Genomic DNA, 113,738 nt, shown 5'->3' on the forward strand with positions numbered 1-113,738 from the left:
GCCGCTTTGATGCAGGCTTGCGTGCATGCGCCGCAACGTATGCTGGCAATATCTGGCATAGCTGTCGCTGACATACAGCAATTCGCCGCCACCCATGACCTTCATGTCGCTATCATTACAGCTGATAACAAGGCCATCATCGCTGGCCTGGCAGACAAGATCAGCGCGGCAATGCCTGAATTTGCGAGCTTGCCCGGGCATGATATTACACATACAGAAATAGCCGTACACATCGCTTCGCATACGCCCCTGATGCTGGCTGCCGCGTCTGGTTTTGCACAATTGCTGAATGACACTCCCATGTGCGCGACTGAGATTGCGGTGCTGGCAGGTATCAATGCAGAAAAAGTCACAGAGCCAGCAATCATACGCAGCAGCTTGTTGGCACAACTGAGCCAGACCATACACTGGCATGCCTGTATGGATGCACTGGCTGAAAGCGGCATCAGTTATGTGCTGGAACTGGGCCCAGGCTCGGCCTTATCCAAAATGCTGCAGACCCGTCATCCGCAGATTGCTTGCCGCTCAGTGACAGATTTTCGAAGTCTGGAAGGCGTGGTCGCATGGGGGCAGCGGCAATGCGCTAGTTGAAGTAGCAGAGTTTCTTGTTTAAAGATTTTTTTGAGACCAAAAAGTGGCAGTAGCTTGGTAGGCTATTCAGTTACGATGAATTTATTGAGTTTTTCAATAATCTCATCTGGAACGTTTTTATTGCACATCAAATACCTTTTTTCGCCTTCGGGCATGTCCCGCAAATGGATCAACTGCAAGTCGCTTAATGTAAATCCTGCCAGCTCTATAGAATATGCTGCTTCCTCTTCAGAGATGAACATGAAATCTGCGCGATTTGCCTTGATCATCTTGATCATGCTGATATTCTCTGCCGTAGTTTGTACGAGAGCGGGTTTAAATTTGGAAATCAAAGCATCAATATACTGTCCATAGGAGTACTGTGACTTGACCAGGATCCGTATGTTCCGACGGCCCAGGATTTCAGAAAGCAGGCTGTCGTTTTGCATCTTGAATTCGGGATCGGCAATTAAGACAGTTGCGTTGTCGCGATAGATCGCTTTGGTAAACTTCGCAAATTTTTCGCGTTCAGGGTTTTTGAACCAGCCAACTGCACAATAAAATCCAAGATTTTCCTTGATGTTTTGTAGCTGACGATTTGTCGGCTCTTTTTCCCATACGTATTCAATGCCTGCATTTTTGAATGCACGGGCAACTGGTGTGGCCGTTAGCCCGCTAACAGTTCCATCTGCATTGCTAATAAGGTATGGTGGACGCTCATTGTATGCAATGACGAATTTGCCGCCAGCGGATAAGGCGACAGACGAGGCCGTCAGCAAACAAATCAAGAATGCTGCTTTTAAAAACGGTATTTTAGTTTTTGCAATAGGAACATTTATGCTTTTGGTCATGATATTTATTATCACTGAATTTAAATTGCATCTGGCTAGATTCTTCTGGAAATAGCCAATTTTAAAATGTCGTCGAAATGGGGTATGGGATTTTTCTTTTAAAAGGACATGTATCCCTGTCGTCGTTATCGTTTCTTTTAATTTAATAAAGAATTCATACTCCGAGTTTGTATCGAAGTCAAATGCATATTGTAGCCTCTTGTGCGCTTGCATCATGTTTAATGAATTGATCGACAGCATTTTTGAGCATGCAAACAGGATGTTCCCATTGTTGAAAGTATTGGAAGCTGGTGTCGTCTATGTACGGATGTTGCGCTGTTTTCATCCGGGGTGACACAGTCCGATCGGACATGAAGAGTTTTGAGATTGTTGTCTTTGGTGAGGCTCTCCTTGCTGGCTCTGAGACATCTTGCAACAAAAATCGCTCATCAACAGCGGAATTTTGTGGTCGGCACCAAAGCAGAAGTGACGGCAGCAATTGCCGATGGCAGACACCCTGTCGGAACGACAGACGATGAAGAAACCGTCTATGACTTTTTCATGGAGTTGTACAAAAACAAACGCGTAACTGACTATACCTATGAATGCGCAGAAAAGCGCTTTGGTAAAAAAGGGATAGTGGACCTGACAGGCATCAATGCCTATTACACTTTCTGGCCATGCAGATGAATGTGGCGCAGTATCGGATACCCAAGGATGGGAAAAAGCCGGCGCGTTTTCCTGAGGAATTTTTGGATTATCTTCAGGTCTGGTTGGGCTATATAAGCCTGAAAAAACTGTTGCAAATTCAAACTGGCGTTGCTGTAAGTTGCTCGCTATTCTTAATCAGAAACGTGGTCTGCGTCTGGTAGGGGGCGCCGTGCTCATCAGTTCTTTGTAGGCACACTTTAACTTATGAATTCACGCATCTCTTGAGATCTTTGATAAGGAGAGATGGTGCGCATGGCGCACTCTAGGCATTTACTATTGCTGGACTTCTTACATAATCCGGATTCTTCACTAATCAACGACCCCGTCTCAACTTACCTCACCTTGAAGAGAAGAGTTAACTACTGCGTTTCTCCGGACAAAAAAAATGGGGCCAATGCCCCATTTTTTACATCAACAATATTTGCTGCTGGCTACAATGAGCCGCTATCAATAACGACGGCGCTGCTGACCACCACCTGATGGACCGCGTGTTTCAATATGGCGGAAAGTAATTCTGCCCTTGCTCAAATCATAAGGCGACAATTCCAGCGTCACCTTGTCACCGGCGAGTATGCGTATGTGATGCTGACGCATTTTGCCGGACGTGTAAGCGATCAGTTTATGGCCGTTTTCCAGGTTCACGCGGAAACGTGAATCGGGCAGCACTTCTTCAACTTGACCACTCATTTCCAACAGTTCTTCTTTTGCCATGGTTTTTTCATCTTTATAGTAGGGTGTGACACTGTGCACAGACTGCGCCACTGATGGCAGACGATCACATAATCATCTGCAAGGGATTACGGTGAACTCACTGTTGATCGCCTGATACGGTAAGGCGAAAAGAGTGTGAGTGTTGAAAGAGGCTGTGCACAGACGGTTTTACCATCACATCAACACAGTGCGTGAATACCAACCAGAAGAATGTGCTAAAGGTCAGTAACTAGTGCAAGGTCAAGCAAGTCTGTAGCAGCTTGTTACCAGAAACGCTACTCAGCGCTTATCAGAAACACTTCGTCAGAAATACAGCGATTTATCGGAAGATAAAAATTCTTTTGCAATAGGATTATACCCCGAATACCATACTTTCCTCGCGATTTGTCGATAAACTGCCAGAGAAATTGAGAAAATGGTGTCTTTTTATTGCCAAATTGCTCTGTAAAGCGACATTTCCCTGTCATTGATGCAAATCAATTTTACATGTGCCTGTTATTCCGACAAAAACGGGTACATAAAGTATTTATATTGCGCTTGCCTGGTTGGCCTGATTGTGGACAACATTGCCCTCACAGAAGCCAGGGCGGCAAATACTCAGCGAGTGAGTTCTGCATGAATGGACAATATTGGCCAGTGACTTTACTAGAACTCATTTCATAAATAGGGTGAGATGCGTTTGCCTCATAACACCGGCTGGCAAGGGTAAAGCAGGGAATTCGTGCAGCATGGCTGCACGCCTGCGTACGATGTGCGCTTGCAAGCGCACATGCGCCCTGCAAGGGGACGAGGCAGTCATTAGCGGTGCTATTGATCATGAGTCGAATTGTCAAAACCTGCAGTCCAGTACGCGTTATGAGGCAAACCCTTAGTGAACTGACGATTTGGGTGCATTGCAGCGTGCAGTGTGTCACCCCTCCCTCGCTAAGGCACCGGCCTTAGCTTAACAGGGTACACACCTTAGGCCTTGCACTGCATCCCAAATCGTCTTGTTCGCACTCACTCTATTTATGAAATGAGTTCTAGCTTAAAGCTCACAGGCTGACCTGCTGTATGTATTCACAATAAGCTTTTTGTACATCTGTGCGCCTCATCAAACCGCTGTGCCCGGCATCTTTGATGAACAACTGGCGTTTGCTTTTGGATGGAATGGCTTCATAGACTTTCTGTCCAAGCTCAGCCGGGGTCAGCTTGTCTTTTTCTGCGGTGAGTACCAGTGCCGGGCCCTGGTAGTTTGACATCGCCCTGATGTTATCTACCTGCTGCAAACTATCCTGGATATTGATGCTGACGAAAGCTTTGGTATACCAGGGTGTGGAGAGCGATACCATGTCCTTTACATTGCTGGCCGTAGTTTCCAGAATGATGCCATCTGGCTGACGCTGCTCGGCAATAAAGCCTGTCGCAAAGCTGCCCATGGAATGCCCATGCACCACCAGCTTGCCAGTGGTTTTGGCGCGCATGACATCGTAAATTTTCAAGGCATCTTCCTGCATGTTTTTAATGTCAGGCACACCTGCCGTGCGGCCATAGCCGCGGTAGTCAAAACTCACCAGATTGACATTGCAACTGCCTATGTTTTTCAACATGAAAGGCAATGAGTCTTCCACATGAGAGAGGTTGCCACCAAAATACAGCACCGTGACTTTGCTGCCACTTTGCTGGAATGCCGCACCTTCCAGTCTGGTCTGATCGGCGGCGATGACTGTTTCATCTCTGAGCTGTACTGCCGGATTGATTTTTTGTATATCGTCCTGCGTCAATTTTTGCCTGAGCTTGTAGCCGGTTGAACTGTCGGGGCGTATGTATTGCTTGTCAGTGATGTCAACATGCATGCACGCCACCAGTTGGCTGCTGGCTCCAACAACAAGTGCAGCTAAAAGCCAATTTGATTTGATGGAACGCATGCTGTCTCCTGATTGAACAAGTAAGGGTGAATATTATCACGCTCAGTTCTGATTTTTTTTAATCCGCACCTTTAAGAATGACTACAAAAACAACTGCGCAGCAGTGTCCTTTTGCGGACATATGCACTGTCCGTAAATGAACGCTGGATACATCCTGAGTAAGTATTTTCAGGCATCTCTGGACAAATAAGAGAGTTTTGATGCCAGACCATAGTGGCACAATATTTGCGATAAGCCTGAGCCATGATCTCGCTCACCAGAGGCGCGACATATCATGGAGAACTTAATCAAATGACGAAAAAACAAATCCCGCACTACTGCAAGCTGCCATATATCTTTTTTTTCTTTTTAGTCTGTTTTACCCAGCAAGTATTTGCACAAACTGCAGCGCCCACAAAAACACCTGCTAAGGTACAGACCCTGGATGAATTGAAAGCTGCTGTCGAAAAAGTCCGGCAAGAAACCGGCACTCCTGCAGTTGGCATCGCACTGGTTAACAAGGACGAGGCTTACTGGGTCGAAGGCCTGGGCCAGGCAAATCTTGAAAAGAAAATCAAGGCAGATGAAAACACCTTATTCCGCATTGCCTCGACCTCAAAAATGTTCATTGGTCTGGCTGTGCTGAAGCTGGTGGAAGAAGGCAAATTGCACCTTGATGACAAGGTGCAGACTCTGGCACCAGAAATTACTTTCCAGAATAAATGGGAAGCCAGTCATCCTGTCCTGCTTACGCATTTGCTGGAACATACTACAGGCTGGGACGATATGCATCCGGCAGATTTTGGTTTTGACCGCAGCGACACACTGGACATCAAGGATGGTCTGGCTTTTCATCCCCATTCCAGGGTATCGCGCTGGGTGCCGGGTACGCGCATGGCCTACTGCAGTACCGGTACTGTGGTGGCGGCCTACATCGTCGAAAAAGTCAGCGGGAAAAAATTTGAAGACTATGTACAAGAGAATTTTTTCCAGCCCTTGCAAATGCCGACGACCAGTTATTTTGAATCAGAAGCCGTAAAAAAATCAGGTGCCACCCTGTATTCTGAAGGCGTGCCGCAACGCTATCAATACCATCTCTACCGTCCCGATGGCGCACTCAATACTTCAGCTAAAGAAATGGCAAATTTCCTGCGCTTTCTGGTACAGCGTGGCCGCTTCGGTGATCAGACTTTATTGAGCGCAGCATCCTTTGACCGCATGGAAAAAGGCACAAGTACGCTGGGTGCAGCAAAAGGCGTGCGGGCGGGTTATGGCCTGACCAGCATGTCCAATGGCTTTGATGGCTATAAAATCCCTTTTTATGGCCATCAGGGCAGGGTAGTCGGCGGTGTCACTGATCTGTTTTACGCACCTGGCCTGCAACAGGGCTATATCATCATGCTCAATACCGATAACTACGAAGCTCTCGACCGCATCGTCGATCTGGTACGTCAGTATTTGCTGCGCGACAGCCAAAAGAAAACCGCGCCAGACTTGCCCATGCCAGCAGAATTCAAGAAACTGAACGGCTGGTACAGACTCATCAATCCACGCAATGAGATCAGCCGTTTTGTTGATGACGTCACTACCTTGAGCACATTTGAAGCAGAAGGCAAGTACCTGTTGCGCTCCACACTATTCGACGGTATTACCCTCAAGGCGCAAGCCATGGACAATCATCTTTTGATGGATGCGAATTCCGGCCTGGCGGCAGTCGCCATCGTGAATGACCCGCTGGAAGGCGAAGTCATACAAGTACGCAATGCCATATACAAGTCCATCCCTGGCCTGTATTTCTGGGGCCTGATCATCGCACTGGGGGCATGGGCAGTTTTTGCCTTGTTGAATATGCTCATGGTGGCTGCTTCCGTGCTGCGCCGCATGCTGCGCAAAACCAGCAAGGCCAGCAATATCAAACTCATCGCCTTGCCCATGCTCGCCACCTTTCTGATTGTCCTGGCAAAATTTTCTGGCGCGATATTTGGCGAAGGCGATGCTGACTGGGGCCAGGTATCCGCAACTTCAGTTACCACCATGTTATGCAGCCTGACCTATGCCGCGGTGTCCTTGTATTGCCTGTGGCTGTCTATCCGCCAGATCAGGCAACAGGTGCAAGCCAAGGTGTACTGGCATGCTTATGCACTGTCTCTGCTGCATGGGCTGATGGTGGTGTACTTGGCTTGGTACGGCATCATAGGTATCAGGACTTGGGCGTATTAGTACTATCCCGAGTTGCCAAGCACCCGGTCCCAATAAGGCGGCTCGCCAAATGTGCTGCGCAGGTGGGCGATAAACAATTGCGCTTTTGCTGCATGTGAACGGCCAGGCATACGCACTGCGTGTATGCCTGGCCGTATCTTTGCATGGGTGTTGCTGGCGTTGGGAAAGAGCGAAATCAATTGACCTGCCTCGAGTGCATCGCAGACCATCCAACTGGCCAAGTGGACTATGCCTATGCCCGCCAGCGCAGCCTGCAGTAAGGACTCTGTATCGTCAGAGCGCAGGCTGCCGCGTATTGGCAGGCTGGTCTCGCGATTTACGCCGGGGTAAGTCCACCAGCCAGATGGTATCGGTGGTGTGGCTATCGTCAGGCAATTATGCTTTAGCAAGTCTTGTGGCGTGGCTGGCCTGCCTTGGCGGGCCAGATAATCTGGGCTGGCACAGGTCAGTCTGTGCAGCGGTGCCAGTGTGGTCGCCACCAGGTCGCTGTCTGGCAGTACACCTATGCGCACTGCGACATCGACTCTGCGTGTGGACAGATCGACGATGTCATCGCTGACATGTAAATCCACTTCCATCAAAGGATAACGATTGAGAAAACTGGCGACAGCCGGGGCAATATGCCGCCTGCCAAATGCAGAGGGGGCGGTTACCGTCAGCAAACCGCGCGGGTCAGCGTTCAGTGCTGACATGGCTTGCCGCGCATCCGCCAGTTCTGCGGCGATGTTTTTTGCTCTTGGCAAAAACTGTTCACCGGAATCAGTCAGCAGCAGGCGTCTGGAACTGCGGTGGAATAATTTAATGCCCAACTCAGCTTCCAGTGCATCTATCTTGCGCGAGATGGATGACACCGCCACATCATGTTTTTTTGCCACGGCAGACAAACTGCCCGCTTCATGAACTTCCAGAAAAACCTGTATTGCATCGAACATGGCGGGCTCTCTTTTGTTTGCGAAAGTCGCAAAGATGATTTGCATATTGGATGATTGTACTGATTTTTGCAAAGAAATAGAATCTCTCCCATCAACAAACCTTCATCAACAACACCTGGCGAATAGCCCCAAGGAAGAGAACATGATCAAGAACACTTTGCATAAATTAGCCCACGCTGCCATATACCTGTCCATCGCCGGTGCATTCGGCATGAGCAGTGGTGCAGCTTATTCAGCCGCACCCATGGTAAAAACTTCTGCCCCGGCGTATTACCGCACTATGCTGGGCGCATTTGAAGTGACCGCACTCAGCGATGGCACCGTCAAACTGCCAGTAGAAAAGATCTTGATGGAGCCTGAGCAAAAAACCAAAGATGCATTGGCAAAATCTTTTTTGCAGGCACCGCTGGAAACCTCGGTGAATGCCTATCTGATTAACACCGGCAACAAACTGATACTGATAGATGCAGGCACCAGCAACCTGTTTGGCCCCAGCCTGGGCAAGCTCATCGCCAACCTCAAGGCATCTGGTTATGAAGCTTCGCAAATTGACGATATTTACCTTACCCATTTACATCCCGACCATGTGGGTGGCTTGATGGTCAATGGCGCTATGGCTTTTAATAACGCCACCATCCATGTGCATCAGGCCGAGGCTGATTACTGGCTCAGTCAAAAAAACCTGGAGCAGGCACCGGCAGATGCCAAGTCTTTTTTCCAGGGCGCGATGGCTTCGCTTAATCCCTATAAGGCAGCGAGCAAGCTGCAAACCTTTAGTACTGATGGCGAATTATTGCCAGGCCTTACTGCACATTCCACGCATGGCCACACTGCTGGCCATACCTCTTATCTTGTTGAAAGCCAGGGTGAGAAAATGCTGGTGGTTGGTGACCTGATCCACGTCGCCTCCGTACAACTCGACAAGCCTGAAGTGACAGTGACTTTCGACAGCCATGCCAAAGAAGCCTCTGCCATGCGCCAGAAAGTATTTTCCCAGGCAGCAAAAGACGGCGTCATCATCGCGGCCTCGCACATACAGTTCCCTGGCATGGGGCGCTTGAAAAAAACAGGCTTCAGCTATCAATGGGTGCCGGTGAATTTCACATTGATGCCATAAGAAATTGATGGCCTGCCCGGGGCAGGCCATCAATCATTTCATGCATGTTTTAGTCTCAAAGAGAAAAAAATGATCAAGTTCTTTTATCACCCTTCACCCAATCCAGCCAAGGTCGCCCTGTTTCTTGAAGAGTCTGGCCTGCCGTATGAGCTGGTGCCGGTTGACACACAAAAAGGTGAACAACATGGTGCAGCATATTTAAGCATCAACCCCAATGCCAAGACGCCTGCCATCGTGGATGAGGAGACTGGTGCGGTGGTATTTGATAGCAATGCCATCCTGCTTTACCTGGCGGAAAAATCTGGGCAATTCCTGCCAGCACCTGATCCGGCTACGCGTGCAGAAATGCTGTCGTGGCTGATGTTCATCGCCACCGGCATAGGGCCGTTTTCCGGGCAGGCAGTACACTTCAGGCATTTTGCGCCAGAACCAAAAATCTATGCGCTAAACCGCTATGACTTTGAAGCCTGGCGTCACTGGCGCATACTCGATGCACGTCTGGCAGAGCACCAATATCTGGTTGGCAAGGACTATAGCATTGTCGATATGGCTTTTTGGGGTTGGGCACGTGCAATACCGTTTATCCTTGGTGATGATGCCTGGGATGCTTTGCCGAACGTCAAGCGGCTGTTTGATGAAATCAACACCAGACCGGCAGCGCAACGTGCCGAGAATCTGAAGTCTGCCCATGCTTTCAAGATGGCGATGGATGCTGAGACCATGGCGGCGATGTACCCACAAAATGAACGGCTTGCTACTGTTGTTGCCGTGGATTAAGTGAAGCTTCAGTGATGCAAGAACAATGCATCACTGAGCAAATTCAGGAAGCGCCAAGTATCTCTTTGATTCTTGGGTACATGGAGCGAGAAACCGGAATCTCTTTTGAAAATTTTGTATCTACCGAATACTTCCCACCTGCAGCTATCGACAAGCGCTTGAAGTGCTGCATATTGACTACATACGATCGGTGTACGCGTACAAAATTCCCAGGTAAAATTTGCAGCATATTCTCTAAAGATTTTTCATGGAAGTGCTGTTGACCATCACAACAAACAATCTTGCTGTAATGTCCGTCAGCCTGTAAAAAATCGATATCGGCAATCGCCAATAATTCTATATTGCCCATTTTTTTAATTACCAGGCTGGCACTTTTATTATTCGATGGCTGGCGTTGCTGATAGCGTTCAAATGCTAAAAATAAACGTTCCTGGCTAAAAGGCTTGGGTACAAAATCGACGACACCAAAACCAAAAGCGGTCACTGCCCGCTCTGTATGTGCTGAAATAATAATTACCTGGAAGCTGGTAGCGTTCTCATCATTTGCCATGTGTTTCAGCTGTAAAATTTTGAAACCATCATGACCCAGTAAATTCAAGTCCAGCAGCAATAAATCAACACTTATTTTTTCAAGCAAGGCCAGGGCATCATCAACATCATCGCAATGATGCAATTGAGTCAGCTTCGGTCCAAAATAATGTCGTGCCTCGCGCAGCAGGCGCTGTGCGATCAAGGGTTCATCCTCGACGATCAATAATTTCATGGGCTTTCTTCGTTCCGATTTTGATCAATTTCCTGGGCAGGTATCAATGGTAAATGAAATCGTGCCTGCCATACATCATCCAATTGTTCCGTCACATAACTGGCACGGCCATCAAAAGCTTCTTGCAAGCTCTGGCGAATATAGTCATTTCCCGTGCCTGTTCCGGCATGCGCCTTGGGGCTGACTACAGGTATCATCATGACGATTTCCATCGTCTTCTGACCGCGATGTATATGCAGTTCAAACCGCGTCTCTTGCCTGTACTTATTGTGTGAGAATGCATTTTCCAATACGGTCAGCAAGATGGCAGGCGGGAGAGTGATAGACGATGGATCTCCGTGTATCTGCAAATAGCATTTCTTTTGCAGGCGGGTACTCATAATCTCCAGATAATTCTGGCATAAACCTAGTTCCTGCGTCAAAGCGATCCTGGTGTGATTGGCATATTCATTCAGCATTCTGAATTCTCGTCCTAATGCCTGGATAAACTCTTCTGCCTGTTGTGGTGATTGATGCAGCAATTCACTCACCAGGCTTAAAGAGTTCATGAGGAAATGCGGTTGCAAACTGCGTCTTAGTAATTGGTTTTCCAGTTGGGTGGCCAGTGCCGCCTTTTGCTTGTCGCGGGCAAACTGCTGCAGAAGTTGCAGCAAGATAGTGAATAATAAAAAACACAGGCTCAGGGCAAAACCTGTTTCTGCAAAATGAAAAGCAGGCGTCAAAAACAGCAGCAAAGAAAAAATTACAACCATGAGGCTCATTCCGCTGGTTTTCTTCTGGTGTTTGTACGCAATGAAGTTGATCAGCAAACTTGCCAGCAACGCGATACCAAACATCAGCGCGCTCTTGCTGTCAAAGTAAGGGCTGATGAAAGTCACTGCGGCAGTAAGTATGGCCAGGCTGCTGGCAATCAAGGCCAGTCGTTCAAACCTGAAGTAGACCAGGAAATACAGCGGCAATAAAATAGAAAACAAGTAAGTCAGCCCAGCTACCAGATACAACCTGGTCAGGTGAAATGGATACAAATAACCAACCAGGGTGCGCCAGCTTTCGACCATAAGCAGGCTGCTTGCTACCAGGCACAGTATTAAAAAAAGTATCCAGTGCGTACGTCGCTGATATAACAAAGTCAGACCTGAAAACAATAAAACCACCAGCAATAATGCACCTGTTAATAACAGTGGCAAAATAATTTCCCTGTTACTGGTTGCGTGCAGGCTTTGCTGCTCCGTGATGGATAAATCGTAGAAGGGATTCATGATACGTTCACTGCCATGATGGCGTGAAATTTTCAATACCAGGCTGTGCACGCCTTGTTGTAATTGCTCGGGCCTCAGGCTGACGCTGTATTCAATATACCCAGGTATTTCTTCTTTCGCCGTGATTGCCGGCTTGCCATTCCGTCCAACTTTGACCCCGTCAAGAAACAACTCAGTGGCTGCAAGCAAGGATAAAGACAGGACTTGATTTTGCTCTGGTGTCTCGGCCATTAAAAATCGCGCCCCCAGACAATAATGCTGCTTCGCTTTCAGATCATGCAAAGAGGATCCCGCTTGAGCGGGTGCGGTAGCCTGCTCAGGTGGGGCTATTAAACCTGTTTCCCCGCATTGAGAGAAGTCACCGGGTAGATGCTGGAAGCGCAATCCCATCAAATCTACTTGTGCAAGGCAGGGGCCCAGCATCAGGAAGAAAAGAAAAAATACCAGGTATTTTGTAAAGGTTGAAGTCATGGGGGGATTGTATCCATGTTTCTTTGCTGCCAAGTGCAAATCAGGCAGCGCAAGTGCAGTTCGTGTGGTTTTTGCTTTTTTCTCGTCGGTGCATGACTAAGATATTGCTCTCTATTTTCTTTGCGGTCATCTGCTTCTCCATCATGCGAAACATAGTCCTGTTCTTCCCGGTTTTCATGCTGATATTTTCCGCGAACATTTCAGCGGCTACATTATCTGCTACCCTGTCGGCCGACACGGACAGGCAAATCCGGTTGAAAAGATTTGAGCAGTTCGTCGCTACCCAAATGGCGAGGGATAAGATTCCCGGCTTATCCATAGGCTATATGCAAGACAATGTGATGTGGGCCCGTGGCTACGGCTATGCTGACCTGGAAAACAAAGTCCCTGCTACAGCAAGGTCCAGTTACCGCCTGGCCTCAGTGACCAAACCCATGACTGCGGCGGCGATACTGCAACTGGTAGACAGCGGCAAAATCTCGCTTGATGCCGAGGTGCAGAGCTATGTGCCTTACTTCCCCAAAAAGCCGTATCCCATCACCTTACGTCAATTGCTGGGTCACCTGGCAGGCATCAATGCCTACGTCAATCCACAATTGGAACAGCACTTCAAAGACCATAAAAATACACGGGAATCCATTGCCGTATTTGAGAATTTTGACCTGATCGCTGAGCCGGGTACGCGGTTTCGCTACACCAGTTATGGCTATAACTTGCTGGGTGCAGTGATCGAGGGGGTATCAGGCATGTCGTATGGCGATTACATGACAAAGAATGTATGGGGGCCTTTGGGGATGACTGCTACCAGGATGGATGATCCCTACGACGTCATCCCAGACAGGGTACGTGGTTACCAACTACAGAATCAGCAAATAAAACATGCCGAGTTTATTGATATCAGCAGCCGTTTTTCTGCTGGTGGAACACGTTCCAATGTCATCGACATGCTTAAATTTGGTGATGGCATTAACCGTGGACGCATTGCCTCCACAGAGGCGCAGGATCTGATGTTTGACTCCATGGTGACCAATAAAGGAAAATTGACTAATTACAGCGCGGGCTGGCTCACCAATCCTGTCAATGGCAGGTTTTCTATTTCTCACGATGGTGTGCAGCCAGAAACCTCCACCTATTTATTCAATTTTCCTGCGCGTCATCTGACGATTGCTGTCGCAGCCAACCTGCAAAGAGTCGACACCAGCATTTTTGCCGAACAATTATTTGAAGCCGTCACAGGTGAGATATGGGATATGCCTTTGTATATCCATGATGCGCAAAAGCGGGTTTATTACGATGCCGTGAAAAAAGTGTTCAATGAAGGCAATGCTTACTTTGAGCGCAAGCAGGCTGCCTATCTTGATGAGTTGAAAGAAAGCAAAGCACTAGGTGAAGCCTTCAGTCTTTTCAATCAGCATCTGAAATCTGCGGCCTTGAAGAGCGATGCAAAGCAGGCCCAGCTTTTCATGAGCGAAGCGCAACACCCGGCAGGAGGATTGCAGTTGCGTAAAATCGGTTCGTATATGGCAAAGAAACTGCATGACGCACATCCTCAATTATCGACATATTCAAATCGTGGAGCGATTGCCTTCTTTCATGACTATATCGCCCTGTACAAACAAGATAGCTCTATCGCGACAGCATACCGTTTTGATGTGGCGTTTGAACAGCAAGTCGCGCAATTAAATGCGAGCTGGAAAAAGACTAGCCGTATCAAATTGGTCAAGCAAGATTTTGATGTGCAAAAATATATTACAGTAGCGGGGGCACGCAAGGCTGCCAGTGAGGCCAAACTGGTGAAAGTACTTGCGACACTGCACCATAAAATGAAACAGGCATTTCAGAGTGCAACGGTTGCACCTGACTACCTCGCAGATTTGAAGGTTTTGGCCCAGGATCTGATCCGTAGTGGCAATGCTGGTCATGCGCTGCAAATCGGACAACTGGCGCAAAAAATTTACCCTTCATCAGATGGCGCTCACGCACTTGCAGGTGTGTTGGAAATTTTTTCAGACGATAAAGAAAAAGGAGTCGCTACACTCAAAACGGCTGTCAGTCTTGATCCCCAGGGTGAGGCCGGCGCCGTTGGTCTCAATAATGCAGCCTACCGTTTGAGAGGTACAAATGGACCCGGAGCCGGGTTGAAGATACTTCAGGCTGCAATAGAACTGTATCCCGATGATGCCAACTTGTACGATAGCCTAGGTGAATTTTATGCCGCACTGGCAATGAACCAGAAAGCTGTTACCGCTTATCAAAAAGTCCTGGATATCAAGCCCGGCGATAAAAATGCAAAAGCAGCGATACAAAAAATACAGGCATTGCAGGATTTAACTACCAGTAAAAATTGAATGCAATTTGTGCAGGCAGTTCATGAAGGAATCGATTCATTAAGGAGTAATGAATGAAGGAGTTTATTTACGCGCTGAATACAGGCTAATGCTGGGGATGACCTGCGTGCCGCCGTAGCGCCTGATCAACACTGGAGGCCAGCTCAATAAGTTGAAACGGTTTGCGCAAGATGGCATTACCTTCTATGACCTGGTCAATCGCTTCCATATCCGCATAGCCGGTGGCGATAATCATGGGCAGGCCGGGGAACTCCTGATTGGCGATATCAACCAGCCTGGCTCCAGTCATGCCCGGCATCAGATAGTCGGTGATCATCAAATTCGGTGTTTCACGTCTGAGCTCACGCAAACCAGACTCGCCATCAGGTGCCTGGCTTACCTCATAGCCCAGTGCTTCCAGCGATTCCACCATGGATTGCCTGACGGAATCGTCATCTTCCACTACCAGTATCCTTGTTCCAGTAGTCACCAATCGCAAAACAGGAACCAGGCCTTGCTTGTCTGTATCTGCAAAATCTTCTGCCGACCTGAGCCATATTTCTATCGTAGTACCGATACCCAATTCGCTGGATACCCGGGCAGTGCCGCCGGATTGCTGGGCCATGCCATAAACCTGGCTCAGGCCCAGGCCGGTTCCCTTGCCTACGCCCTTGGTTGTGAAAAAAGGTTCAAATACCTTTGCCAGAATGCCGGGAGCTATTCCATGTCCGGTATCTGTTACCGAAATAAGGCCGTATTTGCCAGGCGGGAGCAAGTCTTCTGGTGGTATTGCCCTGGATGCCCTTACCGAGAGTTTGCCGCCCGATGGCATAGCGTCGCGGGCATTGATGGCCAGATTGAGCAAAGCCATTTCCATCTGGTTTTTATCGGCCATGACAAAATCCAGCTGGTGGTCCATTTCAAATTCCAGCTCTATCAATGAACCCAGGGAAGTTTTCATCAACTCCCTGACACCTTCGAACAGTGCCAGTACATCAGTCGAGCGCAGGTCCAGTCTCTGATTGCGGGAGTAAGCCAGCAACTGGCCGGTCAGCTTGCCGCCCCGCTCGCATGCCCGTCGGGCCACCTCGGCTTTGCGTCTTGCAATGTCATCTTTGGACAATAGCAAGATCAAATCCATGCTGCCCTGTATGACATTGAGCAGGTTGTTGAAGTCATGCGCGATGCCACCAGTGAGCCGCCCCATGGCTTCCATTTTCTGGAATTGCACCATTGCCTGTTGCACCCGTTCACGCTCGATGACCTCATTCATCAACCTGTCATTGGCTTGCGCCAAGGCACGTGTACGCTCTTCTATGCGAGACTCCAGCGTCTCATTCAGTTGCAGGAGTTGTGCCTGGCTGTCGCGCAATTTTTCAGTCGCCAGCATTCTGTCCTGCAAGATATTGCGTGCTTCATATTGACGCCGGCGGCCCCGCAAGGCAGAGACAGTGGCGCTACGCAAGGTTTCTGAATTGAGCGGGCGTTCCAGCAGGACGACATTACCCAGTTGGTCGAAAGTACTGCTGGCTGCACTGCCAGCGATGTTGCTGCCTTTGGAAATCAGTACCACGAAGGGGAAATCAGACCAGGGTTCCTGCGTACTCAGCCAGGCAATGAGCTGCCTGGTGCTGGAGTCTTGTAAGGTCTCTTCGGCAATCACACAAGCACCAGCGCCTGCTGACAGTTCATTGACCATGGCGTCAAAATTTGTTACTGCGCCGCATTCGAAGCCGCTGCGTAGCAAGAATTGATAAATGACTTCAGCGTCCCTGCCATGGGGTGTCAGTATGAGTATGCGCTCGTCTAGCGCGCTGTTATCGCTCTTCATCAGCAACTTCCACCAACATTGGGGTCGTGCCGCGATAGGTGGGGAGACCAGTCAGTACGCCTTCAAATCCTTCCAGCGCTTCACCGATAATGATGCCGCCGCTGCCCAGTTGCAACTCATGAATAGTCAGCATGTGGTTGCTGGTCCTGCTTTTTATCACCGTAATGGCGCGGCGTAATCTGCCATTCGATTCAAAAAAGCGTAGCAGCACCGTAGTGTCACTCAGGTAGCTGAGGTCAACATCCGTACGCACTTCACCTATCAATCCATGCTGGCCCAGCACCAGTACTGTAGTGACCCCCTGCTGGTTCAGGTAAGACAGCAGCTCGTGCATTTGCAGTGTCAGGAAATGTTCGCCAGGCATCGCCTGCAGGTAAGCATTCAGGCTGTCGATGACGATAAATTGCACGCCATTCAATTCAACCGCATCTCGCAACATTTGTGCAAATTCACCGGGAGCCAACTCGGCGGGATCAATGTGCTGAATCGCCAGTTGACCATTATCAACATAGGGCCGCAGGTGCATATCCATGGAAGCCGAGCGGGTAAAGAAAGTCCCCAAACCTTCATCAAACAGATAGAAAGATGCCTTTTCTCCACGCTCCAGCGCTGTCAACAGGCAGCGCACCGACACTGTCGTCTTGCCTATGCCAGAAGGCCCGACGATCAGCGAATTCGTACCGGCGACTAGCCCACCACCCAGCAATTGATCAAAACTTTCCAGGCCAGTAGAGCTGATGTGTGTTTCAAATTTCCGGTAATGCTCTGCCGCTACCAGGCGCGGGAATATTTTCAGGCCGCCAGTTTGCAGAATATAGTCATGATAACCACCACGAAACTTGATGCCGCGCATCTTGATGACGTTGACACGGCGTCTTTCTTTGCCAAACTCTTGTGCAATCTGCTCCAGGCTGATGACACCGTGGGCAATGCTATGCAGCTGTTGATCGGGGCTATTTGACTTGTCATCCAGCAACAGCACCGTACAATCACGCAGCGCGAAAAACTGCTTCAGTGCCAGAATCTGCCTGCGGTAACGCAAGGGGTTTTGTGCCAGCAGGCGCATTTCAGACAAGCTGTCAAAAACAACACGCAATGGCTTGAGCTCATTGACACGGTCCATGACGTTTTTGGTGGTTTCACCCAGTTCAACTTCAGATGGATGAAATACAGATTGCTGGGCGTCCGGGTGCAGCGAATTATCGTTGGCCAGCTCAAATACCGTGATCTTGCCGATATCCCAGTTATGGCTCTGGGCTACCGCGTCCAGTTCATCCGCCGTTTCTGACAGGGTGATATACAGTCCGCGTTGCCCATGCGCCACGCCTTCCAGCAGGAACTGCAGGCCCAGCGTAGTCTTGCCGGTGCCAGGTGCACCTTCCACCAGGTAAACACGTTGAGCGGTCAGTCCACCACAAAGGATGTCGTCAAGTCCTGCCACCCCGGTAGAAATACGTGTGGTCGGTTTGCGGGTTTCGCGTGAGAGAGAAGTTTCTATCATAGAGTGTCAGCGCATGAGGCGTAAAAGTAAAACAAGGCACCGCATGAAATAGAGGTCAAACCACACCAGATGTTGCCGGGACCCGTATGCTGACAGCTATATCCATGGCTTATTTTAATTCTTTGGTGACATCCCGTATGTGCGAGATCTCACATAAGACGACGAGTGCTGTTCGTGGTGTCATGCAGAGCCTGCATCCCATACTGACAAACTAAATCATGCTTTCCGGCACGCCACGTTGCCATAGCCAGGCAGTGATTCTTTGTGAATTTTGCGCACCCATGTCTGCTTCCAGTTTTTTTAATACACTGGTCAAGGCTTGTGGCTGCCACAAGAAATCAAGATGGGGTAGTAGCGCCTGGTTTTCCAGGTAAGAAACAGGGCGCTCCAGATTGGGATGATGCAGTGCCAGTTGTTTTTGCACCTTGTCATCCACCACGCAATAGCTGGCTACCATGCTGGTGGCAGGGTGGATGCGCAGGGGGAGATGAGGGTTGAAGCTGGCTAACGACCTCAATTCTGAAGGCTGATAATTATTTGATTGCCTGGTTTGTTCGTGCAGTGCGAGTACCAGTGGGTGCTCAGATGGTGACGCTGTGACACCGGCATTTTTAAGCCCGGACCTGTCTTGCCAGAATGGTTTGTCATGACACCAGGCCTGGGCATAATATGACTGCGTCCAGTAGCTGTGCCGGGCGCAGGTTTCTATCAGTCTCTGCTCAAAGAAATTGCGTGCCAGTTCGTGGCTGTTTTCATTTTCTTTCTCATTTCCTTTTTGATCTGCCCCGTTCAGTATCGTATGTATCGCAATGGTCACGTCGATGCAAATCGTTTTTGCAAAACTAGGGCAAATCTTAGTACAAATCAACGGATAGTGCCTTTCCTGAAACGGAAATTATGCCGCTGCAGTGATAGGGTACCAATCTGCGACGTGAAATGGATTCCCGCCCATCATTTTTTCTGTAAAAGTTGGTCCTGCGGACTTTAGGTCCATAGGAATCAATGAGCGGTTGACCTCCTTAAGAAAGTTCTGAAAATGTTTCTCTGGATCAGTTGGGTCAATTGCATGGTCAGCAATCACCATGAGAACCGCTGAGAAAATATCCATTTGAGCAGTTGGGATTCTAAGCGTTCTGATTTCGTTATGCTGTTCAGGATACTCTGGAAGTGTAAATTCTTTTTTCCAGGAAAAAAATCTCTCGCCCGCCTTAAGTTTTGGCTGAGCATGAAATATTGGATGGTTGAATTGCTTTTTGTTGTCGTGAAAATCGAAATGAAAACCACACATCGGGGTCAAGTTTTTCGTTGGATTATTCATATCTTTCATACGACAAAAACTTATTTCGGTGTTGTACGTTAGTAAAACTGGTTTCTTATCATTCATGCTTCCTAAAAGTTTCCCAACTACAAAAATATTTTCTGTTTTTTTGGGTGATTTTGGCATTTGTCGCATACCTACAAAGCTAGCCATTAGATGATATTCATCGTTTTCTTTTGCTTCGTATATCGATATCCCTGAAAAATCGACTTCAGGGCAAACTTTTTTTAACAGCCCCTTTGTGCTGGAGTTGAACTCATTCAACAGACGGTCTAAAGATGAAATGAATGCGCGAGACATTTAGATCCCCATCATCGGTGCAACTGAATCATATAATTCCGTATCAATACGACTCAGGTCTGCACCTTCTGGTATCCAACTCAGTCTACCAACAGAGGCAGCTAGTGAAATTGAGTCTCTGCGAACAAGACAATAAAACCCTGCAGGAGAATTCTGAGTAACGCAACAAATCGAAGGATTCGCTTGAATATTTTTCTTTTTTAAATACTCGACTCCATCTTCGCAATCTGCATCTACGAGAATCTGGTCCAACTCCGTACGCCACCAATAGCCTGCAGTTCCGCTAAACGGGCCAGTATATTTTGCAGTGGAAAAATGTTCTCCATGCTTTGCAAAGTCAACTTGACTTAAATTCACGTATGAGGCTGATGCAACTTCGTTGAGGAGAACACCTGGAAACGGTAAAATATAGTTGTGTAACCAACATCCCAATATAAATGGCATGCGCTTTTCCATTTGTGCTAAGGCTGCTTCTTGATCTTTTGAGTCAAGATGATCTATAACATCACTAGCTAATGTAGGGCCGGTTGCGTAGCGAGAAAAAAATGTAACCATCCCTGGTCGCCCGAGAACTGAAGATATGATTGAAGCCGGGCCTGCTTTTTTTACTTCATCAGAGACGCTATTAAATGCTGTCAGCAATGCTTCAAAACCGTCTGCAACGGCTAATATTTTCACCGCAGCAGTGTCTATATCAGAGATATCAATCGAAATTGCAAATGATCGAGTTTGACTGTATATGCCTCGAAGTTCCTGTGCTGAGGTTGATGCACCAGGTTTCCGATGATAAGTACATATCGGAATAGATGATTGTTTACATGCCTCTGTCAAAGTACTTTCAGAAACTCGTACTTCATTGAAGGCAGACAAATCGTGATCGGCGACAATCATTGCCAGGTTGGCTTCAGCTAGTATAACTCTTCGCCAAACATCTTCATCTGCGTTTGAAACCTTCTTTGCAGCATCATATTGAGATTGCCATTTTTCCTGTACTTTTTCTTTTTCCCAAATTTCGATCTCATATTTATTACTGCTCAGAGGCGTTAATGCATTTTGCAATTGCATTTGTAAACTTGGGTTGTCGTCAATTATAATTATTTTTCTCATTTTTGTTCCAATGGAAGTTCTACACGAAAACAGGTACTGAAGCCAACTGGTGGCTCAGTTAAAAAAATGCGCCCTTTCCTAGCTTCAACGACCTTTTTCACTAGAGGCAAGCCTAATCCCATACCTGAGCCGAGAGGATTATTTTCTGAAGATGTTGTTGTGTACAATGGATCCCAAATACGGTTTTCGACGTCGGGAGGAATTCCGGGACCATTGTCTAATATCTGTAATATGTGTTTCCCTTTCTCATTCCAAGCTTGAATACAAATTAATTTTTCTGCTTGGGGTTGTACGAGCAGAACCTTTAATGCATTTGTAAAAAGGTTGTGGACGATTCCTTGATACATCGCGACCGGAATAAGGGGAGCAACTAAAGTTTTATTGATCGCAGAAGTATCAACTTCAACATGACGCTCTTTTTGGAATTTACTGAATGTGGAAATTACGTGTTGAAGTACTGGCAAAACACGATAGGGTTTTACTGAGTCAAGATGTAAATTTGTTACGAACAATCGAGTATAGTCAATATAGCCCGTGAAATATTGTATTGACTCATCTATCGATTTTGCATAGCCTGTTAGCGCAACATCTTTTTTCGCAAGACCTCGAATTATTTTGGCCGCACCTTCTAAATTCATCAAGGCTGCTTGAAATTCGTGTGTCATGAAACCTGCTACAACTCCCAAGAGACTCATTGTTTCAAGTCCCTCGCGAGCTGAACGGTCATATTCATCTAAATTGTCGATGTCGCGTCGGACTTTAGTATAGTGCCCGACGATCCGTTCCTTATCTTCTCTGTTGAGGCTTTGCGAACTCTTTATTTCTTTAATTACCGCGTCAATTTCCTTTTGTTTGACTAGATAACGTTCATTTCTTGCTCGTGCTTCGTCTTCAAGTTGAATTTTTTTATCTGCTAAAGAGATTATTTCAACAGCGAATCGAGCAACGTTTTGAAGCCCGCGAAATCCCTTATTCGAACTAAACCCTTGTCTATCCATGCTAGGGCTTAATATTTCATCGTCGTCGACATTGCCTGGATTCGTTTCAATGAAAACAGCGCCAACAGTTTGATAATTGGTCGGTAAACTGACCATTGGATTTCGCTTGGGTTGACTGGCATCAATCGGATCCATTGGAAAATATTTTTCCGTTATCGTCGAACGCCATTTTCTTTCATTATGTGCAGTGTCGTGATCGAGTTGAAGCCAATCGTCATCCCCGGTTCCATATGGTCTAATATGAAATCCATGATCGAACACTTTTATACCGGAATTTTTTCTCACCCAGCTCCACGCATCTTTTCCATTGAAATCTGTTTTTTTTGCAAAAACACCGCCTCGCCTTGGAAAATATCTTATATCCGCATATACGCGACATCCAATAGAATTTGGAACTTTGACACGTTTTTTTATATATTCACCCTCGCGGTTAGCGTGATAAACATGTACAGTCAAATAGCCGTTATTCAAATCAACAGTTGTACGAGCAACAAAATTGCTTAGTACTAGAGCGGCAAGAGGCTCTTGAGTTTCGGCTTCATTTGGTTCGTCACCAAAGAGAACATTGAAACCTGGATCTTCATTTCTCTTACCATCGCGCGCGAGATAATTCTTAATTTCATCTGGCGCATCGTTTATAAAAGCATATACAGGCGACGCAATACTTAACACGCCACTTTTAACCGCATAAAGCTCCTTGTCCGCAATTGCAACCCGTAATTCAGATATGGTTAATGTTGTTCCAATCGCTTCTTTGCTCGAATTTAGTTCGTATGGAACCTTTAGTGACAAGATATCGTTGCTTTCGTCGAGTTTTGTCCAGTCGAAAATAGCGGTGAGTTTTTCCTTCTTTCCTTGCTCGTTGATAGCAACAGATTCAAGTTTTAATTTTCTGCCCAAGAATCTAACAGCAAATCGACCTACTCCTTTTGATCCGGTTAATTTGCGGCCGAATTTTTCTGAGTGCGGCATGTCTGCCTTATTTCCAGTAGCAATTCGCATCCATTTGTTTTTGAATGCATCGTAAGACATGCCTGTACCAGTGTCTTTGATTACGATCTGATCTTCGCTGACTGTAATTCGGCATTCGCCCGCATCTGCGTCGTAAGCATTCTTTATTAATTCTGTTAATGCTACTTCGGCATTGCTAACTAGGCGTTCGCCGAGTTCTTTTAAGATACGGCTCTCGATGCTAAACTGTACGAATTTTCCTTCATCTTCTGACACAAATTTTTTCAGCGTAGCTTTAGCCATAAATTGCTCTCTATAGAGTCTTAACCAAATCACAGACAATTTTATTCATCTGACCAACTTCTATTTTCTTCAGTCGCCCAGAATGTGCGACAACTCCAGATTGGAAATCGAGAGTTGAAAGTGCTTTGACAAGATCGGGGCGTTGTTTGCTTTTTACGTTGTGAATACCTTGAACTGTTCCAACCGCGACCGCAGAAACCTTATTTTCAAAAAATTTTGGGCCTATTCCAATGAATGCAGAGGAGTAAATTATGTCAGCTGGTTTGTGTGGCCTCGCCTTCCACCATACCTCTCGAATATTGCAAGTATAATTATTTCGCATAGACTCCGGGATAGCGTTCAAGTACCCCATGAGTGCGGCTGAAGGCGTATCCCAAGTATTGAGTAACCAGCAACGCTTTCCTGTTTCAACATAATATTTGTTGAATCTAATTTCAGTTAAAGATTGTAATTCCTCTGGAAGATTTTTTAACGATGTAACGCAAGGAACCACGTCTTTACCAATTTGAAGTCGATTGTGAATTCTTTGCCCTTCCGTAAGGCAAAAAATGTTTTGTCCGCCAGGACTTAGCCCCCTTTGTGCAAAACAAGAGTTGCCGCGTCGCACATACTCAAATACTTCAGCCTCACCAGATGCGTATGTTTGTCGCTCACTTTCAAATGTCCGATCCATCTTATGATATCGCCATGACCCATCCTTTTTAGATTTATCTATAATCGTAAAAGAGGCGGTAGTCATTACTCCATCAAATATGTCCTCAGTGAATCTATAAACATCGACATCCCATCCATTTTCCTCAATAAATTTTCGAATTGGAGCAGATGAAGGGCGAGATACCCACTCAAATGGGATTACTAATGCTACGAGGCCATTTTTATGAGTTGCCGCGAGTGCTTTACATAAAAAAAGCAAAAATGCATTTGAGCGGCCGTCTACACGAAATTGCAAATCTTCTTCTAGTGAATCGGCAACTCTTTTAAACCAAATTTTATTGATGTCGTGATGACGAACAAACGGCGGATTGCCAATGCATAAGTCGAAATCGCTTTCTGATGACTCAAAAGCGCATTCATTTTTTAATTTGACATTTTTGCGAAAAAAATTTGGAGAAAATCGTTTCTCGTCGATCTCAAATCCTACATATTTTTTGAAAATTCCATAAGACGCGAATCTTCCGTCACCAGCCCCGAAATCAACGACTCTATTAATAGATTTTCTTTTTTTGTGAACAATTTCCCAAAGCGCCTCAACAAATTCATGTGGAGTGTCGACTTGGCACTTAGCAAGATATTCTTTTGAGTTGCTCGTTTCGTTCTCAATTTGAGACGTATTAATTTTTACTTCTTCGAATTCTGTAGTGAATTGCATTTTTCTTTTGCGGTGGCAACTTTAGGAAGAGAGTTAATAAATTTGCATTTGCAACTTATTGCTTATGGCTATGATTTTAACGTACATCTAGACTTGATTAAACTCTTAGGATCACTTCCAACTGTTTTAAGTATTATATTATTAACAAATAAAATAATGTTTTAAAAAATGCAATAAAGTGACTGATAAGTGATTTTTGATGCCAAATTGAATTAGCATATTAAAAATAGATATCGCATTTTGTATATTTGTTAAATTAACTACAAAATACTTTATTCATGACTAAATAGTAGCGTTCAGTCTTACTCAAGGAGTTGCGGATTTACCTATTAGCAGGAATCAATCTGGTGATAATAGCCTGCAGGCAAATTTCTGAACATTTGCACCAAACGAACTAATGTCATGTATATCAACCTGTCAAGTACAAAGAACTATTTTGTTCCCCGTAGGTCGAACGTGAAATGAGGCAGAAGTATATTTGGCGTGAAAATGTAACTTCTGCTTAATCAAACACTCAAGTAACATTCTTTTCTTTGGAAAGCTGATTTGAATGACAAAATTGATTGCCACGCTCTGCATAGTCTGTAGTTTGATGGGAGCGACAGCAAATAACTATGCCGCAAATGCCAACGACACTTCCGCAAAAGCCCTGACCTCCGACACAGAAATCAAACAACAAATCGACCACTACATAAAAAGCGAAATGCAGGAACGTCGCATCCCCGGCATGCAACTGGCTGTGGTCAAAGCTGGCAAGATTGTTTTGTTGAAGTCTTATGGCCTGGCTGAGATTCCGAATGCAGTTGCCGTAAATGACCAGAATGTGTTTTCCATTAACTCTGCGACCAAGTCATTTACTGGCGTTGCCGCCATGCAGTTGGTGGAGGAGGGCAAGCTGGATTTATCTGCGCCGGTGTCGCGTTATCTGGATGGTTTGCCTGTTGCCTGGCAGACGGTGACTGTGCGGCAGTTGCTTACTCATACCTCGGGTATTCCTGACATCATCAGCAGCAAGATACCTTCGCTAGCGACGCCGCAAGAGGTGGATGCGGCTTGGGCTGCGATTCAGACCTGGCCTATGGAGTTCAAGACTGGTGAGCGGTATCGCTACAACCAGACCAATTATATTTTGCTGGGCAAGATCATAGACCGTCTGAGTGGCATGCCGTTTATCGAGTTTTTCCAGAAGCGGCAGTTTGCGGTGGCGGGTATGCGCAGCGTGGGCTTTGGTGAATCGCGTGATGTGATACCGCACAAGGCGGTGTCATACAGGTATGAAGAACCGGGTGGCAGCCTGCGGCATATTGTTGAGACTTATCCGCCATTCTTGCGCACGGGCGCGGGCATGAATAGCAGTGCTGAGGATGTGGCCAACTGGCTCATTGCGCTGCAACAGGGCAAGCTGATTTCTGCTGCGGGTTTGAAGCAGCTCTGGACGCCGGGTACTTTCAATAATGGGAAGCCAACTGTGTGGTCGCTGGGCTGGCCCGTGATGCGTCAGGGTGAGTATGCTGCGGTGGCTGGCGTGGGCGGCGCGCGCTCGGCATTTTATGTGTATCCCGGCCATGATCTTGCCATCGTCACGCTGACCAATCTGGCAGGCGCTGATCCGCAGGGCATGATCGATGATATTGCTGGCTTTTATTTACCGGGCTTGAGAAAAGCGCATGGCGGTGCTTATGCGGCGCATCTGTTGCGTGAGCAGATTGCGCAGGATGGCTATGCAGGACTGGCAGCGAAATTGAACAAGATCAAAATCGATAAGGGTTTGCCTGATCCTTCGGAAGATGATTTCAATTCCTGGGGTTATCGTTTGCTGAGCAAGAAGATGACTGATCAGGCGGTGACGGTGTTTGGCCTTGGCGTGCAGATTTATCCCAATAGCGCAAACCTGCATGACAGCCTGGCGGAGGTGTATGAGTTCCAGGCGGATAAGATAGCGGCTTTGAAGCATTACCGCTTGTCGTTGGGGCTGGATGCGCAGAATAGTCATGCGGCGGAGCGTATAGCGGCGCTGGGTGGGAAATGAATGGGAAGTAAATGTTCCCCGTCTGTTGAAAGCCAGCCTGAGCTAGCTTTCAACACAGCCTTGCAACCTGATATGCCCATCACACTTTCCATAAGCGGCGGGCTTCTTCCGCAATCACATCCGGAAACTCTTCCTGAAAAAACAGTTTCCCTTCTGGTATGACACGTATGCCGCGTGATTGTGGAAATAACCGGTCAAGATAATTTGCATCAGCCAGGGGAAACAGGGTGTCGCTGCCGCCCCATACTATCCTGACGGGAATGTGGCTGCGCTTGAGTGTTGCCTCTATGCCCGCCAAGGGGTTGGGTTCCAGCGCCAGGTGGAAGTCGTGGTATTGCTGGCGGCGCAGTGCTGAGCTGACCAGTGGCGTGACGTAACAGGCGATATTGTCAGCGGTAAGTGTTGCCGGGTTGTGGAATACGGCAGCACCGAAGGTGGCGCGGGCCATGGTGTTGTCGCTCAGCCATTTGGCGGTTTCGTCAGCCAGGGTGCCAGCGCGGGCCATCTTGATGACGGGCTGCACGCCTGCTGGCGGGCTGTCTGGCTCGACGTCGCAGTTTGTCAGTAACATGCTGCGCACGCGTTCTGGATAGCGTGCCGCAAATAGCTGTGCCACTGCACCACCACTGTCGCTGGCAATGATATCGACAGCTCCAAGCTTCAGGTGATCCAGCAGGCTGATCAGCATTTGCAACTGGGCATCGGCCGTCAGTGATTGCTGTGCGGGTACTTGTGTATAACCCAGGCCCATGAAGTCGGGCGCAATGCAGCGGCGGTAGGGTGACAGCCTGTCTATCGCACCACGCCACTGGAAACCATTGAGTGGCGCACCGTGCAGTAACAGTGCAGTGTCGCCCTGGCCGCGTTCTACATAAGCGATTTTGCCGAAGGGCAGGCTGGCAAAGCGGCGCATGGCATGAAAAGCTGCGGCATCCGTTGCTGGCTGCTGCATGTCTGGTTCTTTGGATAGTGCCAGGGCTGGCATCAGCAATGTAGCGCTGACGCTGCCAACAATGGCTGCGGGGGTGATTTGCAAGAAAAGCCGTCTCTTCATTTTTATCTCCAGATGGGGTTTATAAGCGAACCGTAGCAGTGGAGACGATGCTAACAACAGCATTTTGAAATGGCGCGCACAAACAGCCAGTGCTGAGCACAGGCGGATGATTTGCGCTACATTAATACTTCTTCAGGTGTGCATACTTAGAGGGCGTGATGACCAGACCTGCGTGCTATCCCCATCCATCTGCGGCGCTGCTGGACAGTGCTGGCAGCCATGATTTGCCGCTGCTTGATGTGCTGACTTCACCTGTACCAATTGGCCTGTTCAATTCCCCCGTCGATGCACGCCATGTACTCTGCCTGCATCTGGGTGACCCCGTGCCTGTGTCTTACCGCGCTGGTAATTATGAACGGCAGGGCGTGCGCCTGCATGGCCAGTTCTGTGTCGTGCCTGGCGGCTCCAGCACACGCTGGACACTGACACAACCCGCCACATCCTTGCTGTTGCGCCTGTCTCCGCAAATCCTTAGCGACACTGCAGAAGCCATGAACATGGGTACACAGAATACGCAGCTTGCGCCAGCCATCCATATCCGTGACCCACAGATAGAATGCATAGGCTGGATGATGCAAGCCGAGGACCATGACGCTTATCCAGGTGGGCGTATTTTTGCCGACAGCCTGGCAGTCGCCTTGGCCGCCCGCCTGTTTGCCTTGCAGTCACGTAAGCCAGCGACAGACCCGGCAACCGGCCCCGGCTTGCCAGGCTGGCGCTTGCGCCACGTCATTGATTATGTAGAGTCACATCTGGATAGCGACCTCACCCTGGCCGAACTCGCTGCCGTGGCCGGGTTCAGCCTGTCGCACTTCAAGTCACTGTTCAGACAGGCGACAGGCATGCCAGTGCACCGCTATGTCATGGAGCGACGCCTGCAACGCGCACGCCAGCTCATGATGGAAGGCAAACAGAGCATGACAGAAATCGCCCTGGAAACAGGCTTTGCCCACCCTAGCCATCTCGCCCGTAGCATGCGCCGCGTGCTGGGTTTGAGCCCGGCGCAGATTCGGGGGATGATGACATCGTCAATATGATGCAAGCAGGTTCATCTTGCCGATGGTAGGGGAAACGATCATTCTGAATCATTGTTGGGCTGATGAAGCATAGCCTGGTGAGGCCCAGCCCAACGTGGCCCGGCCCAACCTACCTACCTACGCAACTCACATAAAAAAACGGCTCATTATCTTGAAAATAATGAGCCGTTTTTTGTGCTTCTATACTTAAACTTTTACATCCGTCCCCACGCCATGCGCTTGCTGATCTGCATGGTAGCTTGAACGCACCATTGCGCCAACGGCTGCGTGCGCGAAGCCCATTTTGTAGGCTTCTTCTTCATACATCTTGAAGACATCAGGGTGTACATAGCGGCGTACTGGCAGGTGGTGGCCGCTTGGTGCCAGGTACTGGCCTATGGTCAGCATGTCGACATTGTGGGCGCGCATGTCGCGCATGACTTGCAGGACTTCTTCATCGGTTTCACCCAGACCCACCATGATGCCGGATTTGGTTGGGGTGTTGGGGTGTTGTTCCTTGAAGCGTTTCAGCAGGTTCAGGGAATATTCATAGTCAGAACCCGGGCGCGCTTCCTTGTATAAACGCGGGGCGGTTTCGAGGTTGTGGTTCATGACGTCTGGTGGGGCCATGTTGAGAATTTCCAGTGCGCGGTCCATGCGACCACGGAAATCTGGTGTCAGGATTTCTATGCGTGTCATGGGTGACAGTTCGCGTACGCGGGTAATGCATTCGGCAAAGTGGGCGGCACCGCCGTCGCGCAAGTCGTCGCGGTCAACTGAGGTGATGACGACATAGCTGAGCTTCAGCGCAGCGATGGTTTTTGCCAGGTTGGCAGGTTCATCGACATCGAGCGGGTCAGGGCGGCCATGGCCGACGTCGCAGAATGGGCAGCGGCGGGTGCATTTGTCACCCATGATCATGAAGGTGGCCGTGCCTTTGCCAAAGCATTCACCGATGTTGGGGCAGGAGGCTTCTTCGCAGACTGTCACCAGTTTATTGGCGCGCAGGATGTCCTTGATTTCATAAAAGCGGGTGGTAGGTGAACCGGCCTTGACGCGTATCCAGTCAGGCTTGGGCAATCTTTCCATCGGCACGATCTTGATAGGGATGCGTGCGGTCTTGCTGGCCCCTTTTTGTTTCTCGGTAGGATCGTAAGCGGTGGTGGCGACGGGTGTGTTTTCGGTTGTCATGGTATGAAGCGATGTCGAAAAATCAGGGGGCAGTCAAAAGATCTTGCAAATTCTGTGCGAGTGCATTCTGGACTTGGCTTAGCGGCACGGTCACGCCCAGGGTTTTCATGTCCACGGTGGCAAGGCCAGCATAGCCACAGGGGTTAATCCAGGAAAACGGTGTCAAATCCATATCCACATTCAGTGATACGCCATGATAGGTGCAGCCATTGCCGCGCACTTTCAAGCCCAGGGCGGCGACCTTGGCGCCTTGCCACTGGCCGTCGCTGACATAGATGCCGGGCGCGCCTTCTTTGCGTTCGCCAGCGAGATTATACGCTGCCAGGGTGTTGATGACTGCCTGTTCTATCTTGTTGACGAATTCGCGGGCGAATAAACGCGCCTTGGGGTGGCTGCGGCGCAAGTCTATTAACAGGTAGATCACAACCTGGCCGGGGCCGTGGTAGGTGACTTCACCGCCACGGTCGGTCTGTACTATGGGGATGTCATGGGCGGCCAGCACATGTGACTGGTCGGCGCCCAGGCCCAGAGTGTAGACGGGCGGGTGTTCAACAATCCAGAATTCATTTTGCGTATGCTCATCACGGGCATCAGTAAACGCGCGCATGGCGTCGAAAGTGAGCTGATAGGGCTCAATGCCGCGATGGATGATGCGGGGTGTGACGTTGGGGGCGATGGCAGCTTGCATAGACTGCTAGTGTAACATTTTGTTAGAGTGAGGTCTTTGCTTGTGTAAATGCTATTAGTGCCCTAAGTTATTAGTTCCTTGAATAAATCTGACGAGAATCGATGCGATACTGCGTCACAAATGCGCGCAAGGCACCAGCCTTGCTGTGCTTTGTTCCTTGTCTCACACCGACTTCGCCTGATTTATTTTTCAAGGAACTAATAACTTAGGGCACTAGATGGATAAGTGATAAGTTTATGTTGGTTAGAGGAAGTTTTTTTATGCAGTTAATAATAGTTTGTTCGTTATTAACAAACGCCACTGGAGCGCCAGCCCGGTGGTCTCCTGCCTGCGCAGGAGCGACGAATTTGAGGTTGCTTGTTTTTATAGCAGTGAGCGAGCGGTGTGTGGGCCGGGCCCAACCTACGATATAACCTCGCCGATCAAATCCTGACCGCCATGGTCTTTTCCACCCTGGCTCTCCCTCCCACCATGAGGCTGGGTATCTGCCCTTCTTGTAAATCCAGCTCAACCTTGATCAGGCTGGGGGAGGCCGGTTCCATGAGTACGCCTTGTTCTATCTGCAAGGTCGGGCCGGGGATGTTGTATTGGGTGTAGAGCAGGCAGGCCAGAGGGCCGGCGGCGGTGCCGGTTGCGGCTTCTTCACCTATGCCGTAGCGTGGGGCGAACATGCGGGTACTGGCGGCGTGGCTGCTGTCTTGCACATCAAGGGTGAAGGGATAGAAGCCGACGAGGTCCAGCTCTTCGCTGATGTTGCCGATTTCTTCATGGTCGGGCTGGATATTTGCCAGGCATTCGCGGCCTATGATGGGGATCGCGAGGAAGGCATTACCGGTATTGACGATGGTGGGAAGACGGTCACGCAGCAGGTCATGTTCGGTCAGCCCCATGCTTTGCAATATGCGGGTATAAAGGCTGGCGTCGTCAGCGCAGTTGCTATCGTCGGCAGAAATGACTTGATAGCGTGGCGTGCTTTGTTGCATGAAGGCCAGCTCACCCTTGATGAGGATGTCGCGGTTGCCGTCTATGGTTTGCTTGCTGCACAGGCCTTCGCTGACTTTGCCCAGTTCGCGCAAGAGTGAAAACGTAGCAACCGTGGCATGGCCACAATGGGCAATCTGGCGGTTTGGGGTGAAAAATTCCAGCTTGTAGGTGGCGCAGTCTGAGCTGGAAACAAAGGCGGTTTCTGATAAACCTACGGCGCGGGCGATCTGCAGTTTTTGTTCTGTCGTGTAGCTATCGGCATTCAGTACTACTCCAGCCGGGTTACCACCTTCATTTTGCTGGGTAAATGCGTGAACGATATGTACTTCTATCGGCTTGCCCATGTCCATTCCTATGCTTGTCGGAATGGACATTATAGGAGCTTAATCCCCAGACTTACCAGCCGGATTTTTAAGGGTTATCCCTTAGAACCTGCTTACGATCTTACTGCGCAAGCGTGATCGGGCCTCATGTGCTGCTCAAAATGCTCATGTACTGGAGTACATTCCGCTTTTTGCACTGCTCTTCATCCCGCTGACGCTCGCTCGCTACAGATCGTAAACAGGTTCTTAGTGTGTGATGCAATGATGTCGGCTGTATTCTTGACCACGCAAAATTCATTGTGCAGGCTGGCCAGGTGGACGCGGTGGATCTCTTCTGCCGGTATCAATTCACCATTGACGCCGGGACGGTCAAAGGTGGCGCAGGCATCGGCTACCAGTTCTACGCTAAAACCCAGATTACCCGCCATGCGGGTGGTAGTTGATACACAATGGTCCGTGGTCAAGCCAGCGATGACGAGTTGCTTGATGCCCTTGACTTGCAGCCATGCTTCGAGCTCAGTGCCGATAAAGGCACTGTTCACTTTTTTTGTGAAGATGGTTTCGCCTGGCAGAGGGTGTGCCAGTGGCTTGAATTCATAGCCTTCTTGCCCGGCACGCAAGGGCGAATCTGGTTCTTGCGACTGATGGCGTACATGGATCACAGGCTGGTCTTGCTCACGCCAGTGTTGCAGCAGGGCGGCCATATATTGCTCGGCCGCCGGATTATTTCGCTGTCCCCACTTGGGATGATCAAAGCCTTGTTGTACGTCAATTAAGATCAGTGCAGTCTGTGCCATATTCGCCCCGGTGCTTCTGTTCTATTTAATTAAGCAAACGCCTGGCTCAATTTACGTGTCAGTTTTTGCAGATAGCTGGTACCAGCCATCGTTTTGACGTTGATCACGCTTGATACAGCGGACAATTCAATGACGCTGGCTTGATTCTCAGCTTCGATCACGACGAATTGATTGGCAGGTATGACCATGGATTCGCCAGTGCTGAGCCAGTAATCATCAGTCTGGCCTGCTACTGTCAACCACACGCGGCCACATGCCACTTCAATTTTGCGGGCGTGTTCGGCTGTGCCAGACAGTGTGCCACCGGCGGCGATCATGTATGATGGGTTTGCGAAATTATTTGTCATTTCCATGCTCCTGGTATTTTACTGCTAAAGTGGCAATGCTATCTACTGAGTAGAGGGTGAAAATCACTTTGTTGCACTGCGATAGAAGCATTGTAGTCTTGCCTCATAAGAAAATAAAACGAGTAATTTTTGAATGACTTGCTAAAATAATTCACAATAAGATCGTAATAAGCTTATAACAAATTCACACTCGGCTTACCTTCAGCTTACATAATATGGATTTTCGACGACTCCCCAATTTAGCTGCCCTGCGTGCCTTTGAAGCAGCGGCGCGCCATCAGAATTTTTCCAAAGCGGCGCAAGAGATCCACTTGACCCACGGTGCGATCAGCCATCAGGTGCGGGCGCTGGAGGAGGAACTGGGTGTGCCCTTATTCATCCGTCATGGCAAACGTATCAGCATAACGGCTGATGGCGAACAGTTTGCCGCGACCATCAGAAAAGCCTTGATGGATCTGGGCGATGCCGCTGATTTGCTAAAAAAGCGCAATAAGCAAAAGCGCCTGGGCATTACTTCGTTGCCATCGTTTGCGGCGCGCTGGTTGTCGCCGCGATTGGGGCGGTTTATCGAACATCATCCCGATCTGGAAGTCAGCCTGCAGTCGAGTAATCACCTGGCTGATTACAATATGGAATCTATTGATGTGGGTATTCGCTTTGGCCTGGGCAATTACCCCGGCATGATCAGCGAATTATTGATGGGGGATTATTATTACCCTGTCGCCAGCCCGCATTATCATGGCGGGCAGTTGCCGCTGACACCTGCCGAGTTGGCCAGCATGCAATTATTGCGCTGTGATGGTGAACCCTGGGAACCCTGGTTTCGCGCTGCCGGATTGGATAATGCAGAGCCGACCGGGGGGCTGGTATTCCAGGATTCATCGATGCTGGCCCGTGCCGCGGTAGATGGCCAGGGGATAGCCCTGGGCAGGCATATCATCGTGCAGCCGGATATCAAGGCGGGTTTGCTGCAGCGCCTGTTTAATGTCGATATCCCTTGTGAAGTTGCTTATTACCTGGTGTACCCGCCAGAGGCACTGGCCAAACCACAGGTCAAGGCTTTCAGGGAATGGTTGCTGGCAGAAGTCGCCGAAGAGAAAAAGCAAATGGACATGTCAGGGGCACTGACCTGAGGGTTTTGCCTGACTGGTCATGACCAGTCAGGCAAGATTGCTTACAGTACGAATTTCACCATAGGGTGGGACGACAGCGCACGGTACAGATTATCCAGTTGTTCGCGGCTGGTGGCCAATACCGTCACGGTCACCGAGATGTAGGCACCTTTGCTGGATGGGCGCATTTCTACCTTGCCTGCATGAAAGGTCGGGTCAAACGAAGTCACGACTTCCACCATGGTCTGGGTGAACTCGTCATGCATAGGTCCCATGACCTTGATGGGAAACTCACTAGGATATTCAATCAGACTTTCTTCGGGGGGGATGGGTCTCATTTCCATAATGTTTCCAAATCTTAAAATAACTTAATGTCAGTATATGGGGTCTTGCTATTAAATTCCAATAGCATCGCTCGCTGCCCCCATGTCAACATGCCAGCTTTTGCTTCAGGCATGAAAGGCTGTAAGTGATGCCAAAGGCACATGCAAAGACTCGGTCTGTGCCAGCTCTTCCAGCAAAAAATCCACGGTCGCCTTGACGCGGGGCGCGATCAGGGCGCGGTGTGGATATTGCAATACCATCTGCCTGTTGCCTGCTTCATGAAAAGTGCCCAGCACGATCTTGAGCTTGTTGTCGCGCAAATAACGCCATGAATGGTGGACGGCCAACTGGGCAATACCCAGGCCCATGATGGCCGCCTGCACTGCAGATTCAGGGGCTGATACCGTCAGGTCAGGCTCGCGCGGGTAGGGGCGGTTTATCTCGCCCTGCCTGAGCTTCAGGTTCCAGGTCGTCATTTTGCCATTCAAAAAACGCACGGCGATTTGCTTGTGATGGTCCAGATCACTGATCTGTTGCGGCACACCATATTGCTCAAGGTAAGAGGGCGCCGCCGCCAGTATGGTGTACAGAGGGCAGACTGCGCGCGAAATGATGCTCGAATCTTCTATCATGCCGCCGCGCAAGGCCAGATCATAACCGTCACGCACCAGGTCTATGCGGTGGTCATCAAAATCTATTGCCAGTCGCAAGCAGGGATGACGTTGCTGCAATTTGGGTAGCAAGGGCAGCAGGTAATGCTGACCAAAGGCATTGCCTGTCGATATCCTGACTTGGCCGACCACTTCTGCATGCTGGCGGCTAACACTTTCCACCGCATGATCAAGTGCATCTATCGCGGCGCGCGCGTTTTCCAGAAAAGTCTGGCCCTCAGTGGTCAGTTGCAATGAGCGTGTGCTGCGGTTCATCAGGCGCACGCCCAGGGTTTGCTCCAGGCCAGCCACATTCTTGCTGACGGCTGCTGCTGAAATATGCAGGGCCCTGGCGGCTGCCGCAAAGCTGCCACGGTCTGCCGCCTGTATGAAAGACAACATGGCTGGTATGCGTTGAGAGGCATCGAGCTTCATATTCGTAACCTGAGGTTGTGAGTGAAAATAAGAATAGCTGGCTTATCAGCATTAATCAATAAGATCACAATCCACCTATCAACACAGACAGGAGAAACAAAATGCAAGCAGCTACAAAGACAGTCGCAGTTTTGGGTAATGGCGTGGTGGGCGTTACCGTCGCCAAGGGTTTTGCTGGTCTTGGTTATCAAGTGATCTTTGGTACCCGTAATCCCGACAGTGATAAAAGCAGGGAAGCGCTGGCAGCAGTGCCAACAGCAAAGGCCAGCAGTTATGCAGATGCTGCCAGGGCAACTGACCTGGTTTTCCTGGCTCTGCCATGGGATGGTTTATCTGACAGCCTGGCATTGGCTGGCCCTGACAACTTTGCTGGCAAAACCGTCATTGATGCTGTCAATCCACTACTGGATTTTGCTACAGGCTCGCCCAAACTGGCGGTAGGTTTCAGCGATTCTGCCGGTGAACTGGTACAAAGACTGTTACCGCAGGCGCGGGTGGTCAAGGCTTTCAATACCATCGTCACAACGCATATGGTGCAACCAAAATTTTCGGATGGTCAGCCGGATATGTTTATTGCCGGGAATGATGCCGTAGCCAAGCAAGAAGTCTCAGCCATCTTGCGTGATTTTGGCTGGCGTAGCGCGATAGACATGGGTGATATCACGGCAGCGCGTTTGATTGAGCCGCTGGCGATGTTGTGGATCAGTTATGCATTCCAGCGTCAACATTGGACGCATGGGTTTAGTTTGTTGGGGCAGGCGAAGGCGTAGAAGCTTTAATTGTAGGTTGGGCTACGGTTTACCAGCCCAACACTCAACCTCGGCAAACGTATACGTTATTTAAAAGCCGAGTGTTGGGCTGATGAAGCGTAGCCCAGCGAGGCCCGGCCCAACCTACGAAATTAATTAAATTCTCGGCATGATATTTAAGCCACCTTGGCCGCCTGATAAGCCGCATACAACTGGTGATAAACCGCGCCGGGTTTGCCATCACCTATCGCCGCGTCATCCAGCTTCACCACGGCCAGCACTTCCTTGGTGGCAGATGACAGCATGACTTCATCTGCGGCAAACACTTCTTCGCGGGTAATGCGGCGGGCTTCGAGCTTGATATTGTTGGCTGTGCACAGTTCTTCTATCAAACCATAGCGTATGCCTTCGAGTATCAGGTTGTCTTTAGGCGGGCCCATGAGGACGCCGTCCTTGACTATCCAGACATTCGAGGCCGATGCTTCGGTCAGGTAGCCGTCGCGGAACTGTATGCTTTCGGCAGCATCGTTTTCGGCAGCATTTTGGGCTGCCAGTACATTACCCAGCAAAGAGATGGATTTGATCTCGCAACGCAGCCAGCGTTTGTCTTCCATGGAGACACAGACAACCCCGTTTTCACGTGCTGTGGCAGTTGGCAGGACGATGGGGTTGGTCATGATGAAAACGGTGGGCGTGACCTCGTCCTTGGGGAAGGCATGGGCGCGTTTGGCAACGCCACGGGTTACTTGCAGATAGACCATCTGATCATCCGCTTCGTGCGCCGCCATGACCTTGGCAATCAGGGCCAGCCATTCTTCCTTGCTGTGCGGATTTGTGATACCTATGGCTGCCAGACTGCGGAACAGGCGCGCCAGATGCTGGTCAGCACGGAACATCTTGCGCTGATAGACAGGGATGACTTCATAGATGCCGTCACCAAAGATAAAGCCACGATCCAGCACCGGGATTTTGGCTTCGGACAATGGCGTCATTTCGCCATTCAGGTAGACCAGGGGTTCATTCATGATGTCTTTATACGCAAAAAAGGTGAAGGATTTATTCTTACATGGAAAGTGGTAGCTGCTTATGCAAATACGGCATACGCACATAGCCAAGGCTTATGTGCAGCATGAAAGTCAGGCCGCACACAAACCAACTTGCAAACCAGCTCGCATTAATTACTTGAACATCAGGCGTATCGAATCCCAGGCGCGACCAAAGATGCTGGCCTGATTGACCTGCTCCAGCGCAATCACCGGCACTTCAGCAATGGCCTTGCCATCGAGCATGACTTTCATCACGCCAACCTTGCTGTTCAATGCAACCGGGGCAACCAGCGGGTCTTTGCGTTCGAGAGCAGGTTTGAGTTTGGCGGCAGAGCCTTTGGGCAGAGTCACATACAGTTCACGATCAAAACCTATCTTGACCTGGGCTTGCGTGCCTTTCCATACTTCTGGTGTGGCAATCGCCTGGCCCTTGTCATACAGCTTCAGGGTGTCAAAATTCAGATAACCCCAGTTCAGCAATTTCAGGCTTTCCTGTGCACGTACCGAGTCACTTTCAGCACCGATGACGACAGAGATCAGGCGGCGCTGGCCAGTGCCATTCGGACGATTGGCAGAGGAAATCAGGCTATAGCCACCGGCCGATGTATGGCCGGTTTTCATGCCATCCACACTAGGGTCCAGCAACAACAGGCGGTTGCGGTTGGGCTGGGTGATCTTGTTATAGGTATAGCTCTTGGTGGAGTAATACGTCTTGTAGAAATCAGGATGATCAATGATCAGGCGCGCTGCCAGGTTGGATAAGTCCTGTGCTGTCGAATAATTATCCTTGCTGGGCAATCCATGCGAATTGGCAAAGCGCGTGGATTTGAGGCCCATGCGTTCAGCTTCTCGGTTCATTTGCACGACGAAAGCTTCTTCGCTACCGGCCACGGCTTCTGCCAGGGCAACCGCGGCATCATTGCCGGATTGTACGATCAGGCCATACAACAGCTCATTGATGGTGACCGGCTTATTGGGTTCGATAAACATCTTCGAGCTGCTGCCATCGACTTTCCAGGCGCGAGTAGAGACATTGATGCTCTGGTTCAGGTCCAGTTTCTTGTCCTTGAGGGCAGAAAACACCAGGTAGGCAGTCATGATCTTGGTCAGCGATGCTGGTTCTACGCTCATGGTTGGTTCTTGTGCGGCAATGACCTGGTTGCTGGTGGCATCCAGCAATAGCCAGGCTTTGGAAGCAATGGTAGGCGCAGGCAGGGTTTGCGCGACGGCGGCTGTCATGGTCAGCAGCGAGACGGCAATTGAGGCGAGGAATTTTTTCATTGTGGTAACTAGTAAAACGGTGACAAAAAACGATTAATTGAGTGCTTGCCAGAGTCAATATCTGCATTGTGTCTGTATTGAATCTGGCGGCGACATCATCAGGTTCTATCCCACATGCTGATGATGAGTTGTTTGATATGGTGCAGACGACGGTGAAAGAAGTGGTCTGCACCAGGGATCACGGTGACTGGTATATCTTGCGGGCGCAGCCAGTCCAGTACTGCACTCAAAGGTATGGTGTCATCCAGTTCACCGTGGATTAATATGGTATTTGCAGGTATCGCTGGCATATCCCATTTGCCGGCAGCGGCACCGACCAGCGCCAGGCGTTCTGCCGGTTTGCCACTCTCCTGCAAGCGTTGTTGCAGACGGGCTTGCACAAAAGTGCCAAAGGAAAAACCGGCCAATGCCAGCGGCAAATCGGGGTAGCGTGCACGCATGGCTGTCAGTAATGATTCCATGTCGTCGGTTTCGCCCATGCCTGTATCGTGCGTGCCTTCTGATTTACCGACCCCGCGAAAATTCATGCGTACGGCAACATAACCCAGGGCTGTGAAAGTGCGTGCCAGGGTTTGCGCCACTTTATTGTCCATGGTGCCACCAAACAGCGGGTGCGGATGAGCTACCAGTGCCAGGCCTATGGGGGCAGCATGTGTTTCAGGATCGGGCAAGTCCAGTGCGCATTGCAGATTGCCAGCCGCGCCCTGGAGTGAAAAATGTTCAGTCTGCGCATTCATGATGATCAGACCCGCAAACGTTCGACGACACCGCCGCCTATCAGGTCCACATCAATGATTTCATCAATATCGGATTGATCGACAAAGGTGTACCAGGTGCCTTGCGGGTAAACCACCAGTACTGGCCCGTCGTCACAACGGTCCAGGCAACCTGCTTTATTGATGCGGATTTTGCCGTGACCATTCATGTCCAGTTGTTTGATGCGGCGTTTGGCATGTTCCTGGGCGGCTTGCGCACCACGGTCAGCACAGCAAGGGCGACCGTCTTCGCGCTGGTTCAGGCAGAAAAAGACGTGTTTTTGAAAATAGAGTGCTTCAGACATAAGATATCCAGCCTGCGGTTGATACCGCCACCGGTTGATGGCGCTTGTTGCCCGCTATGATACTGCAATTGTGAAGTCAGGGGACTTTTACACCGGGCGCGGCTTGCGTAATAGCGCCCAGATCGCCAGAAACGGCCAGAACAATGACAGGAATTGCGCCGCCCCGTTGAAGTTCAAAAACTTGCCCTGTACCCAGGTTTGCATGGTGGCGGCGAAGTAAGGGTTGTCCGAGACCAGGTTGATGACGATCAGTGATATTGTCAGCATCAGCAAGGCCAGCCGCCTTTGTACGTGCGATGGTGCAAAGGAAAAACCATACAGCATGATGAAGCTGATCAATAAGCCGCCACGTGCGCCCGGGGTCAGCCAAGCAAAGGCATATTCAGGCTTGAACAGCAGGGCGCTGGCCAGTGCCTTGATCGTCAGCGCTGCACCCAGCAACAAGACTGACAAGATGGTTTTGGGAGCATGCCGGTTCAGCAAACTCAGGCAAATCAACAGGGCACCAGTACAACTGCAGGCAGTGATAATGGTTTCTGACAACAGGTATTCTTCGGCGCTGAGCTCGAAACCTTGCATCAGGAAGGCGCTGATATCAATATCCATGTTCATCATTTCGCTCAGGGTTTGCGAAATCACAGGCAAGACCTGGCCCAGGCCAAACAGATAGGCTTGCGGATATATTTGCGCCATCGCCCACAGACCCAGTACCAGGATTTCACGGCTGGATTCTTTATGTGTCCATTGCTTGCGCAATAATTGGAGACGGCCTTTTTCCAGTATCAGCGGAGTCAGCAGGGCGCCCAGTATTGCACCCAGCATGGCGCCTGAGGTATTGGTCAAAAAGTCCAGTAGTGAAGTAACGCGGCTGGGCAGGAAGTTTTGCACGATCTCGGCCTGTGCCGATATCAGTGCGCCGCCGAATGTTGCCAGCAATGCTGCCCACCAGCGCCTGACCAGTGGGTAGAGTGCAAACACCATCAGCATGCCAAAGGGTATGTAACCGACCACATTGATGATGGCATCAAAGCCACCCCAGTAACGCGGCCATTGCTGTATGAGTTCTGGCAAGGCTGCCCAGCTATTTGTCTGCCAGCCAGTAAACGGGAACCAGCTCGCATACAGGATCAAAAACAGATAAGCGACCAGACTCACCCTGGCAAAGGGTGAGCTACGCAGGCTGCTTAGTTGTGGACTAAGTTGGGACGGGCCAAGTTGCTCACTTGCAAGTTGTGCACTTAGTGGCTCAACAGGCTGCACGTCTGCGGATACTGTACTGGGATCTGGCTGCATGCGGTCGGCTTCAGGTATCGACTTGATAAGACAGCTTTATTTCATTGGCAATGACATGATCCAGGCCTGTATTTCAGCAATGCTGGCATCGGCAGCTTCACGCATGGCTCTTGCACCACCAGGCGCGTCGGCTGTGTTGGCAGCGACTTTTTGCTGGAAGCTTTTTTGGGCAATCAGTTTATGACCCTTGATAATCGAGGCCCGCAGGCTGATTTGCGCATTGCTTTGATTGGCGGCAGTGAAGATTTGTGAAAACTCATCGACTTCCAGGCGCAAAATAGGCAGGTTTGCTGCGCCATCGGTATTTGCCAATACATCCGCACCTTGAGACACCAGAACGGCTTTCAGTCTTTGTGCCAGTAGTTGTGCTGGTGGCATGCTCCAGCGATGCAGGGAATAAGCCTTGAGCTGTTGCACATTATCATATTGCAGTCTGTATAACATGGCATTGCTGTCCAGTGCCGGAGGAACTGTGAGCTCTGCTATGCTGATTTGCAGCTTTCCCTGATTTGGCGGTATTGATGCCGTTGTGGTCAATGGCCCAAAATCATATTGCTGCGACTGTTGTGCAACCGGAGTGCTGCTGCAAGCTGACAATAGCATCAGTAAAAATACTGTCGTGCCCGTGTTTCTCATATTGCTAAGGCGGCGAAAAAATGCAGGATAGATCATGCGGATTCCTTTACTTGGGAGCGACAAAGCCAGGCTCACCCGGACCAGGTGCAGGGACGGGGTTACCAAACAAAAGGCTTTGCGGCCTTTCCTTGAGTGAATCAGACAGGCGGCCAAAAGAACGCAGACTGGCCCTGGCTTCACCTGCCACACTTTGTACCTTGGGCAAGGTATCCAAGGTCAGGCTGTTACCGACATTGTCCATCACCAGATTAAATCTTGCCAGCGGACCATCTTCGGCTTGCAGACTGCTGGTCAACTGATTCAGGTTATTGCTGAGTTTGCTGACATTGCCAGACAGGGTACGTATTTCAACCATCGTCATCTTGGCCTGGTCTGCCAGCTCTGGCAGGCGCGCCAGAGTGGGTTCAAATTTTGCCGGGAGTGCCTTCCAGGCTGCAGAAGCCTGGCCAAAATTCTCTACTGCGGTCATCAGCGATTTCTGGTTGGCCGGGTCCAGCATGGTGTTGAGGCGACGTGTTAATTCTTCAGTCTGTACCAGGATGGCCTGGCCGCGTTTTTCCAGATTTTGCATCATGCCGGGGCGCATGGGTATGCGTGGCACCACTTCCGATTTACTGTCGGCCACCAATAATTGCTTGGACGTGCCCTCATCATCAAGTTGTACAAAGGCGATACCAGTCACACCCTGATAACCCAGAGTGGCATAGGTTGAGCTGGTGACTGGTGCATCGGGTATGATTTCCAGACGCAGGATGATTTGCCCTGGATTTTTTTCATCAAAGTCGATGTCCGTGACATTACCCACCTTGATACCCTTGTAGCGTACCGCCGCCTGCAAATTCAGGCCAGAGACTGCCGACGAGGTCACCACGTCATACGGCACGCGCTTGATCTTGTCGCGTCCCAGCCAGATGGCCAGTACGGTCGTCAGTGTCAGCAGGGCAATGGTGAAGAAACCCGCCATGAGCGCATGAGATCTGTTTTCCATAACTTATATTTCCTGATGCGTTTGGGGTGGCAGTGCTTCCATGGCGCGCTCACCACGCCCGCCAAGAAAGAAACTGCGTATGAATGGATGCTGGTAAGCCACGACTTCTCTGGGTGTCCCTATAGTGACTACATGTTTTTCTGCCAGTACCGCAATGCGGTTGGAGAGGGCAAACAGACTGTCCAGATCATGCGTCACCATAATCACGGTCAGGCGCAATTGCTGGTGCAGCGATAGTATCAGTTCAACAAAACTGTCGGAGCGATCCGGGTCCAGCCCCGCGGTTGGTTCATCCAGGAACAATAATTCAGGGTCCAGAGCCAGTGCGCGCGCCAGGGCAATACGCTTGATCATGCCGCCTGACAGATCGGCAGGCATCTTGCGCGCATGCTCAAAGGCAATGTCCACCATGTGCAGCTTCAGGTAAACCAGGTCATTGATCAGGTCTTCCGGCAGTGTGCCCAGTTCGCGCATGGGCTGGGCAACATTGTCGAATACGCTCAGGGCAGAATACAGGGCACCATGCTGGAACAGCATACCAGAACGCTTGCGCAGATAATCCAGATGCCGCGCCTGCGGATCATGCAAGTCTTCGCCAAATACCTTGATACTACCGCGCGTGGGTGTTTCCAGCCCCAGCATTTGCCGCATCAGGACAGTCTTGCCTGAACCTGAGCCGCCGACGATGGACAGGATTTCTCCGCGCCTGACGTTCAATTCCAGCTGGTCATGCACGACGGCACGGCCAAACTGGGTGCGCAAATCGCGGATTTCTATGATGTTTTCGCCTGCCATCAGTAACCTGCCTTACTGAAGATAATGGCATAGATGGCATCGGCAATGATGACTACCGTAATCGCGACAACCACAGAATTGGTGGTGCCGCGCCCCAGGCTTTCAGTATTGGGTTCTATGCGCAAGCCATAGTGGCAGGCAATCAGGGCGACCAGAATGCCAAAGGTGACACCTTTGCTCAAGCCTATCCAGAAGTTAATCAGGGGTACGGCTTCCGGTAATTTATAAATAAAAAATTCTGGCGACATGCCCAGCAAGGCCTGGGCAGATATCATGCCGCCTGCCAGTGCCATGATATCTGTCCAGATCACCAGCAGGGGCATGGCAATCGCCAGCGCCAGCACTTTTGGCATGATCAGGCGAAAACCATGGGGTATACCCATGACGCGCATGGCATCGAGCTCTTCGGTCACCCGCATGACACCCAATTGTGCCGTGATGGCTGAGCCAGAACGCCCGGCGACCAGAATCGCCGCCAGCATGGGGCCAAGTTCACGGATGATACTCATGCCCAGGATATTGACTATATACAGATCACCACCAAAGGTGCGCAATTGCTGGGCAGACAGATAAGACAACACCACACCTATCAGGATGCCGACCAGGGCAGTGATGCCCAGCGCCTGTGCACCTGTGTGATAGACATTGGCCGACAATTCCTTCCACGGCGCTTTCATGGGATGGCGGGCAAAGCGGAATAAATCCAGCATGAGCTGGCCAAGCAGGGCAGTGAAGCTATATAAGTGCTGGAACAAACCCAGTACCTGCGCACCTAGTTGCATGGTGCGCGTCAGTCTTGGTTTGGCCGGGCGCGGTACCAGGATTTTGCTGACTTCTTCCAGTCGCGCAAACAGGCCTTCATGGGCAGGCAGGATGGTGACGTGTTTGGGTCTTTGTTTGCCCCAGGCGCGCCACAGCATTTGTGCACCTATATGATCAAGCGTACTGATCTGGCTTAAATCCCAGTGCAGCCCAGGCTGTCTGGCTGCCTGGCTTAGCTGTGCACTGATTTCCTGCATGGTAGCTTGAGGTGACAGAACATGCACCAGCCAGGCACCTGCGACGATGGCGGTGGGCTGTTGCTGGTGGCTGAATTGCAGGGTGGGCGCGATCTCATGAGGCATATTCCGCAAGTGTAAGTGAGAAAGTGCTTTTACTGCAATCAAGCATCTCCACATTCATCGGGTATAACAATTTGATACCTGCGGCCTATTTTTCTTGTACCAAAGGGGTCTTTTTGTCCATGATTTCACGGCAATCTCCTTTCAGGGTGGAGTTGTCATAATTGGTCCAACCATAGCTGTCTACATAGCGGGTATGTGCTTTCAATTGCTTGCTGAGTATGCTCCATTCCAGTTTTTCATCCGGGTAGCGGATATTCGCCATGTCCAGCAGACTATGGAAGACGTTTTCTGTCGATAGCCTGGCTTTCTGGTGCAGGCGCAGTTGCACTATCTTGTCCGGGAAATGTTCCTGGTAAGCATCGGAATACCACATGAAAGCAGGTACATGGAACTCATACTGCGTGTTGTGGCCATGGAAAGCCAGGTTACAAGTGCCATCGTAAAGTGTTTGTCCATGGTCTGAAATATAGAGGAGCGAAGTGATTTGCGAACTGGTTTTCAGTTGCTGGATTACCTCTGACAGCATCCAGTCTGTATATAGGATGGAATTGTCATAACTATTGTTCAGGGCTTGCTTGTTCTTCAGATCGGTATAGGCAGGATTGACGACACCGTATAGCGACGGCTTCCAGTAATCAAAAGATTGCGGATGACGGTGGCTGTAATTCCAGTGATTGCCGAGAGTGTGTAGCACTATCAATTTCTTGGGGGCAGCATCACGCATGGCATTTGCCATCGGTTCCAGCAAGACCTGGTCAAGATTTGAACTATTGGTGAAGCCGCCCAGATTCAAGAATTGGGTGACATCCGCTTCTTTGGCGAAAACGGAAGTCGGCGTATCAAACTGCCCAAAGCTCATTTGATTCGATAGCCAGTAAGTCTTGAAGCCTGCTTCCTTGAAAGCTGTCAAAAATGACTTTTCAGAAAAACCGGCCTTCAGGCTTTGTGCTGCCGGTTTGCGCGACACGATGATGGGCACCGACAAGCGAGTGGCCGAAACGGCAGTCACCACATCGCTGAATGCGACCAGATTGCTTTCTTTCTTGAGCAGGGGATTGGTATCACGCTCGTAGCCATTCAGGCTCCAGCGGTCAAAGCGCGAAGACTCGCCTATCACCATGATGATGGTTTGCGGTGTTGCCGGGTTGCCATCCAGATGCGCCTGGAAGCGGAAGGTGCGACTCTTTTCTGATAATTTGGCCAGGTAGTCGCGTTCTACCCAAAAATCATTGGCACGCAAGACCAGGCCAAATGGCCAGCTACGTATATAAGTCTCTTCGTCATACGGGATTTTGGCCCAGTGCGGCAAAGGAGGCAGATTTTTTTTCAGGCTGCTGCGCCAGCGCGTGAGGGTACCTGCAGAGGCGCTGGCAGAGCTTGCCTCTGCGACGGAGGTGGACGCCGAAGCACTGGCTTCCTCCTCGTCTTCATCTTTTTCCTCGTCTTCGCTTGAGGAAGAATCTGCACTTGAAGCAGAATCTGAGGCAGCACTGCCACTGAGCTTGCTGGCGCTGGCGGAGGGAGGGGCTTTGGCAACGCCTATCTGTTCACCGTAAGTCCAGGTGGCAATACCCAAGGCGATGAGAAGCAGCACTACCCAGCGCGAACGGTGCGTCCAGTCCCAGTGTGCATGGGTTTTTGCGACGCGCAACAGGCTCCACCACCAGGCTGTTACTGCAATCACCAGTAATAATAGTAACCAGACTTTATTGCCAAGGAACTCCATCGCCTCCTTGGGGCTGGTTTCCACAATGATGCCCAGGTGATGGGTGGAGATACCTTGTCCAAAATATAAGCGCAGGTAAACTTCTATGGGCACGGCAAAGAATGCTGGCAGCAACAGGTAGTGAAACCAGCGCGGTTTTTGCAGCAAGGCCCAGAAACCCAGCCAGGACACCAGTTCCATCGCCAGCAAATGATAAGCCTTTTCCACAGGCTGCCCTTGCAGCAATGGGAAAAATGGCAAACTCGAAATCAGCAGGTAACTGACAAGAAGATATAGCGAGGCTGGGCGAAACAGAGCGGGCATTGTGTTTTTATACTTGCAACAGGGTGGGCGGCTGCGCCGTACAAGTGCGGGTATCAATGACGAGGCCCTGATCTTGTCGGAAGCAACAGTTTAAGGGCGTAAATAGTAAATGATTTACTTTGTATTGACTGCATATATGCCGTGCGAATGCAGGATTTAAGCATATTTTGCTTTTCAGTCATGCCCGGCAAATCCTCTTGTATCCCGTGAAGACCGGTAAACCTTGATTTCTTGCTGAAATTTTCTACTCTGAAAGGCTGTTTGCATGTACGCAAATTGCGCTAAGCGCTTGAATTGTAGAAATAAAAAGCGTTGACATGCTTGTGTGAAGCGGCATAAAATTGCGAGTTCTCGATTTTGGGTTTGCATTTGCTATTCTTGTTTTGCCTGGTTTTATCAGGCAGGCAATGCTTAAAAAGCAGGCAAAAGCAGGTGGCTAAGTCGGGTTGGTCTGAAGATTCAGGCCGAAAAATGATTTTAAGTTCCCGGGCAACCGTTTCCGGGTTTGTGTTTAACGTTGTATTTTGTTGGATTAAAAACGATGCCAACCATCAATCAACTGATTCGCCAACCACGTGTTTCTGCACGTGTGAAAAGCAAATCGCCGGCGCTGGAAAACAGCCCGCAAAAACGTGGCGTTTGCACCCGCGTTTATACGACAACTCCAAAAAAGCCTAACTCGGCTTTGCGTAAAGTTGCCAAAGTTCGCCTGACTAATGGTTTCGAAGTTATTTCGTACATTGGCGGTGAAGGCCATAACTTGCAAGAACATAGCGTAGTTTTGCTGCGCGGTGGTCGTGTAAAGGATTTGCCAGGTGTTCGTTACCATATGGTTCGCGGTGCTTTGGATACTCAAGGCGTTAAAGACCGTAAGCAAGCTCGCTCCAAATATGGTGCTAAGCGTGCTAAGGCAGTTAAGAAGTAATTATCTCGTAATTTAATCTCCGTAATCTATTACGGATCAGTGTCGGTTTGGAAATAAGCCGAGTAAGTGACCGGTTATGATGGCCTGTCGCGAGCGTAAAGCAAAATGTTGCTTTGTGCTCAACTGAAGATTGAAAGGAATTGAAATGCCACGTCGTCGTGAGGTCCCGAAACGGGACGTACTGCCGGATCCAAAATTCGGTAATGTAGAAGTAGCAAAATTTGTAAACGTTTTGATGTTGTCCGGCAAGAAGTCTGTTGCTGAAGGCATCATCTACGGCGCATTCGACCACATCCAACAAAAATCTGGTAAAGATCCTTTGGAAGTGTTTGCGCTTGCAATCAGCAACGCCAAGCCACTGGTTGAGGTTAAATCCCGCCGTGTTGGTGGCGCGAACTACCAGGTGCCTGTAGAAGTGCGTCCAGTTCGTCGTCTGGCTTTGTCTATGCGTTGGTTGCGTGAAGCCGCTAACAAGCGTAGCGAAAAATCCATGCCACAACGTTTGGGTGGTGAATTGCTGGAAGCCGCAGAAGGCCGCGGCGGCGCAATGAAGAAACGTGATGAAGTCCATCGTATGGCTGAAGCCAACAAGGCCTTCTCTCACTTCCGCTTCTAAGAGTAAGAGTAAGGAGCTGTTGTATGTCTTTAGTGCAACGGCTCTGGCAAGTATTTTGAATCAGGCCGGGCGCGATTTTTGTAAAAAAATGCGCTCGGTTTTGTCCATTAAAAGATTTAGGATTAGCTATGGCCCGTAAGACCCCCATTGAGCGCTACCGCAATATCGGTATTTCCGCTCACATTGATGCCGGTAAAACAACAACGACAGAACGCGTACTGTTTTACACAGGTGTAAACCACAAAATTGGTGAAGTGCATGATGGCGCGGCTACCATGGACTGGATGGAGCAAGAGCAGGAACGTGGTATCACCATTACTTCTGCAGCGACCACATGCTTCTGGAAGGGCATGGCGAACAACTTCCCTGAGCATCACATCAACATCATTGATACACCAGGCCACGTTGACTTCACTATTGAAGTTGAGCGTTCCATGCGTGTTCTGGATGGCGCTTGCATGGTTTACTGTGCAGTAGGTGGCGTTCAGCCTCAGTCTGAAACCGTATGGCGTCAGGCTAACAAGTACAAAGTCCCACGTTTGGCATTCGTCAACAAGATGGACCGTACTGGCGCGAACTTCTTCAAAGTGTACGATCAAATGCGTGCACGTTTGAAAGCCAACCCAGTTCCTCTGCAAGTACCTATCGGTGCTGAAGACCTGTTCGAAGGCGTTATCGATCTGGTCAAGATGAAAGCAATCATTTGGGATGCAGCATCTCAAGGTATGAAATTTGAATACCGCGAAATCCCTGAAAACCTGTTGGCTGACGCACAAAAGTGGCGTGAAAACATGGTTGAAGCAGCTGCTGAAGCCAGTGAAGAGCTGATGAACAAATACCTTGAAGAAGGTGATTTAACTGAAGCCGAAATCAAATCTGCTTTGCGTCAACGTACTATCGCTTCCGAAATCGTTCCTATGATGTGCGGTACTGCATTTAAGAACAAGGGCGTACAGGCGATGCTGGATGCGGTTGTTGAATACCTGCCATCCCCACTGGACATCCCACCAGTTCCTGGTGTGAATGAAGATGACGAACCAGTTGTCCGTAAAGCGGAAGATACAGAGAAATTCTCTGCTCTGGCATTCAAAATCGCAACTGATCCATTCGTTGGTCAATTGTGCTTTATCCGTTGCTACTCCGGTACTTTGAATTCTGGTGACAGCGTTTACAACTCTGTTAAAGAGAAAAAAGAACGTATCGGCCGTCTGGTTCAAATGCACGCGAACCAACGTGAAGAAATCAAAGAAATGATGGCGGGTGATATCGCTGCCGTGGTTGGTCTGAAAGACACAACGACTGGTGATACGCTGTGTGACGAAAAAGCAATCGTTGTTCTGGAACGCATGATATTCCCAGAGCCAGTTATTTCTCAGGCTGTTGAACCAAAAACCAAAGCTGACCAGGAAAAAATGGGTCTGGCATTGAACCGTCTGGCCGCTGAAGATCCATCTTTCCGCGTACGTACTGACGAAGAATCTGGTCAAACAATTATCGCCGGTATGGGCGAGTTGCATCTGGATATTATCGTTGACCGTATGAAGCGTGAATTCAACGTTGAAGCGACAGTAGGTAAACCACAAGTTGCTTACCGCGAAACTATCCGCAAAACTTGCGAAGAAATCGAAGGTAAATTCGTTAAGCAATCTGGTGGTCGTGGTCAGTACGGTCACGTTGTTCTGAAGATCGAACCGCAAGAACCAGGTAAAGGCTTTGAATTCGTTGACGCGATCAAAGGCGGTACCGTTCCACGCGAATACATCCCTGCAGTTGAAAAAGGTGTTCGCGAAACACTGACTTCCGGTGTATTGGCTGGCTACCCAGTGGTTGACGTTAAAGTTACATTGTTCTTCGGTTCCTACCATGACGTTGACTCCAACGAAAACGCCTTCCGTATGGCGGGTTCGATGGCGTTCAAAGATGGCTGCCGTAAAGCAAGCCCAGTTATCCTGGAACCAATGATGGCTGTTGAAGTAGAAACACCTGAAGACTACGCTGGTACAGTCATGGGTGATCTGTCTTCACGTCGTGGTATGGTTCAAGGTATGGACGAAATCGCTGGCGGCGGTGGCAAGATCATCAAAGCTGAAGTGCCTTTGTCTGAGATGTTTGGTTATTCCACATCCCTGCGTTCTGCTACACAAGGTCGTGCAACGTATTCCATGGAATTCAAGCACTACTCTGAAGCGCCTAAGAACGTGATTGACGCTATCGTCACATCCAAAGCTAAGTAATAAAGAATCAAAGGCCTGCCCCATGCCGGGGTAGGTTTTCTATTGTTGATAAATCGTTCTTTTTGAAGGAAGAATAAAATGGCAAAAGGTAAGTTCGAGCGCACCAAGCCGCACGTCAACGTCGGTACAATTGGCCACGTTGATCACGGTAAAACCACACTGACAGCAGCGATTGCAACAGTTCTGTCGAAAAAATTCGGCGGCGAAGCTAAAGCATACGACCAGATCGACGCAGCACCAGAAGAAAAAGCGCGCGGTATTACAATCAATACAGCCCACGTTGAGTACGAAACAGCCGGTCGTCACTATGCCCACGTTGACTGCCCAGGCCATGCTGACTATGTTAAAAACATGATCACTGGCGCGGCACAAATGGACGGCGCCATCCTGGTTTGCTCCGCAGCAGACGGCCCAATGCCACAAACTCGCGAACACATCCTGTTGGCCCGCCAGGTTGGCGTTCCATACATCATCGTATTCCTGAACAAATGCGACATGGTGGATGACGCTGAGTTGCTGGAACTGGTTGAAATGGAAGTGCGTGAATTGCTCTCCAAATACGAATTCCCGGGCGACGACCTGCCGATCATTCAAGGTTCCGCCAAACTGGCCCTCGAAGGCGACAAAGGTCCTCTGGGCGAAGAAGCCATCATGAAACTGGCTGATGCTCTGGATTCCTACATCCCAACACCAGAACGTGCTGTTGACGGCGCTTTCCTGTTGCCAGTAGAAGACGTATTCTCCATCTCCGGTCGCGGTACAGTTGTTACTGGCCGTATCGAACGCGGTATCGTCAAAGTTGGCGAAGAGATCGAAATCGTCGGTATCAAAGACACAGTCAAAACAACATGTACTGGTGTTGAAATGTTCCGCAAACTGCTCGACCAGGGTCAAGCAGGTGACAACGTCGGCGTATTGCTGCGTGGTACAAAACGTGAAGATATCCAACGTGGTCAAGTGTTGGCAAAACCAGGCTCAATCAAGCCTCACGCCCACTTCACAGGCGAGATCTATGTTCTGTCCAAAGATGAAGGTGGCCGTCATACACCATTCTTCAACAACTACCGTCCACAGTTCTACTTCCGTACAACGGACGTAACTGGTTCGATCGAGTTGCCGAAAGACAAAGAAATGGTCATGCCAGGTGATAACGTTTCTATCACTGTAAAACTGATCAACCCGATCGCGATGGAAGAAGGCTTGCGCTTCGCTATCCGTGAAGGTGGTCGTACAGTCGGTGCTGGCGTTGTTGCTAAAATCATCGAGTAATATCTGCCGTAATTTGTAGTATACTAGTTGGCTGTCGTATTGAATTTAATGCGGCAGCCAATTTAGTTTTCGCTCTTTATTAAATATGCCGGCGGCTCTGCCGTACCTGGCTCGCTCTTTATAGGAATGAACATGTCCACACAAAATCAAAAAATCCGTATCCGTCTGAAGGCTTTCGATTACAAACTGATCGATCAGTCCGCTCTGGAAATCGTAGAAACAGCCAAGCGCACTGGCGCTGTTGTTAAAGGCCCGGTTCCTTTGCCTACACGTATCCAGCGTTTCGACGTACTGCGTTCCCCACACGTGAACAAAACTTCCCGTGATCAATTTGAAATCCGTACTCACCAGCGTTTGATGGACATCGTTGACCCAACTGACAAAACAGTTGACGCGTTGATGAAGCTCGATCTGCCAGCTGGCGTTGACGTAGAAATCAAACTGCAATAATTCTTATTGATTTGAAAATACTGATGCAAATTAGTATTTTCAGAAAAATACTGAAAATTCGACATACCACAATTTTTCGAAAATTCAAATAAATTAGTCTTGTAAATAAAAAATTTGCGGGCTATAATCGAAGGCTTAGATGTAGGTCAGCTTCGGCTGGCCTATTCGTTTAAGTTTTTTAAACATCAGCCTCACCCAATCGTAGGTGAGAATGGAGAAAACAATGAGCTTGGGCCTAGTTGGTCGCAAGGTTGGTATGATGCGCATCTTTACAGATGATGGGGATTCGATTCCTGTTACTGTTCTGGACGTATCCAACAACCGCGTGACGCAAGTCAAAACTCCTGAAACAGACGGTTACTCCGCTGTTCAGGTAACTTTCGGTCAGCGCCGTGCATCCCGCGTAACAAAAGCGGCTGCCGGTCACCTCGCAAAAGCAGGTGTTGAAGCTGGTACTGTATTAAAAGAATTCCGTATTGATGCTGCTAAAGCTGCTGAATTGAAAGCAGGCGATGTTGTGCCTGTTGGTATGTTCGAAGCTGGTCAAAAAGTAGACGTGCAAGGCGTAACGATTGGTAAAGGCTATGCCGGTACTATCAAACGTCACCATTTCTCTTCTGGTCGTGCAACTCACGGTAACTCCCGTTCGCATAATGTACCTGGTTCTATCGGTATGGCGCAGGATCCAGGTCGTGTATTCCCTGGTAAGCGCATGACTGGTCATCTGGGTGATGCAACTCGCACTGTGCAAAATCTGGAAATCGCTCGCGTAGATGCAGAGCGTCAGTTGTTGCTGGTGAAGGGTGCCGTGCCGGGTGCAAAAAATGGTCAGGTGATTGTATCTCCTGCTGTTAAAGTTAAAGCCAAGAAGGGAGCCTAATCCATGGAACTGAAGCTCCTAAACGAACAAGGTCAAGCAGCGTCGAATGTAGCCGCTCCTGATACTATCTTTGGTCGTGACTACAATGAAGCCTTGATCCATCAAGTCGTCGTTGCATTCCAAGCCAATGCTCGTAGCGGTAATCGCAAACAAAAAGATCGTGAAGAAGTCCATCACACAACCAAGAAGCCTTGGCGTCAAAAAGGTACTGGTCGTGCGCGTGCTGGTATGTCTTCTTCTCCATTGTGGCGTGGCGGTGGTCGTATATTCCCGAACACACCTGATGAGAATTTCTCTCACAAAGTTAACAAAAAGATGTATCGCGCAGGTATCTGCTCGATCCTGTCTCAGTTGGCTCGTGAAGGTCGTTTGAATGTGGTTGACGATGTTACTGTTGACGCACCTAAGACAAAACTGTTGTCCGAAAAACTGAAGGCAATGGGTTGCCTGGATTCCGTCCTGATCATCACTGACGAATTCAATGAAAACCTGATGTTGGCAGCGCGTAACCTGGCAAACGTATTGGTTGTTGAGCCGCGTTATGCTGATCCAGTTTCTTTGGTGTTCTACAAGAAAGTGTTGATCACCAAGCCAGCACTGGCAAAGATTGAGGAGATGCTGGCATGAGCGCACAAGTCAAAATTAGCGAAGAACGCCTGATGAAGGTGTTGCTGGCTCCTGTTATTTCTGAAAAAGCAACTATGGTTGCTGAAAAGAATGAGCAAGTGGTTTTCCTGGTTATGCCAGATGCAACCAAGCCAGAAATCAAAGCTGCCGTCGAATTGCTGTTCAAAGTACAAGTTGAATCCGTACAAGTAGCAAATCGCCAAGGTAAACAAAAACGTACCGGTAAATTTAATGGCCGCCGCAATCATACAAGACGCGCTTTTGTATGCTTGAAGCCAGGTCAGGAAATTAACTTCACTGAGGGGGCATAAGCATGGCACTCGTTAAGATGAAGCCAACCTCACCAGGTCGTCGTGGTATGGTGAAGGTAGTGACAGAAGGCCTGTACAAAGGTCGTCCTTTCGCTGCTTTGTTGGAAAAGAAATCAAAAACTGCTGGCCGTAATAACAACGGTCACATCACTACCCGTCATATCGGTGGTGGTCACAAGCAGCATTATCGTCTGGTTGACTTCAAGCGCAACAAAGATGGTATCCCTGCAAAAGTAGAACGTATTGAATACGATCCTAACCGTACAGCGCACATTGCTTTGTTGTGCTACGCGGATGGTGAACGTGCATACATCATTGCCCCTAAAGGTATGGCTGCTGGTGATCAGGTCATGAACGGTTCTCAAGCGCCGATCAAATCTGGTAACTGCTTGCCTATCCGTAATATCCCGGTCGGTACAACTATGCATTGCGTAGAAATGCTGCCAGGTAAAGGTGCTCAGATTGCACGTACAGCTGGTGCTGGCGTTGTCCTGATGGCACGCGAAGGTACTTACGCTCAGGTTCGTCTGCGCTCCGGTGAAGTTCGTCGTATTCATATCGAATGCCGCGCGACTATCGGTGAAGTAGGCAACGGTGAGCATAACCTGCGCAAAATCGGTAAAGCTGGTGCAATGCGTTGGCGCGGTGTTCGTCCTACCGTTCGCGGTGTGGTCATGAACCCGGTCGATCACCCGCACGGTGGTGGTGAAGGTAAAACTGCAGCCGGCCGTCACCCAGTATCACCATGGGGTCAGCAAACCAAGGGTAAGAAGACTCGTCGCAACAAGCGCACTACTTCGATGATCGTCTCACGCCGTGGCAAGAAATAAGGGATAAAACATGACACGTTCATTGAAAAAAGGGCCGTTTTGCGACGCCCACCTGGTGAAGAAAGTCGAAACCGCGCAAGCGACTAAAGACAAAAAGCCAATCAAGACTTGGTCCCGTCGTTCGACAATTATGCCGGACTTCATCGGTTTGACCATTGCGGTTCATAACGGTAAGCAACACGTACCAGTTTATGTTTCCGAAAACATGGTTGGTCACAAGCTCGGCGAATTCGCGCTGACCCGTACGTTCAAGGGTCACGCTGCCGATAAAAAGGCTAAGAGATAAGGACCGATGATGGAAACTAAAGCAAATTTGCGCGGTGTGCGTCTGTCTGAGCAAAAAGGTCGCCTGGTGGCTGACCTGATTCGCGGTAAAAAAGTAGATCAGGCATTGAATATCCTGGCATTCAGCCCTAAAAAAGGTGCTGCGATCATCAAGAAAGTGTTGGAGTCTGCAATTGCAAACGCCGAGCACAATGATGGCGCGGATATCGACGAGCTGAAAGTAAAGACTATCTATGTCGAAAAAGGTGCGATTCTGAAGCGCTTCACAGCACGCGCTAAGGGTCGTGGTGATCGTATCTCTAAACAATCCTGTCACATTTATGTGACCGTTGGTAACTAAGGAGTCACGATGGGACAGAAGATACATCCAACCGGTTTTCGTTTGGCAGTAACACGTAACTGGTCTTCTCGCTGGTATGCTGGCAATGGTAACTTTGCCACTATGCTCATCGAAGATCTGAAGGTACGTGAATACCTGAAGAAGAAACTGAAAAACGCGTCTGTAGGCCGCATCGTTATTGAGCGTCCTGCTAAAAACGCACGCATCACGATATACAGCTCCCGTCCAGGCGTTGTGATCGGTAAAAAAGGCGAAGACATTGAAGTATTGAAAGCCGACTTGTCGAAATTGATGGGCGTGCCAGTGCACGTCAACATCGAAGAAATTCGCAAGCCAGAAATCGATGCTCAACTGATCGCTGATTCTATCGCTCAGCAACTGGAAAAGCGCATCATGTTCCGCCGCGCCATGAAACGTGCGATGCAAAATGCAATGCGTTTGGGCGCTCAAGGTATCAAGATCATGTCTGGTGGTCGTTTGAACGGTATCGAGATCGCACGTAAAGAATGGTATCGCGAAGGCCGTGTGCCTCTGCATACTCTGCGTGCTGACATCGACTACGGCTTTGGCGAAGCATCCACAACTTACGGCATTATTGGCGTAAAAGTATGGGTCTACAAAGGCGATCGTTTGGCAAATGGCGATGCGCCTGTTATCGAATCGACACCGGAAGACGACAAAAAACGTCGCGGTCCACGTCGTGATGATGGCAAGCCAAATAGCCGTCCACGCGCCAAGCGTCCAGAAGGACAAACACCGACGACCGGCGCAGCAGCCCCGGCAGCCAAGCGCGTACGCGCAAAAGCTGACGCTGCAGCACCGGCTGAGAAAGCAGGAGAATAATCATGCTGCAACCAGCACGCAGAAAATATCGCAAGGAACAGAAAGGCCGTAACAAGGGTATCTCGCATACTCGTGGTACAGCAGTTTCCTTCGGTGAGTTTGGCTTGAAGGCAGTTGGTCGTGGTCGTATCACAGCGCGTCAGATTGAAGCAGCGCGTCGTGCAATGACTCGTCACATTAAACGCGGTGGCCGTATCTGGATCCGCATTTTCCCGGACAAGCCAATTTCCCAGAAACCAGCGGAAGTCCGTATGGGTAATGGTAAAGGTAATCCTGAGTACTACGTTGCCGAGATTCAACCAGGCAAAATGCTGTACGAAATGGATGGTGTCGATGAGACGCTGGCACGCGAAGCGTTCCGCTTGGCTGCAGCTAAATTGCCGCTGTTGACAACGTTCGTCGTCCGTCAAGTCGGCCAATAATAGGAGTTGTAAATGAAAGTATCTGAACTCCAAGGTAAGGATCAGGCGGCTTTGACCAAAGAACTGAATGAATTGTTGAAGGCACAATTCAGCCTGCGTATGCAAATCGCTACGCAACAGCTGACTAATACTTCTCAATTGAAGAAAGTTCGTCGTGACATCGCACGTGTGAAAACCGTCATGAACCAGAAGGATGCCAAATAATGAACGATCAAGTTAAAGTCGCACTGAAGCGCACATTGATTGGCAAGGTTGTCTCCGACAAGATGGACAAAACCGTAACAGTGGTTGTTGAACGTCACGTCAAGCATCCTTTGTATGGCAAGATCATCGTCCGTAGTGCAAAGTACCACGCACACGATGAAGCGAACCAGGCAAAGGCCGGCGACACCGTTGAAATTCAAGAAGGTCGTCCTATCTCCAAGACTAAAGCTTGGACAGTGACACGTGTGGTTCAAGTCGCACAAGTAGTATAAATTTATTGCACAAATAGTTTTTTGGTGTAATAATGATGGGCTGTCATTTGCAAGGTATGCGAGTGACAGCCTAAATGTCTTTCATAACGCCCTCTTGTTGTGAAAGTGGTTAAAAAATCGTCCACCTAATCAGTTGGCTCGTGCATTGTAGGTTATGTAGGGGTTAGCTGGCGGGACCAAGACTGACTACAAATTTGCATTGTGCAAGTTGTGTGGATTAAGTTGGGAAAGAGAACATTATGATTCAAACAGAAAGCCGGCTGGAAGTGGCTGACAATACTGGTGCGCGCGAAGTTTTGTGCATTAAAGTGTTGGGCGGTTCCAAGCGTCGTTATGCGGGTATTGGTGACGTAATTAAAGTCACTGTTAAGTCTGCTGCTCCGCGCGGTCGTGTAAAAAAAGGTGAAATTTACAACGCCGTTGTCGTGAGGACAGCTAAGGGTGTTCGTCGTCAAGATGGCTCGTTGGTCAAATTTGATGGCAATGCTGCAGTATTGTTGAATGCAAAACTTGAGCCTATCGGTACTCGTATTTTCGGCCCAGTAACACGCGAACTGCGTACTGAGCGCTTTATGAAAATCGTGTCTTTGGCTCCAGAAGTGCTGTAAGGGGTCGTGATGAACAAAATTCGTAAAAACGACGAAGTCATCGTCTTGACGGGTAAAGACAAAGGTAAGCGCGGTCAGGTGCAAGTTTGCATCGATAGCGATTACGTTGTTGTTGCAGGTATTAACGTCGCTAAAAAAGCTGTTAAGCCTAACCCAATGACTGGCGCAGTAGGTGGCATCGTGGATAAAGTGATGCCGATTCATGTGTCGAATGTTGCATTGTTTAATGCAGCGTCTGGCAAAGCAGACCGTGTAGGCTTCAAGGTAGTGGATGGCAAGAAAGTCCGTATCTATAAGTCGACTGGCGAAGTTGTGAAGGCATAACATCATGGCCCGTCTACAAGCAATATATAAAGATAAAATCGTTGGTGAACTGACTGAAAAGTATGCGTACAAATCAGTCATGGAAGTTCCACGTATCTTGAAAATCACCCTGAACATGGGTTTGTCTGAAGCAATTGCAGACAAAAAGATTATTGAGCATGCAGTTGGTGACCTCACCAAGATTGCTGGTCAAAAACCAGTAGTTACCAAAGCTCGCAAAGCGATCGCTGGTTTTAAAATCCGTGAAGGTTATCCAATTGGTTGTATGGTAACTTTGCGTGGCGCTCAGATGTATGAATTCCTGGACCGTTTCATCACTGTGGCTCTGCCACGTGTACGTGACTTCCGTGGTGTTTCTGGTCGTGCGTTTGATGGTCGTGGTAACTACAATATCGGTGTCAAGGAACAGATCATTTTCCCTGAAATCGAATACGACAAGATCGACGCGTTGCGTGGTATGAATATCAGTATCACGACATCAGCAAAGACCGACGAAGAAGCGAAAGCGCTCCTCGCCGCATTTAAATTTCCGTTCAGAAACTGAGGTCGCCATGGCAAAACTGGCACTGATTAATCGTGAGCAAAAGCGTGCAGACCTGGTGAAGAAATTCGCTGGTAAGCGTGCCGAATTGAAGGCCATCATTGATGACCAATCAAAGACTGAAGAAGAGCAGTACGCTGCCCGTCTGAAGTTGCAGGCCTTGCCACGTAACTCCAATCCGACCCGTCAGCGTAACCGCTGCGCATTGACAGGTCGCCCACGTGGCACATTCCGTAAATTCGGTTTGGGCCGTATTAAACTCCGTGAAGTCGCCATGCGTGGTGAAATCCCGGGTATGACTAAAGCCAGCTGGTAATAGGAGAATAAGCAATGAGTATGAGCGATCCTATCGCCGATATGCTGACCCGCATCCGTAACGCACAAGTTGTTCAAAAGACTGTCGTCGCGATGCCGTCCTCCAAAGTAAAGATCGCAATTGCGAACGTACTTAAAGACGAAGGTTACATTGAAGATTTCGCAGTTTCTGAAACTGCAGGTAAGTCCGAATTAAAAATCGGCTTGAAATATTACGCAGGACGTCCTGTGATTGAACGCTTGGAACGTGTATCACGTCCAGGTCTCCGTATTTACAAAGGTAAAGACGAGATCCCAAGTGTCATGAACGGTTTGGGAGTGGCGATCGTTTCCACACCACAAGGCGTCATGACTGACCGCAAAGCGCGCGCAACCGGTGTCGGTGGCGAAGTGATTTGCTACGTCGCCTAAGGAGTGAAAGATGTCTCGAGTAGGTAAGATGCCAATCGCTTTGCCGGCAGGTGCTGAAGTCACCATTTCGACAGAGCAGATTACAATTAAAGGCCCACAGGGCGTGTTGTCTCAAGCCTTGAACGGCCTTGTGACAGTTGCGAACGACAATGGCACTTTGAGTTTTTCCCCAGCAAATGATGGTCGTGAAGCCAATGCGATGAGCGGTACCCTGCGTGCCCTGGTCAACAACATGGTTAACGGCGTCACTAAAGGTTTCGAAAAGAAACTGAATCTGGTCGGTGTTGGTTACAAAGCGCAAGCTCAAGGCGACAAATTGAATTTGTCTCTTGGTTTCTCGCACCCGGTTGTTCACGCAATGCCAGCTGGCGTTACATGTGCAACACCAACTCCAACTGAAATCCTGATCAAAGGGATTGATAAGCAAAAAGTTGGTCAGGTTGCCGCTGAAGTTCGTGCATACCGCAGTCCAGAGCCTTATAAAGGCAAAGGCGTTCGCTATGCGGACGAAGTGGTTGTGATTAAAGAAACCAAGAAGAAGTAATAGGGGTTGACGATGGACAAGAAACAATCACGTCTGCGCCGCGCACGTCAAACCCGTGCCAAGATCGCAGAACTCAAAGTGAACCGCCTGGCCGTGCATCGCACAAACCTGCACATCTATGCAAACATCATTGGCCCAGACGCCAAAGTGTTGGCATCTGCCTCTACAGTAGAAGCAGAAGTACGTGCAGAGTTGGCTGGCAAGTCTGGTGCAGGCGGCAACGCTGCTGCAGCAAGCTTGATCGGCAAACGTGTTGCAGAGAAGGCAATCAAAGCAGGGGTTACCGAAGTTGCGTTTGACCGCTCCGGTTTCCGTTACCACGGTCGCGTCAAGGCGCTTGCAGAAGCAGCCCGTGAAGCTGGCTTGAAGTTCTAAGGAAAATTTGTCATGGCAAAAATGCAAGCAAAAACAGCAGCCGACAAGCCGGATGATGGCATGCGCGAAAAAATGATCGCGATCAACCGCGTGACCAAAGTGGTCAAGGGTGGTCGTATCATGGGTTTCGCGGCGCTGACAGTCGTTGGTGACGGCGATGGCCGTATCGGTATGGGCAAAGGGAAATCGAAAGAAGTTCCAGTTGCTGTACAAAAAGCGATGGAAGAAGCACGTCGTAAGATGATCAAAGTGACTTTGAAGAACGGTACTCTGCAACACACCGTTACTGGCAAGCACGGCGCGTCTTCCGTCATGATTTCTCCAGCAAAAGAAGGTACTGGCGTTATCGCTGGTGGTCCAATGCGCGCGATTTTTGAAGTAATGGGTATTGTAAACGTCGTGGCGAAATCCAACGGCTCCACAAATCCATACAACATGGTTCGTGCAACTTTGAATGGTTTGGCCAAGATGAGTACTCCATCTGAAATCGCTGCAAAGCGTGGCAAAACTGTTGAAGAAATTCTCGGTTAAGGAGCACCTCATGTCTAAGACAGTAAAAGTGCAATTGGTTAAAGGTTTGATCGGCACACGCCAGGATCACCGTGCAACTGTACGTGGCCTGGGTCTGCGTCGTGTTAATTCAGTTTCCGAATTGGAAGACACGCCATCCGTACGTGGCATGATCAATAAAGTCTCGTATCTTGTGAAGGTTGTATCGTAAGCCGTCAGGTTTGCGATCGGAGCAAATTATGGAATTGAATACAATCCAGCCAGCTGATGGCGCAAAACACTACAAACGTCGTGTTGGTCGCGGTATCGGTTCAGGCTTAGGTAAAACAGCGGGTCGCGGTCATAAAGGCCAAAAATCCCGTTCAGGCGGCTTTCATAAAGTCGGTTTTGAAGGCGGTCAGATGCCTCTGCAACGTCGTTTGCCAAAACGTGGTTTTAAATCACTGGCAACACCGTACAAAGCAGAAGTTCGCCTGACAGATCTGGAAAACCTGCCAGTGACAGAGATCGACGTTTTGGCTTTGAAACAAGCCGGCGTAGTTTCTGAGCTCGCACGTGTAGTCCGTGTGATCTTGTCTGGTGCTATCACCAAGAAAGTTTCTTTGAACGGCTTGATCGTCACTAAAGGCGCTAAAGCTGCAATCGAAGCTGCTGGTGGCACAATCGCTTAATTAAAGCAGACAACCGGAGCATTAATTGGCAACATCTCCACAACAAGCTAAAAGTGCTGCAAGCGGGTTTCCCTGGGGGCGACTCTGGTTCTTGCTGGCGGCACTGGTTGTCTACAGGATTGGTGCACATGTTCCTGTACCGGGTATAGACGCCAAAGTACTGGAAGATATGTTCAAACAAAACCAGGGTGGTTTGCTGGGTATGTTTAATATGTTCTCCGGTGGTGCGATGCAAAGATTCACTGTATTCGCCCTGGGTATCATGCCGTATATCTCTGCGTCTATCATCATGCAATTGATGTCGATAGTCTCTCCGCAGTTGGAAGCTCTCAAAAAAGAGGGCGAATCCGGCCGTAGAAAGATCACGCAATTTACACGGTATGGCACTGTGGTTCTGGCCTTAATCGAAAGTTACTTTATCGCATTTGGTCTGGAAGGTCAGGCCGGTCTGGTACTTGATCCTGGCATGGCATTTCGTTTAACGACGGTATTGTCGCTGGTGACGGGCACCATGTTCCTGATGTGGTTAGGTGAGCAAATCACTGAACGCGGTCTGGGAAATGGTATTTCGATCATCATTTTCGCCGGTATCGCAGCAGGTTTGCCTGGTGGCCTGAGTAATTTGTTTGAACTGGTTCGTACCGGTCAGATGAGTAACTTTGCTGCACTGGTTATCTGTGTTGTTGTACCTGCAGTAACGTTTGCGGTAGTGTATGTCGAGCGTGGTCAACGCAAGATACTGGTGAACTATGCAAAACGTCAGGTTGGTAACAAGATTTATGGTGGTCAAAGCAGTCATTTGCCACTGAAGCTGAATATGGCTGGTGTAATTCCTCCTATTTTCGCTTCTTCCATTATCTTGTTCCCAGCGACGATTACCAGCTGGTTTACCAAGGGTGCAGAATCTTCAACAAGTGGTTTTATCACTTTCCTGAAGGATCTGGCAGCGTCGATGGCGCCTGGTGAACCTATACACGCTTTGTTGTATGCAATAGCGATCATTTTCTTCTGCTTCTTCTATACCGCTTTGGTATTCAACAGCAAAGAAACCGCTGACAACTTGAAGAAAAGTGGTGCTTTTGTTCCCGGGATACGTCCTGGTGACCAGACCGCACGCTATATCGACAAGATTTTGATGCGTTTGACGCTAGCAGGTGCGATTTACATTACGCTGGTTTGTCTGTTGCCAGAATTTTTGATTGCGAAGTGGAAAGTACCATTTTATTTCGGCGGAACGTCTCTGCTGATTATCGTGGTGGTGACCATGGACTTTATGGCGCAGGTACAGAACTATGTTATGTCCCAGCAATATGAATCGCTTCTTCGTAAAGCAAATTTCAAGGGCGGGATTCCTTCGAGGTAATCGCCCAGGGGACAGCAGATCGAATGGCAAAAGACGACGTTATACAGATGCAGGGCGAGATTCTTGAGAATCTTCCGAATGCAACATTTCGAGTTAAGTTGGAAAACGGGCATGTTGTACTTGGCCATATTTCAGGGAAGATGCGAATGAACTATATTCGTATTCTTCCAGGTGATAAGGTGACAGTGGAATTGACGCCTTATGATTTGAGCCGGGCGCGAATAGTGTTCCGTACCAAGTAAATTTAAAATGAACTAGAAGGAAAGAGGGCAAAAATGAAAGTTCTCGCATCAGTTAAGCGGATCTGCCGCAACTGCAAAATCATCAAGCGCAAGGGTGTTGTTCGTGTTATATGCACAGAACCACGCCATAAGCAGCGCCAAGGTTAATTTAACGTTATTGAACGAGGAATAACGAATGGCACGTATCGCAGGGGTTAATATCCCAAATCATCAGCATACCGTAATCGGCTTAACAGCTATCTATGGTATTGGCCGTCCACGCGCACAGAAAATCTGTGACGCAACAGGTGTTTTGACCAATAAAAAGGTTAAAGATCTGGATGACAACGAACTCGAGAAGCTTCGCGACGAAATCGGTAAATTTATCGTCGAAGGCGACTTGCGTCGTGAACTGTCCATGAACATCAAACGCTTGATGGACTTGGGTTGCTACCGTGGTCTCCGTCATCGTAAAGGCTTGCCTTGCCGTGGCCAACGTACACGCACAAATGCGCGTACTCGTAAGGGTCCACGTAAAGCAGCGCAATCTTTGAAGAAATAATCCAGGCTAGCCCGGATCCAAGGAAAACATTATGGCAAAAGCTCAAAATAACGCTGCAGCAGCACGTGCGCGTAAGAAAGTTAAAAAGAACGTTGCAGAAGGTATTGCTCACGTTCACGCTTCTTTCAACAACACCATCATCACGATCACTGATCGTCAAGGCAATGCGTTGTCTTGGGCAACTGCCGGTGGTGCTGGTTTTAAAGGCTCACGTAAGTCTACTCCATTTGCAGCGCAGGTCGCAGCAGAAGCAGCAGGCAAAGTGGCTGTTGAATGCGGTATCAAAAATCTGGAAGTTCGTATCAAAGGCCCAGGCCCAGGTCGCGAATCTTCAGTACGCGCTTTGAACAATCTGGGTATCAAGATCTCCCTGATTCAAGACGTTACTCCAGTTCCACATAACGGCTGCCGCCCTCCAAAGCGTCGTCGTATCTAAGTTGGAACTCTAGGCTGCTTATTATTTAAGCGCCTTAGACAAGCAGATTCATTCTCTGCTGGCATTCTGGCGGAATCTCCGTTAGAATGCAGACCCGCCATTTCGTTGGCGGGTTTTGTGTTGTGGAAATTTCAGAGTACAAAAAAATAAATCAAAGGCATAGCCTTTGTTGTTAAGACCACCGTCTGGTTGCAGGCAGATCAGACTAGCGTAGTGTAGAAAACATTGCGTCATTTACAAGGAAAACATCGTGGCACGTTATATCGGACCAAAAGCAAAACTTTCCCGTCGCGAAGGCACGGACCTGTTCTTGAAGAGCGCACGCCGCTCCCTGGACTCTAAATGCAAACTGGACGCAAAACCAGGTCAACATGGTCGCACTTCTGGTGCTCGTACCTCTGACTACGGTAACCAATTGCGCGAAAAGCAAAAAGTTAAACGTATGTACGGCGTTTTGGAACGTCAGTTCCGCCGCTACTTCGCTGAAGCTGACCGTCAAAAAGGCAACACAGGCGAAACACTGTTGAAATTGCTGGAATCCCGTCTGGACAACGTTGCTTACCGTATGGGCTTTGGCTCCACACGCGCTGAAGCACGTCAGTTGGTAAGCCACAAAGCATTCACAGTCAACGGTATCGTTGTCAACATCGCTTCTTACCAGGTTAAAGCTGGTGACGTAGTTGCTGTTCGTGAAAAAGCGAAGAAACAAGTTCGTATCGCTGAAGCTCTGTCCCTGGCAGAACAATCCGGCATGCCTTCATGGGTAGCTGTTGATGCGAAAAAACTGGAAGGTACTTTCAAGTCCATGCCAGATCGTAGCGATATCGCTCACGATGTCAACGAATCCCTGATCGTTGAATTGTATTCTCGTTAATATTCAAGTTTCACCGCCTGCCTGTTTTACTACAGGCAGGCTTTTTTCTTTAATGCCGTCAGCCTTATCGGTGTAACGAACCGAGGGTATTGAAAAGGACATTCATGCAAAACAATCTGTTAAAACCACGTATTATCGATGTGGAAATGTTGGGTGCCGGTCACGCTAAAGTCGTGATGGAACCGTTTGAACGTGGCTATGGCCACACACTGGGCAACGCATTGCGTCGCGTACTGTTGTCCACTATGGTTGGTTATGCACCGACTGAAGTTGTGATCGCTGGTGTAGTTCATGAATACTCTTCCCTCGATGGCGTGCAAGAAGACGTCGTTGACATCCTGTTGAACTTGAAAGGCGTAGTCTTCAAGTTGCACAACCGTGATGAAGTCACGCTGACATTGAAAAAAGATGGCGAAGGCGCAGTATTGGCTTCCGACATCGATCTGCCGCATGACGTAGAGCTGATTAACCCAGATCACGTTATCGCCAATCTGACAGCCGGCGGTAAGCTGGACATGCAGATCAAGGTAGAAAAAGGCCGTGGCTATGTGCCAGGTAACGTTCGTCGCTTGTCTGAAGATGCGAACAAAACCATCGGTCGTATGATCTTGGATGCGTCTTTCTCTCCAGTACGCCGTGTTTCTTACGCTGTGGAATCTGCCCGCGTTGAACAACGTACTGATCTGGATAAACTGGTTATCAATATTGAGACCAATGGCGTTATCTCTCCTGAAGAAGCAATTCGTCAATCTGCCCGCGTGCTGGTTGATCAATTGAATGTCTTCGCTGCACTGGAAGGTACTGAAGCCGCTGCTGAAGCTCCATCCCGCGCACCTGCAGTTGATCCTGTCCTGTTGCGTCCAGTCGATGATCTGGAACTGACAGTACGTTCAGCCAACTGCCTGAAAGCAGAAAATATTTACTACATTGGTGATCTGATCCAACGTAGCGAAAATGAACTGTTGAAGACACCAAATCTGGGTCGCAAGTCTTTGAACGAAATCAAAGAAGTTCTGGCTTCCCGTGGTTTGTCTTTGGGCATGAAACTGGAAAACTGGCCACCTGCTGGCCTGGAAAAATAATTTTGTATGACGGGTCGGCTGAGGCAGCCTGCCCGTTTTTTAACCGTAGTAAAAATAATTACCGGCCCGCGATAAGTCCGCTTATCGATAGAAGAGCTGGCATTTAAATCTGAAAGGAAATACCATGCGTCATCGTCACGGCTTACGTAAGCTGAATCGTACTTCTTCCCACCGTCTGGCAATGCTGCGCAACATGACAGTATCCCTGTTGCGTCACGAAGCCATCAAAACAACTTTGCCAAAAGCCAAAGAACTGCGCCGCGTTATCGAGCCGATTCTGACTTTGGGTAAAACAGACACACTGGCTAACAAGCGTCTGGCTTTCTCCCGTTTGCGCGACCGCGAAATGGTAGTCAAGCTGTTTGCTGAACTGGGCCCACGTTACGCAAATCGTAACGGCGGCTACCTGCGCATCCTGAAAATGGGTTTCCGCGTCGGCGACAATGCTCCTATGGCATACGTTGAACTGCTGGACCGTCCAGAAGGCGTAGATGCAGCTGATGCACCAGTTGCTGAGTAATTAGCATATTTGGGCGTCATGCCCAGACTGCTTGAAACTTAAAAAAGCCGTTCAGTGTAAACTGAACGGCTTTTTGCTTATGAGCGTGCGCTTTGGATATGATAGAGCTTATGCTTATCTGCACACTGAAGGAAGCACTCAGGCAATTTACTGCCGGACATTTATCTTGCAGTATGCAGTAATGCGCTTGTTGTACGCCCGACCAATCATCATGCAGGTTTTATCAAGCTCAATGACATTGCCGGCGAATATGGGATAGCGATGGATAATGACAATCTGATCCTGGTACTGACTAATCTGCCAGGCCGCGAAATGGCCAAAAAGCTGGCCAGTCTGATCGTTGCCGAAAAATTGGCTGCCTGCGTGAACATTTCTGCTGATATATTGTCCATCTACAACTGGGATGGTGAGCAACAGGCTGACACTGAAGTGCAATTGATGATCAAGACCCGGCAAACATGTTACGCCAGGCTGGAAGCACTGATATTGAGCCAGCACCCCTATGATCTACCCGAAATAATAGCCATCCCTCTGGTAGCCGGATTACCGGCTTATCTGGACTGGGTGAGAAAAGAAACCGAAACGCCATGAATGCCTCAACTCCGCTGTTTTCTGCACACATGCCAGTAAGGCTACAGAATCTCCGTATATCGCAGCTATGGCGTTTGTGCGCCTTGGTGTTTGCCATACTGTTTGCGTCGCTATTGACCCCTTTCGCTGGTGCAGAAGACTTCCTTGATCCCGAAGAAGCTTTCAAAGTATCTGCCAGAATGGTGGAGCCAGGCATGGCCGAAGTCACTTTTACGATAGCAGATGGCTACTACCTCTACCGCGAACGCTTTAAATTCAGCTCAGACGATGCCAAAATCGGTGACATAGCCATGCCCGCAGGCAAGGTCAAGTTTGATGAAACCTTTCAGAAAGAAGTCGAGACTTACCGTAAGTCCCTGGTGGTGCGCGTGCCAGTGCAGGCTGCAGCAGATTTCACCTTGAAGATAGGGCGCCAGGGCTGTGCTGACGGTGGCTTGTGTTATCCACCACTGGAAACTCCGGTTAAATTGCAGATCGCCGGCAGTAGCGCTGCAGGTACGCAGGCAGCAACAAATGTAAGCGCCAACTCTGCTGCCAGTGCTGGTACAGAAGCCAATGGAAAGGCCACAGAGGCCAGCCGTGACGAAGAAACCAGCAGCATCAGTGCTGCGCTAAAGAGCGGCAGGCTGGTTCTCATCCTGCCATTGTTTCTGCTGCTTGGTCTGGGTTTGTCTTTCACTCCCTGCGTTTTGCCTATGGTGCCTATCCTGTCCTTCATCATCGTGGGCGAAGGTACGGGCATCAAGCGTAGCCGTGGCTTCCTTCTGTCCTTGTGTTATGCCCTGGGTATGGCGCTGGTGTACACCGCACTTGGTATTGCTGCTGGCCTGGTTGGTGAAGGTCTGTCGGCGACTTTGCAAAATCCCTGGGTACTGGGTGCATTCGCTTTGCTGATGGTGATACTGTCGCTGTCCATGTTCAATGTCTATCAATTGCAAGTGCCCGCCGCCTTGCAAACCAAGTTGACGGTGGCTTCAGAAGGTCAACGTAATGGTAAGTTGCTTGGCGTGTTTGTCATGGGTGCCATTTCAGCACTGATCGTCGGCCCTTGCGTGGCTGCACCATTGGCGGGTGCTTTGGTATATATCAGCCAGACCCGTGATGTTGTCGTTGGTGGTTCTGCCCTGTTTGCCATGGCGATGGGCATGAGTGTGCCTTTGTTGCTGGTAGGTATCTCGGCTGGCAGCCTGTTGCCACGTGCTGGCATGTGGATGGAAAGCATCAAGCGCTTCTTTGGTGTTTTGATGCTGGCCATGGCCTTGTGGATGATCAGTCCAGTGATACCTGTCTGGTCACAAATGCTGGGCTGGGCCATCTTGCTGATCGCCTATGCCAGCTATCAATTATTCTTCCAGCGTAGCGGTATGTTTGCCAAGGGAGTGTCTGTCATATTCTTCCTCCTGGGTGCTGTACAACTGGTAGGTGTTATCACAGGTGGCCGCGATGTATTTTCTCCTGTTGCCCACTTGTACGGCGGCAGTACGGAACATGTGAAATTCACCCGTGTGCGTAGCATCGCCGAACTCGATGCTGCCGTGGCGCAATCCAAAGGCAAGACGGTCATGCTGGATTTTTATGCTGACTGGTGTGTCTCCTGTAAAGAAATGGAAAAATTGACTTTCCCTGAAACCAAGGTCAAAGCCCGGCTGGACAATATGCTCCTGCTGCAAGTCGACGTCACGGCTAATAACGCTGACGACAAAGCCTTGCTGAAACGCTTTGGTCTGTTTGGCCCGCCAGGCATTATCTTCTTTGACGCTCAGGGTAAAGAAATCCAGGGGCAGCGGGTGATCGGTTATCAGAATGCAGATAAGTTCCTGCAATCATTGAATCGTGCAGAAGGAAAATAAGGCATATTCGAAGAATGTATAAGCATGCAACTAATCTATCCTTGAGTAAGCAGGGTAGAGAGGCTATATTCGAGTTCTCGTTTCTTTTTGGAGAAAAAAATGACTTTGCGTTTAGGCGATATCGCCCCTGATTTCGAGCAAGATTCTTCTATCGGTCCTTTGAAATTTCATGAATGGGCAGGCAATTCCTGGGTGGTTTTGTTTTCTCATCCAGCTGACTTCACACCTGTCTGCACGACAGAACTGGGCCTGACTGCAAAGCTCAAGCCAGAGTTTGACAAGCGCAATGTAAAAGCAATCGCCTTGTCAGTTGATGGTGCAGAATCCCATCTGCAATGGATCAAGGATATTGAAGACACACAAAAAACCGTCGTCGGTTTCCCTATCGTTGCTGATGCAGACAAAAAAGTTGCCGCACTGTATGACATGATCCACCCCAACCAGTCCGAGACTGTGACTGTGCGTTCATTGTTCGTCATCGATCCGAACAAAAAAGTCCGCCTCATCATCACTTACCCGCTGACCACAGGCCGCAATTTTGACGAAGTCTTGCGCGTCATCGATGCCCTGCAATTGACTGATGGTTATACAGTTGCCACACCAGGCAACTGGCGTGATGGTGATGACGTGATCATCCCCTTGTCAGTCAAGGATGAAGATGTGATCAAGCAAAAATATCCTAAAGGCTATACTGCTGCGCGTCCGTACCTGCGAGTTACACCACAGCCTAACAAGTAAGTCGATATCAGGTTACTGAAAACAAAAGCCACGAATGATTCGTGGCTTTTGTTTTTCAGCGAAAAAAATGAAGCTTATCGCGACGGCACGATCATTTCAGCATAGTCATACAAAGCACCCAAAATCTCTTCTGCCGCTTCATCTGCTGTTTCTGACAAAGTATCTATTTCATTGAAATACATATCCACAGTCCTGGCATTGCCTGCCCCATCAAGCAAACGTGCGGCGCGGTGTTCTTCCCAGTTTTCCTGCTCTTCCATGCTCAGGCTTTCATGGAAATTGCGGGCACGGTAGCGGAACAGTAATTCAGCCAAACGCGGGTCCTGGAAGCTGGTGCTGGCCTTGGCGAGTTGCGTGCCATTCATACGGCGCAAATCATTCAAGAGGCGACGGTCACCGGCACCGACAAAACCGCCGTACAAGTCTTCATCGACATCGCTGGCTGCTGCTTCAGGGCGGGCATACACTTCTTCCCAGATCGCCTTGGCAGAGGCGGGCAGGGAAGCGGCTTTGATAATGTGTTCTTGCGCCAGATGCATATCTATTTTCCAGCGTTCAGCCATGGGGGCTGACAAGGTTTTCAGATTACCTATGACGATGGGGGATTTGTTGATGTGTATGCTTTTCACTGGCAGGCGTTGCACGCCTTCAGGCAAGGCATCGCTCTTGCTGAACATGCGTAGCTGTATGGTCTCAGCATCCAGCCCTGCAAGCTCTGACGGGTCATGGGACAGGTCCCAGGCGATGACTTCATTCTTGTTCTTGGGATGCATGGCCAGCGGCCACATGACTGCCAGGCAACCGCGCTCAACCGGGAACATGCCAGATACATGCAAAAAAGCTTTATTCAGCACCGGCATATCGATTTCCGCCGCAACCTTGTCTTTCTTGTGCAGGGCAAAGCAAAAGTCGAACAGCTTGGGCTGACGCTCACGTATCAGGCGGGCCAGGGCTATCGTGGCACGTACGTCTGACAGCGCATCGTGCGCTGCCTCATGCGCAATACCATTGGCCTTGGTCAGGTGCTCAAGGCGAAAGCTGGGCTTGCCTTCATCATTCTTTGGCCAGTTGATGCCCTCAGGGCGCAACGCATAACAGGTGCGCACCATGTCCATGATGTCCCAGCGGCCGCAATTGTTTTGCCATTCACGCGCATACGGGTCGATGAGGTTGCGCCAGAACATAAAACGGGTAATTTCATCATCAAAGCGTATGGTGTTATAGCCCACGCCTATGGTGCCAGTCTTGCCCAGTTCCTGTTCTATCTTTGCTGCAAATTCATGCTCAGGTATGCCGCGCTCAAGGCAGGTTTGTGGCGTGATATGGGTGATCAGGCAAGACTGTGGATCTGGCAAGAAATCATTGGCGGGCCGGCAGTACAGCATGACTGGTTTGCCGATTTCATTGAGCTCGGCATCTGTGCGTATGGCGGCAAATTGCGCAGGTCTGTCGCGACGGGCGACAGCGCCAAAGGTTTCATAGTCATGCCAGAGAAAAGTGTGTTCTTGCATTGGTATCTAAATTTAATTGTGTGTTCTGAACTTGAAAAAATTTTGCGACTTACTCTATCCTGCGGCTGGCCTGGTCTTGCAAATAGCGCTGGCTGCGGAAGTAAATCAGCAAGAGCACGACGATGACACCCATGCCGCCCATGGTGTACCAGAAGCCAGATGCATGCTTGAGCAGGGGCATGACTTCAAAGTTCATACCAAAGATGCCTGTGATTAATGTCAGTGGCATGAACAGGGCGGTGATAACGGTCAGGGTGCGCATGATTTCACTGGTCCTGTGTGCCATTGCCGCAAAGTGGATTTGCACTGCCGATTCCAGCGAGGCTTCGAGACGACGCGCATGGTTCAATACACGGCTGATATGTTCCATCACGTCGTTGGTGCGCACCAGCAGCAAATCCTTGGCGCGGCTATTGCCATCATGGGTATCGACGATATGGTCGCGCAATTCCTGCATGGCATCGCGCTGTTCTTCACACAGGTTGTCAAGCTTGCGTAATTCCACGCGTGAATCGAGCAAGGCCAGCCAGTTATTGAAGGGACGGCGCGGGTCCAGCAGGGCATGTTGCCAGCGATCGAGTTGCTGGGTCAGAGGCTGGCGCAATTCCAGGTATTGATCAACCATGGAATTGAGCAAGCGCAGCATCAGCTCTTCCGGTGACGCTGGCAGGCGGCTGCCGTGGGTATTATTCTCTGCCCGCGATTTATAATCCAGCAGGCGCTGGCGTGCCAGCTCTACCGTGCGGCTCTGTGCCGGGCGCACTGTGATCAAGACATTTTGCATGAGCAAAAAAGACACTGGTGTGGTCGCCAGTTTATTCAATGCAGCCGGTATCTTGCGCTTCACACCATTCTTGTTGTCGCTATTTGCTTCTGTCAATGTCAGCTTGCGAAATACCACCATTTCATATTCTTCGGTCGCATCAAAATAAGACGGGTGTGAAAGATTGCTGACATCCTTGAGATGCAATTCATAAATCTGTGTACCTGTGATGGCCTCAACCCGATTACGCCAGGCAATCGGGTCTGCAGCGACTTCATCATGACTGGCATCCAGCCATAAAAAACCTCCTGCTTTGAGCAGGGTTTCTGGTTGCTCAGGATTTTGCAGGGTCTGCGTATCGTTAATGTGGAAGATGTCCATGCGCTTTTTGTTGATAAAAAATAAGCCAGAGTCCGCCCAGCGAAATCAGGCAAGTGGCAGACAATAATGCCTGTACTGGTGTAGACAAAGCAAAGGAATAAAACCAGCTGGCAGTCAATAAATTCATGATCAGGACGCACAGTATACGCACAGTCTCAGGCAACAGATAAATACGGCCCCTTTCCATCAGACCGCCTATGCACCACAGGCCCATCACGAGCCAGCTAAGGTAGATGGTCGCATTCAAGGCGCTGATGGTTTTATAGATGATCAGGAAATGTGTCGCCGCTTGCAGCAACAAGATGAACTGCATTATGCAATACCAGGTCGTGGCCTTGCTCATGACGGGGTCATAAACAGGTCTGTGCAAATCGAATGCTGCAGGCGCAGATTGCGCCATCACATCGCCAGGACGCCAGCCCGGCGGGCGTAACCAGATCTGCAATTTATCTAGCCAGTTTTTTGTTTGCCAGGCATCGCGCCAGACTTGCTCATACACTTCGAGATTGGCCCATAAAGGGTTCCAGCTGCGCAGTGGTTTGCGCGTGCCGTAGACGATGGCGACGTGATCGCGTTCTTCTATGAAAGTGCCAAACAATCTGTCCCAGATGATGAGGATGCCTCCAAAGTTCTTGTCCAGATACATATCATTGACAGCATGATGGACGCGGTGATTCGATGGTGATACAAACACGCGGTCAAACCAACCCAGCTTGCCTATCTGCTCGGTATGCACCCAGAACTGGTAAAGTAAATCGATGAGGGCAACCGCAATAAACACATCCAGTGGAAAACCTATCAGCGCCATCGGCAAATAAAATATCCAGCCAAATAATGGCCCGGTGCTGGTTTGCCGCAATGCTGTACTCAGATTGTATTGCTCACTCTGGTGATGTACCACATGGGCCGCCCATAACAGATTGGTCTGGTGTCCCATCCTGTGCAGCCAGTAGTATAAAAAATCGTAGAGCAGCAGGGCTGCTATCCATACCCACACACTGTCTGATGGCAGGCTGAACAGCGAAAGATGCTTGAGCACCAGCGCATACATGCCTATCGAAAACAATTTGGAAAATGCTCCTATGATCTGGCTCATCACACCCAGGGAGAGACTGTTGAGCGAATCATTGATGCGGTACAAATGACGCTGGCGCTTGCGTGCCACGATAAATTCTAGGGCGATCAGAATGAAAAAAACCGGGCTGGCAAAGGTGATGATTTTTTCATGCATGATCCTGGCCCTATTCAATATGGGATGACGTGACCGAAGCTGCAATCAGCCACAGCGCCAGATAATAGCTGCTGAGGATGAGTAAAGGAGAATGTGTAATAGGCGCGTAAAAACGGTTGTAGGCGAGCAGTGTGTCAGATAGCATGAAACACAGGCCGCCAATCAAGGCCAGGTGACCAGATATGCTGCGCAACTGCAGACCGCGGCTGATGGCTTGTGCCGTCATGCAAAGCAAAAGGCAGACATAGGCAACAACAGGGATCTGTAAAGCCGTTGGCAAGCCCGGCCACAGTATCACCAGGTTGACGATGCCAAGTGCAGCAATCCCAGTAAAAGCCAGAGGTTTTCCGGCAAAGCGGCTATCACTGATCAGGGCTCGTAAAAAGCAGATGTGAGCCAGTAAAAAACTTAACAGGCCACATAAAAATCCGTGGCGAAATACTGTGCCAGGTAACATCAAAAAGATGTCACCAATCAGCGAACAGACTATGCCTGCCAGTATTCTTTTTCGATAGGCAAGGCTGATGACAGGCTTGCTGCGCCAGGCAAAAAAGAAGATGCTGAGTGTCGTCAGCGGTTTGAAAATATAGTGCAGATATTGCGCACTGCTTATCTCTTTCCCCCATTCTGCACCAGCAATTGCCAGTGCAGCAAAAATGAAGATGAAGACAGAGCGCAACATCGCAGACACGGCGATCAGCCAGTGTGTTTCAGCAGGCGCGCAACATCGCGGGCGAAATAAGTCAAAACGCCATCGGCACCGGCGCGCTTGAATGCCAGCATGGATTCCATCATGGTCTTGTTATGATCAAGCCAGCCATTTTGTGCTGCTGCCTTGATCATCGCATATTCACCACTGACCTGATAAGCAAAGGTCGGCACCTTGAATTCATCCTTGACCCTGCGCACGATGTCCAGGTAAGGCATGCCAGGTTTTACCATGACCATGTCGGCACCTTCGGCCAGATCAAGTGCAACTTCGCGCAAGGCTTCATCACTGTTGGCCGGGTCCATCTGGTAACTGGCTTTATCACTCTTGCCCAGATTGGCAGCAGAACCTACTGCTTCACGGAACGGACCGTAAAAGGCCGAAGCATATTTGGCCGAGTAAGCCATGATGCGGGTGTGGATGAAATTGTTGGCTTCAAGCGCATGGCGGATTGCGCCTATACGGCCATCCATCATATCGCTGGGGGCGACGATATCGACACCGGCTTCAGCCTGCACCAGTGCCTGGCGTACCAGCATGGCGGTTGTCTCATCATTGAGTACATAACCGTCCGCATTGAGCAAACCATCCTGACCGTGGCTGGTATAGGGGTCGAGCGCCACATCAGTCAACACACCCAGTTCAGGGAAACGGCTTTTCAGTTCACGTACTGCGCGCGGGATAAGACCTTTGGGATTGGTCGCTTCTATGCCATCCGGCGTTTTCAAATGCGGGTTAATGGCGGGGAATAGCGCTAGCACCGGTATGCCCAGGGCGACGCAATCTTCGGCCACGCCCATGAGCAAATCTATCGTTACTCTTTCCACGCCAGGCATGGATGAAACTTTTTCACTTTGATTGACGCCGTCAATGACAAAAACGGGGTAAATCAGGTCAGCAGCAGTGACCATGTTTTCACGCATCAATGCGCGCGAAAATGCATCTTTACGCATGCGGCGCATACGTATTGCAGGGAAATGTGCTGAGGGATGAGATGGTTTTATGAATGACATAATCAGATGAAAATCAAATGAAAAGAATTTTATGCAGGTTAATGAAACTTTTTTTAAGTTGCAACATCTTAATGCATAGGTTGGATCTACTCCACGCCTACCGCTTCTCCTCCCTGAGCGGGCACCGTGCGTCCCTATTCGTAACGGTGTTATTACCCCGGCAAAAAGACTCTTTGCCGGGGTTTTTTTATTCTGCGTCAGCCGGTTTGTTTGTCTGGGCTTCTGCGGGTGCTTCCGATGCGCTTACTTCAGCGTCAGCATCGGCAGTATCAACGATAGGGTCGCGGTCCAGTCCAACCAGGCGTTGCACTACTGCATCGGCTTCTTCTATGCCTATGCGTTTCAGTGCAGAAAACAATTGCAGGCTGAAAGGGAAGAGCGGCCCTTCATCATCCACATAACTGTCGAGTACTGCCTTGGCTTTGCGCAAAGCATCGGTACATTCACTGCGATTAAGTTTATCGGCTTTGGTCAAAATACAATGGATAGGTCGCCCAGTTGGTGCAAACCATTCCAGCATCTGTATGTCCAGGTCGGTAAACGGGCGGCGGGCATCCATGATCAAGACCAAGGCTGCCAGTTGCGTGCGTCTTTGTACATAGGCACCGAGTAACTGGTTCCAGTGTTGTTTGGCGGCGCCCGGTACTTCGGCATAGCCATAACCTGGCAAATCTACTAGCAGGGCGCGAATTTCATCGACCCTGGTTTCATCTTTGCGATGCTGGCCCACATGGGCACCACCAATCGAGAAATAATTAATATGTTGTGTGCGGCCCGGTGTTTTTGAGGCGAAACAGAGTTTTTTCTGATTGCACAGGGTATTGATTGCGGTCGATTTGCCAGCGTTGGAACGGCCAGCGAAAGCAATTTCGGGCACGTGGGTGCGCGGGAGATCGCGCAGATGATTCACCGTAGTGAAGAAGCGGGCTTGCCAGAGGATAGACATAGAGGAAAGGAATAATGGAAAAATGCAACATAAGGCAGTAAAAACGCCCGAAAGCTATTGTACAATAAGGGGTTAGGTCTTGGGCAGCGATTAAAACCATGTCCACAGACCAGTTTTGAACGTATTTTGTTGCCAAAAAGTGCCTTTTTACGTGTCAACTCGCTGCAATGTGTCGCCAATAGGGCAGATTTCCATTATTTAGTCTCAGGGTGTTTGAATGAACCGTGCTTTTTTATCGTTTACTAAGTCCATCAGCGTCGCAGTCCTGGCGGTATCTTCTTTTGCCTCGTCGGTCTACGCTAATGAAGTAGCCAAACCAGCCAAAGCTGATCCAGCCAAGGGCGAAGCACTGTATACCAATGGCGATGCAGCACGAGGTATCACTGCCTGCGCATCCTGCCATGGCGCTGCCGGTAATTCGACCATCGCTGCCAATCCTAAATTGTCTGCCCAGCATGAAGCTTATCTGGTCAAGCAATTAACAGATTTCACTGGTGATACACGCAAAAATGCCATCATGACCACCTTTGCCAAGGCCATGACTGCAGATGATATAAAAAACGTTTCTGCTTATCTGTCGACGCAAAAATCCAAACCAGGCACTGCAAAAAACAAAGATATCGTTGAACTGGGCAAGCAAATCTATCGCGGTGGTATCGCTGAGAAAAATGTTCCAGCCTGCGCTGGCTGTCATAGCCCGAACGGTGCTGGTATACCTGCACAATTCCCGCGTATTGCTGGTCAACATCAGGACTACACCATTGCCCAGCTGACTGGCTTCCAGAACGGCTCCCGCAAGGATGGCGCAAAAATTGCAGGTGCCCGTCAAAACAGTGCACAGATGATGACTATCGCCAAGAAGATGTCTGAAGATGAAATTAAAGCTGTTGCAGACTATGTCGCAGGCTTGAAATAACAGTACTCACGCAATCCGCCCCAGCTACGTTGCAGCTCCTAGTCGTACTAAAGTACTGTCTTCGTCGCTGCGCCTTGCTGGGACAAGTTTGCGTAAGTCCTGATTAAGATTAAGTAATTGAGGAGGGGGTGGCGATAGCCATCCCCTTTTTTCATGATGGATGTCGGTGCAAACCAGCTGAGTACGTTTCAGCCAGATTTTAGTGAAGCGTGTACTATTCGTTGCGCTCGGATGTTGATGTAATCCACCTTCTGGTGAAGACGTTTCCTCTAGCATCAGCCTCATTCATGATGTGCAAACCTCATCAGTAATAAGTAAACAGAGAGTATGGAAAACAAGATAGAAGGCGATCAGCCTGCGGATACTGGCGGCATACAACTGCAAACCCGGCGTGCCTGGGTGGCGGACGCGGTGGAATTGCTGTCTTCCATGCGTTTTGCCATCAGTTTATTGACGCTGATTGCGATTGCCTCAGTTATCGGTACGGTGCTTAAGCAAAATGAGCCTATGCCTAACTATGTCAATCAATTCGGCCCCTTCTGGTTCGAGATTTACAGCAGGCTCAGCTTGTATGCCGTGTATTCTGCCTGGTGGTTCTTGCTCATCATGGCTTTTTTGGTCACTTCAACATCCTTGTGCGTGATACGCAATGCACCCAAGATGCTGAAAGACATGCGCAGCTGGCGCGATAATGTGCGTGAACAATCACTGCGCAATTTCCATCACCGTTCCGAATGGTATAGTGGCAACAGCCGGACTAAAGTTACAGAGCAAATCCTGGCTCACCTGGCGCGCGTTGGTTATCGCTTCAAGCTCGTTGAAAAAGAAGGGGCTACCCTGATTGCTGCCAAGCAAGGCGCGGCAAATAAATGGGGTTATATATTTGCCCATAGTGCGATTGTCATCATCTGCATAGGTGGTTTGCTGGACTCTGAATTACCTATCCGCTTCCAGCAATGGTTCATGGGTAAGGTGCCGTTTGAAGGTAGTGGTGTCATTGCCAAAATACCAGAACAGCACCGCTTGTCGCTGTCGAATCCCACCTTCCGTGGCAACACCATGATCCCTGAAGGGGCCAGCAGCAGCACTGCCATCCTGCCGCAAGCCACGGGCGTGCTGGTGCAAGACCTGCCATTCACCATCAAACTGAAAAAATTTACCATCGACTTTTATTCCACTGGCATGCCCAAGCTGTTTGCCAGTGATGTGGAAGTTACTGACCATGAAACCGGCAAGTCCTTTGCCTCTACCATCAAGGTCAATGAGCCCCTGATTTACAAAGGCATTGCTGTTTATCAGTCAAGTTTTGAAGATGGCGGCAGCCGCCTGCAGATCAAGGCTTACCCCATGCTGGGTCCTGATGTCAGTACCCTGGCCATGACAGGTGAGGTGGGTGGTAGCACGGCGTTGAAGCCGGGTACAGGCAATGACTTTACGATAGAGTGGTCAGGCTTCCGGCCATTCAACGTCGAGAACATGGCACGCAATGGCAGTGATGTCAGGGCAGTGAATCCTAACCAGAGCCTGAACGAAAAACTCACAGCTGACTTGGACAAGCACCTGGGCTCTGCCGCCAAGAATGCCAATAACAAAGATTTGAAGAACGTCGGCCCCAGCCTGCAATATAAATTGCGTGATAAAACCGGCCAGGCCAGGGAATTTCATAACTACATGCAGCCTGTCCAGATCAATGGCGACTACATGATACTGGCGGGCACGCGCGATTCTCCAGGTGAAGCCTTCCGCTATCTGCGCATCCCTGCCGATGATGAAGACAGTATCAAGGACTGGATGCGTTTGCGTGCAGCAGTGCAAAACCCTGAAATGCGCGCCTTGGCGGTAACACGCTTTGCCGAGCATGCCGTCAAGAAAAATCAGACCAGCGGTGCGCAAAAAACGGATTTGTGGGCAACTTCTGCCAAGATCAGTCTGGATGCTTTTGCCGGTGACGAGAAGCTATCTGGCCTGCCAGCCATTTCCAAACTGCTGGAAAAAGTACCACAGGCAGAGCAAGAAAAAGTTGCCGAAGGCTTTATCAAGGTCTTGAATGGCAGCATGTGGGAACTGTGGATGGTGGCACGTGAAAAAGAAGGCTTGCCAGTCTATGAACTGGATGAAAAACATGCCCGCTTCCTGCAACTGGCGATAGGTGCATTGTCTGACGCCTCTTTCTATGGCGCACCTGTGTATTTGCAACTCACCGGCTTTGACGAGGTCAAGGCATCAGTATTACAAGTGACACGTTCGCCCGGTAAGAACGTGGTGTATCTGGGTTGTTTGTTCCTGGTGCTGGGTGTGTTTTCCATGTTCTATATCCGTGAGCGCCGTCTCTGGGTCTGGATCAAGGATGATGGCACCGGTGCACATGCACTGATGGCCCTGAGTTCGCAGCGCAAGACACTGGACTTTGAAAAAGAATTTGATCAATTGAAAATGCATTTGCGACAACTGAGTACGCAGCCTGGGCTGGAAACACAACCAGCACTGGCAGCATCAGCAGATACGCCACGAAATGCAGCGTAATCGACTACACTACGAAGCATGGGGCCTGATGGTCCAAGCATCTGGGGATATATGATGGAAGTGACACAGAATTACACACCCTACCAGGGATTTTTTAAACGATTAAGTATCGCTGACTGGTTGTATGCCGTGGCCTTGTGCACGGCATCCCTGTTTGCCTTCAGCCGTTTTGGCGCGTATATGGATGGCTATGAAAAAGCCATCGTCCTGCTGGCAGCGCCCACATTCGCCTGGCTGGGCTGGTACTGGAAACCGGTACGCCCACTGCTGGTGATACTGGCGATACTGAGTCTGTTCGCCATACAGTTATATGGTGGTTCACTGGATATGGCGAACAAGAAATTCTTCCTGAAATACCTGCTGTCCAGCCAGTCTGCCATCTTGTGGATGAGCACCCTGTTTTTCCTGTCCACGCTGTTTTACTGGGGCGGCCTGATTGCCCGTTCAGACTTTGGTGCGTCGGTCGGTTCGGTCTTGTGCTGGTCTGCCGTGGTCATGGGCTTTACCGGCATGCTGGTGCGCTGGTATGAGTCTTATTTGATCGGTGCCGACGTTGGCCATATCCCGGTATCAAATTTATATGAAGTTTTCATCCTGTTCTCGATGATTACTGCCATGTTCTATTTGTATTATGAGCAGCAATACCGTACCCGCCAGTTGGGACCATTTGTCATGCTGATTATTTCAGCGGCTGTTGGTTTCTTGCTGTGGTACACCGTCAGCCGCGATGCTGCAGAAATCCAGCCTCTGGTACCTGCACTGCAAAGCTGGTGGATGAAGATTCATGTACCGGCTAATTTCATCGGTTATGGGACTTTTGCATTGGCGGCCATGGTGTCTGTTGCCTACCTGCTCAAATCCAAAGGCTACCTGGTTGACCGCTTGCCCGCACTGGAAGTGCTGGACGATGTCATGTACAAGGCAATTGCCGTTGGTTTTGCCTTTTTCACCATCGCCACCATCTTGGGGGCTTTGTGGGCCGCCGAAGCCTGGGGTGGTTACTGGTCATGGGACCCTAAAGAAACCTGGGCGCTGATCGTCTGGCTCAATTATGCTGCCTGGCTGCACATGCGCCTCATGAAGGGCTTGCGTGGACAGGTTGCGGCCTGGTGGGCGCTGGTGGGTTTGTTAGTGACCACTTTTGCTTTCCTGGGCGTGAACATGTTCCTGTCTGGCCTGCATTCTTACGGCACGCTGTAAGTTTTATTTTAAATTTGTAAGGATCAGCAGAATTCTGCGACTCATGAGAAACTAGGGCGCGATGGCAAGGTCAAATTGCTGTTTCGCCAGTCTCAATCACGGAGTCCACCATGCTGATCAAACGTAGTCCCAATGGCATAGACCTGCCTTACTCTTCTGAAATCACACCACGTGCCGTGTTTGAGGCGCGTCGTGATTTCATCCGCAAGATGGCGTTGGGCTCCATCGCTGGCACAGCCCTGTTTGAAATGGCCGACCGCGCCGCTTTTGCCCAGAACCCTGGTGCACAAAAGCTGGCTGCCAATCTGAATTCTGCCTATGCCCTGGTGGAAAAGAAGACTGCCTACAAAGACGCGACGACCTACAATAATTTCTATGAGTTCGGTACCGACAAGGCCGATCCGGCAGTAACTGCTCACACGCTCAAGCCACGTCCCTGGACTGTCAGCATAGAGGGCGAAGTCAAAAAACCGATGACGCTGGACCTGGACAGCCTGATGAAACTGGCACCGCTGGAAGAGCGTATTTATAGATTGCGTTGTGTTGAAGGCTGGTCCATGGTGATTCCATGGACAGGTTACTCGCTCTCCAACCTAATCAAAAAAGTTGAACCCACAGGTAATGCCAAGTATATTGAGTTCGTCACGCTTGAAGACAAAAAACAAATGCCGGGCTTACGGAGCCCTGTGCTGGAATGGCCTTACGTCGAAGGCTTGCGTATGGATGAAGCCAATCATCCACTGGCCTTGCTGACTTTTGGCATGTATGGCGAAGTCTTGCCCAACCAGAATGGCGCGCCAGTACGCATGGTCTTGCCCTGGAAATATGGTTTCAAGTCAGCCAAATCCATCGTCAAAATCCGTTTCGTCAAAGACCAGCCGCGTACGGCATGGAATATTGCAGCACCCAGCGAATATGGTTTTTACTCGAATGTGAACCCGGACGTTGATCACCCGCGCTGGTCACAGGCAACCGAGCGCCGTATCGGTGAAGATGGTCTGTTTGCCCGCAAGCGCAAGACACTGATGTTCAATGGGTATAGCGAAGTGGCATCGCTGTATTCTGGCATGGACTTGAAAAAGTTTTTCTAGGATAGACGCCTCCATGTTGCTCACCAATAAGCAGGTTTCCCGGTTCAAGATAGTCTTGTTTATCCTGGCGCTCTTGCCTTTTATCAGGCTGGTCAGTTTTGTGTTTCTTGATAAGCTGGGTGCTAATCCGGTTGAGTTCATCACCCGCAATACCGGCGACTGGACCCTGTATTTCCTGTGCATCACTTTGGCAGTGACACCATTGCGCAAGCTTTTGCACATGCCCTGGCTTATCCGTTGCCGCCGCATGCTGGGCTTGTATGCTTTCTTTTATGCCTTCCTGCATTTCATGACCTTTCTCTGGTTTGATCATTTCTTTGATGTGGCAGAAATGTGGAAAGATGTCATCAAGCGCCCCTTTATCACTGTTGGCTTTATTGCTTTTGTCTTGCTGATCCCGCTGGCTGCGACCAGTACCAATGGCATGATCAAGCGCCTGGGCGGCAAACGCTGGCAGTGGCTGCATAAATTGATCTACCTGATCGCGCCACTGGGTGTGCTGCATTACTTCTGGATGAAGGCAGGCAAGCATGATTTTTCCCAGCCGGTATTGTTTGGCCTCGTCGTTGCAGGTTTGCTCATGTTGCGACTGTGGTGGCGCTGGTTTGGGCGCGACCCGGTAGTCGTTACAGGGGTTTGAGTTTCCCTCCTGACCTGCCTGCTTTTCATGTTGCGGGCGCACATTGATCTTGTTTTACAGCGCATATTTCTTCACGGCATAATCGCGATTTTGAAGAATACGGGCACAGACCCGCTCACAGCGTAAAACATGGAAGACTATTTACTGGAAAAGAAGGCCCTGGCGACACGTACCCAACGTGTCGCGATAAGTATCCTGAAACTGATAGGCTGGCGTGTACGTTATCGCCCGTTGCCTGGGCCGCGTGGCGTGATCATCGTCTACCCGCATACTTCGAACTGGGATTTCGTGGTTGGCGTACTAGCCAAGCTGGCAATAGGCATGCCTTTTCATTTCATCGCCAAATCTTCGTTATTTGAAGGCCTGACTGGTGCCACCATAGGCCGTCTGGTGCGTTATCTTGGGGGCGAGCCAGTAGAGCGTGGTGTCTCGACTGGGGCGATTGCCCGTCTTGCAGAAAAAATCAACCGGTCAGACTGGTACTGGATGGCGATTACGCCTGAGGGTACACGTAGCCATAAGCCCTATTGGCGCAGCGGTTTTTATCATATTGCGACTACAGCAAAAGTACCGCTAGGTTGCGCCTGGTTTGATTTTGCCAAACGAGAGGTATCGTTGGTCGATTACATCAATCTGACTGGTGAACGTGAACAGGATATGGCCAGTATTGCTGCCATTTATCGTGGGGTGCAGGGCTGTCATCCGGCGCAGGCTGGTGCTATTGCATTGCGCCCTGAAGAAGAAAATACTCAGGGTTGATTTGGTGTGCTGGTGCTGGCAGCAGGTGCAGGTTTGGCTGGCATGACCAGCGGACCTTTCTGGCCGCAAGCAGTCAATAAAGACATGATGAAAAATAGGCTAATCAGTTTGCGCATCTTGTATTCCCTGAACACCGTATAGAATGGCGTTTTTACATATAAAGACGCTGGAGTGTAGCATGACTGAATCTGAATTTCTGGTGCTGGCAGATACTTGCTTGCAGCAAGTCGAGCAATTATTTGAGCAAGCCTTTGAAAACGATGAGTACGATGTCGAGTGCAGTCGTAGCGGCAATGTATTGACGGTAGAATTTGTCGATACCAACTCCAAGATCATCGTCAACAGCCAGGCACCCATGCAGGAAATGTGGGTGGCGGCGCGCAGTGGTGGCTTCCATTATAAATATGATGGCCAGCATTGGCTCAATACCCGCGACGGCTCAGAATTGTTTGCCACCTTGTCCCGCGTGGCGCAAGAACAAGGTCGCTGAGTTTAGTATTACTCTTCAATAATACTTATTGGTGGTGCCAGACTGCTGACGCCTGATCCTGGTGGATTTTCCGCATAATAAAAATCTCCATCGGCAGCAATAATGCCTTTAGGTACTGGCCTTTCTTCTATCGGGAAATCTTTCAGGATTTTTTGCATATAACCGATCCAGATAGGCAAGGCCAGGCCACCACCGGTTTCTTTGTTGCCGAGGTTTCTCGGCTGATCAAAACCTATCCAGGCTATGCCCACGACTTTGGATTGATAACCGGCAAACCAGGCATCGAAGGAATCATTGGTGGTGCCGGTCTTGCCTGCGATGTCCGGGCGTTTCAGTATTAGCGCCTTGGTTGCCGTACCCATCTTGACGACATCACGCATCATGCTGTCCATCAGGAAGGCATTGCGCTCATCGATGACACGATTGGCTTCATCACCGGCCATGTCAGGCTTGGTCTGTACCAGCAACTGCCCATTGCTGTCAGTGATTTTGGAGATCAGATAAGGATTGACCTTGTAGCCACCATTCGCAAACACTGAATAGGCGCCAGCCATTTGCAAGGGAGTGACCGCACCTGCACCCAGAGCCAGGGTAAGGTAAGGCGGGTTTTTCTCCGGCAGGAAGCCAAAGCGGCTGGTGTATTCCTGGCCGTATTTCGCGCCTATCTTGTGCAGGATGCGGATAGAAATCATGTTCTTGGACTTGGTCAGGCCACGGCGCATGGTCATTGGCCCCTCATATTTACCGTCATAATTCTTGGGTTCCCACGCCTGGCCACCAGTCTGGCCAGCATCAAAACTGATAGGTTCATCATTGATGATGGTGGATGGCGACAAACCCTTTTCCAGCGATGCTGAATAGATGAAGGGCTTGAAGCTGGAACCAGGCTGACGCCAGGCCTGGGTGACGTGATTAAATTTATTCAGGTTGTAGTCAAAACCACCGACCAGGGCGCGAATTGCTCCATCGGTAGTATTGGCGGCGACAAAAGCGGATTGTACTTCTGGCATTTGGGTAATACTCCAGCTTTTGCCTTCCAGTACTACGCGTATCACGGCACCACGCTGGAGGCGCTTGTTCGCTGGCGTCTTGGGGGACAAGCCACTGGCAGCAAACGTCAGGCCAGTGTCTTCGATACGGATTTCTTCGCCCGACGACAAGACCGCCCTGACCAGCTTGGGTGTTGCTTCCAGCACCATGGCTACCTGCAAGTCGTCGCTGTCTGTATGTTCGGCCAGTTCTTTTTCTATCGCGTCTTCGGCAGCTTCCTTGCCTTCTGGAATGGTAATGATAGCTTCTGGTCCGCGATAACCATGGCGTTTTTCATAATCCATGACGCCACGACGTAATGCCAGGTAAGCAGTGTCCTGGTCAGCCTTGGTAATTGTTGTGTAAACATTCAGACCGCGGGTATAGGTTTCTTCCTTGAATTGCTCGTACACCAGTTGACGCGCCATTTCTGCAACATATTCGGCATGAATGCCAAATTCATTGCTATTGGTTTTGGTGATCAGTTCTTCATTCTTGGCTTGTTCGTATTGCGCTTCAGTGATGTAACCAAGGTTGCGCATCCTTTGCAATATATATTGTTGCCTGACGGTGGCGCGCTTGGGATTGGCGACAGGGTTGTAGGCTGACGGCGCTTTTGGCAAGCCAGCCAGCATGGCTGCTTCTGCGATGGTGACGTCTTTCAACTCCTTGCCAAAATAGATTTGGGCAGCAGAAGAAAAACCATAGGCGCGCTGTCCCAGATAAATCTGGTTCATATAGATTTCAAGGATCTGGTCCTTGGTAAGGTTTTGTTCTATCTTCCAGGCCAGCAGGATTTCATAAATCTTGCGCTTGAAGGTTTGCTCACTGGACAGGAAGAAATTCCTGGCGACCTGTTGGGTAATAGTTGATGCACCCTGCTTGGCGCCACCAGTCAGATTGTGTACCGCAGCCCGGGTAATGCCCTGGTAATCAACACCGCCATGCTCATAAAATCGGTCATCCTCAATCGCCAGCACGGCTTTTTTCATGATCTCCGGAATATCCTTGAAGCGCACGACATTGCGTCGCTCTTCGCCAAATTCGGCGATCAACATATTGTCAGCCGAGAAAACCCGCAGTGGCATTTTGGGTTTGTAACTGGTGATCGAGTCCAGTTCTGGCAGATTTGGATAAGCCATTGTAAGTGCAAAACCAATAATTAATACTCCTGCTACAACTAATCCGAATAAAACACCCGTAGTTCCGAGTACAATGCGGGCGAAAAGCTTTCCAGCAGTGCGCTTTTGTGGCTCAGTTTGATTGTCGGGTTCTTGGTTTTGATCTGACATAGGGGCTAATTGTAAATAAGGCAGCAGACATTATAGCCGCCTTCCATGAGCATTAGACTGTCAGTAGATAAGTGGATTTGTAAGCAAATTTTCAGAATATTCGAAATGTACGTGGATATTTGGCAACGGATAAGGGTAGTGCTGCGCGGAAATTGCTTTACCAATGCCAGTCTTATTGCTAGGATTTCATGTAAGCTTGGATAATTGTCTTGTAAATAGCGGTTTTTAAAGGCAATTTACTTTTGGCAATATAATGTTTCGCACATGTAATTTTGTGTAAATTGAAATGATGATGTAATCGTGAGGGGATATTCTTGGCTTTAGATCTGGCTTCGTTGCTCGGCAGAAAAAATCCGCCACTATTTGGTCTGGATATCAGTTCTCTCGATATCAAGCTTGTTGAACTTTCGGAAGGAAGCAACAAGTCCTATCGACTTGAGCGTTATGCCTCTGAACCACTGCCCAAGGGTGCGGTGCTGGATGGCAATATCGAGAATATTGAACAAGTGACTGAGGCGGTCCGCAAACTCGTCAAGAAAAGCGGGACCTCAGCCAAAAACGTAGCAATGGCAATGCCGGCATCTGCCGTCATTACAAAAAAAATTATACTCGCCGGGACCTTGACCGAGCAGGCACTAGAAGTGCAGGTTGAGTCCGAAGCCAGTCAGTACATTCCTTTCTCCATGGATGAGGTAAGCCTGGATTTCTGTGTGCTGGGGCCGGCGGCCAATGCGGAAGAAGATATAGAAGTGATGCTTGCTGCGTCTAGAAAAGAAAAAATTGAAGATCGCGTAGCCATCATACAGGCAGCGGGCTTGCAAGCCAAAGTCATGGATATTGAATCCTATGCCGCGCGTGCTGCCGTGTCACGTCTGGTTGATCAGCAAGCAAATGCTGGCAAGGATCAGATTTACGCGATATTCCAGATAGGTTCCAAGCGTACTTATATCTTTATCATGCTCAATGGCGAAGTCATTTATGAGCGTGAGCAGCAGTTTGGTGGTGCCCAGCTGACCCAGGATATTGTCAGAAATTATGGTCTTTCCATAGAGGAAGCTGAGCAGAAAAAGAAAAATGGTGACCTGCCAGATACCTATGAAATGGAATTGCTGGAACCATTCCTGGAAAGCGCTGCACTGGAAGTGACCCGCGCCATTCAATTCTTTTTCACCTCCACGCCTTTCACCCGGGTGGATCAGATTTACTTGTCCGGCGGTTGCGCAGTAATACCTGGCCTGGTCGACATCATTGCTGAGCGTACCAAAATTTCTACTGCAGTTGTCAGCCCTTTTAAGGGAATGGAGCTGGGCTCAGGCGTCAACGAGAAAGCTTTGCGCAATGATGCGCCTGCGTATATGGTTGCCTGCGGTCTGGCATTACGGAGATTTGGCTGATGATCAAGATTAATCTCCTGCCGCACAGGGAAGAAAAGCGCAAACAGCTAAAAAGTGACTTTTATGGCCTGCTGCTGTTGGCTGCGATAGCAGGTGCTTTGGTTGTGGTGGTTGTCAGTGCCTACTTTGGACATGAGCTGGCAATCCAGACTGAAAAAAATGAATTTATCAAGAAAGAAAACGCCAAACTTGATGAGCGCATTAAAGAAATCGCTACTTTGAGGCAGGAAATTGATGGCTTGAAAGCCCGTCAGCAAGCTGTTGAGGATTTGCAGGGGGATAGGAATCAGCCTGTGTATTTGCTGGATGAATTGGTCAAATTGACACCCGAAGGCGTTTACCTCAAGCAACTGAATCAGGATGGTCAGAAAGTTACTTTGGCCGGTTACGCACAATCACAAGACAGGGTTGCTGAATTTATCCGCAATCTGGGTAATAAATCGGATTGGATGTTCAAGCCAGAATTGAATGACATTCACTCTACAGGTTTGGGCCAGGGCAGGGATGCGAAAAAAGTATTTGAATTTAAGGTGAATGCAGGTATCAAGCGTCCGCGTGAGCGAGAGGAAGCTGCTTCGCAAGCTGCCGCCTCGCTGGCAGCTGCTACACCTGGGTCTGCTCCTGCAGCACCAGCGCCTGCTTCGTCAGCCGCCGATGCTGGTAAAAAACCTTAGTGTGTGATTATTTATGCAATGCAACGGAAGATTGTAAATGGCGATTAATCTGAATGAAATTGGCCAGTCGGTAAGTGCCCAGTTTCAAGGCTTGAATGGACTGCACCCTGGCCTGTGGCCAATTGCGCCACGCATTGCGTCTGCAATGGGTGTCTTGATTGTTGTAGTTGCATTGGGCTGGTATTTCCAATGGGATGGCCAGATGACGGCCATAGAAACTGGTCAGGCTGAAGAGGTCAAGCTCAGAGGTGAGTACAAACAAAAACTGCAACAAGCGATCAATCTGGATGCCCTGAAAGAACAACGCAAGTTGGTACAACAATATGTTGCCACCATGGAGAAGCAATTGCCTAGCCAGGCAGAAATGGCGGCTTTGCTGGCTGACATTAACCAGGCCGGTCAGGGGCGTGGATTGGCTTTTGATTCCTTTGTACCAGGGTTGCCAGCTGTAAAAGATTATTATGCAGAATTGCCGATTGCCATCAAGATTCAGGGCAATTATCACGATCTTGGGCAGTTTGTAGCTGATGTTGCAAAATTGCCAAGGATTGTTACCTTGAACAATCTGAATATCACCCGTACTCCGGATGGTGTTTTGATACTTGATGTCACAGCGAAAACATTCCGCTACTTGAATAGGGACGAAGTTCTGGATCAGGCTGAGAAGAAGAAGAAGGAGCCTAAAAAATGAAGAACATCGTCATTAAATCGACGCTCTGTTTGTTTCTGGTGCTCTCCTTATCCGCTTGCGGGGACAGTCAGGAAACAGAGCTGCGTACCTGGATGGATACTGAGCAAAAGCAGGCAAAAGCGGTTATCCCCAAGCTTAGCCCTCCGAAAGTTTACGTGCCATTTGCATACGGTGGCAAAGAAAGTATCGAGCCCTTTAACCCTGCCAAATTACTCGTGGTGCTTGCACGCCTGAAGGCTGAATCAAGCAATGGTCTCAAACCCAATATGGACAGACCACGGGAGGCGCTCGAATCTTTCCCTATGGATAGCTTGAAGATGGTGGGCACAATCGAAAAAAACAAGATGGTGTATGCCCTCGTGCAAGTGGATAAAACGGTGTATCAAGTTAAGCTGGGGTCTTATTTAGGGCAGAATTTCGGACTGATCACAAAAATTTCGGAGAATGATATCGAAATCAAGGAAACGGTTCAGGATGCAGCAGGTGATTGGACTGAGCGGCAATCCAAGTTAGAGTTGCAGGAGGCAAAGAAATGAATGCGTTGATAAATACAAGTATAAGGGGCGCCAAATTGGTTAAATTTATTTTATTTGCATTGCTTGGTTTTTGCAGTGCGGCTTTCGCCCAGACGAATTCGATAGAGTCGTTAACTGCCAACCAGCAAGGGGCGAACATTATCGTCAAGGTGACTTTGAAGAAGCCTTTGGAAAAACTTCCTTTGGGCTTTGCCATTGCCAATCCTGCCAGGGTAGCTATTGATTTTGCAGATGTCAGCAATAACACTGGTAAAACCTCGTTCGAGATGAACATGGGCGATTTGAGGGGGATTAACCTGATTGAGGCAACTGGTCGTTCCCGCCTGATTTTCAATCTGAACAAGTCACTCAACTATGCAACAGCAATTGATGGTAATTCTCTGATTGTCACGATTGATGCTTCTGGCGGTGTTGCAACGGCAGTCAATTCTCAAGGCTTACCAGTCAATGTACAGCCAGCGACGGCAGTAAAACGTGCTTTGCGTGATATTGATTTCCGTCGTGGCGCTGCAGGTGAAGGCCGTGTCGTCATCGATTTGCCACTGGATCAGGTTGCAGTTGATATTCGCCAGCAAGGACAAAAAATTGTTGTCGATTTCCTCAAAGTCAGCTTGCCAGAATCGTTGCGCCGTCGTCTTGACGTAGCTGACTATGGTTCTCCTGTGCAACTGATCACTACTACGCCAAATGGTGAAAATGTCCGTATGGTCATTGAGCCTACTGGTTTGTGGGAACATAGTGCTTATCAGAGTGATACTCAGTTTGTGGTTGAGGTCAAACCTATCAAGGAAGATCCGAACAAGCTGACACAGGGCACACAGGGGTATCGTGGCGAACGCCTGTCCTTCAACTTCCAGAATATTGAAATTCGCGCCATTTTGCAGATTATTGCTGAAGTCAGCAGTCTCAATATTATTGCCAGTGATACTGTCAACGGCACGATTACTTTGCGCTTGAAAGATGTGCCATGGGATCAGGCACTCGATATCATCATGCAGTCCAAGGGACTGGATATGCGCAAAAATGGTTCTGTCATCTGGATAGCGCCAAAAGAAGAGTTGTTGACCAAAGAAAAACTTGAACTTGAGCAAAAAGCACAGATCGCTGATCTGGAACCGCTGAAAACAGAATCCTTCCAGCTCAATTACCAAAAAGTTGAGGCTTTCAAGCAAGTATTTGGTGTAGATGGTGCTAGCACTAATCGCATACTTTCCAAGCGCGGCAGTGCTGTCATTGAGCCGCGTACGAATCAATTGTTTGTCACTGATATTTCTTCCAAGCTAGAAGAGGTTCGCAAACTGATTGCCAAAACCGATATCGCTTCAAGGCAGGTATTGATAGAAGCACGTATTGTTGAAGCCGATGATAAGTTCAGTAAAAATCTCGGTGCCAAACTAGGGTTTGCTGACTTGCGTGGTTTGGCTGGCGGTAATACTGGTTACCAGCTGGCAGGAAATCAAAGGGTCGCCCTGACAGGTAATTATCTTGGTGTCGGCGAGCAGACTTTGCAAGCAAAAGTTACTGATCAAAGTTTTGTTCCAAATACGCAGTTTGTGAGTTTGCCTGCAGCGGGTATTAATGGTTTGAATGCAGGTAGTCTGGCAGTCAGTCTGTTCTCTTCTGCTGCCAACCGTTTCCTGAATCTGGAATTGTCAGCATTGGAAGCAGATGGCAAGGGTAAAATAGTGTCTAGCCCACGCGTTGTGACGGCTGACCAGTTGAAAGCGTCGATAGAGCAAGGTACGGAATTGCCTTATCAAGTTGCTACTTCAAGTGGTGCAACCTCGATCTTCTTCCGTAAGGCAACTTTGCGACTGGAAGTGACGCCGCAAATTACTCCGGATGGTAATGTGATCCTGGATGTTGACGTGCATAAAGACAGCGTCGGTCAGGAAACCAGGGCCGGCTTTGCGATCGATACCAAAGAAGTAAAAACCATCGTCCTGGTTGAAAATGGCGGCACAGTTGTTCTGGGTGGTATATTCCAGCAAACTGAGCGCGATAGTGTGACAAAAGTACCGTTCTTTGGCGACCTTCCATTGTTTGGCAATTTGTTTAAAACCACTGGTCGCACGAATGACAAAACTGAATTGCTGATTTTTATTACTCCCAAGATTGTTGCAGAGAAATTTAGCAACAAACAATAAAGAGTTCTGGGCTTGAGATGCATGTCATTGAATGGCAAACCGATTTTCTGAATTCGTAAAAAATATAGGTGTTTCATGATGAAGTATATACGCGGTTTATTCGCACTGATCTTACTGATAGGCCTGACGGCTTGCGGCGGCGGCGGCGGTTCAGCTGGCAATACCAGTAATGGTGCCAAGTTGTTCACGACAGCTGCAGACAAAATAACCATAGCCCCGGGTGCTACGCAAACCTACACTATCGGTGGAGGTGTTCCTGGTTACTCTGCAAACAGCAGTAATGGTGCTGCGATTGTGACAGTCTCTGACAAGACCTTGACGATCAAGGGCGGCGGCGGCGGTCTGGCAGTCGTAACGGTAAAAGATGCGGCGGGTGCTTCTGTAACTATAGAGGTGACTGTTGGTAGTGGTCTGGCATTGTTCACCAATGCGCCAGACGCAGTGACCGTAGCTGTTGGCGCTCAATCGGCTGAATATACGATAGGTGGTGGTAGCCTTGTATATACCGTTGGCTCCAGCAATAATCAGATTGCGGACGTAGTTTTCTCTGGGAACCGTTTCATTATTGTCGGCGTTAGCGGAGGTAAAGCAACGGTGACAGTACGTGACTCTATTGGCGGGCTGGTTAGCATCGCCGTTACTATCGGTTCTGTTGATGCACTCTTTTCTACTGCCGGTAATGATATCAACGTTGGTGTTGCTTCCGCTGTAACCTATGTGGTTGGCGGTGGTAACGGTCCATATAGCGTGGGTAGCAGCAACGTCGCAGTGGCAACAGCCAGTATCTCAGGCACAAAATTGACTATCACTGGTGTTGGTGTTGGTTCCGCGAACGTTATCCTTCGTGATGCCGCATCTGGTAACGTGTTAATCAAGGTAACCGTGGGTTCGACAGCGGCCTTGTTTACATCCGCGCCTGCTGCATTGACGGTTGGCATAGGGACATCCAGCCCTACCTTCACTATCGGTGGTGGTAGCCAGGTGTACACGGTCACCAGTGGCAATACCCAGATAGCGGGCGTAGGTATTAATGGAAATAAATTCACTATCAATGGTGTTTCTGCTGGTTCAACATCAGTCATCGTTAAAGATAGTCTTGGTGCCATCGTCACAATTGCAGTCACAGTTGGCTCTGGTGCTCCGTTCTACACTACTGCTCCTACCACCACAGATATTGTTCTGACTGTAGGCGGTGGCGGAACTTATGTTTTGGGTGGTGGAAGTGCGCCTTATACTGCAACAAGTAGCAATACATCAGTCGTTACTGCATCTGCTTCTGGAAATAGTCTGACATTGAGTGGAATCGGCTCAGGTCGGGCAACAGTCGTATTGCGTGATGCTGCTGGTGCCATCATCAATGTAACTGTCACTATAGGTTCTGGTACTGTCAATGCCTTGTTCACTACTGCACCAAGTGCTGTGACAATCGCAGTTGGTTCCAGTCCTGCATATCAAATCGGTGGCGGTACCGCTCCTTACTCAGTCAGCAGCAGCAATACTGCAATTGCTACTGCAACCCTGACCGGTAGTAGTTTCACAATTACAGCACTTGCGACTGGCTCTGCCAATATCGTTGTTAAAGATGCTGCGGGTAACAGTGTGACTATCGCTGTCAGTGTGGGTACAGGTGCCACAGTAGCGCTGTATACTTCAGCACCTGCTACGGTGACAATTGCGCCAGCCGCCGCGCCTACATACATTGTCGGCGGTGGTACAGCACCTTATGCCGCTACCAGCAGCGATCAAAGGGTGGCAACAGCATCGGTTACAGGCGGTACATTGACAATTACTGGTGTTGCACCTGGTACAGCAACAGTAAGGCTGGTTGATAGCGTTGGTGCAGCGATTACAATTAATGTCAGCGTCATTTCTGGTACCAACTCAGCAATGTCTGTTGCCCCAACCTCGATAAATGGGTATGTAGGTGACACAGTAACTATCCGGGTTGATGGTGGTAGTGCGCCATATACGGCAGTTTCAAGCGTTCCTGGAAATGCAACAATTACCAGTGGTGCGACACTTAGCGCGGCAGGTACAATCACGGTTTTCCTGGCAAGGGCAGGTACCGCTGCAGTGGTTGTAACTGATGCTCAAGGTAAGGTATTGAGTGTTGATATTACTGTTGTTGCACAAGTATCCAATATGTTCCTGAGCCCGATTGTCTGGAATATCAATGAGACGAATAATGCCATTATCCCCTTGTCCATCTCTGGCGGTAATGGACCATTCCAGGTATTTACCAATAACACGGTGTTGTCCAGTGTTGCTGGTACCAATCCTGATCCAGTGAATCCTTTGACTTTCACTGGTCGTACCGTGAACGTAAGTCTGGGTACTCAAGGTACACGTTGCGTGGCAGCTGATACAGCAGTGACTGTTACAGTCAAGGATAGCCTGAATGTAACAACAACGAGCGTCATGACTATCAAGGACTTGAATGGTGGCGCTGGCTGTTAATACGGTTAGACAGGTTTGCCTGAAGCGGAAAATTTCTACAAAATAGCTGTTTATTTGCTTCGAACTGGTAATATTCCCCTGGGCATGAATGCCCAGGGAAAGTCAGCAAAAGTCTTAAGCCAGGTAAACAGTTTTGAAGAACATTTTTCTCGTAGGCCTGATGGGCTCCGGCAAAACCACGGTTGGCCGGGCCCTGGCAAAAAAACTCAATAAGCGTTTTATTGATTCTGATCACGAAATTGAGGCACGCACAGGTGTCTCGATTCCCGTGATTTTTGAGATTGAAGGCGAAGCAAGTTTTCGACAGCGTGAAGCGGACGTGATCCGTGACCTGACTGGGCAAGAAAACATAGTCTTAGCTACAGGTGGTGGTGCCGTGTTGAATGCAGAGAGCCGTAAATATCTGCATGAACGCGGCATTGTCATTTATTTGCGTGCAGGTATACACAGCATTTTGCAGCGTACTCGCCACGACAAGAACCGTCCTCTTTTGCGCACTGCAGACCCGCGCAAAAAACTCGAAGAGCTGGAATCCCAGCGTGCCCCCCTCTACCAGGAAGTTGCCCATATCAGCATTGAGACCGGCAGGCCCAATGTACAATTTTTGGTGCAAACCGTATTGGACAAATTAGCGCAGGAAAAGTTATTCGACATTCCTGACGCCCTACTCAGCAACAGTAAAACAACTATGTCAGCAGAAAGCACCGCCAGCACCACCACGCTCCTGAATGTAGACCTGGGTGAACGCAGCTATCCCATCGCGATAGGCACTTCCCTGCTGTCCGACAGCCAGTTCCTGCAGTCGAAAATCAAAGGAAAAAAAACCGTCATCGTCACCAATACAGTCGTTGCCCCTCTTTATCTTGCCAAGCTGGAAGCAGCCCTGCACGCCGCTGGCAAAGAAGTATTGTCCGTGATATTGCCTGATGGCGAAGAGCAAAAAAACTGGGCCAGCCTGATGCTGATCTTTGATGCCCTGCTGGAACATAAGTGCGATAGAAAAACTACCTTGCTGGCTCTGGGTGGTGGTGTCATTGGTGACATGACAGGCTTTGCCGCCTCAGCCTATATGCGTGGCGTGCCTTTCGTGCAGATTCCCACCACCTTATTATCCCAGGTTGATTCATCCGTTGGCGGCAAGACCGGTATCAATCACCCATTGGGCAAGAACATGATAGGCGCGTTTTACCAGCCTGAAGCGGTGATAGCCGATATCGGCAGCCTGCAAAGCCTGCCCGACAATGAACTCTCCGCCGGTCTGGCCGAGGTTATCAAGCATGGTGCGATCATTGATCCCGTGTTTTTTGACTGGATAGAAACCAATATGGTTGCCCTGCGCGCCAAAGACCCCAAGGCGTTGACGCATGCGATTTTGCGTTCTTGTGAAATCAAGGCCGATGTCGTCCGCCAGGATGAGCGCGAAGGTGGCTTGCGTGCCATCCTTAATTTCGGCCACACCTTTGGTCACGCCATCGAGTCTGGTCTGGGTTATGGCAAATGGCTGCATGGTGAAGCCGTCGGTTGTGGCATGGTCATGGCCGCTGACTTGTCATGTCGCCTGGGTTATATCGATTACGTCACCAAGACCCGTATCAAACAAGTGGTGGAAGCTGCAGGCCTGCCAGGCGTAGCACCGGATCTCGGCGAAGAGCGTTGGCTGGAATTGATGGAAGTCGACAAGAAAAATGAAGGTGGGAAAATCAAATTCATCTTGTTAAAACCTTTGGGACAGGCGCACATCACCACAGTACCCAAAGAGATTTTGCTGGAAACCTTGCGTAGCTGTATCACCAATTAAAAATCATGTTTACCGACGCCCACCTCGCTCCCTATGCAGCACAATCTGCCAGCTCGCGAGGGCGGCGTTACACCGAAGAATCATCTTCCTCGCGCAGCGAGTACCAGCGCGACCGTGACCGCATCATCCACAGCACAGCCTTCCGCCGGCTTGAATACAAGACCCAGGTCTTTGTCAATCATGAAGGCGACCTGTTCCGTAATCGCCTCACGCACAGCCTTGAAGTAGCGCAGATAGGCCGCTCGATTGCCCGCAACCTGCGCCTGAATGAAGATCTGGTTGAAGCAATATCGCTGGCGCATGATCTCGGCCATACCCCCTTTGGTCACGCTGGTCAGGATGCCTTGAATGCCTGCATGAAGCCCTTTGGCGGCTTTGAACATAATCTGCAGAGTCTGCGTGTAGTGGATGAGCTCGAAGAGCGCTATGGCGCTTTTGATGGCCTTAACCTCACGTATGAAACCCGCGAAGGCATACTCAAACATTGCTCCATCACGAATGCCAGGTCGCTGGGAGATGTGGGGCAGCGTTTCATTGATAAAAAGCGCCCTGCGCTGGAAGCACAAGTCACCAATCTGGCGGACTCCATTGCTTACAATAATCATGATATCGATGATGGCTTGCGCTCCGGCCTGTTACTTGAATCACAAATGCTGGAAGTGGATATCTACGCACGCCATCGCGCCATCGTCGATGCCACCTATCCCGGCATCAGCGGCCGCCGTGGCATCGCCGAGACCATACGCCGCATGATCAATACCCTCATCGTCGATTTGATTGAGACTTCGGCGCAGAAAATCCAGGATTGCCAGCCACGCTCAGTAGATGACGTCCGCAATATGGAAAGAATGATCGCTTTTTCCGATGGCATGTACCAGGAGGCGCAGACACTGAAGCAGTTTCTGTTTGAAAACCTGTATCGTCATTATCAGGTCAACCGCATGACCTTCAAGGCCAGACGCACGATCACAGAATTATTTGATGCCCTGCATGCCCAGCCAAATTTGCTGCCGCCAGATTATCAGGTAAGTCAGGCAGGCAGCGAAGAGCAGCAGCATTTGCAAGTCAGGAAAATAGCCGACTACATCGCCGGTATGACAGACCGCTACGCCATGCGTGAACACAGACGCTTATATATGGTGGATGAAATCTAGCTCCGGCAGAACTGCCGCTTGCATGATACTAATGCGCTCTGGACTTTTCGGGCAAATCGTGGATTTACATAATTTGTACTTTCAAACATCTGATATGGACTGCGCTTTGTATAGAATACCAACTCTTTATCAGGAGGAAATCATGCCATCCATCTCAACTTTATTTGCCCGTCTGCTGGTTGCCAGCAGCCTGGTTCTCGCCACTGCAGCGGCGCATGCTATCTCCTTTGCTGATCTTAGTAATCAGGATGCCAGTACGGGATTGAAAGCGGCGCTTGACAAGGGCTCGTCCGCTGCTGTCAGCAAGCTGGGAGTCGATGGCGGTTTCCTGAATAATGACAAGGTCAAGATCCAGTTACCTTCGATACTCGAAAAAGCACGTCCGATTTTGCAGATGACAGGCAAGGGCCAGCAACTTGATGAATTGGTGGTCTCCATGAACCGCGCTGCAGAAGCTGCGGTGCCCATGGCCAAACCCTTGCTGGTCAATGCCGTCAAGTCCATGTCTTTGACCGATGCCAAAAATATCTTGACCGGCGGCGAAACCTCAGTCACTGATTTTTTCAGGGAAAAAACCTCCACACCTTTAAGCGCTAAATTCTTGCCTATGGTCAAAGGTGTCACCGACAAGGCGGGTTTGTCAGCCAAATACAATAGCATCATGGGGCAGGCGCAAAAGTTTGGAGCCGTGTCACAGCAAGAGGCAACTGTTGAAGGCTATGTCACCCAGAAAGCCATGGATGCCCTGTTCCTGATGATCGCCGAAGAAGAAAAAGCAATCCGCCAGGACCCTCTGGGTGCCGGCAGCAAAGCCATCAGTAAAGTATTCAGCCTGTTGAAATAAGCAGGCATAAACCGGCCAGGCAGTGTGTCTGCCTGGCCGGAGATATAGAATCACATGAGATTCACATGAAAAGTCTGCAGCTTTTTTGCAGCAGTTTTGTTGTCAATTTCCCTGTCTCCTGCTGTTCACATGAAAATCTTTCATCGCAGGCTTGAAAGAGTTTCTTCCGCGATATTTCCGTGTCGCGTTTTTGCCTCTCCAAAATTTGCCTGCATGCTGAAAACCATTGCTGCATAAGGCTTTGCGGCCTCCTGCTCATAGCGCCAAGCTGCCCCCTCAAGCGTTTGCGTAGTTTTACTTAAGTAGAATGGAGTCTGAGATTTTTCCGGTTTCCTGCTAACTTATGTCGGTAATTCATGAATTTATTTTTTGAAGTACTCACATAAAAAATCAGGAGACAAAGATGTCATACAAAGTCAAAGCCCTAGTTGCATCCATCATTTTTGGCCTGGCCGCTGCAAGCAATGCAGCAGAGCCTATCAAGATCGGTGTTGCCGGTCCTTTCACTGGCGGTTCCGCCCCCATGGGTGTATCCATGCGTGATGGCGTCAAACTTGCCGTCAGTGAAATCAATGCCAAAGGCGGCGTGCTGGGCAGACAATTGCAATTGATCGAGCGTGATGATGAAGCAAAAAATGAGCGCGGTGTACAGGTAGCACAAGAACTTATCAACAAAGAAAAAGTGGTCGCCACGGTTGGTTATATCAATACCGGTGTAGCGCTGGCATCCCAGCGTTTCTATCAGGAAGCCAAAATCCCTGTCCTCAATAATGTTGCCACAGGCAGCGTGGTGACCAAGCAATTTGTCGCACCTGAACACAAGGATAATTACATCTTCCGTACGGCAGCCAATGACACCATACAGTCCGCCATGATTGTTGATGAAGCCGTCGTCAAAAACAAATTTACCAAGGTCGCCATCCTGGCTGACTCTACCAATTATGGCCAGTTGGGCCGTGAAGATCTGGAAAAAACCCTGAGCGCCAAAGGCATCAAACCAGTTGCCGTAGAAAAATTCAATATCAAGGATGTCGACATGACAGCCCAGTTGTTGAAAGCCAAGCAGGGTGGTGCGCAAGCCGTGCTGACCTATGGCATAGGCCCTGAACTGGCACAGATCGCCAATGGCATGGAAAAACTGGGCTGGAAAGTACCTATCATCGGCAGCTGGACTTTGTCCATGGGTAACTTCCTCGACAACGCAGGCAAAAATGGTGATGGTGCGACCATGCCGCAAACCTTCATCCAGGACCCGAATACACCTAAACGCAAGGCCTTCATCGAAGCCTATCAAAAGGCTTATAAGCTCGAACGTATGCCTTCAGCAGTCTCTGCTGCACAGGGCTATGACTCCATCTATTTGCTGGCTGCTGCCATCAAGCAGGCAGGCAGTACAGATGGTGTCAAAGTACGTGAAGCACTGGAAAACCTGAATGAAAAAGTGGAAGGCGTGATCACCACCTACAACAAGCCTTTCACGCATGACGATCATGAAGCCATCAAGCCTGGCATGCCTGTCATGGGCCTGGCCAAAGCTGGTCAGATCGTCCAGGCTAAATAAGGCCGGGCAACCACACAAGTCCTTAGCTTAAACCAGCCCTTGGCTCAGCCGCCCGCGTGGCGCTGAGCTTGTTATTCAGACAGACAGCCGTAAGGTTCTCCAACAGTTTTGGAGAGCCTTGGCAGGCTGCATTCCACGGGTGAAACAAAATGGAAATATTACTTCAGCTCGTCTTCAGCGGCATCGCCCTGGGGATGATTTATGCTGTCATCGCGTTCGGCTATCAACTCACATTTGCCACTTCTGGCACCCTCAACTTTGGTCAGGGTGAAGCCCTGATGCTGGGTGCCCTGGTCGGCCTTAGTGTGGTCGGCAATGTGCACGGCGGCCCTTATATGAATTATTGGGTGATGATACCTATCGTCCTGCTCTTCGGTGGTTTGCAAGGCATGGTGGTGGAGTGGATAGGTGTACGTCCAGCCATCAAGATCAAATCAGAATTTGGCTGGATCATGTCCACCATCGCACTCGCCATCATCTTCAAAAACGTCGCAGAAAATATCTGGGGCAAGGATGACCTGACCTTCCCATCTCCATTGTCTGCCGCACCATTCCAGGTGCTTGGCGCAAATGTACAAGCCATGCAAGTCGTGGTGGTTCTTGGCGCACTGGCGATGATGCTGGCAGTTGAATTTTTTAACCGCAAATCGATTTACGGCAAGGCAGTGGTGGCAACCTCAAATGACAGGGATGCTGCTGGCCTCATGGGTATCAATACCAGCATGGTGATTACCTTCTCTTATGCCTTGTCATCTGCTACTGCTGCCTTCGCAGGCGTGCTGGTGGCACCATTGACACTGACAGGCGCCACCATGGGTTCGGCACTGGGCCTGAAAGCCTTTGCCGTTGCCATTATCGGTGGCCTGACTTCTGGCGTAGGTGCCATCGTTGGTGGCCTGATCCTGGGGATTGCTGAAACATTGACCGGTTTCTACATTTCCACTGGCTACAAGGAAGTACCGGGCCTGGTCTTGTTGCTGCTGGTGCTGGCCGTCAAACCTGCCGGTTTGTTTGGCAAAGCCGCCATCAAGAAAGTGTGAGGCAGGAACATGAATAAGCAGACTTTAGTTTTTTCCATCCTGGGTATAGCCGCACTGGCGTTAATGCCCCTGGTCGTACACAATCCTTATTACCTGCATCTGGCAGAAACCATACTGATTTACGCTATCCTCCTGTTTGGTCTGGACATCGTGGTTGGTTACACCGGCCAGGTCTCACTCGGTCATGCCGGTTTGTTTGGTATAGGCTCGTATACAACGGGCGTGCTGGTGTTCAAGCTCGGCATGTCGGTGTTTGTCGCCATCCCCTGCAGTATCGCCGTCACTGCCGTATTTGGTGCCTTGCTGGCCCTGCCCGCACTGCGCGTGACCGGCCCCTACCTGGCCATGGTAACTCTGGCCTTTGGTACCATCATCCAGATCCTCATCAATGAAATGAGTTTCCTGACTGAAGGGCCGATGGGTATCAAGCTTACCAAGCCTGTGATCTTTGGACAAAAACTGGGCGAGGTAGGTTTTTTCTATGTTGTTGCCATCATGCTGGTGCTGTCATTGATTGTGGTTCACCGCATCTTGCGTTCTCACTATGGCAGGGCTTTCCAAGCCTTGCGTGACAGCCCGATTGCTTCTGACTGCATGGGTGTGTCAGTCTACAAGTACAAGGTTATTGCCTTCGTCATCAGTGCTGCGCTGGCTGGCCTGGCAGGCAGCCTGTATGCGTATTCGGAAGAATATATCTCGCCGAATACCTACAACTTTGAACTAACCATCATGTTCCTGCTGGCAGTCATCATGGGCGGGCGCAAGACCCGCACAGGTTCACTGCTGGGTGCCCTGATCGTCGTCATGCTGCCGTCACTGCTTGCCGATATAGAACTGTTCCGCAAGATCGCTACCGTGGCTGCCGTGATAGCCGTAGTTGCCGGTGGCGTAGCCATTGCCAAACAACGCAAGACAGCCAGGGAACTTATCGTGCCAGTTGGCGCGACTGTCGCCATGGCCTTGTTCTCGTACAAGCTGGAAAACATTACCGACTGGCGTCTGACCATCTTTGGTTTGATGACCTTGTTTGTCGTGTACTACCTGCAAGATGGTATCGTCGGCTTCGTCAACAGCTTGCTGGGTAAGGGTCAGCAGCATCTCATCATCAATGCAGAAAGCGCCGAGACCAATGCTGGCAATGCCATCGTCAATGCCAGTGATGCCCGCATGGGTGTCCTGCTGACAGGCAGAAAAATTCTCATGCAATTCGGTGGCTTGAAAGCACTGAACCAGGTTGATCTGCAAATTAACAAAGGTACGGTGCATGGTTTGATCGGTCCTAACGGTTCCGGTAAAAGTACCATGATGAATGTGCTGACCGGTATTTATCAGCCTACTGACGGTGTAGTGGAATTTGCCGGTAAAGTCATCTCCGGCAGCACGCCTTCGGCAATTGCCCTGGGTGGTGTGGCGCGCACTTTCCAGAACGTGCAGTTGTTTGGCGAGATGACGGCGACAGAAAATATCCTGGTTGGCTTGCACAGTACCTTCCGCAGTAATGTGGGTGACGCCATGCTGCATACACCACGCTATCTGCGCGAAGAACGGCTGGCGAGAGAACGTGCTGCCAGCATCCTGCAATTTGTTGGCCTGGCTGACCTGGCCAATGAGGAAGCGCGCAATCTGCCCTACGGCAAACAACGCCTGCTGGAGATAGGCCGCGCACTGGGTCTCAATCCGCAATTGTTGCTGCTGGATGAGCCTGCTGCTGGTTTGACTGCACCTGACATCAAAGACCTGATCGCCATCATCCGCAAGATACGCGAACACGGTATCACCATCATCCTCATCGAGCACCATATGGATGTGGTCATGTCGATTTGCGATACTGTGACTGTACTGGATTTCGGTCAGAAAATTGCAGAAGGTAAACCGGCAGCCGTACAGGCCGACCCCAAAGTGATTGAAGCCTATCTGGGTGGCAGCGTAGCTGATGCCACTGAAGTCGCAGCTGCATAAGGAGAGAGCAATGTTAACTATTTCAAATCTGCATGCAGCCTATGGCAAGGTCGAAGTCTTGCATGGCATTTCCATGGAAGTGCCCAAGGGTAAAGTTGTCACCCTTATCGGTTCCAACGGTGCTGGCAAGACCACCACCATGCGCGCGATTTCCGGCATGCTCAAGCCGCGCGAAGGCACGGTCACGCTGGCGGGCAAGGATGTCACTGGCCTTGATTCCCACAAGATCGCCAGGGCAGGCCTGGCACATTCGCCAGAAGGCAGGCGTGTGTTTGCCACCATGTCGGTGACAGACAATCTCTTGCTCGGTGCCTTCCCGCGTTTCACCCGTAGCCGGCCACGTGGCGATATAGAAAGTGATCTGCAAAAAGCCATGGAATTGTTCCCGCGCTTGAAAGAACGCAAGAACCAGCTGGCTGGTACTTTGTCTGGCGGTGAGCAACAGATGCTGGCGATGGCAAGGGCTGTCATGCTCAATCCCGATGTGGTTTTGCTGGACGAGCCATCAATGGGCCTGGCACCTATCCTGGTCGATGAAGTTTTCCGCATCATCGTGCGTTTGAAAGAGCAGGGCACGACCATGCTGCTGGTGGAGCAATTTGCGGCAGCGGCACTGGCAGTGGCTGACTATGGTTATGTGCTGGAAAATGGCAGGATATCCGTGCATGGTGCGGCGGCCAGTTTGCAGAATGATCCGGCAGTCAAGGCGGCTTATTTGGGTGGTGGTGCGCAGCACTGATAGTATTGCCTACGCAAGTTTATGCACGTTCAGGGAATGGGGAGCTTGCTCCCCATTTTTATTTTTTTCGCAATGCTGGCAGGGCTGTGATATTTTCTTGATTCATTTTAAGAAAACCAAGCATTCCCATGCACATCAATTCCTTTTCTTCGCACATCCGTCATATCGTTCTGGCTTCCATCACACTCTTTTGTGCTTCCACGATGGCGGCACCTGTTCTGCAAGAACACAGCATAAAAATCGATGGCAAGCAAAGGCGCTATTATCATTTATCTGATCCGGCTGCGACAACACATGGCCATCCTGTATTGCTGGTCAGCGGTTCAGGATGCGATGATTTTGCAGTTCGTTTGCCCATGTTTTTTGAACGCTATCCCGGAACGGTAAATGTCTATTACCTGGAAAAACCTGGCGTTGCCAAAAATGCCGATGGCAGCAAGTGCTCCGCAGAATTCCAGGCGGAAGATAAGCTCGATCAACGATTGTCAGATCATTTGAAGTTCTTGGCGCTGCAGCCTGAGCTTCAAAAAATGCCTGTACGCTCTATTGCAGTCTTGGGCTTTTCTGAAGGCGGAGCTGTCGCTCCTTATATTGCCAGGGACAGTAATAAAATAGGCTGGCTGGCGACCGCAGGAAGTGGTGGTTTGCCGCAGAGTGAAGAATTTTTGATCTTTGCAGACCACGGCGTGGAACCTTATGCCAATCCATTTTCACGCGATTATTTTTTGCATGTGTATGCTGAGATCAGGAAAGATGACAAGAATCTCAGGAAAGAGTTCTTTGGACATCCTTATGCGTATTGGTCTGGACATCTGTTTTCTGATCCTTTGATTGTGTACGCAAGCCTGGATATTCCAATGGTGGCAGCAATGGGTGAGAAGGATGAGAGTGTGCCGATAGAATCAGGACATGCCTTGCGGGATTACTTTTTGAAGCATCCGGAAAAAGATTTTCAGTTCGTGGAATTTCCAGGTGCCAGTCATGGTTTGAAGACTGCGAGGAGGAATGGGGCGCAGGAGTTTATTGCGGGGTTGGCTGGATGGTTTAAGGGGGATAAGAAGGCGTTTGAGTTGAAGTGATTGCAGATATGCATAACAGGCTGCTCAGCCTTGGATTTTATGGCAATCTTATTCACGTCATTCCTGCGTAGGCAGGAATCTAGCGGCGTTCGTGGTATGCCGTGTTGTTTGTTGAATATTGCACTTTGACTAAAGCGATTGCCCTTCGTAGAACCAAGCCGGGTCTCGGCCCGGCAGCCGAAATTCTTTCTTTGCGTCGCCAAAGAAAGAATTCAAAGAAATGCGACCCAGCGTCGTCGCCCCTGCGGGGTGCCCGTTTGTGCAGTACAAAAAATGGGAAATGCCCGAAACTCGCTACACTCAAACACGGGCATTTCTTGATCCATTTTCTGTACTGCACAAACGGCGTCGACACATGGGAACTGCAGAAAGTCAAAAACAACCCCAAAGTCAAAATCAACGTCAATACGACCTTGATCTAATTTTTAGATATACGATTGATCAAACTCTGATCAGTCAGTCTTTCAACTCAAGCTTCCAAATACCGCAAAGGATGCGCATGAGCAGGCCAGGCTTCAGCAAAGAATCCTGTCACTTGTTCCGTCGTCACTTCAGCCAATGTCGCAGGTGACCAGCGTGGTGTATTGTCTTTGTCTACCACCAGGGCTCGCACACCTTCCAGCACTTCGCCATGCTTGAAGCAATGACGTACCATGTTTCTTTCCATGCGCAGGCAGGCCGATACTGTCATGCCTTTACTGCGGCGCAGTTGTTCCAGTGTGACTGACATCAGTAGTGGTGAACGCTTTTGCATGGTGGCCAGGGTCTGCTGGGCGAAGTCGCTGTTGTCTTGTTGTAGTTTTTCACAGATCGCAGTAACGCTATCGCCTGCGAAAATGTCGTTGATGATGGCGTGTTGTGCAGCCAGTTTGCTGGTGTCCGGTTTTGCCTGGTCTGCAAAAGTCGCAGCAAAATCGCGTATTACCAGATGCAAGTCTGTGGCCGTACTTTCACTGAGCAAATTCATCAGTGCAGGTATTTCAGTTGTGGGAATATAGACATCCGCCAGCCCTGCATAAATGGCATCCGCAGCGGTGATGATTTCACCAGTCAATCCCAGGTAAGTACCAATTTCACCATCAGTACGCGACAGGAAATAACCGCCGCCCACATCAGGGAAAAGACCAATATTCACTTCCGGCATCGCCATCTTGGTACGCTCCGTGACGATGCGCAAACGACAGTCTTCACCTGCTTGCGCAATACCCATGCCACCACCCATGACCACGCCATTCATCAGCGCGATATAGGGTTTTGGATAGAAATGAATTAAATGGTTTAAGGCATATTCTTCAGTGAAAAAATCTTCCAGCAAGGCTGAGTCACCTTTGGGTGTGGCTGTACCCACATCATAGAAAAAACGGATATCACCACCAGCACAAAATGCCTTCTCGCTGCTGCTATGGATAAACACCGCACGCACATTCTGATCATCCTGCCAGGCCAGCAAGGTCGTCGTCAGCGCTCTTACCATATCGAGAGACAGCGAGTTCAATGCTTTGGGTCTGTCGAGGGTGATGTAGCCTATATTGTTCTTGACGGAGGTAAGTACAAATTCGCTCATGGTGGTTGACTATGCAGGGTAGGGGATGAAGCTGCTATTTTAACTTTGTCAGGCTTGGTCGTCACGGGGTGTCTATGCTTATGAGGAAATAGCGTAAGGACTGCATGCTCGTTGCTGTTGGGTTTGACTTTGGGTTTGACTTTGGGTTTGATGTTGCTGTTGTTTTTGACGTTAGCAGTTCCCATGTGTCGACGCCGTTTGTGCTGTACAGAAAATGGATTAAGAAGGACCGCTGTTTGAGCGAAGCGAGTTTCGGGCCTTCCCATTTTTTGTACAGCACAAACGGGAACCCCCCCTTCAGGGGGCGACGACGCCTGGGTCGCCTTTCTTTGAATACGTTCTTTGGCGACGCAAAGAAAGTATTTCGGCTGCCGGGCCGAGACCCGGCTTGTATCCACGGAGGGTAAACGTTTTAGTCAAAGTGCCACTTGCAACAAGAGCCACGGCATATAACGAACGCCGCTGGATTCCAGCTAAAAGCACGCTGGAATGACGGTTATTATGTGTACGGATTGTCGCAGAGTAATTCAGCGAATGATGATGTAAATTATCAACATCAAAACCATTCGCCCAACAAAAAGGACGCTTTCTAGCGTCCTTGTTTTGGATGTCCACAACCCTGTTCGGGTAAGGACTGGGGTCTTATGAAGCCGATGCCGGATCAGGTATGTGCTTGATGGCGTCGTGCTGATGGTCTTGCATTTTATCTTTATGCTTGATGACCTGGCGATCCAGTTTGTCTACCAGTGCATCAATGGCCGCATACAGATCATGCGCCAGACTTTCAACGTGGATATCTTTACCGCTGATATGCAAATTAATGTCGGCTTTGTGTCGTTTTTCCTTTTCCCGGAGCTTGTCCACCGTCAGGATGACGGCGATATCAATGACCTGGTCGAAATGCCGCCTGATACGTTCTAGTTTGGTATGTACATATTCACGAATTGCAGGAGTTACTTCGACGTGGTGTCCACTGATGGTGAGATTCATACTGTGCTCCTATAGTGATGTTACTTGCTGTAACGATAAGCTCCTGGCATTTATTTGCCTTGAGCTAAATCATATATAGCAATTCAAACCGTGATTACAAGGACTGCTTACAAAGATTTACGCAAACTCACTGGGGGGATTTTGAGGGCTTCACGGTATTTGGCAACTGTCCGTCGGGCAATTACCATGCCCTGTTCACCCAGCATGTCTGCAATTTTGCTATCAGAGAGTGGGCTTTTCTGGTCTTCTGCTCCTATCAGCTGCTTGATGAGTGCACGTATCGCGGTGGAAGATGCTTCACCCCCTGTTTCCGTCGCGACATGGCTGCCGAAAAAGTACTTCAACTCAAACATGCCATGTGGGGTCAACATGTATTTTTGGGTTGTTACACGTGAGATAGTGCTCTCGTGTAATCCTAGTGTATCAGCAATTTCGCGCAAAACAAGGGGGCGCATGGCAACAGCACCGTGCGTGAAAAAATTGCGTTGCCTTTCGACTATCGCTTGTGCAACGCGCAATATGGTCTCGAAGCGTTGCCGCATATTCTTGATGAGCCAGCGTGCTTCCTGTAGTTGCGCACCCATGCCTGCCTCGCCGCGATTTTGCTTCATGATGTTGGCATACATACTGCTTACCCGCAGCCTGGGCATGACATCCTGATTCAGCATGACTTGCCAGCCGTTACCGGATTTTCTGACGATGACGTCTGGTACAACATAGTCAGATTCATCGGCAGCAAAAGCGATGCCGGGTCTGGGTTTGCACATACGGATGACCGTTTGTGCATCGCGCAAATCTTCGTCATCACAGTCGAGTATTTTCTTGAGTTTTGTGAAATCTCTTTGCGCAAATAAACTCAGTTGCGTTTCAACAATTTGCAACGCCAGCCTGCGCGTGACAAAAGCAATCTTGGGCAAGCGCCTGATTTGCAGTGCCAGGCATTCTGAAGGGCTGCGCGCACCAACACCGGCAGGGTCAAAGCTCTGCAGCATGTTCAGGGCAAAAGCCAGTTCTTCTGGTTCTACGAACAATTCCAGTGGCAAACTGGCATGTATTTCATCCAAGGTTTCAGTCAGGTAACCGTTGCTGTCAAGCGCATCTATCATCAGCTCGACCAGGGCTCGGTCACGCGGCTCGCGCAGGTTCAGGCGCATCTGTTCCAGCAGGTGTTCACGCAGGGTGACATGGGCTGCGCCCAGTTGTGGGCGGCCATCTTCATCATCGCCAGACTTGCTGCCATGCTGCACGTCATCAAAACCCCAGTCTTCTTCACTGGAGGTGGTGCTGTCATTGCTGATGACGGTTTCAGCATCAGCCGCCGCAGGTTCTGCAGACTTGTCGCTGTCGTCTCTTGCTGCGGGTGCTTCCATGCCAGCATCGGCAGAGGTGCTGCTGGTATTGATGGCACCGTCTGCCAGCAGGCGCACGGCGTGATCGAGCGGATCATCGACGCGTTCCAGCATGGGGTTATCGGTCAGCAGCGTCTCCAGCTCCTGATGCAATTCCAAAGTCGATAACTGCAATAATCGTATTGATTGCTGCAATTGCGGCGTCAGGGCCAGATGTTGTGAGGTACGTAGTTGCAGGCTTTGTTTCATGATGATTCCCGTCACATCCGGAAGTGTTCTCCGAGATAAACGCGACGTACAGATTCATTTTGTATGATGTCGTCAGGCTTGCCACTGGCAAGTACCGCACCCTGGTTGATGATATAGGCGTGATCGCAGATGCCCAGGGTCTCGCGCACATTATGGTCGGTGATCAGCACACCGATGCCGCGTTCCTTGAGGAAGCGCACAATGCGTTGAATTTCGATGACGGCAATCGGGTCAACGCCGGCAAAGGGTTCATCCAGCAAGACAAAGCGTGGGTTGGTCGCCAGCGCGCGGGCAATTTCGACACGACGGCGTTCACCACCTGAGAGTGATAGTGCTTGGCTTTCACGTATCTTTTCTATCTGCAAATCTGCCAGCAGGGCATTGAGCCTTTGCTCAATTTTCTTGGCACCGAGATATTTGCCTTCACTGTCTTTTTGCAATTCGAGTACGGCGCGGATATTGTCTTCCACCGTCAGTTTACGGAATACCGAAGCTTCCTGGGGCAGGTAAGACAGACCCAGTACTGCACGCTCATGGATAGGCAGTTGCGAGATATTCACGTCATCAATCGTGATATCCCCGGCGTCGGAAGGCACCAGGCCCACGATCATGTAAAACGAGGTGGTCTTGCCTGCGCCATTCGGCCCCAGCAAACCCACTACCTCGCCACTTTTCAATAGCAGGGAAACATCGCGCACCACCTGGCGCGCGCCATAGCGCTTTTGCAGGCCCTTGACGAGCAAGGTGCTGCTGGACTGTGCTGTCATCTTAATTAGCCTGTTTTTCTGGTTTTGGTTGCAAGATGATTTTCAGGCTGCCAGAGCCATCCACATGCTGGCCACTGGTCGAATTGGTGCCGATGAAAAAGTCATTTTTGCTGTCGTAAGACAGGTATTCGCCTTCCTGTTCCTGGGTGACCCGTTTACCTTCCAGGTAGCGCACCTTGGCCTTGGAAATGAACTTGACGATTTCTGTACTCTGATTGTATTCAGCGCGGTCAGCCTCACCATCCACCCACAGGTCCGGGCCGCCATCACGTTTCTGGCGGAAGGTGACCTTGCGGTTGCTGCCACCGGTGAGGACGACGAACTGGTCACCATTAGGCGCTTCAGTAACCACGGCATTTTCTGCCTTGACGTTGAGTGTGCCACGTACCAAAGAGACACCCTTGGACAATCTGCGCACACTGGTCTTGCCATCACTCTCGCCGTAACCGGCTTCGATGATGGTCTCTTTATTACTGTCGGCTTTTTCTGCATGGGCAGAAACGCAGGCCAGGCTCAGAAAGGCCAGGCCCAATAAGCGGGCGACGCTGAATGGTGTATTGATCATACGCATATTCGCTTTCTTCATTATTTTGTGCTGGCTTTGGGAGCCGGTTCACGCTTCTTGAGTTGAATGTGGACCTTGCTCAGCATCGCCAGGCTTTGAGTAGAATTATTGGCAATCATGCCTGTTGCTGTAGAGCTTAGTTTTCCCGTCGTGACCGAAATGGGTTTATCGGTTTTCACGATATCATCATCCGGCAATAGCAAAAGATAATCTGACTCCACGCGCACGAACTGTGAACTCAGACCCTCAGGTCTTTCCATACTGACATTGTCATGCAGATGGACTTCGTCATGTTCGCGCCTGGGTGTGACCAGTGATGATTTTTGTGACACTACAGCCAGGTCAGCACGCAGATGCAGGGGCGGCCTGTCCTGGTCAAAACTATTGATCTGCGGGTGCTTGATTTCTATATTGTCGGTACGTGGCAAATGCACGAGGCTGTCGCCGGTGATGTGGTAATTGGCCTTGCCATTATTTGACAGACGGATGAAATTGAATTTCTCCACATAGTAATCAGGTGCTGATCTGGCCGAACTGCGGTTTTGCTCATCATCGGCATGACGGCGTATGACTTCCATGACCCAGATGGTGCCCATGGTGATCACGCCCAGCAGGATCACGGCCAGCCAGATGCGGAAGCGGTCTATGGTCATTTGGGGTTTCATGTCAGATATGCTTGTAAAGCCTGTTCATATTTACCCTGGGCGCGCAGGATGAAGTCGCAGACTTCGCGCGCTGCACCCTGGCCGCCATTGGCCTTGGTGATGTATGGCACGCGCTGTTGTACTTCGGCATGGGCATTCGGTACGCTGGCTGCAAAGCCGACCCTGGTCAGTATCGGCAAATCAATCACGTCGTCACCGATAAAGCCGCATTCTTGTGCGGGAATATCCAGCCTCTCCAGCAGTCCCAGGAATGCACTCTTCTTGTCATGGACGCCCTGGCTGACGTGGCTGATGCCAAGATCAGCAGCACGCTTGCTGACGATGGCCGATTGTCTTGCGCTGATGATGGCCGTGATGATGCCTGCCTGTTGCAAGAGTTTGATACCTTGCCCGTCCAGCACATTAAAGCACTTCATCATTTCACCTTCGGGGCCAAAATACAGGCTGCCGTCGGTCAGAATACCGTCCACATCAAAGATCATGAGTCTGATCTTACTGGCCGCTGTTATGGCCTTTTCTGTTGCTATTTCTATGTCCATCAAATCACCTTGGCCCTGGTCAGGTCATGTATATGCAAGGCACCCACCAGCTTGCCGCTGTCGTCAGCGACCAGCAACTGGTTGATGCGGTAAGTTTCCATGACTTCGACAGCTTCTACCGCCAATTGTTCAGGACGTATGCGACGCGGCGCATGATTCATGACATCGGCTATGCGCAACTGGGTAAAGTCACGCGTGCCGTCCATCAGGCGACGCAAGTCGCCATCGGTGAAAATGCCCAGTACATGCTGGTGCTCATCCACCACGGCAGTCATCGCCATGCCTTTTTTGGTAATTTCGAGCAGTGCAGTTTTCAGGCTGGTTTCCGGGCCGACTTGCGGTATGGCTTCTTCAACACGCATGACATCCCTGACATGGGTCAGCAAACGGCGGCCCAGCGAGCCACCGGGGTGGGAGCGGGCAAAGTCTTCTTCACGAAAGCCGCGTGCATCCAGTACCGCCACAGCCAGGGCATCACCCAGCGCTAGCGTCACCGTAGTGCTGGCGGTTGGTGCCAGATTGAGCGGGCAGGCTTCTTTGTCCACGTGCAGGTTCAAATGTATATCTGCCAGCTTACCCAGACTGGATTCCGGGTTGCCCGTCATGGCGATCAGCTTGACACCCAGGCGCTTGATGATGGGCAGGATGGACATCAGTTCAGATGCTTCGCCAGAATAAGAGATGGCGATAAATACATCCTGCGGTGTCACCATGCCCAGGTCGCCATGCGCAGCCTCAGCCGGATGGACAAAAAACGATGGGGTGCCGGTAGACGCAAAGGTCGCCGCAATCTTGCGCGCAATATGACCAGACTTGCCTATGCCAGAAACCACGACCCGACCGTGGCATGCCAACAACATGCTGACAGCCTGGGAAAAGCCGGCAGCATCGCCATTACCCAGGCGTTTTTGCAGGGCAAGCAGGGCGTCAGCCTCGATTTGCAGGGTTTCACAAGCCAGTTTCAGGGCGCGCTGTGCTGCGACAGCTGCGTCTGTCGTGGGTACTTGTTTAAAAGTTAAAGGTGCATTCAGTTCATTCATGCCGGAAGTATAAACGAAATCCTCAAAGCAAAAACTTTGCCAGTTGTAACGTAATGAATAATGTTTGCCCAAAAGCAGGATAGCAGGGCGATAAATCGGCAATAATAGGCGGCATGACAGGACTGGACACCACACTTTTATTGCTGGCTGCTGCCGTATTGGGCGTGGTCGCATTCCGTATGCTGCAACTGCCGCCCATGCTGGGTTATCTGGTGGTTGGTATTTTCATAGGCCCGCACGGTTTCGGCATGGCAGAAGAAAGCGCCGTTACCCACGAACTTGCCGAGTTTGGCGTGGTTTTCCTGATGTTTTCCATAGGACTGGAATTTTCCCTGTCCAAGCTCATGGCCATGCGCAAGGCGGTATTTGGCCTGGGGATGGCACAGGTACTGGTCACCATACTGACCAGTATGGTATTTGGCTGGGTAGCCAGCCGCTGGCTGCCCAGCCTGTTCCAGATCAGTTGGGAAGCCTCATTTGCCCTGGGCGGCGCATTGGCCATGTCATCAACGGCGATTGTGTCCAAAATGCTCACGGAAAGGCTGGAGCTGGAAAGTTTGCATGGCCGGCAAATCATCAGCGTGCTGCTGTTTCAGGATCTGGCCGTGGTACCACTGCTGATCCTGGTGCCAGCACTGGCATCTAAGTCCCCTGACCTGGGTAAAACCCTGGCACTGGCGAGTGGCAAGGCCATCGTCGTCCTGGTGTTGCTGCTGGTGGTAGGGCAAAAACTCATGCGTGCCTGGTTCCATATCGTGGTCAAGCGGCGTTCGCAAGAGCTGTTCATGCTCAATCTCTTGTTTATTACCCTGGGTGCGGCCTGGCTGACTGAGAAAGCCGGTTTATCGATGGCGCTGGGTGCCTTTGTCGCTGGCATGCTGATATCTGAAACTGAATACCGCCATCAGGTGGAAGAAGATATCAAACCCTTCCGTGATGTTCTGCTGGGCTTGTTCTTTATTACTGTGGGCATGCTACTCAATGTGCGGCTGGTCTATGAGCAATTCTGGCTGGTGTTATTGTTGCTGACCGGGCCGGTCTTGTTGAAACTGGTACTGATTGCCGCATTGGCCAGGGCTTTTGGCAACTCCACCAGCGTCGCCCTGCGTACCGGCCTTGGTTTGGCGCAGGCTGGCGAATTTGGTTTCGTTTTGCTGAATCAGGCAGGTGGCTTGCAACTGGTAGATCCCATGCTGGTGCAATTGATTCTGGCATCGATGGTGATTTCCATGCTGATCTCACCCTTCATCCTGGCCAAGTCCGACGCCATCGTCATGAAATTCTCTGCCAATGAATGGATGATGCAGTCGCTGGCACTGACCCAGATCGCTGCCCGCACCATGACCACCAGGAAGCATGTGATCATCGCCGGTTTTGGCCGTAGCGGCCAGAGTCTGGCGCGTATCCTGGCGGAAGAAAATATTGATTACCACGCCCTTGATCTTGACCCTGACCGTGTCCGCGAAGCGCAGACTGCCGGTGCCAATGTCTCGTATGGCGATGCGGCCCGGCGCGAGAGTCTGCTGGCTGCCGGTGTCAACCGCGCCTCGGCACTGGTGGTGACCTACACCAGCACCGCATCCGCCCTCAAGGTTTTACATTTCGTTAATGAAATGAACCCCAGCCTGCCTGTCATTGTGCGCAGCCATGATGATGTAGACCTGGATAAACTCAGGAGCGCCGGTGCTACTGAAGTGGTGCCGGAGCTCATGGAAGGCAGCCTGATGCTGGCCTCTCATGCCCTGGTCATGCTGGGTGTGCCTTTGCGGCGCGTGGTGCACAGGGTACAGGCAGCACGTGAGGCGCGTTATGAATCCCTGCGAGGCTTCTTCCATGGTGCCAGTGATGCTGCCGACAGCCCAGAGAGCATGCAGATACGCTTGCACACCGTAGTGCTGACCGAACGCGCCAATGCACTGGGTTTGCATTTGGCAGACTTGAAGCTGGAAGAATTTGAAGTCGATATCCATGCAGTACGGCGTGGTAAAGTCAGGCTTGACCATCTGGATGACATCGTTTTACAGAATGGCGACGTGGTCGTTGTCAGAGGAACTTCCGAAGCAGTCGCTAGAGCAGAGCAGCGGCTGTTAAAATAGCTGGTTATTTTAAAATTTGAAGGACATGCTTGATGTTAAATCCATCAGAGTACATTAAAGAACATATACGCACGGTGGAAAACTGGCCACAAGCGGGCGT

General features: G+C 49.8%; 116 protein-coding genes (2 of these 116 cut by a window edge). 69 read left to right on the forward strand and 47 right to left on the reverse strand.

The window, feature by feature from the left end:
- A protein-coding gene (locus AC3WQT_RS16525) for an ACP S-malonyltransferase (RefSeq protein ID WP_492705251.1) crosses the window boundary here: on the forward strand, positions 1–591 show its 3' portion. The gene continues 345 nt to the left of window position 1, outside the view; only the last 591 of its 936 coding nucleotides appear in the window; the start codon falls outside the window, past its left edge; its stop codon occupies positions 589–591.
- A 62-nt stretch (positions 592–653) separates the two neighbouring features.
- Here AC3WQT_RS16525 and AC3WQT_RS16530 read toward each other — a convergent pair whose 3' ends face one another.
- Positions 654–1,421, reverse strand: coding sequence for a substrate-binding periplasmic protein (locus AC3WQT_RS16530; RefSeq protein ID WP_492705253.1), 768 nt, complete (start codon positions 1,419–1,421; stop codon positions 654–656).
- 444 nt (positions 1,422–1,865) lie between these two features.
- Between AC3WQT_RS16530 and AC3WQT_RS16535 the strand changes: the two genes are divergently transcribed.
- Entirely contained in the window at positions 1,866–2,090 is a 225-nt protein-coding gene (locus AC3WQT_RS16535; protein ID WP_492705255.1) for a carboxymuconolactone decarboxylase family protein, read from the forward strand.
- A gap of 468 nt (positions 2,091–2,558) precedes the next feature.
- Here AC3WQT_RS16535 and infA (AC3WQT_RS16540) read toward each other — a convergent pair whose 3' ends face one another.
- Both infA (AC3WQT_RS16540) and AC3WQT_RS16545 read right to left on the reverse strand, forming a co-directional pair.
- Positions 2,559–2,822, reverse strand: coding sequence for a translation initiation factor IF-1 (gene infA, locus AC3WQT_RS16540; RefSeq protein WP_110258049.1), 264 nt, complete (start codon positions 2,820–2,822; stop codon positions 2,559–2,561).
- A gap of 1,034 nt (positions 2,823–3,856) precedes the next feature.
- Entirely contained in the window at positions 3,857–4,729 is an 873-nt protein-coding gene (locus tag AC3WQT_RS16545; protein ID WP_492705256.1) for an alpha/beta hydrolase, read from the reverse strand.
- 291 nt (positions 4,730–5,020) lie between these two features.
- On the opposite strand from AC3WQT_RS16545, the gene AC3WQT_RS16550 reads away from it, so the two are divergent.
- On the forward strand, positions 5,021–6,928 hold the full coding sequence (locus AC3WQT_RS16550) for a serine hydrolase domain-containing protein (protein WP_492705258.1): 1,908 nt from the start codon (positions 5,021–5,023) through the stop codon (positions 6,926–6,928).
- Between the two features lie 2 nt (positions 6,929–6,930).
- On the opposite strand, the gene AC3WQT_RS16555 is transcribed toward AC3WQT_RS16550, so the two are convergent.
- Entirely contained in the window at positions 6,931–7,860 is a 930-nt protein-coding gene (locus tag AC3WQT_RS16555; protein ID WP_492705260.1) for a LysR family transcriptional regulator, read from the reverse strand.
- A 142-nt stretch (positions 7,861–8,002) separates the two neighbouring features.
- On the opposite strand from AC3WQT_RS16555, the gene AC3WQT_RS16560 reads away from it, so the two are divergent.
- Together AC3WQT_RS16560 and AC3WQT_RS16565 are read left to right on the forward strand one after the other, a co-directional pair.
- Positions 8,003–8,977 (forward strand): MBL fold metallo-hydrolase, encoded by a 975-nt coding sequence (locus AC3WQT_RS16560; protein ID WP_492705261.1) that lies wholly within the window; start codon positions 8,003–8,005, stop codon positions 8,975–8,977.
- A 69-nt stretch (positions 8,978–9,046) separates the two neighbouring features.
- Entirely contained in the window at positions 9,047–9,754 is a 708-nt protein-coding gene (locus AC3WQT_RS16565; protein WP_492705263.1) for a glutathione S-transferase family protein, read from the forward strand.
- Between the two features lie 43 nt (positions 9,755–9,797).
- Here the strand turns inward: AC3WQT_RS16565 and AC3WQT_RS16570 are convergent, their stop codons facing one another.
- Both AC3WQT_RS16570 and AC3WQT_RS16575 read right to left on the reverse strand, forming a co-directional pair.
- A complete protein-coding gene (locus tag AC3WQT_RS16570; protein WP_492705265.1) occupies positions 9,798–10,517 on the reverse strand; it encodes a LytR/AlgR family response regulator transcription factor in 720 nt (239 codons plus the stop codon).
- The gene (locus AC3WQT_RS16575; RefSeq protein ID WP_492705266.1) at positions 10,514–12,247 is read right to left on the reverse strand and encodes a sensor histidine kinase; all 1,734 of its coding nucleotides are present in this window, start codon (positions 12,245–12,247) and stop codon (positions 10,514–10,516) included. Before AC3WQT_RS16575 ends, AC3WQT_RS16570 begins: the two co-directional genes overlap by 4 nt.
- A 143-nt stretch (positions 12,248–12,390) precedes the next feature.
- Here AC3WQT_RS16575 and AC3WQT_RS16580 point away from each other — a divergent pair, with 143 nt between their 5' ends.
- Entirely contained in the window at positions 12,391–14,595 is a 2,205-nt protein-coding gene (locus AC3WQT_RS16580) for a serine hydrolase domain-containing protein (protein WP_492705268.1), read from the forward strand.
- Positions 14,596–14,680: 85 nt separating this feature from the next.
- Here AC3WQT_RS16580 and AC3WQT_RS16585 read toward each other — a convergent pair whose 3' ends face one another.
- The 7 genes from AC3WQT_RS16585 to AC3WQT_RS16615 all read right to left on the reverse strand — a co-directional run bounded on the left by AC3WQT_RS16585 (position 14,681) and on the right by AC3WQT_RS16615 (position 24,252).
- Positions 14,681–16,405, reverse strand: coding sequence for a response regulator (locus tag AC3WQT_RS16585; protein ID WP_492705270.1), 1,725 nt, complete (start codon positions 16,403–16,405; stop codon positions 14,681–14,683).
- Complete coding sequence (locus AC3WQT_RS16590; RefSeq protein ID WP_492705272.1) at positions 16,392–17,906, reverse strand: ATPase domain-containing protein; 1,515 nt, start codon at positions 17,904–17,906, stop codon at positions 16,392–16,394. The genes AC3WQT_RS16585 and AC3WQT_RS16590 overlap by 14 nt, the downstream gene beginning before the upstream one ends.
- Positions 17,907–18,117: 211 nt before the next feature.
- A complete protein-coding gene (locus tag AC3WQT_RS16595; RefSeq protein WP_492705273.1) occupies positions 18,118–18,723 on the reverse strand; it encodes a hypothetical protein in 606 nt (201 codons plus the stop codon).
- Positions 18,724–18,801: 78 nt separating this feature from the next.
- Entirely contained in the window at positions 18,802–19,524 is a 723-nt protein-coding gene (locus tag AC3WQT_RS16600; RefSeq protein ID WP_492705275.1) for a hypothetical protein, read from the reverse strand.
- On the reverse strand, positions 19,525–20,631 hold the full coding sequence (locus AC3WQT_RS16605; RefSeq protein ID WP_492705277.1) for a hypothetical protein: 1,107 nt from the start codon (positions 20,629–20,631) through the stop codon (positions 19,525–19,527).
- Complete coding sequence (locus AC3WQT_RS16610) at positions 20,628–22,883, reverse strand: sensor histidine kinase (RefSeq protein WP_492705279.1); 2,256 nt, start codon at positions 22,881–22,883, stop codon at positions 20,628–20,630. The genes AC3WQT_RS16605 and AC3WQT_RS16610 overlap by 4 nt, the downstream gene beginning before the upstream one ends.
- 10 nt (positions 22,884–22,893) lie before the next feature.
- Entirely contained in the window at positions 22,894–24,252 is a 1,359-nt protein-coding gene (locus AC3WQT_RS16615) for an Eco57I restriction-modification methylase domain-containing protein (RefSeq protein ID WP_492705281.1), read from the reverse strand.
- 550 nt (positions 24,253–24,802) lie between these two features.
- Between AC3WQT_RS16615 and AC3WQT_RS16620 the strand changes: the two genes are divergently transcribed.
- Entirely contained in the window at positions 24,803–26,281 is a 1,479-nt protein-coding gene (locus tag AC3WQT_RS16620) for a serine hydrolase (RefSeq protein ID WP_492705282.1), read from the forward strand.
- A 79-nt stretch (positions 26,282–26,360) separates the two neighbouring features.
- On the opposite strand, the gene AC3WQT_RS16625 is transcribed toward AC3WQT_RS16620, so the two are convergent.
- Positions 26,361–27,335 (reverse strand): alpha/beta fold hydrolase, encoded by a 975-nt coding sequence (locus tag AC3WQT_RS16625; RefSeq protein ID WP_492705284.1) that lies wholly within the window; start codon positions 27,333–27,335, stop codon positions 26,361–26,363.
- A gap of 158 nt (positions 27,336–27,493) precedes the next feature.
- Between AC3WQT_RS16625 and AC3WQT_RS16630 the strand changes: the two genes are divergently transcribed.
- A complete protein-coding gene (locus AC3WQT_RS16630; protein WP_492705286.1) occupies positions 27,494–28,372 on the forward strand; it encodes a helix-turn-helix domain-containing protein in 879 nt (292 codons plus the stop codon).
- 186 nt (positions 28,373–28,558) lie between these two features.
- Here AC3WQT_RS16630 and lipA read toward each other — a convergent pair whose 3' ends face one another.
- The 5 genes from lipA to AC3WQT_RS16655 all read right to left on the reverse strand — a co-directional run bounded on the left by lipA (position 28,559) and on the right by AC3WQT_RS16655 (position 32,681).
- On the reverse strand, positions 28,559–29,542 hold the full coding sequence (lipA, locus tag AC3WQT_RS16635; RefSeq protein WP_492705288.1) for a lipoyl synthase: 984 nt from the start codon (positions 29,540–29,542) through the stop codon (positions 28,559–28,561).
- A 22-nt stretch (positions 29,543–29,564) separates the two neighbouring features.
- Positions 29,565–30,230: a lipoyl(octanoyl) transferase LipB gene (gene lipB, locus AC3WQT_RS16640; protein WP_492705290.1), complete on the reverse strand. Its 666-nt coding sequence runs from the start codon at positions 30,228–30,230 to the stop codon at positions 29,565–29,567.
- Positions 30,231–30,652: 422 nt separating this feature from the next.
- The gene (locus tag AC3WQT_RS16645) at positions 30,653–31,588 is read right to left on the reverse strand and encodes a PhzF family phenazine biosynthesis protein (protein WP_492705291.1); all 936 of its coding nucleotides are present in this window, start codon (positions 31,586–31,588) and stop codon (positions 30,653–30,655) included.
- A 152-nt stretch (positions 31,589–31,740) separates the two neighbouring features.
- Positions 31,741–32,334: a cysteine hydrolase family protein gene (locus AC3WQT_RS16650; RefSeq protein WP_492705293.1), complete on the reverse strand. Its 594-nt coding sequence runs from the start codon at positions 32,332–32,334 to the stop codon at positions 31,741–31,743.
- 29 nt (positions 32,335–32,363) lie between these two features.
- The gene (locus AC3WQT_RS16655) at positions 32,364–32,681 is read right to left on the reverse strand and encodes a DUF2917 domain-containing protein (protein ID WP_492705295.1); all 318 of its coding nucleotides are present in this window, start codon (positions 32,679–32,681) and stop codon (positions 32,364–32,366) included.
- A gap of 215 nt (positions 32,682–32,896) precedes the next feature.
- Between AC3WQT_RS16655 and gcvA the strand changes: the two genes are divergently transcribed.
- Complete coding sequence (gene gcvA, locus AC3WQT_RS16660; protein ID WP_492705297.1) at positions 32,897–33,814, forward strand: transcriptional regulator GcvA; 918 nt, start codon at positions 32,897–32,899, stop codon at positions 33,812–33,814.
- A gap of 41 nt (positions 33,815–33,855) precedes the next feature.
- Here gcvA and AC3WQT_RS16665 read toward each other — a convergent pair whose 3' ends face one another.
- The gene (locus AC3WQT_RS16665; RefSeq protein WP_422977197.1) at positions 33,856–34,137 is read right to left on the reverse strand and encodes an HP0495 family protein; all 282 of its coding nucleotides are present in this window, start codon (positions 34,135–34,137) and stop codon (positions 33,856–33,858) included.
- Between the two features lie 105 nt (positions 34,138–34,242).
- A complete protein-coding gene (locus tag AC3WQT_RS16670) occupies positions 34,243–35,202 on the reverse strand; it encodes a LysR family transcriptional regulator (protein WP_492705299.1) in 960 nt (319 codons plus the stop codon).
- Positions 35,203–35,303: 101 nt separating this feature from the next.
- Here AC3WQT_RS16670 and AC3WQT_RS16675 point away from each other — a divergent pair, with 101 nt between their 5' ends.
- A complete protein-coding gene (locus AC3WQT_RS16675; RefSeq protein ID WP_492705301.1) occupies positions 35,304–35,972 on the forward strand; it encodes an NADPH-dependent F420 reductase in 669 nt (222 codons plus the stop codon).
- Positions 35,973–36,127: 155 nt separating this feature from the next.
- Here the strand turns inward: AC3WQT_RS16675 and AC3WQT_RS16680 are convergent, their stop codons facing one another.
- The 10 genes from AC3WQT_RS16680 to AC3WQT_RS16725 form a co-directional block, all read right to left on the reverse strand.
- On the reverse strand, positions 36,128–36,976 hold the full coding sequence (locus tag AC3WQT_RS16680; RefSeq protein ID WP_492705303.1) for a D-amino acid aminotransferase: 849 nt from the start codon (positions 36,974–36,976) through the stop codon (positions 36,128–36,130).
- A gap of 153 nt (positions 36,977–37,129) precedes the next feature.
- Positions 37,130–38,278, reverse strand: coding sequence for a D-alanyl-D-alanine carboxypeptidase family protein (locus tag AC3WQT_RS16685; protein WP_492705305.1), 1,149 nt, complete (start codon positions 38,276–38,278; stop codon positions 37,130–37,132).
- A gap of 98 nt (positions 38,279–38,376) precedes the next feature.
- A complete protein-coding gene (locus AC3WQT_RS16690; protein WP_492705307.1) occupies positions 38,377–39,015 on the reverse strand; it encodes an alpha/beta hydrolase in 639 nt (212 codons plus the stop codon).
- Positions 39,016–39,020: 5 nt separating this feature from the next.
- A complete protein-coding gene (locus AC3WQT_RS16695; RefSeq protein ID WP_492705309.1) occupies positions 39,021–39,338 on the reverse strand; it encodes a (2Fe-2S) ferredoxin domain-containing protein in 318 nt (105 codons plus the stop codon).
- Positions 39,339–39,425: 87 nt separating this feature from the next.
- On the reverse strand, positions 39,426–40,631 hold the full coding sequence (locus AC3WQT_RS16700; protein WP_492705311.1) for a VanZ family protein: 1,206 nt from the start codon (positions 40,629–40,631) through the stop codon (positions 39,426–39,428).
- Positions 40,632–40,667: 36 nt separating this feature from the next.
- Positions 40,668–41,303, reverse strand: coding sequence for an ABC-type transport auxiliary lipoprotein family protein (locus AC3WQT_RS16705; protein WP_492705312.1), 636 nt, complete (start codon positions 41,301–41,303; stop codon positions 40,668–40,670).
- Between the two features lie 10 nt (positions 41,304–41,313).
- Positions 41,314–42,255, reverse strand: a complete 942-nt coding sequence (locus AC3WQT_RS16710) for an MlaD family protein (protein ID WP_492705314.1) — start codon at positions 42,253–42,255, stop codon at positions 41,314–41,316.
- Between the two features lie 3 nt (positions 42,256–42,258).
- Positions 42,259–43,050, reverse strand: a complete 792-nt coding sequence (locus AC3WQT_RS16715) for an ABC transporter ATP-binding protein (RefSeq protein ID WP_492705316.1) — start codon at positions 43,048–43,050, stop codon at positions 42,259–42,261.
- Positions 43,050–44,174 carry an MlaE family ABC transporter permease gene (locus AC3WQT_RS16720; RefSeq protein ID WP_492705318.1) on the reverse strand — a complete coding sequence of 375 codons (1,125 nt, stop codon included), beginning with the start codon at positions 44,172–44,174 and terminating at the stop codon, positions 43,050–43,052. The genes AC3WQT_RS16715 and AC3WQT_RS16720 overlap by 1 nt, the downstream gene beginning before the upstream one ends.
- Positions 44,175–44,259: 85 nt before the next feature.
- Positions 44,260–46,203 (reverse strand): phosphoethanolamine transferase, encoded by a 1,944-nt coding sequence (locus AC3WQT_RS16725; protein WP_492705320.1) that lies wholly within the window; start codon positions 46,201–46,203, stop codon positions 44,260–44,262.
- Between the two features lie 541 nt (positions 46,204–46,744).
- Between AC3WQT_RS16725 and rpsL the strand changes: the two genes are divergently transcribed.
- The 36 genes from rpsL to AC3WQT_RS16905 all read left to right on the forward strand — a co-directional run bounded on the left by rpsL (position 46,745) and on the right by AC3WQT_RS16905 (position 69,247).
- On the forward strand, positions 46,745–47,128 hold the full coding sequence (rpsL, locus tag AC3WQT_RS16730; RefSeq protein WP_110258019.1) for a 30S ribosomal protein S12: 384 nt from the start codon (positions 46,745–46,747) through the stop codon (positions 47,126–47,128).
- A gap of 145 nt (positions 47,129–47,273) precedes the next feature.
- On the forward strand, positions 47,274–47,744 hold the full coding sequence (rpsG, locus tag AC3WQT_RS16735; protein ID WP_186957171.1) for a 30S ribosomal protein S7: 471 nt from the start codon (positions 47,274–47,276) through the stop codon (positions 47,742–47,744).
- A 128-nt stretch (positions 47,745–47,872) separates the two neighbouring features.
- Positions 47,873–49,978, forward strand: a complete 2,106-nt coding sequence (gene fusA / locus AC3WQT_RS16740; RefSeq protein WP_492705322.1) for an elongation factor G — start codon at positions 47,873–47,875, stop codon at positions 49,976–49,978.
- 78 nt (positions 49,979–50,056) lie between these two features.
- A complete protein-coding gene (tuf, locus tag AC3WQT_RS16745; protein ID WP_423018072.1) occupies positions 50,057–51,247 on the forward strand; it encodes an elongation factor Tu in 1,191 nt (396 codons plus the stop codon).
- Positions 51,248–51,379: 132 nt separating this feature from the next.
- Entirely contained in the window at positions 51,380–51,697 is a 318-nt protein-coding gene (gene rpsJ / locus AC3WQT_RS16750) for a 30S ribosomal protein S10 (RefSeq protein ID WP_110255911.1), read from the forward strand.
- A 223-nt stretch (positions 51,698–51,920) separates the two neighbouring features.
- Positions 51,921–52,577, forward strand: coding sequence for a 50S ribosomal protein L3 (gene rplC / locus AC3WQT_RS16755; RefSeq protein ID WP_110255912.1), 657 nt, complete (start codon positions 51,921–51,923; stop codon positions 52,575–52,577).
- Between the two features lie 3 nt (positions 52,578–52,580).
- Positions 52,581–53,204 (forward strand): 50S ribosomal protein L4, encoded by a 624-nt coding sequence (gene rplD / locus AC3WQT_RS16760; protein WP_422976189.1) that lies wholly within the window; start codon positions 52,581–52,583, stop codon positions 53,202–53,204.
- Positions 53,201–53,515 (forward strand): 50S ribosomal protein L23, encoded by a 315-nt coding sequence (gene rplW, locus AC3WQT_RS16765; RefSeq protein WP_110255914.1) that lies wholly within the window; start codon positions 53,201–53,203, stop codon positions 53,513–53,515. The genes rplD and rplW overlap by 4 nt, the downstream gene beginning before the upstream one ends.
- 2 nt (positions 53,516–53,517) lie before the next feature.
- On the forward strand, positions 53,518–54,345 hold the full coding sequence (gene rplB / locus AC3WQT_RS16770) for a 50S ribosomal protein L2 (protein WP_186950513.1): 828 nt from the start codon (positions 53,518–53,520) through the stop codon (positions 54,343–54,345).
- Between the two features lie 10 nt (positions 54,346–54,355).
- On the forward strand, positions 54,356–54,631 hold the full coding sequence (gene rpsS, locus AC3WQT_RS16775; protein ID WP_110255916.1) for a 30S ribosomal protein S19: 276 nt from the start codon (positions 54,356–54,358) through the stop codon (positions 54,629–54,631).
- Positions 54,632–54,637: 6 nt separating this feature from the next.
- Positions 54,638–54,970 (forward strand): 50S ribosomal protein L22, encoded by a 333-nt coding sequence (gene rplV, locus AC3WQT_RS16780; RefSeq protein WP_174244915.1) that lies wholly within the window; start codon positions 54,638–54,640, stop codon positions 54,968–54,970.
- 9 nt (positions 54,971–54,979) lie between these two features.
- The gene (gene rpsC / locus AC3WQT_RS16785; RefSeq protein ID WP_110255917.1) at positions 54,980–55,813 is read left to right on the forward strand and encodes a 30S ribosomal protein S3; all 834 of its coding nucleotides are present in this window, start codon (positions 54,980–54,982) and stop codon (positions 55,811–55,813) included.
- Between the two features lie 2 nt (positions 55,814–55,815).
- Positions 55,816–56,235: a 50S ribosomal protein L16 gene (gene rplP, locus AC3WQT_RS16790; protein WP_110255918.1), complete on the forward strand. Its 420-nt coding sequence runs from the start codon at positions 55,816–55,818 to the stop codon at positions 56,233–56,235.
- Between the two features lie 12 nt (positions 56,236–56,247).
- Entirely contained in the window at positions 56,248–56,439 is a 192-nt protein-coding gene (rpmC, locus tag AC3WQT_RS16795) for a 50S ribosomal protein L29 (protein WP_110255919.1), read from the forward strand.
- Entirely contained in the window at positions 56,439–56,711 is a 273-nt protein-coding gene (gene rpsQ, locus AC3WQT_RS16800) for a 30S ribosomal protein S17 (RefSeq protein WP_110255920.1), read from the forward strand. Before rpmC ends, rpsQ begins: the two co-directional genes overlap by 1 nt.
- Before the next feature lie 239 nt (positions 56,712–56,950).
- Positions 56,951–57,319 (forward strand): 50S ribosomal protein L14, encoded by a 369-nt coding sequence (gene rplN, locus AC3WQT_RS16805; RefSeq protein ID WP_006464924.1) that lies wholly within the window; start codon positions 56,951–56,953, stop codon positions 57,317–57,319.
- Between the two features lie 9 nt (positions 57,320–57,328).
- Complete coding sequence (rplX, locus tag AC3WQT_RS16810; protein WP_110255921.1) at positions 57,329–57,643, forward strand: 50S ribosomal protein L24; 315 nt, start codon at positions 57,329–57,331, stop codon at positions 57,641–57,643.
- A gap of 4 nt (positions 57,644–57,647) precedes the next feature.
- Positions 57,648–58,187 carry a 50S ribosomal protein L5 gene (gene rplE / locus AC3WQT_RS16815; RefSeq protein WP_492705329.1) on the forward strand — a complete coding sequence of 180 codons (540 nt, stop codon included), beginning with the start codon at positions 57,648–57,650 and terminating at the stop codon, positions 58,185–58,187.
- Between the two features lie 7 nt (positions 58,188–58,194).
- Positions 58,195–58,500: a 30S ribosomal protein S14 gene (gene rpsN / locus AC3WQT_RS16820; protein WP_110255923.1), complete on the forward strand. Its 306-nt coding sequence runs from the start codon at positions 58,195–58,197 to the stop codon at positions 58,498–58,500.
- A gap of 14 nt (positions 58,501–58,514) precedes the next feature.
- The gene (gene rpsH / locus AC3WQT_RS16825) at positions 58,515–58,910 is read left to right on the forward strand and encodes a 30S ribosomal protein S8 (RefSeq protein WP_110255924.1); all 396 of its coding nucleotides are present in this window, start codon (positions 58,515–58,517) and stop codon (positions 58,908–58,910) included.
- A gap of 10 nt (positions 58,911–58,920) precedes the next feature.
- The gene (gene rplF / locus AC3WQT_RS16830) at positions 58,921–59,454 is read left to right on the forward strand and encodes a 50S ribosomal protein L6 (protein ID WP_110255925.1); all 534 of its coding nucleotides are present in this window, start codon (positions 58,921–58,923) and stop codon (positions 59,452–59,454) included.
- A 12-nt stretch (positions 59,455–59,466) separates the two neighbouring features.
- Entirely contained in the window at positions 59,467–59,829 is a 363-nt protein-coding gene (rplR, locus tag AC3WQT_RS16835) for a 50S ribosomal protein L18 (protein ID WP_110255926.1), read from the forward strand.
- Positions 59,830–59,841: 12 nt separating this feature from the next.
- Entirely contained in the window at positions 59,842–60,360 is a 519-nt protein-coding gene (gene rpsE / locus AC3WQT_RS16840) for a 30S ribosomal protein S5 (RefSeq protein ID WP_110255927.1), read from the forward strand.
- 10 nt (positions 60,361–60,370) lie between these two features.
- The gene (rpmD, locus tag AC3WQT_RS16845; protein WP_110255928.1) at positions 60,371–60,550 is read left to right on the forward strand and encodes a 50S ribosomal protein L30; all 180 of its coding nucleotides are present in this window, start codon (positions 60,371–60,373) and stop codon (positions 60,548–60,550) included.
- A 28-nt stretch (positions 60,551–60,578) separates the two neighbouring features.
- Positions 60,579–61,010 carry a 50S ribosomal protein L15 gene (gene rplO / locus AC3WQT_RS16850; RefSeq protein WP_110255929.1) on the forward strand — a complete coding sequence of 144 codons (432 nt, stop codon included), beginning with the start codon at positions 60,579–60,581 and terminating at the stop codon, positions 61,008–61,010.
- 25 nt (positions 61,011–61,035) lie between these two features.
- On the forward strand, positions 61,036–62,373 hold the full coding sequence (gene secY / locus AC3WQT_RS16855; protein WP_110255930.1) for a preprotein translocase subunit SecY: 1,338 nt from the start codon (positions 61,036–61,038) through the stop codon (positions 62,371–62,373).
- A 23-nt stretch (positions 62,374–62,396) separates the two neighbouring features.
- Positions 62,397–62,615 carry a translation initiation factor IF-1 gene (gene infA, locus AC3WQT_RS16860; protein WP_005663428.1) on the forward strand — a complete coding sequence of 73 codons (219 nt, stop codon included), beginning with the start codon at positions 62,397–62,399 and terminating at the stop codon, positions 62,613–62,615.
- A 33-nt stretch (positions 62,616–62,648) separates the two neighbouring features.
- Complete coding sequence (rpmJ, locus tag AC3WQT_RS16865; RefSeq protein WP_014004415.1) at positions 62,649–62,762, forward strand: 50S ribosomal protein L36; 114 nt, start codon at positions 62,649–62,651, stop codon at positions 62,760–62,762.
- Between the two features lie 28 nt (positions 62,763–62,790).
- The gene (gene rpsM, locus AC3WQT_RS16870; RefSeq protein WP_186950499.1) at positions 62,791–63,156 is read left to right on the forward strand and encodes a 30S ribosomal protein S13; all 366 of its coding nucleotides are present in this window, start codon (positions 62,791–62,793) and stop codon (positions 63,154–63,156) included.
- Between the two features lie 31 nt (positions 63,157–63,187).
- Positions 63,188–63,592, forward strand: coding sequence for a 30S ribosomal protein S11 (gene rpsK, locus AC3WQT_RS16875; RefSeq protein ID WP_110255932.1), 405 nt, complete (start codon positions 63,188–63,190; stop codon positions 63,590–63,592).
- A gap of 250 nt (positions 63,593–63,842) precedes the next feature.
- Positions 63,843–64,466: a 30S ribosomal protein S4 gene (gene rpsD, locus AC3WQT_RS16880; protein WP_110255933.1), complete on the forward strand. Its 624-nt coding sequence runs from the start codon at positions 63,843–63,845 to the stop codon at positions 64,464–64,466.
- A gap of 104 nt (positions 64,467–64,570) precedes the next feature.
- On the forward strand, positions 64,571–65,548 hold the full coding sequence (locus AC3WQT_RS16885) for a DNA-directed RNA polymerase subunit alpha (RefSeq protein ID WP_110255934.1): 978 nt from the start codon (positions 64,571–64,573) through the stop codon (positions 65,546–65,548).
- 124 nt (positions 65,549–65,672) lie between these two features.
- A complete protein-coding gene (gene rplQ, locus AC3WQT_RS16890; RefSeq protein ID WP_110255935.1) occupies positions 65,673–66,068 on the forward strand; it encodes a 50S ribosomal protein L17 in 396 nt (131 codons plus the stop codon).
- 261 nt (positions 66,069–66,329) lie between these two features.
- Positions 66,330–66,659, forward strand: coding sequence for a divalent-cation tolerance protein CutA (cutA, locus tag AC3WQT_RS16895; protein ID WP_492705344.1), 330 nt, complete (start codon positions 66,330–66,332; stop codon positions 66,657–66,659).
- Positions 66,656–68,509, forward strand: coding sequence for a protein-disulfide reductase DsbD (dsbD, locus tag AC3WQT_RS16900; RefSeq protein ID WP_492705346.1), 1,854 nt, complete (start codon positions 66,656–66,658; stop codon positions 68,507–68,509). The genes cutA and dsbD overlap by 4 nt, the downstream gene beginning before the upstream one ends.
- 99 nt (positions 68,510–68,608) lie before the next feature.
- Positions 68,609–69,247 (forward strand): peroxiredoxin, encoded by a 639-nt coding sequence (locus tag AC3WQT_RS16905; protein WP_492705348.1) that lies wholly within the window; start codon positions 68,609–68,611, stop codon positions 69,245–69,247.
- 74 nt (positions 69,248–69,321) lie between these two features.
- Here the strand turns inward: AC3WQT_RS16905 and sbcB are convergent, their stop codons facing one another.
- The 6 genes from sbcB to yihA all read right to left on the reverse strand — a co-directional run bounded on the left by sbcB (position 69,322) and on the right by yihA (position 75,801).
- Positions 69,322–70,758 carry an exodeoxyribonuclease I gene (gene sbcB, locus AC3WQT_RS16910; protein WP_492705350.1) on the reverse strand — a complete coding sequence of 479 codons (1,437 nt, stop codon included), beginning with the start codon at positions 70,756–70,758 and terminating at the stop codon, positions 69,322–69,324.
- 49 nt (positions 70,759–70,807) lie between these two features.
- The gene (locus tag AC3WQT_RS16915; RefSeq protein WP_492705351.1) at positions 70,808–71,902 is read right to left on the reverse strand and encodes a magnesium transporter CorA family protein; all 1,095 of its coding nucleotides are present in this window, start codon (positions 71,900–71,902) and stop codon (positions 70,808–70,810) included.
- Complete coding sequence (locus AC3WQT_RS16920; RefSeq protein WP_492705353.1) at positions 71,883–73,133, reverse strand: sterol desaturase family protein; 1,251 nt, start codon at positions 73,131–73,133, stop codon at positions 71,883–71,885. The genes AC3WQT_RS16915 and AC3WQT_RS16920 overlap by 20 nt, the downstream gene beginning before the upstream one ends.
- Before the next feature lie 10 nt (positions 73,134–73,143).
- Positions 73,144–73,815 (reverse strand): lysoplasmalogenase, encoded by a 672-nt coding sequence (locus tag AC3WQT_RS16925; RefSeq protein ID WP_492705640.1) that lies wholly within the window; start codon positions 73,813–73,815, stop codon positions 73,144–73,146.
- Positions 73,816–73,829: 14 nt separating this feature from the next.
- Positions 73,830–74,855: a porphobilinogen synthase gene (gene hemB, locus AC3WQT_RS16930; protein ID WP_492705355.1), complete on the reverse strand. Its 1,026-nt coding sequence runs from the start codon at positions 74,853–74,855 to the stop codon at positions 73,830–73,832.
- Between the two features lie 187 nt (positions 74,856–75,042).
- Positions 75,043–75,801, reverse strand: a complete 759-nt coding sequence (gene yihA / locus AC3WQT_RS16935) for a ribosome biogenesis GTP-binding protein YihA/YsxC (protein WP_492705357.1) — start codon at positions 75,799–75,801, stop codon at positions 75,043–75,045.
- A 217-nt stretch (positions 75,802–76,018) separates the two neighbouring features.
- On the opposite strand from yihA, the gene AC3WQT_RS16940 reads away from it, so the two are divergent.
- The 6 genes from AC3WQT_RS16940 (at position 76,019) to AC3WQT_RS16965 (ending at position 82,930) form a co-directional block, all read left to right on the forward strand.
- Positions 76,019–76,717 (forward strand): c-type cytochrome, encoded by a 699-nt coding sequence (locus AC3WQT_RS16940; protein ID WP_492705358.1) that lies wholly within the window; start codon positions 76,019–76,021, stop codon positions 76,715–76,717.
- A gap of 327 nt (positions 76,718–77,044) precedes the next feature.
- Complete coding sequence (locus AC3WQT_RS16945) at positions 77,045–79,240, forward strand: cytochrome c biogenesis protein ResB (RefSeq protein WP_492705360.1); 2,196 nt, start codon at positions 77,045–77,047, stop codon at positions 79,238–79,240.
- A 51-nt stretch (positions 79,241–79,291) separates the two neighbouring features.
- Positions 79,292–80,440, forward strand: coding sequence for a c-type cytochrome biogenesis protein CcsB (gene ccsB / locus AC3WQT_RS16950; protein ID WP_492705361.1), 1,149 nt, complete (start codon positions 79,292–79,294; stop codon positions 80,438–80,440).
- 110 nt (positions 80,441–80,550) lie between these two features.
- Positions 80,551–81,531, forward strand: coding sequence for a protein-methionine-sulfoxide reductase catalytic subunit MsrP (msrP, locus tag AC3WQT_RS16955; protein ID WP_492705363.1), 981 nt, complete (start codon positions 80,551–80,553; stop codon positions 81,529–81,531).
- 13 nt (positions 81,532–81,544) lie between these two features.
- Positions 81,545–82,171: a protein-methionine-sulfoxide reductase heme-binding subunit MsrQ gene (gene msrQ, locus AC3WQT_RS16960; protein WP_492705365.1), complete on the forward strand. Its 627-nt coding sequence runs from the start codon at positions 81,545–81,547 to the stop codon at positions 82,169–82,171.
- 129 nt (positions 82,172–82,300) lie between these two features.
- Positions 82,301–82,930 (forward strand): 1-acyl-sn-glycerol-3-phosphate acyltransferase, encoded by a 630-nt coding sequence (locus AC3WQT_RS16965; protein WP_492705367.1) that lies wholly within the window; start codon positions 82,301–82,303, stop codon positions 82,928–82,930.
- Here the strand turns inward: AC3WQT_RS16965 and lptM are convergent.
- A complete protein-coding gene (lptM, locus tag AC3WQT_RS16970) occupies positions 82,921–83,046 on the reverse strand; it encodes an LPS translocon maturation chaperone LptM (RefSeq protein WP_492705369.1) in 126 nt (41 codons plus the stop codon). The genes AC3WQT_RS16965 and lptM overlap by 10 nt on opposite strands.
- Positions 83,047–83,108: 62 nt before the next feature.
- On the opposite strand from lptM, the gene cyaY reads away from it, so the two are divergent.
- A complete protein-coding gene (gene cyaY / locus AC3WQT_RS16975) occupies positions 83,109–83,420 on the forward strand; it encodes an iron donor protein CyaY (RefSeq protein WP_492705371.1) in 312 nt (103 codons plus the stop codon).
- A gap of 8 nt (positions 83,421–83,428) precedes the next feature.
- Here the strand turns inward: cyaY and AC3WQT_RS16980 are convergent, their stop codons facing one another.
- Positions 83,429–85,741 (reverse strand): penicillin-binding protein 1A, encoded by a 2,313-nt coding sequence (locus tag AC3WQT_RS16980; RefSeq protein ID WP_492705373.1) that lies wholly within the window; start codon positions 85,739–85,741, stop codon positions 83,429–83,431.
- 314 nt (positions 85,742–86,055) lie between these two features.
- Between AC3WQT_RS16980 and AC3WQT_RS16985 the strand changes: the two genes are divergently transcribed.
- The 14 genes from AC3WQT_RS16985 (at position 86,056) to AC3WQT_RS17050 (ending at position 103,814) form a co-directional block, all read left to right on the forward strand.
- On the forward strand, positions 86,056–87,135 hold the full coding sequence (locus AC3WQT_RS16985; RefSeq protein WP_423031919.1) for a pilus assembly protein PilM: 1,080 nt from the start codon (positions 86,056–86,058) through the stop codon (positions 87,133–87,135).
- Positions 87,135–87,809 (forward strand): PilN domain-containing protein, encoded by a 675-nt coding sequence (locus AC3WQT_RS16990; RefSeq protein WP_492705375.1) that lies wholly within the window; start codon positions 87,135–87,137, stop codon positions 87,807–87,809. Before AC3WQT_RS16985 ends, AC3WQT_RS16990 begins: the two co-directional genes overlap by 1 nt.
- Before the next feature lie 37 nt (positions 87,810–87,846).
- Positions 87,847–88,500: a type IV pilus inner membrane component PilO gene (locus AC3WQT_RS16995; protein ID WP_492705377.1), complete on the forward strand. Its 654-nt coding sequence runs from the start codon at positions 87,847–87,849 to the stop codon at positions 88,498–88,500.
- Complete coding sequence (locus AC3WQT_RS17000) at positions 88,497–89,036, forward strand: pilus assembly protein PilP (RefSeq protein WP_492705378.1); 540 nt, start codon at positions 88,497–88,499, stop codon at positions 89,034–89,036. The genes AC3WQT_RS16995 and AC3WQT_RS17000 overlap by 4 nt, the downstream gene beginning before the upstream one ends.
- Positions 89,033–91,183 carry a type IV pilus secretin PilQ gene (locus AC3WQT_RS17005; protein ID WP_492705380.1) on the forward strand — a complete coding sequence of 717 codons (2,151 nt, stop codon included), beginning with the start codon at positions 89,033–89,035 and terminating at the stop codon, positions 91,181–91,183. Before AC3WQT_RS17000 ends, AC3WQT_RS17005 begins: the two co-directional genes overlap by 4 nt.
- A gap of 75 nt (positions 91,184–91,258) precedes the next feature.
- Entirely contained in the window at positions 91,259–93,640 is a 2,382-nt protein-coding gene (locus AC3WQT_RS17010; RefSeq protein WP_492705381.1) for a beta strand repeat-containing protein, read from the forward strand.
- A 160-nt stretch (positions 93,641–93,800) separates the two neighbouring features.
- A complete protein-coding gene (gene aroKB, locus AC3WQT_RS17015; protein WP_492705642.1) occupies positions 93,801–95,438 on the forward strand; it encodes a bifunctional shikimate kinase/3-dehydroquinate synthase AroKB in 1,638 nt (545 codons plus the stop codon).
- 5 nt (positions 95,439–95,443) lie between these two features.
- Positions 95,444–96,592, forward strand: a complete 1,149-nt coding sequence (locus tag AC3WQT_RS17020; protein WP_492705383.1) for a deoxyguanosinetriphosphate triphosphohydrolase — start codon at positions 95,444–95,446, stop codon at positions 96,590–96,592.
- A gap of 142 nt (positions 96,593–96,734) precedes the next feature.
- Positions 96,735–97,436, forward strand: a complete 702-nt coding sequence (locus AC3WQT_RS17025; RefSeq protein ID WP_492705384.1) for a DUF4197 domain-containing protein — start codon at positions 96,735–96,737, stop codon at positions 97,434–97,436.
- Positions 97,437–97,839: 403 nt separating this feature from the next.
- A complete protein-coding gene (locus tag AC3WQT_RS17030; RefSeq protein WP_492705386.1) occupies positions 97,840–98,997 on the forward strand; it encodes an ABC transporter substrate-binding protein in 1,158 nt (385 codons plus the stop codon).
- 149 nt (positions 98,998–99,146) lie between these two features.
- Positions 99,147–100,037: a branched-chain amino acid ABC transporter permease gene (locus AC3WQT_RS17035; protein WP_186953159.1), complete on the forward strand. Its 891-nt coding sequence runs from the start codon at positions 99,147–99,149 to the stop codon at positions 100,035–100,037.
- Positions 100,038–100,046: 9 nt separating this feature from the next.
- On the forward strand, positions 100,047–101,996 hold the full coding sequence (locus AC3WQT_RS17040; protein ID WP_492705388.1) for a branched-chain amino acid ABC transporter ATP-binding protein/permease: 1,950 nt from the start codon (positions 100,047–100,049) through the stop codon (positions 101,994–101,996).
- A 10-nt stretch (positions 101,997–102,006) separates the two neighbouring features.
- Entirely contained in the window at positions 102,007–102,735 is a 729-nt protein-coding gene (locus AC3WQT_RS17045; RefSeq protein ID WP_492705390.1) for an ABC transporter ATP-binding protein, read from the forward strand.
- A gap of 356 nt (positions 102,736–103,091) precedes the next feature.
- A complete protein-coding gene (locus AC3WQT_RS17050; RefSeq protein WP_492705391.1) occupies positions 103,092–103,814 on the forward strand; it encodes an alpha/beta hydrolase family protein in 723 nt (240 codons plus the stop codon).
- A 469-nt stretch (positions 103,815–104,283) separates the two neighbouring features.
- Here the strand turns inward: AC3WQT_RS17050 and AC3WQT_RS17055 are convergent, their stop codons facing one another.
- The 8 genes from AC3WQT_RS17055 to AC3WQT_RS17090 form a co-directional block, all read right to left on the reverse strand.
- A complete protein-coding gene (locus tag AC3WQT_RS17055; protein ID WP_492705392.1) occupies positions 104,284–105,378 on the reverse strand; it encodes an enoyl-CoA hydratase/isomerase family protein in 1,095 nt (364 codons plus the stop codon).
- Positions 105,379–106,020: 642 nt separating this feature from the next.
- Positions 106,021–106,368, reverse strand: a complete 348-nt coding sequence (gene hpf / locus AC3WQT_RS17060) for a ribosome hibernation-promoting factor, HPF/YfiA family (RefSeq protein ID WP_422948895.1) — start codon at positions 106,366–106,368, stop codon at positions 106,021–106,023.
- Between the two features lie 107 nt (positions 106,369–106,475).
- Positions 106,476–107,966, reverse strand: coding sequence for an RNA polymerase factor sigma-54 (locus tag AC3WQT_RS17065; RefSeq protein WP_492705393.1), 1,491 nt, complete (start codon positions 107,964–107,966; stop codon positions 106,476–106,478).
- A gap of 11 nt (positions 107,967–107,977) precedes the next feature.
- Positions 107,978–108,733: an LPS export ABC transporter ATP-binding protein gene (gene lptB, locus AC3WQT_RS17070; protein ID WP_162039597.1), complete on the reverse strand. Its 756-nt coding sequence runs from the start codon at positions 108,731–108,733 to the stop codon at positions 107,978–107,980.
- 1 nt (position 108,734) lies between these two features.
- A complete protein-coding gene (gene lptA / locus AC3WQT_RS17075) occupies positions 108,735–109,319 on the reverse strand; it encodes a lipopolysaccharide transport periplasmic protein LptA (RefSeq protein WP_492705394.1) in 585 nt (194 codons plus the stop codon).
- Positions 109,319–109,963: an LPS export ABC transporter periplasmic protein LptC gene (gene lptC / locus AC3WQT_RS17080; RefSeq protein WP_492705395.1), complete on the reverse strand. Its 645-nt coding sequence runs from the start codon at positions 109,961–109,963 to the stop codon at positions 109,319–109,321. Before lptC ends, lptA begins: the two co-directional genes overlap by 1 nt.
- Positions 109,960–110,502, reverse strand: coding sequence for a KdsC family phosphatase (locus tag AC3WQT_RS17085; RefSeq protein WP_492705396.1), 543 nt, complete (start codon positions 110,500–110,502; stop codon positions 109,960–109,962). The genes lptC and AC3WQT_RS17085 overlap by 4 nt, the downstream gene beginning before the upstream one ends.
- On the reverse strand, positions 110,502–111,542 hold the full coding sequence (locus AC3WQT_RS17090) for a KpsF/GutQ family sugar-phosphate isomerase (RefSeq protein ID WP_492705398.1): 1,041 nt from the start codon (positions 111,540–111,542) through the stop codon (positions 110,502–110,504). Before AC3WQT_RS17090 ends, AC3WQT_RS17085 begins: the two co-directional genes overlap by 1 nt.
- Positions 111,543–111,655: 113 nt before the next feature.
- Between AC3WQT_RS17090 and AC3WQT_RS17095 the strand changes: the two genes are divergently transcribed.
- Both AC3WQT_RS17095 and AC3WQT_RS17100 read left to right on the forward strand, forming a co-directional pair.
- On the forward strand, positions 111,656–113,638 hold the full coding sequence (locus AC3WQT_RS17095) for a monovalent cation:proton antiporter family protein (protein ID WP_492705400.1): 1,983 nt from the start codon (positions 111,656–111,658) through the stop codon (positions 113,636–113,638).
- A gap of 32 nt (positions 113,639–113,670) precedes the next feature.
- On the forward strand, positions 113,671–113,738 hold the beginning of the coding sequence (locus AC3WQT_RS17100) for an adenine phosphoribosyltransferase (protein WP_492705402.1). The gene runs 475 nt beyond the window's last position; the window shows 68 of its 543 coding nt (coding positions 1–68); it begins with the start codon at positions 113,671–113,673; its stop codon lies beyond the right edge, outside the window.

The organism is Undibacterium sp. FW305-107, assembly GCF_058788535.1.

Coding starts and splice junctions, on each gene's coding strand:
- AC3WQT_RS17050 (WP_492705391.1), top strand. CDS start 103,092: ATGTTTTTTGAACGCTATCCCGGAACGGTAAATGTCTATTACCTGGAA.
- cyaY (WP_492705371.1), top strand. CDS start 83,109: ATGACTGAATCTGAATTTCTGGTGCTGGCAGATACTTGCTTGCAGCAA.
- AC3WQT_RS16920 (WP_492705353.1), bottom strand. CDS start 73,133: ATGCATGAAAAAATCATCACCTTTGCCAGCCCGGTTTTTTTCATTCTG.
- AC3WQT_RS16980 (WP_492705373.1), bottom strand. CDS start 85,741: ATGTCAGATCAAAACCAAGAACCCGACAATCAAACTGAGCCACAAAAG.
- hemB (WP_492705355.1), bottom strand. CDS start 74,855: ATGTCATTCATAAAACCATCTCATCCCTCAGCACATTTCCCTGCAATA.
- fusA (WP_492705322.1), top strand. CDS start 47,873: ATGGCCCGTAAGACCCCCATTGAGCGCTACCGCAATATCGGTATTTCC.
- AC3WQT_RS16925 (WP_492705640.1), bottom strand. CDS start 73,815: ATGTTGCGCTCTGTCTTCATCTTCATTTTTGCTGCACTGGCAATTGCT.
- AC3WQT_RS16630 (WP_492705286.1), top strand. CDS start 27,494: ATGACCAGACCTGCGTGCTATCCCCATCCATCTGCGGCGCTGCTGGAC.
- AC3WQT_RS16725 (WP_492705320.1), bottom strand. CDS start 46,203: ATGCCCGCTCTGTTTCGCCCAGCCTCGCTATATCTTCTTGTCAGTTAC.
- lptM (WP_492705369.1), bottom strand. CDS start 83,046: ATGCGCAAACTGATTAGCCTATTTTTCATCATGTCTTTATTGACTGCT.
- AC3WQT_RS16650 (WP_492705293.1), bottom strand. CDS start 32,334: ATGGCACAGACTGCACTGATCTTAATTGACGTACAACAAGGCTTTGAT.
- AC3WQT_RS16685 (WP_492705305.1), bottom strand. CDS start 38,278: ATGAAAAAATTCCTCGCCTCAATTGCCGTCTCGCTGCTGACCATGACA.
- rpsL (WP_110258019.1), top strand. CDS start 46,745: ATGCCAACCATCAATCAACTGATTCGCCAACCACGTGTTTCTGCACGT.
- rplR (WP_110255926.1), top strand. CDS start 59,467: ATGGACAAGAAACAATCACGTCTGCGCCGCGCACGTCAAACCCGTGCC.
- AC3WQT_RS16575 (WP_492705266.1), bottom strand. CDS start 12,247: ATGACTTCAACCTTTACAAAATACCTGGTATTTTTTCTTTTCTTCCTG.
- AC3WQT_RS17020 (WP_492705383.1), top strand. CDS start 95,444: ATGTTTACCGACGCCCACCTCGCTCCCTATGCAGCACAATCTGCCAGC.
- rpsM (WP_186950499.1), top strand. CDS start 62,791: ATGGCACGTATCGCAGGGGTTAATATCCCAAATCATCAGCATACCGTA.
- rplD (WP_422976189.1), top strand. CDS start 52,581: ATGGAACTGAAGCTCCTAAACGAACAAGGTCAAGCAGCGTCGAATGTA.
- rplW (WP_110255914.1), top strand. CDS start 53,201: ATGAGCGCACAAGTCAAAATTAGCGAAGAACGCCTGATGAAGGTGTTG.
- rplF (WP_110255925.1), top strand. CDS start 58,921: ATGTCTCGAGTAGGTAAGATGCCAATCGCTTTGCCGGCAGGTGCTGAA.
- rplE (WP_492705329.1), top strand. CDS start 57,648: ATGGCCCGTCTACAAGCAATATATAAAGATAAAATCGTTGGTGAACTG.
- AC3WQT_RS16965 (WP_492705367.1), top strand. CDS start 82,301: ATGGAAGACTATTTACTGGAAAAGAAGGCCCTGGCGACACGTACCCAA.
- AC3WQT_RS16945 (WP_492705360.1), top strand. CDS start 77,045: ATGGAAAACAAGATAGAAGGCGATCAGCCTGCGGATACTGGCGGCATA.
- AC3WQT_RS16905 (WP_492705348.1), top strand. CDS start 68,609: ATGACTTTGCGTTTAGGCGATATCGCCCCTGATTTCGAGCAAGATTCT.
- rpsE (WP_110255927.1), top strand. CDS start 59,842: ATGGCAAAAATGCAAGCAAAAACAGCAGCCGACAAGCCGGATGATGGC.
- tuf (WP_423018072.1), top strand. CDS start 50,057: ATGGCAAAAGGTAAGTTCGAGCGCACCAAGCCGCACGTCAACGTCGGT.
- rpsH (WP_110255924.1), top strand. CDS start 58,515: ATGAGTATGAGCGATCCTATCGCCGATATGCTGACCCGCATCCGTAAC.
- AC3WQT_RS16990 (WP_492705375.1), top strand. CDS start 87,135: ATGATCAAGATTAATCTCCTGCCGCACAGGGAAGAAAAGCGCAAACAG.
- infA (WP_110258049.1), bottom strand. CDS start 2,822: ATGGCAAAAGAAGAACTGTTGGAAATGAGTGGTCAAGTTGAAGAAGTG.
- rpmC (WP_110255919.1), top strand. CDS start 56,248: ATGAAAGTATCTGAACTCCAAGGTAAGGATCAGGCGGCTTTGACCAAA.
- AC3WQT_RS16680 (WP_492705303.1), bottom strand. CDS start 36,976: ATGAATGAACCCCTGGTCTACCTGAATGGCGAAATGACGCCATTGTCC.
- ccsB (WP_492705361.1), top strand. CDS start 79,292: ATGATGGAAGTGACACAGAATTACACACCCTACCAGGGATTTTTTAAA.
- rpsG (WP_186957171.1), top strand. CDS start 47,274: ATGCCACGTCGTCGTGAGGTCCCGAAACGGGACGTACTGCCGGATCCA.
- AC3WQT_RS16570 (WP_492705265.1), bottom strand. CDS start 10,517: ATGAAATTATTGATCGTCGAGGATGAACCCTTGATCGCACAGCGCCTG.
- AC3WQT_RS17010 (WP_492705381.1), top strand. CDS start 91,259: ATGATGAAGTATATACGCGGTTTATTCGCACTGATCTTACTGATAGGC.
- rplO (WP_110255929.1), top strand. CDS start 60,579: ATGGAATTGAATACAATCCAGCCAGCTGATGGCGCAAAACACTACAAA.
- AC3WQT_RS16600 (WP_492705275.1), bottom strand. CDS start 19,524: ATGTCTCGCGCATTCATTTCATCTTTAGACCGTCTGTTGAATGAGTTC.
- AC3WQT_RS16995 (WP_492705377.1), top strand. CDS start 87,847: ATGGCGATTAATCTGAATGAAATTGGCCAGTCGGTAAGTGCCCAGTTT.
- rplC (WP_110255912.1), top strand. CDS start 51,921: ATGAGCTTGGGCCTAGTTGGTCGCAAGGTTGGTATGATGCGCATCTTT.
- AC3WQT_RS16710 (WP_492705314.1), bottom strand. CDS start 42,255: ATGGAAAACAGATCTCATGCGCTCATGGCGGGTTTCTTCACCATTGCC.
- AC3WQT_RS17045 (WP_492705390.1), top strand. CDS start 102,007: ATGTTAACTATTTCAAATCTGCATGCAGCCTATGGCAAGGTCGAAGTC.
- sbcB (WP_492705350.1), bottom strand. CDS start 70,758: ATGCAAGAACACACTTTTCTCTGGCATGACTATGAAACCTTTGGCGCT.
- AC3WQT_RS16695 (WP_492705309.1), bottom strand. CDS start 39,338: ATGTCTGAAGCACTCTATTTTCAAAAACACGTCTTTTTCTGCCTGAAC.
- rpsQ (WP_110255920.1), top strand. CDS start 56,439: ATGAACGATCAAGTTAAAGTCGCACTGAAGCGCACATTGATTGGCAAG.
- AC3WQT_RS17030 (WP_492705386.1), top strand. CDS start 97,840: ATGTCATACAAAGTCAAAGCCCTAGTTGCATCCATCATTTTTGGCCTG.
- infA (WP_005663428.1), top strand. CDS start 62,397: ATGGCAAAAGACGACGTTATACAGATGCAGGGCGAGATTCTTGAGAAT.
- rpsK (WP_110255932.1), top strand. CDS start 63,188: ATGGCAAAAGCTCAAAATAACGCTGCAGCAGCACGTGCGCGTAAGAAA.
- gcvA (WP_492705297.1), top strand. CDS start 32,897: ATGGATTTTCGACGACTCCCCAATTTAGCTGCCCTGCGTGCCTTTGAA.
- rplP (WP_110255918.1), top strand. CDS start 55,816: ATGCTGCAACCAGCACGCAGAAAATATCGCAAGGAACAGAAAGGCCGT.
- AC3WQT_RS16625 (WP_492705284.1), bottom strand. CDS start 27,335: ATGAAGAGACGGCTTTTCTTGCAAATCACCCCCGCAGCCATTGTTGGC.
- AC3WQT_RS16605 (WP_492705277.1), bottom strand. CDS start 20,631: ATGAGAAAAATAATTATAATTGACGACAACCCAAGTTTACAAATGCAA.
- rpmJ (WP_014004415.1), top strand. CDS start 62,649: ATGAAAGTTCTCGCATCAGTTAAGCGGATCTGCCGCAACTGCAAAATC.
- AC3WQT_RS16655 (WP_492705295.1), bottom strand. CDS start 32,681: ATGACAAATAATTTCGCAAACCCATCATACATGATCGCCGCCGGTGGC.
- rpsS (WP_110255916.1), top strand. CDS start 54,356: ATGACACGTTCATTGAAAAAAGGGCCGTTTTGCGACGCCCACCTGGTG.
- lptB (WP_162039597.1), bottom strand. CDS start 108,733: ATGACAGCACAGTCCAGCAGCACCTTGCTCGTCAAGGGCCTGCAAAAG.
- lipB (WP_492705290.1), bottom strand. CDS start 30,230: ATGCAAGCTGCCATCGCCCCCAACGTCACACCCCGCATCATCCATCGC.
- AC3WQT_RS16610 (WP_492705279.1), bottom strand. CDS start 22,883: ATGGCTAAAGCTACGCTGAAAAAATTTGTGTCAGAAGATGAAGGAAAA.
- yihA (WP_492705357.1), bottom strand. CDS start 75,801: ATGTCTATCCTCTGGCAAGCCCGCTTCTTCACTACGGTGAATCATCTG.
- AC3WQT_RS16615 (WP_492705281.1), bottom strand. CDS start 24,252: ATGCAATTCACTACAGAATTCGAAGAAGTAAAAATTAATACGTCTCAA.
- AC3WQT_RS16690 (WP_492705307.1), bottom strand. CDS start 39,015: ATGAATGCGCAGACTGAACATTTTTCACTCCAGGGCGCGGCTGGCAAT.
- AC3WQT_RS16560 (WP_492705261.1), top strand. CDS start 8,003: ATGATCAAGAACACTTTGCATAAATTAGCCCACGCTGCCATATACCTG.
- AC3WQT_RS17000 (WP_492705378.1), top strand. CDS start 88,497: ATGAAGAACATCGTCATTAAATCGACGCTCTGTTTGTTTCTGGTGCTC.
- AC3WQT_RS16590 (WP_492705272.1), bottom strand. CDS start 17,906: ATGATAGAAACTTCTCTCTCACGCGAAACCCGCAAACCGACCACACGT.
- rplX (WP_110255921.1), top strand. CDS start 57,329: ATGAACAAAATTCGTAAAAACGACGAAGTCATCGTCTTGACGGGTAAA.
- hpf (WP_422948895.1), bottom strand. CDS start 106,368: ATGAATCTCACCATCAGTGGACACCACGTCGAAGTAACTCCTGCAATT.
- lptA (WP_492705394.1), bottom strand. CDS start 109,319: ATGAAGAAAGCGAATATGCGTATGATCAATACACCATTCAGCGTCGCC.
- AC3WQT_RS16620 (WP_492705282.1), top strand. CDS start 24,803: ATGACAAAATTGATTGCCACGCTCTGCATAGTCTGTAGTTTGATGGGA.
- aroKB (WP_492705642.1), top strand. CDS start 93,801: ATGGGCTCCGGCAAAACCACGGTTGGCCGGGCCCTGGCAAAAAAACTC.
- AC3WQT_RS17040 (WP_492705388.1), top strand. CDS start 100,047: ATGAATAAGCAGACTTTAGTTTTTTCCATCCTGGGTATAGCCGCACTG.
- AC3WQT_RS16565 (WP_492705263.1), top strand. CDS start 9,047: ATGATCAAGTTCTTTTATCACCCTTCACCCAATCCAGCCAAGGTCGCC.
- AC3WQT_RS16705 (WP_492705312.1), bottom strand. CDS start 41,303: ATGATCTATCCTGCATTTTTTCGCCGCCTTAGCAATATGAGAAACACG.
- AC3WQT_RS17090 (WP_492705398.1), bottom strand. CDS start 111,542: ATGAATGAACTGAATGCACCTTTAACTTTTAAACAAGTACCCACGACA.
- AC3WQT_RS17085 (WP_492705396.1), bottom strand. CDS start 110,502: ATGGACATAGAAATAGCAACAGAAAAGGCCATAACAGCGGCCAGTAAG.
- rplN (WP_006464924.1), top strand. CDS start 56,951: ATGATTCAAACAGAAAGCCGGCTGGAAGTGGCTGACAATACTGGTGCG.
- lipA (WP_492705288.1), bottom strand. CDS start 29,542: ATGACAACCGAAAACACACCCGTCGCCACCACCGCTTACGATCCTACC.
- lptC (WP_492705395.1), bottom strand. CDS start 109,963: ATGAAACCCCAAATGACCATAGACCGCTTCCGCATCTGGCTGGCCGTG.
- AC3WQT_RS16665 (WP_422977197.1), bottom strand. CDS start 34,137: ATGGAAATGAGACCCATCCCCCCCGAAGAAAGTCTGATTGAATATCCT.
- AC3WQT_RS16550 (WP_492705258.1), top strand. CDS start 5,021: ATGACGAAAAAACAAATCCCGCACTACTGCAAGCTGCCATATATCTTT.
- AC3WQT_RS16720 (WP_492705318.1), bottom strand. CDS start 44,174: ATGCCTCATGAGATCGCGCCCACCCTGCAATTCAGCCACCAGCAACAG.
- AC3WQT_RS16545 (WP_492705256.1), bottom strand. CDS start 4,729: ATGCGTTCCATCAAATCAAATTGGCTTTTAGCTGCACTTGTTGTTGGA.
- rplV (WP_174244915.1), top strand. CDS start 54,638: ATGATGGAAACTAAAGCAAATTTGCGCGGTGTGCGTCTGTCTGAGCAA.
- AC3WQT_RS17035 (WP_186953159.1), top strand. CDS start 99,147: ATGGAAATATTACTTCAGCTCGTCTTCAGCGGCATCGCCCTGGGGATG.
- AC3WQT_RS16645 (WP_492705291.1), bottom strand. CDS start 31,588: ATGTCCATTCCGACAAGCATAGGAATGGACATGGGCAAGCCGATAGAA.
- AC3WQT_RS16885 (WP_110255934.1), top strand. CDS start 64,571: ATGCAAAACAATCTGTTAAAACCACGTATTATCGATGTGGAAATGTTG.
- AC3WQT_RS16675 (WP_492705301.1), top strand. CDS start 35,304: ATGCAAGCAGCTACAAAGACAGTCGCAGTTTTGGGTAATGGCGTGGTG.
- AC3WQT_RS16940 (WP_492705358.1), top strand. CDS start 76,019: ATGAACCGTGCTTTTTTATCGTTTACTAAGTCCATCAGCGTCGCAGTC.
- AC3WQT_RS16700 (WP_492705311.1), bottom strand. CDS start 40,631: ATGCAGCCAGATCCCAGTACAGTATCCGCAGACGTGCAGCCTGTTGAG.
- rplB (WP_186950513.1), top strand. CDS start 53,518: ATGGCACTCGTTAAGATGAAGCCAACCTCACCAGGTCGTCGTGGTATG.
- AC3WQT_RS16580 (WP_492705268.1), top strand. CDS start 12,391: ATGCGAAACATAGTCCTGTTCTTCCCGGTTTTCATGCTGATATTTTCC.
- AC3WQT_RS16585 (WP_492705270.1), bottom strand. CDS start 16,405: ATGAAGAGCGATAACAGCGCGCTAGACGAGCGCATACTCATACTGACA.
- AC3WQT_RS17065 (WP_492705393.1), bottom strand. CDS start 107,966: ATGAAACAAAGCCTGCAACTACGTACCTCACAACATCTGGCCCTGACG.
- rpsJ (WP_110255911.1), top strand. CDS start 51,380: ATGTCCACACAAAATCAAAAAATCCGTATCCGTCTGAAGGCTTTCGAT.
- msrQ (WP_492705365.1), top strand. CDS start 81,545: ATGTTGCTCACCAATAAGCAGGTTTCCCGGTTCAAGATAGTCTTGTTT.
- AC3WQT_RS16670 (WP_492705299.1), bottom strand. CDS start 35,202: ATGAAGCTCGATGCCTCTCAACGCATACCAGCCATGTTGTCTTTCATA.
- cutA (WP_492705344.1), top strand. CDS start 66,330: ATGGATAATGACAATCTGATCCTGGTACTGACTAATCTGCCAGGCCGC.
- AC3WQT_RS16715 (WP_492705316.1), bottom strand. CDS start 43,050: ATGGCAGGCGAAAACATCATAGAAATCCGCGATTTGCGCACCCAGTTT.
- rplQ (WP_110255935.1), top strand. CDS start 65,673: ATGCGTCATCGTCACGGCTTACGTAAGCTGAATCGTACTTCTTCCCAC.
- AC3WQT_RS17005 (WP_492705380.1), top strand. CDS start 89,033: ATGAATGCGTTGATAAATACAAGTATAAGGGGCGCCAAATTGGTTAAA.
- AC3WQT_RS16555 (WP_492705260.1), bottom strand. CDS start 7,860: ATGTTCGATGCAATACAGGTTTTTCTGGAAGTTCATGAAGCGGGCAGT.
- msrP (WP_492705363.1), top strand. CDS start 80,551: ATGCTGATCAAACGTAGTCCCAATGGCATAGACCTGCCTTACTCTTCT.
- AC3WQT_RS16915 (WP_492705351.1), bottom strand. CDS start 71,902: ATGGACATCTTCCACATTAACGATACGCAGACCCTGCAAAATCCTGAG.
- AC3WQT_RS17055 (WP_492705392.1), bottom strand. CDS start 105,378: ATGAGCGAATTTGTACTTACCTCCGTCAAGAACAATATAGGCTACATC.
- AC3WQT_RS17095 (WP_492705400.1), top strand. CDS start 111,656: ATGACAGGACTGGACACCACACTTTTATTGCTGGCTGCTGCCGTATTG.
- rpmD (WP_110255928.1), top strand. CDS start 60,371: ATGTCTAAGACAGTAAAAGTGCAATTGGTTAAAGGTTTGATCGGCACA.
- rpsC (WP_110255917.1), top strand. CDS start 54,980: ATGGGACAGAAGATACATCCAACCGGTTTTCGTTTGGCAGTAACACGT.
- AC3WQT_RS17025 (WP_492705384.1), top strand. CDS start 96,735: ATGCCATCCATCTCAACTTTATTTGCCCGTCTGCTGGTTGCCAGCAGC.
- AC3WQT_RS16530 (WP_492705253.1), bottom strand. CDS start 1,421: ATGACCAAAAGCATAAATGTTCCTATTGCAAAAACTAAAATACCGTTT.
- dsbD (WP_492705346.1), top strand. CDS start 66,656: ATGAATGCCTCAACTCCGCTGTTTTCTGCACACATGCCAGTAAGGCTA.
- rpsN (WP_110255923.1), top strand. CDS start 58,195: ATGGCAAAACTGGCACTGATTAATCGTGAGCAAAAGCGTGCAGACCTG.